The organism is Corynebacterium sp. HMSC061H03 (genome assembly GCF_001838215.1).
Lineage (GTDB): Bacteria > Actinomycetota > Actinomycetes > Mycobacteriales > Mycobacteriaceae > Corynebacterium > Corynebacterium jeikeium_D.
Window position 1 is genome coordinate 1 of sequence record NZ_KV836050.1, and the last position, 115,343, is coordinate 115,343.

The 115,343-nt window shown below is 59.0% G+C and carries 101 protein-coding genes and 1 tRNA gene (1 of these 102 running past the window's edge); 82 read left to right on the forward strand and 20 right to left on the reverse strand.

Annotated elements, in window-relative coordinates:
* The first annotated feature begins 51 nt into the window (after window positions 1-51).
* The 5 genes from HMPREF2787_RS01485 to HMPREF2787_RS01505 all read left to right on the forward strand — a co-directional run bounded on the left by HMPREF2787_RS01485 (window position 52) and on the right by HMPREF2787_RS01505 (window position 4,014).
* The gene (locus HMPREF2787_RS01485; protein ID WP_070603775.1) at window positions 52-831 is read left to right on the forward strand and encodes a tRNA threonylcarbamoyladenosine dehydratase; all 780 of its coding nucleotides are present in this window, start codon (window positions 52-54) and stop codon (window positions 829-831) included.
* Window positions 828-1,613, forward strand: coding sequence for a TatD family hydrolase (locus tag HMPREF2787_RS01490; protein WP_246824140.1), 786 nt, complete (start codon window positions 828-830; stop codon window positions 1,611-1,613). The genes HMPREF2787_RS01485 and HMPREF2787_RS01490 overlap by 4 nt, the downstream gene beginning before the upstream one ends.
* An 83-nt stretch (window positions 1,614-1,696) precedes the next feature.
* Window positions 1,697-1,769 (forward strand) — tRNA-Glu (locus HMPREF2787_RS01495).
* Window positions 1,770-1,877: 108 nt separating this feature from the next.
* Window positions 1,878-2,834 (forward strand): lactate/malate family dehydrogenase, encoded by a 957-nt coding sequence (locus HMPREF2787_RS01500; protein WP_069358800.1) that lies wholly within the window; start codon window positions 1,878-1,880, stop codon window positions 2,832-2,834.
* A 70-nt stretch (window positions 2,835-2,904) separates the two neighbouring features.
* Window positions 2,905-4,014, forward strand: a complete 1,110-nt coding sequence (locus tag HMPREF2787_RS01505) for an acyltransferase family protein (protein WP_070858184.1) — start codon at window positions 2,905-2,907, stop codon at window positions 4,012-4,014.
* Here the strand turns inward: HMPREF2787_RS01505 and HMPREF2787_RS01510 are convergent.
* Both HMPREF2787_RS01510 and HMPREF2787_RS01515 read right to left on the reverse strand, forming a co-directional pair.
* The gene (locus HMPREF2787_RS01510; RefSeq protein WP_016422516.1) at window positions 4,008-4,433 is read right to left on the reverse strand and encodes a carboxymuconolactone decarboxylase family protein; all 426 of its coding nucleotides are present in this window, start codon (window positions 4,431-4,433) and stop codon (window positions 4,008-4,010) included. The genes HMPREF2787_RS01505 and HMPREF2787_RS01510 overlap by 7 nt on opposite strands.
* Window positions 4,417-5,319 carry a LysR family transcriptional regulator gene (locus HMPREF2787_RS01515; protein ID WP_070858185.1) on the reverse strand — a complete coding sequence of 301 codons (903 nt, stop codon included), beginning with the start codon at window positions 5,317-5,319 and terminating at the stop codon, window positions 4,417-4,419. Before HMPREF2787_RS01515 ends, HMPREF2787_RS01510 begins: the two co-directional genes overlap by 17 nt.
* Window positions 5,320-5,388: 69 nt before the next feature.
* Here HMPREF2787_RS01515 and HMPREF2787_RS01520 point away from each other — a divergent pair, with 69 nt between their 5' ends.
* Window positions 5,389-6,312, forward strand: coding sequence for a TDT family transporter (locus HMPREF2787_RS01520; RefSeq protein WP_246824141.1), 924 nt, complete (start codon window positions 5,389-5,391; stop codon window positions 6,310-6,312).
* Here HMPREF2787_RS01520 and HMPREF2787_RS01525 read toward each other — a convergent pair whose 3' ends face one another.
* Both HMPREF2787_RS01525 and HMPREF2787_RS01530 read right to left on the reverse strand, forming a co-directional pair.
* Window positions 6,313-7,503: an MFS transporter gene (locus HMPREF2787_RS01525; protein ID WP_070858187.1), complete on the reverse strand. Its 1,191-nt coding sequence runs from the start codon at window positions 7,501-7,503 to the stop codon at window positions 6,313-6,315.
* Window positions 7,503-8,228, reverse strand: coding sequence for an IclR family transcriptional regulator (locus HMPREF2787_RS01530; RefSeq protein WP_070858188.1), 726 nt, complete (start codon window positions 8,226-8,228; stop codon window positions 7,503-7,505). Before HMPREF2787_RS01530 ends, HMPREF2787_RS01525 begins: the two co-directional genes overlap by 1 nt.
* Window positions 8,229-8,293: 65 nt before the next feature.
* On the opposite strand from HMPREF2787_RS01530, the gene leuC reads away from it, so the two are divergent.
* The 4 genes from leuC (at window position 8,294) to HMPREF2787_RS01550 (ending at window position 14,294) form a co-directional block, all read left to right on the forward strand.
* Entirely contained in the window at window positions 8,294-9,721 is a 1,428-nt protein-coding gene (leuC, locus tag HMPREF2787_RS01535; protein ID WP_069358793.1) for a 3-isopropylmalate dehydratase large subunit, read from the forward strand.
* A 62-nt stretch (window positions 9,722-9,783) separates the two neighbouring features.
* The gene (gene leuD, locus HMPREF2787_RS01540; RefSeq protein ID WP_069358792.1) at window positions 9,784-10,374 is read left to right on the forward strand and encodes a 3-isopropylmalate dehydratase small subunit; all 591 of its coding nucleotides are present in this window, start codon (window positions 9,784-9,786) and stop codon (window positions 10,372-10,374) included.
* Window positions 10,375-10,422: 48 nt separating this feature from the next.
* Complete coding sequence (locus HMPREF2787_RS01545; protein ID WP_070858189.1) at window positions 10,423-11,823, forward strand: 3' terminal RNA ribose 2'-O-methyltransferase Hen1; 1,401 nt, start codon at window positions 10,423-10,425, stop codon at window positions 11,821-11,823.
* 2 nt (window positions 11,824-11,825) lie between these two features.
* Window positions 11,826-14,294, forward strand: coding sequence for a polynucleotide kinase-phosphatase (locus HMPREF2787_RS01550; protein WP_070858190.1), 2,469 nt, complete (start codon window positions 11,826-11,828; stop codon window positions 14,292-14,294).
* A 3-nt stretch (window positions 14,295-14,297) separates the two neighbouring features.
* On the opposite strand, the gene HMPREF2787_RS01555 is transcribed toward HMPREF2787_RS01550, so the two are convergent.
* The gene (locus HMPREF2787_RS01555; RefSeq protein ID WP_210401185.1) at window positions 14,298-15,278 is read right to left on the reverse strand and encodes an NUDIX hydrolase; all 981 of its coding nucleotides are present in this window, start codon (window positions 15,276-15,278) and stop codon (window positions 14,298-14,300) included.
* 112 nt (window positions 15,279-15,390) lie between these two features.
* On the opposite strand from HMPREF2787_RS01555, the gene HMPREF2787_RS01560 reads away from it, so the two are divergent.
* Both HMPREF2787_RS01560 and HMPREF2787_RS01565 read left to right on the forward strand, forming a co-directional pair.
* Window positions 15,391-16,389 carry an NAD(P)H-dependent glycerol-3-phosphate dehydrogenase gene (locus tag HMPREF2787_RS01560; RefSeq protein ID WP_038628610.1) on the forward strand — a complete coding sequence of 333 codons (999 nt, stop codon included), beginning with the start codon at window positions 15,391-15,393 and terminating at the stop codon, window positions 16,387-16,389.
* Window positions 16,390-16,424: 35 nt separating this feature from the next.
* A complete protein-coding gene (locus HMPREF2787_RS01565; RefSeq protein WP_069358787.1) occupies window positions 16,425-17,528 on the forward strand; it encodes a D-alanine--D-alanine ligase family protein in 1,104 nt (367 codons plus the stop codon).
* A 10-nt stretch (window positions 17,529-17,538) separates the two neighbouring features.
* Here the strand turns inward: HMPREF2787_RS01565 and HMPREF2787_RS01570 are convergent, their stop codons facing one another.
* Window positions 17,539-18,519, reverse strand: coding sequence for a DUF3515 domain-containing protein (locus HMPREF2787_RS01570; protein ID WP_070858192.1), 981 nt, complete (start codon window positions 18,517-18,519; stop codon window positions 17,539-17,541).
* Between the two features lie 111 nt (window positions 18,520-18,630).
* Here HMPREF2787_RS01570 and HMPREF2787_RS01575 point away from each other — a divergent pair, with 111 nt between their 5' ends.
* From HMPREF2787_RS01575 to ftsY, 16 genes are all read left to right on the forward strand, one after another.
* Entirely contained in the window at window positions 18,631-19,587 is a 957-nt protein-coding gene (locus tag HMPREF2787_RS01575) for a thiamine-phosphate kinase (protein ID WP_070643959.1), read from the forward strand.
* 37 nt (window positions 19,588-19,624) lie between these two features.
* Window positions 19,625-20,290 (forward strand): uracil-DNA glycosylase, encoded by a 666-nt coding sequence (locus HMPREF2787_RS01580; RefSeq protein ID WP_070858193.1) that lies wholly within the window; start codon window positions 19,625-19,627, stop codon window positions 20,288-20,290.
* A gap of 6 nt (window positions 20,291-20,296) precedes the next feature.
* Window positions 20,297-21,823, forward strand: a complete 1,527-nt coding sequence (locus HMPREF2787_RS01585) for a DAK2 domain-containing protein (RefSeq protein WP_070858194.1) — start codon at window positions 20,297-20,299, stop codon at window positions 21,821-21,823.
* Between the two features lie 4 nt (window positions 21,824-21,827).
* On the forward strand, window positions 21,828-23,978 hold the full coding sequence (locus tag HMPREF2787_RS01590) for an ATP-dependent DNA helicase RecG (protein WP_070858195.1): 2,151 nt from the start codon (window positions 21,828-21,830) through the stop codon (window positions 23,976-23,978).
* A 24-nt stretch (window positions 23,979-24,002) separates the two neighbouring features.
* A complete protein-coding gene (locus HMPREF2787_RS01595; RefSeq protein WP_049171558.1) occupies window positions 24,003-24,275 on the forward strand; it encodes an acyl-CoA carboxylase biotin carboxyl carrier protein subunit in 273 nt (90 codons plus the stop codon).
* Complete coding sequence (rsmD, locus tag HMPREF2787_RS01600) at window positions 24,276-24,842, forward strand: 16S rRNA (guanine(966)-N(2))-methyltransferase RsmD (protein WP_070858196.1); 567 nt, start codon at window positions 24,276-24,278, stop codon at window positions 24,840-24,842.
* A 45-nt stretch (window positions 24,843-24,887) separates the two neighbouring features.
* On the forward strand, window positions 24,888-25,361 hold the full coding sequence (gene coaD, locus HMPREF2787_RS01605) for a pantetheine-phosphate adenylyltransferase (protein ID WP_049189535.1): 474 nt from the start codon (window positions 24,888-24,890) through the stop codon (window positions 25,359-25,361).
* A 10-nt stretch (window positions 25,362-25,371) separates the two neighbouring features.
* A complete protein-coding gene (locus tag HMPREF2787_RS01610) occupies window positions 25,372-26,133 on the forward strand; it encodes an SPFH domain-containing protein (RefSeq protein ID WP_049171555.1) in 762 nt (253 codons plus the stop codon).
* A gap of 29 nt (window positions 26,134-26,162) precedes the next feature.
* Window positions 26,163-26,723: a YceD family protein gene (locus HMPREF2787_RS01615; protein WP_048735478.1), complete on the forward strand. Its 561-nt coding sequence runs from the start codon at window positions 26,163-26,165 to the stop codon at window positions 26,721-26,723.
* A 42-nt stretch (window positions 26,724-26,765) separates the two neighbouring features.
* The gene (rnc, locus tag HMPREF2787_RS01620; RefSeq protein WP_038628630.1) at window positions 26,766-27,494 is read left to right on the forward strand and encodes a ribonuclease III; all 729 of its coding nucleotides are present in this window, start codon (window positions 26,766-26,768) and stop codon (window positions 27,492-27,494) included.
* Window positions 27,494-28,357 (forward strand): bifunctional DNA-formamidopyrimidine glycosylase/DNA-(apurinic or apyrimidinic site) lyase, encoded by an 864-nt coding sequence (gene mutM / locus HMPREF2787_RS01625; RefSeq protein WP_070858197.1) that lies wholly within the window; start codon window positions 27,494-27,496, stop codon window positions 28,355-28,357. Before rnc ends, mutM begins: the two co-directional genes overlap by 1 nt.
* A gap of 18 nt (window positions 28,358-28,375) precedes the next feature.
* Window positions 28,376-29,836, forward strand: coding sequence for an alanine/glycine:cation symporter family protein (locus tag HMPREF2787_RS01630; protein ID WP_070858271.1), 1,461 nt, complete (start codon window positions 28,376-28,378; stop codon window positions 29,834-29,836).
* Window positions 29,826-30,107 carry an acylphosphatase gene (locus tag HMPREF2787_RS01635; RefSeq protein WP_069358780.1) on the forward strand — a complete coding sequence of 94 codons (282 nt, stop codon included), beginning with the start codon at window positions 29,826-29,828 and terminating at the stop codon, window positions 30,105-30,107. Before HMPREF2787_RS01630 ends, HMPREF2787_RS01635 begins: the two co-directional genes overlap by 11 nt.
* Before the next feature lie 256 nt (window positions 30,108-30,363).
* Window positions 30,364-31,680: an ammonium transporter gene (locus tag HMPREF2787_RS01640; protein WP_070603809.1), complete on the forward strand. Its 1,317-nt coding sequence runs from the start codon at window positions 30,364-30,366 to the stop codon at window positions 31,678-31,680.
* Between the two features lie 88 nt (window positions 31,681-31,768).
* Entirely contained in the window at window positions 31,769-35,263 is a 3,495-nt protein-coding gene (smc, locus tag HMPREF2787_RS01645; RefSeq protein ID WP_070858198.1) for a chromosome segregation protein SMC, read from the forward strand.
* Window positions 35,264-35,310: 47 nt separating this feature from the next.
* A complete protein-coding gene (ftsY, locus tag HMPREF2787_RS01650; RefSeq protein WP_070858199.1) occupies window positions 35,311-36,849 on the forward strand; it encodes a signal recognition particle-docking protein FtsY in 1,539 nt (512 codons plus the stop codon).
* A 167-nt stretch (window positions 36,850-37,016) separates the two neighbouring features.
* Here the strand turns inward: ftsY and HMPREF2787_RS01655 are convergent, their stop codons facing one another.
* Together HMPREF2787_RS01655 and HMPREF2787_RS11370 are read right to left on the reverse strand one after the other, a co-directional pair.
* On the reverse strand, window positions 37,017-37,733 hold the full coding sequence (locus HMPREF2787_RS01655) for an intestinal mucin (RefSeq protein WP_070858200.1): 717 nt from the start codon (window positions 37,731-37,733) through the stop codon (window positions 37,017-37,019).
* 527 nt (window positions 37,734-38,260) lie between these two features.
* Window positions 38,261-39,154, reverse strand: a complete 894-nt coding sequence (locus tag HMPREF2787_RS11370; RefSeq protein WP_070858201.1) for a collagen-like domain-containing protein — start codon at window positions 39,152-39,154, stop codon at window positions 38,261-38,263.
* A 606-nt stretch (window positions 39,155-39,760) separates the two neighbouring features.
* Here HMPREF2787_RS11370 and ffh point away from each other — a divergent pair.
* Window positions 39,761-41,356 carry a signal recognition particle protein gene (gene ffh, locus HMPREF2787_RS01665; RefSeq protein ID WP_070858202.1) on the forward strand — a complete coding sequence of 532 codons (1,596 nt, stop codon included), beginning with the start codon at window positions 39,761-39,763 and terminating at the stop codon, window positions 41,354-41,356.
* A gap of 16 nt (window positions 41,357-41,372) precedes the next feature.
* Here the strand turns inward: ffh and HMPREF2787_RS01670 are convergent, their stop codons facing one another.
* On the reverse strand, window positions 41,373-43,523 hold the full coding sequence (locus HMPREF2787_RS01670; protein ID WP_070858203.1) for an acyltransferase family protein: 2,151 nt from the start codon (window positions 43,521-43,523) through the stop codon (window positions 41,373-41,375).
* 298 nt (window positions 43,524-43,821) lie between these two features.
* Between HMPREF2787_RS01670 and rpsP the strand changes: the two genes are divergently transcribed.
* From rpsP to HMPREF2787_RS01690, 4 genes are all read left to right on the forward strand, one after another.
* Entirely contained in the window at window positions 43,822-44,304 is a 483-nt protein-coding gene (gene rpsP / locus HMPREF2787_RS01675; RefSeq protein WP_038628648.1) for a 30S ribosomal protein S16, read from the forward strand.
* A 144-nt stretch (window positions 44,305-44,448) separates the two neighbouring features.
* The gene (gene rimM, locus HMPREF2787_RS01680; RefSeq protein WP_070858272.1) at window positions 44,449-44,943 is read left to right on the forward strand and encodes a ribosome maturation factor RimM; all 495 of its coding nucleotides are present in this window, start codon (window positions 44,449-44,451) and stop codon (window positions 44,941-44,943) included.
* Entirely contained in the window at window positions 44,940-45,827 is an 888-nt protein-coding gene (gene trmD, locus HMPREF2787_RS01685; protein ID WP_069358773.1) for a tRNA (guanosine(37)-N1)-methyltransferase TrmD, read from the forward strand. The genes rimM and trmD overlap by 4 nt, the downstream gene beginning before the upstream one ends.
* On the forward strand, window positions 45,827-46,474 hold the full coding sequence (locus HMPREF2787_RS01690; protein ID WP_070546686.1) for a phosphatase PAP2 family protein: 648 nt from the start codon (window positions 45,827-45,829) through the stop codon (window positions 46,472-46,474). Before trmD ends, HMPREF2787_RS01690 begins: the two co-directional genes overlap by 1 nt.
* On the opposite strand, the gene HMPREF2787_RS01695 is transcribed toward HMPREF2787_RS01690, so the two are convergent.
* Complete coding sequence (locus HMPREF2787_RS01695; RefSeq protein ID WP_016422552.1) at window positions 46,434-46,928, reverse strand: DUF1877 family protein; 495 nt, start codon at window positions 46,926-46,928, stop codon at window positions 46,434-46,436. The two genes, HMPREF2787_RS01690 and HMPREF2787_RS01695, sit on opposite strands and share 41 nt — an antisense overlap.
* Before the next feature lie 82 nt (window positions 46,929-47,010).
* On the opposite strand from HMPREF2787_RS01695, the gene HMPREF2787_RS01700 reads away from it, so the two are divergent.
* Entirely contained in the window at window positions 47,011-49,326 is a 2,316-nt protein-coding gene (locus HMPREF2787_RS01700) for a Tex family protein (protein WP_070546684.1), read from the forward strand.
* Between the two features lie 38 nt (window positions 49,327-49,364).
* On the opposite strand, the gene HMPREF2787_RS01705 is transcribed toward HMPREF2787_RS01700, so the two are convergent.
* The gene (locus tag HMPREF2787_RS01705) at window positions 49,365-50,348 is read right to left on the reverse strand and encodes a DUF1648 domain-containing protein (RefSeq protein ID WP_048735516.1); all 984 of its coding nucleotides are present in this window, start codon (window positions 50,346-50,348) and stop codon (window positions 49,365-49,367) included.
* A gap of 340 nt (window positions 50,349-50,688) precedes the next feature.
* Here HMPREF2787_RS01705 and HMPREF2787_RS01710 point away from each other — a divergent pair, with 340 nt between their 5' ends.
* The 9 genes from HMPREF2787_RS01710 to HMPREF2787_RS01750 all read left to right on the forward strand — a co-directional run bounded on the left by HMPREF2787_RS01710 (window position 50,689) and on the right by HMPREF2787_RS01750 (window position 58,966).
* Window positions 50,689-52,098, forward strand: a complete 1,410-nt coding sequence (locus HMPREF2787_RS01710; protein WP_070603819.1) for an HNH endonuclease signature motif containing protein — start codon at window positions 50,689-50,691, stop codon at window positions 52,096-52,098.
* 139 nt (window positions 52,099-52,237) lie between these two features.
* Window positions 52,238-52,579: a 50S ribosomal protein L19 gene (gene rplS, locus HMPREF2787_RS01715; RefSeq protein ID WP_048761860.1), complete on the forward strand. Its 342-nt coding sequence runs from the start codon at window positions 52,238-52,240 to the stop codon at window positions 52,577-52,579.
* A gap of 74 nt (window positions 52,580-52,653) precedes the next feature.
* Window positions 52,654-53,451: a signal peptidase I gene (gene lepB, locus HMPREF2787_RS01720; protein WP_049189674.1), complete on the forward strand. Its 798-nt coding sequence runs from the start codon at window positions 52,654-52,656 to the stop codon at window positions 53,449-53,451.
* Complete coding sequence (locus tag HMPREF2787_RS01725; protein WP_187405335.1) at window positions 53,426-54,130, forward strand: ribonuclease HII; 705 nt, start codon at window positions 53,426-53,428, stop codon at window positions 54,128-54,130. Before lepB ends, HMPREF2787_RS01725 begins: the two co-directional genes overlap by 26 nt.
* Before the next feature lie 54 nt (window positions 54,131-54,184).
* A complete protein-coding gene (locus HMPREF2787_RS01730) occupies window positions 54,185-54,487 on the forward strand; it encodes a DUF2469 domain-containing protein (protein WP_005509529.1) in 303 nt (100 codons plus the stop codon).
* 212 nt (window positions 54,488-54,699) lie between these two features.
* Window positions 54,700-55,122, forward strand: a complete 423-nt coding sequence (locus HMPREF2787_RS01735; RefSeq protein ID WP_070858204.1) for a YraN family protein — start codon at window positions 54,700-54,702, stop codon at window positions 55,120-55,122.
* Window positions 55,123-56,655: a YifB family Mg chelatase-like AAA ATPase gene (locus HMPREF2787_RS01740; protein ID WP_070858205.1), complete on the forward strand. Its 1,533-nt coding sequence runs from the start codon at window positions 55,123-55,125 to the stop codon at window positions 56,653-56,655.
* A gap of 29 nt (window positions 56,656-56,684) precedes the next feature.
* Window positions 56,685-57,821: a DNA-processing protein DprA gene (dprA, locus tag HMPREF2787_RS01745; RefSeq protein ID WP_070603823.1), complete on the forward strand. Its 1,137-nt coding sequence runs from the start codon at window positions 56,685-56,687 to the stop codon at window positions 57,819-57,821.
* A gap of 290 nt (window positions 57,822-58,111) precedes the next feature.
* Window positions 58,112-58,966, forward strand: coding sequence for a tyrosine recombinase XerC (locus HMPREF2787_RS01750; protein ID WP_070603856.1), 855 nt, complete (start codon window positions 58,112-58,114; stop codon window positions 58,964-58,966).
* Window positions 58,967-58,980: 14 nt separating this feature from the next.
* Here HMPREF2787_RS01750 and HMPREF2787_RS01755 read toward each other — a convergent pair whose 3' ends face one another.
* Complete coding sequence (locus tag HMPREF2787_RS01755; protein WP_141763255.1) at window positions 58,981-59,502, reverse strand: murein hydrolase activator EnvC family protein; 522 nt, start codon at window positions 59,500-59,502, stop codon at window positions 58,981-58,983.
* Window positions 59,503-59,879: 377 nt separating this feature from the next.
* Here HMPREF2787_RS01755 and rpsB point away from each other — a divergent pair, with 377 nt between their 5' ends.
* The 5 genes from rpsB to HMPREF2787_RS01780 all read left to right on the forward strand — a co-directional run bounded on the left by rpsB (window position 59,880) and on the right by HMPREF2787_RS01780 (window position 64,077).
* Window positions 59,880-60,701 (forward strand): 30S ribosomal protein S2, encoded by an 822-nt coding sequence (rpsB, locus tag HMPREF2787_RS01760; protein ID WP_070858206.1) that lies wholly within the window; start codon window positions 59,880-59,882, stop codon window positions 60,699-60,701.
* Between the two features lie 55 nt (window positions 60,702-60,756).
* The gene (gene tsf / locus HMPREF2787_RS01765; protein ID WP_070858207.1) at window positions 60,757-61,584 is read left to right on the forward strand and encodes a translation elongation factor Ts; all 828 of its coding nucleotides are present in this window, start codon (window positions 60,757-60,759) and stop codon (window positions 61,582-61,584) included.
* 181 nt (window positions 61,585-61,765) lie between these two features.
* Window positions 61,766-62,491, forward strand: a complete 726-nt coding sequence (gene pyrH / locus HMPREF2787_RS01770; protein WP_070603858.1) for a UMP kinase — start codon at window positions 61,766-61,768, stop codon at window positions 62,489-62,491.
* Between the two features lie 83 nt (window positions 62,492-62,574).
* A complete protein-coding gene (gene frr, locus HMPREF2787_RS01775; protein ID WP_038628675.1) occupies window positions 62,575-63,132 on the forward strand; it encodes a ribosome recycling factor in 558 nt (185 codons plus the stop codon).
* A 39-nt stretch (window positions 63,133-63,171) separates the two neighbouring features.
* Entirely contained in the window at window positions 63,172-64,077 is a 906-nt protein-coding gene (locus tag HMPREF2787_RS01780; protein ID WP_070858208.1) for a phosphatidate cytidylyltransferase, read from the forward strand.
* A 21-nt stretch (window positions 64,078-64,098) separates the two neighbouring features.
* Here the strand turns inward: HMPREF2787_RS01780 and HMPREF2787_RS01785 are convergent, their stop codons facing one another.
* Window positions 64,099-64,527 carry a lipopolysaccharide assembly protein LapA domain-containing protein gene (locus HMPREF2787_RS01785; RefSeq protein ID WP_065421645.1) on the reverse strand — a complete coding sequence of 143 codons (429 nt, stop codon included), beginning with the start codon at window positions 64,525-64,527 and terminating at the stop codon, window positions 64,099-64,101.
* A 117-nt stretch (window positions 64,528-64,644) separates the two neighbouring features.
* On the opposite strand from HMPREF2787_RS01785, the gene rlmN reads away from it, so the two are divergent.
* Window positions 64,645-65,742, forward strand: a complete 1,098-nt coding sequence (rlmN, locus tag HMPREF2787_RS01790; RefSeq protein WP_049189669.1) for a dual-specificity RNA methyltransferase RlmN — start codon at window positions 64,645-64,647, stop codon at window positions 65,740-65,742.
* 116 nt (window positions 65,743-65,858) lie between these two features.
* On the opposite strand, the gene HMPREF2787_RS01795 is transcribed toward rlmN, so the two are convergent.
* On the reverse strand, window positions 65,859-66,260 hold the full coding sequence (locus tag HMPREF2787_RS01795) for a DUF2631 domain-containing protein (RefSeq protein WP_016422566.1): 402 nt from the start codon (window positions 66,258-66,260) through the stop codon (window positions 65,859-65,861).
* Window positions 66,261-66,475: 215 nt separating this feature from the next.
* Here HMPREF2787_RS01795 and HMPREF2787_RS01800 point away from each other — a divergent pair, with 215 nt between their 5' ends.
* From HMPREF2787_RS01800 to HMPREF2787_RS01815, 4 genes are all read left to right on the forward strand, one after another.
* On the forward strand, window positions 66,476-67,708 hold the full coding sequence (locus tag HMPREF2787_RS01800) for a M50 family metallopeptidase (RefSeq protein ID WP_070546673.1): 1,233 nt from the start codon (window positions 66,476-66,478) through the stop codon (window positions 67,706-67,708).
* Between the two features lie 59 nt (window positions 67,709-67,767).
* Window positions 67,768-69,615 carry a penicillin-binding transpeptidase domain-containing protein gene (locus HMPREF2787_RS01805; RefSeq protein ID WP_070858209.1) on the forward strand — a complete coding sequence of 616 codons (1,848 nt, stop codon included), beginning with the start codon at window positions 67,768-67,770 and terminating at the stop codon, window positions 69,613-69,615.
* A 68-nt stretch (window positions 69,616-69,683) separates the two neighbouring features.
* Window positions 69,684-70,595 (forward strand): type I methionyl aminopeptidase, encoded by a 912-nt coding sequence (map, locus tag HMPREF2787_RS01810; protein WP_049189666.1) that lies wholly within the window; start codon window positions 69,684-69,686, stop codon window positions 70,593-70,595.
* Between the two features lie 3 nt (window positions 70,596-70,598).
* Window positions 70,599-72,062 (forward strand): cobyric acid synthase, encoded by a 1,464-nt coding sequence (locus HMPREF2787_RS01815; protein ID WP_069358763.1) that lies wholly within the window; start codon window positions 70,599-70,601, stop codon window positions 72,060-72,062.
* Here the strand turns inward: HMPREF2787_RS01815 and mtr are convergent.
* Together mtr and HMPREF2787_RS01825 are read right to left on the reverse strand one after the other, a co-directional pair.
* The gene (mtr, locus tag HMPREF2787_RS01820) at window positions 72,059-73,483 is read right to left on the reverse strand and encodes a mycothione reductase (RefSeq protein WP_246822261.1); all 1,425 of its coding nucleotides are present in this window, start codon (window positions 73,481-73,483) and stop codon (window positions 72,059-72,061) included. The genes HMPREF2787_RS01815 and mtr overlap by 4 nt on opposite strands.
* Before the next feature lie 82 nt (window positions 73,484-73,565).
* Complete coding sequence (locus tag HMPREF2787_RS01825) at window positions 73,566-74,606, reverse strand: alpha/beta hydrolase (RefSeq protein ID WP_070767569.1); 1,041 nt, start codon at window positions 74,604-74,606, stop codon at window positions 73,566-73,568.
* 163 nt (window positions 74,607-74,769) lie between these two features.
* Here HMPREF2787_RS01825 and mqo point away from each other — a divergent pair, with 163 nt between their 5' ends.
* The 7 genes from mqo (at window position 74,770) to HMPREF2787_RS01860 (ending at window position 81,648) form a co-directional block, all read left to right on the forward strand.
* Entirely contained in the window at window positions 74,770-76,266 is a 1,497-nt protein-coding gene (gene mqo / locus HMPREF2787_RS01830) for a malate dehydrogenase (quinone) (protein ID WP_049170803.1), read from the forward strand.
* Window positions 76,267-76,359: 93 nt separating this feature from the next.
* A complete protein-coding gene (locus tag HMPREF2787_RS01835; protein ID WP_070858210.1) occupies window positions 76,360-77,517 on the forward strand; it encodes a magnesium chelatase ATPase subunit I in 1,158 nt (385 codons plus the stop codon).
* A gap of 106 nt (window positions 77,518-77,623) precedes the next feature.
* Window positions 77,624-78,301 carry a vWA domain-containing protein gene (locus HMPREF2787_RS01840; RefSeq protein ID WP_224784241.1) on the forward strand — a complete coding sequence of 226 codons (678 nt, stop codon included), beginning with the start codon at window positions 77,624-77,626 and terminating at the stop codon, window positions 78,299-78,301.
* A complete protein-coding gene (gene cobO / locus HMPREF2787_RS01845; protein WP_042389270.1) occupies window positions 78,282-78,902 on the forward strand; it encodes a cob(I)yrinic acid a,c-diamide adenosyltransferase in 621 nt (206 codons plus the stop codon). The genes HMPREF2787_RS01840 and cobO overlap by 20 nt, the downstream gene beginning before the upstream one ends.
* Window positions 78,896-80,272 carry a cobyrinic acid a,c-diamide synthase CobB gene (locus HMPREF2787_RS01850; RefSeq protein WP_070858211.1) on the forward strand — a complete coding sequence of 459 codons (1,377 nt, stop codon included), beginning with the start codon at window positions 78,896-78,898 and terminating at the stop codon, window positions 80,270-80,272. Before cobO ends, HMPREF2787_RS01850 begins: the two co-directional genes overlap by 7 nt.
* Window positions 80,273-80,282: 10 nt before the next feature.
* Window positions 80,283-81,374, forward strand: a complete 1,092-nt coding sequence (gene cobA, locus HMPREF2787_RS01855) for a uroporphyrinogen-III C-methyltransferase (protein WP_070858212.1) — start codon at window positions 80,283-80,285, stop codon at window positions 81,372-81,374.
* Window positions 81,367-81,648 (forward strand): hypothetical protein, encoded by a 282-nt coding sequence (locus tag HMPREF2787_RS01860; RefSeq protein WP_246824143.1) that lies wholly within the window; start codon window positions 81,367-81,369, stop codon window positions 81,646-81,648. The genes cobA and HMPREF2787_RS01860 overlap by 8 nt, the downstream gene beginning before the upstream one ends.
* Here HMPREF2787_RS01860 and HMPREF2787_RS01865 read toward each other — a convergent pair.
* Entirely contained in the window at window positions 81,645-82,382 is a 738-nt protein-coding gene (locus HMPREF2787_RS01865) for a YaaA family protein (protein ID WP_070858276.1), read from the reverse strand. The two genes, HMPREF2787_RS01860 and HMPREF2787_RS01865, sit on opposite strands and share 4 nt — an antisense overlap.
* 60 nt (window positions 82,383-82,442) lie before the next feature.
* Between HMPREF2787_RS01865 and HMPREF2787_RS01870 the strand changes: the two genes are divergently transcribed.
* Entirely contained in the window at window positions 82,443-84,215 is a 1,773-nt protein-coding gene (locus tag HMPREF2787_RS01870; RefSeq protein WP_070858214.1) for a proline--tRNA ligase, read from the forward strand.
* On the opposite strand, the gene HMPREF2787_RS01875 is transcribed toward HMPREF2787_RS01870, so the two are convergent.
* Window positions 84,212-85,177, reverse strand: coding sequence for a DUF4439 domain-containing protein (locus HMPREF2787_RS01875; RefSeq protein ID WP_246824144.1), 966 nt, complete (start codon window positions 85,175-85,177; stop codon window positions 84,212-84,214). The genes HMPREF2787_RS01870 and HMPREF2787_RS01875 overlap by 4 nt on opposite strands.
* A 101-nt stretch (window positions 85,178-85,278) precedes the next feature.
* Here HMPREF2787_RS01875 and rimP point away from each other — a divergent pair, with 101 nt between their 5' ends.
* The 8 genes from rimP to HMPREF2787_RS01915 all read left to right on the forward strand — a co-directional run bounded on the left by rimP (window position 85,279) and on the right by HMPREF2787_RS01915 (window position 94,499).
* Complete coding sequence (gene rimP / locus HMPREF2787_RS01880; RefSeq protein WP_070858216.1) at window positions 85,279-85,851, forward strand: ribosome maturation factor RimP; 573 nt, start codon at window positions 85,279-85,281, stop codon at window positions 85,849-85,851.
* Window positions 85,848-86,834, forward strand: coding sequence for a transcription termination factor NusA (gene nusA, locus HMPREF2787_RS01885; protein ID WP_070858217.1), 987 nt, complete (start codon window positions 85,848-85,850; stop codon window positions 86,832-86,834). Before rimP ends, nusA begins: the two co-directional genes overlap by 4 nt.
* 171 nt (window positions 86,835-87,005) lie before the next feature.
* Window positions 87,006-87,401: a YlxR family protein gene (locus HMPREF2787_RS01890; protein WP_070858218.1), complete on the forward strand. Its 396-nt coding sequence runs from the start codon at window positions 87,006-87,008 to the stop codon at window positions 87,399-87,401.
* A gap of 129 nt (window positions 87,402-87,530) precedes the next feature.
* A complete protein-coding gene (infB, locus tag HMPREF2787_RS01895) occupies window positions 87,531-90,287 on the forward strand; it encodes a translation initiation factor IF-2 (RefSeq protein ID WP_070858219.1) in 2,757 nt (918 codons plus the stop codon).
* 603 nt (window positions 90,288-90,890) lie between these two features.
* Complete coding sequence (rbfA, locus tag HMPREF2787_RS01900) at window positions 90,891-91,322, forward strand: 30S ribosome-binding factor RbfA (protein WP_070858220.1); 432 nt, start codon at window positions 90,891-90,893, stop codon at window positions 91,320-91,322.
* 42 nt (window positions 91,323-91,364) lie between these two features.
* On the forward strand, window positions 91,365-92,426 hold the full coding sequence (locus tag HMPREF2787_RS01905; protein WP_070858221.1) for a DHH family phosphoesterase: 1,062 nt from the start codon (window positions 91,365-91,367) through the stop codon (window positions 92,424-92,426).
* A gap of 4 nt (window positions 92,427-92,430) precedes the next feature.
* Window positions 92,431-93,807 (forward strand): MATE family efflux transporter, encoded by a 1,377-nt coding sequence (locus HMPREF2787_RS01910; protein ID WP_083326622.1) that lies wholly within the window; start codon window positions 92,431-92,433, stop codon window positions 93,805-93,807.
* Complete coding sequence (locus tag HMPREF2787_RS01915) at window positions 93,804-94,499, forward strand: 4'-phosphopantetheinyl transferase family protein (RefSeq protein WP_246824146.1); 696 nt, start codon at window positions 93,804-93,806, stop codon at window positions 94,497-94,499. Before HMPREF2787_RS01910 ends, HMPREF2787_RS01915 begins: the two co-directional genes overlap by 4 nt.
* 17 nt (window positions 94,500-94,516) lie before the next feature.
* On the opposite strand, the gene truB is transcribed toward HMPREF2787_RS01915, so the two are convergent.
* A complete protein-coding gene (truB, locus tag HMPREF2787_RS01920; protein ID WP_070858223.1) occupies window positions 94,517-95,503 on the reverse strand; it encodes a tRNA pseudouridine(55) synthase TruB in 987 nt (328 codons plus the stop codon).
* A 64-nt stretch (window positions 95,504-95,567) separates the two neighbouring features.
* Here truB and HMPREF2787_RS01925 point away from each other — a divergent pair, with 64 nt between their 5' ends.
* The 7 genes from HMPREF2787_RS01925 (at window position 95,568) to galK (ending at window position 105,521) form a co-directional block, all read left to right on the forward strand.
* Window positions 95,568-96,563 carry a bifunctional riboflavin kinase/FAD synthetase gene (locus tag HMPREF2787_RS01925; protein ID WP_070858224.1) on the forward strand — a complete coding sequence of 332 codons (996 nt, stop codon included), beginning with the start codon at window positions 95,568-95,570 and terminating at the stop codon, window positions 96,561-96,563.
* 141 nt (window positions 96,564-96,704) lie between these two features.
* Complete coding sequence (gene rpsO / locus HMPREF2787_RS01930; protein WP_016422594.1) at window positions 96,705-96,974, forward strand: 30S ribosomal protein S15; 270 nt, start codon at window positions 96,705-96,707, stop codon at window positions 96,972-96,974.
* 505 nt (window positions 96,975-97,479) lie between these two features.
* Window positions 97,480-99,747 carry a polyribonucleotide nucleotidyltransferase gene (locus HMPREF2787_RS01935; RefSeq protein WP_070858225.1) on the forward strand — a complete coding sequence of 756 codons (2,268 nt, stop codon included), beginning with the start codon at window positions 97,480-97,482 and terminating at the stop codon, window positions 99,745-99,747.
* 157 nt (window positions 99,748-99,904) lie between these two features.
* Window positions 99,905-100,861 (forward strand): aldose 1-epimerase family protein, encoded by a 957-nt coding sequence (locus HMPREF2787_RS01940; RefSeq protein WP_070858226.1) that lies wholly within the window; start codon window positions 99,905-99,907, stop codon window positions 100,859-100,861.
* 279 nt (window positions 100,862-101,140) lie between these two features.
* Window positions 101,141-102,802, forward strand: coding sequence for a sodium:solute symporter family protein (locus HMPREF2787_RS01945; protein ID WP_210401184.1), 1,662 nt, complete (start codon window positions 101,141-101,143; stop codon window positions 102,800-102,802).
* Between the two features lie 16 nt (window positions 102,803-102,818).
* Complete coding sequence (locus HMPREF2787_RS01950) at window positions 102,819-103,100, forward strand: cell wall anchor protein (RefSeq protein ID WP_070858228.1); 282 nt, start codon at window positions 102,819-102,821, stop codon at window positions 103,098-103,100.
* A gap of 9 nt (window positions 103,101-103,109) precedes the next feature.
* Window positions 103,110-105,521, forward strand: a complete 2,412-nt coding sequence (gene galK / locus HMPREF2787_RS11405) for a galactokinase (RefSeq protein ID WP_083326623.1) — start codon at window positions 103,110-103,112, stop codon at window positions 105,519-105,521.
* Window positions 105,522-105,549: 28 nt separating this feature from the next.
* On the opposite strand, the gene HMPREF2787_RS01960 is transcribed toward galK, so the two are convergent.
* The gene (locus HMPREF2787_RS01960; RefSeq protein WP_246824148.1) at window positions 105,550-106,938 is read right to left on the reverse strand and encodes an MDR family MFS transporter; all 1,389 of its coding nucleotides are present in this window, start codon (window positions 106,936-106,938) and stop codon (window positions 105,550-105,552) included.
* Between the two features lie 264 nt (window positions 106,939-107,202).
* Here HMPREF2787_RS01960 and dapB point away from each other — a divergent pair, with 264 nt between their 5' ends.
* From dapB to HMPREF2787_RS01990, 6 genes are all read left to right on the forward strand, one after another.
* A complete protein-coding gene (gene dapB / locus HMPREF2787_RS01965) occupies window positions 107,203-107,955 on the forward strand; it encodes a 4-hydroxy-tetrahydrodipicolinate reductase (protein WP_048733537.1) in 753 nt (250 codons plus the stop codon).
* Window positions 107,956-107,975: 20 nt separating this feature from the next.
* Entirely contained in the window at window positions 107,976-108,728 is a 753-nt protein-coding gene (gene thyX, locus HMPREF2787_RS01970; RefSeq protein ID WP_070858230.1) for an FAD-dependent thymidylate synthase, read from the forward strand.
* Window positions 108,729-108,786: 58 nt separating this feature from the next.
* Window positions 108,787-109,692 (forward strand): 4-hydroxy-tetrahydrodipicolinate synthase, encoded by a 906-nt coding sequence (gene dapA / locus HMPREF2787_RS01975; protein WP_048733503.1) that lies wholly within the window; start codon window positions 108,787-108,789, stop codon window positions 109,690-109,692.
* Complete coding sequence (locus HMPREF2787_RS01980; RefSeq protein WP_048733501.1) at window positions 109,692-111,773, forward strand: ribonuclease J; 2,082 nt, start codon at window positions 109,692-109,694, stop codon at window positions 111,771-111,773. The genes dapA and HMPREF2787_RS01980 overlap by 1 nt, the downstream gene beginning before the upstream one ends.
* An 89-nt stretch (window positions 111,774-111,862) precedes the next feature.
* Window positions 111,863-112,480 (forward strand): TIGR03085 family metal-binding protein, encoded by a 618-nt coding sequence (locus HMPREF2787_RS01985; RefSeq protein ID WP_048733499.1) that lies wholly within the window; start codon window positions 111,863-111,865, stop codon window positions 112,478-112,480.
* A gap of 105 nt (window positions 112,481-112,585) precedes the next feature.
* On the forward strand, window positions 112,586-115,343 hold the 5' portion of the coding sequence (locus HMPREF2787_RS01990; RefSeq protein WP_070858278.1) for a DNA translocase FtsK. 539 nt of this gene lie beyond the right edge of the window; only the first 2,758 of its 3,297 coding nucleotides appear in the window; its start codon is at window positions 112,586-112,588; its stop codon lies off the right edge, out of view.

A 115,343-nucleotide genomic window follows, 5' to 3' on the forward strand; every position in this document is an offset into this window, starting at 1 on the left:
GCATGCGGACACACTTTTCTTTACTTAACCCGACTATGACCAGGGGCGACTATGACCAGTGAACGTTTCGCACGACTAAAGCTTCTCCTAGGGGAGGAGGGGCTAGAAACGTTGGCTGAATCTACCGTCATGGTTGTCGGACTCGGAGGCGTGGGGTCTAGTTGTGCCGAAGCTCTTGCCCGAGGCGGCGTGGGCAACCTCATCTTGATCGACGGTGATGTCGTGGAGCCGAGCAATCTCAACCGTCAGGCGCTGGCTTTTGTCTCCACGATTGGCCGGGTCAAAGCCGAGGTTATGGAGGCGATGGTTGCCGATATCAACCCGGATTGTACGACCTATGCCCGTCAGATTTTTCTTACACGCGAAAACCTGGCGGAGGCCTTCGAGCAGTTCCCGCGTCCGGATTACATCATCGACGCTATCGACGATGTCACCGGCAAGATTGAGATCGCGCAGTGGTGCGCGGAAAATCGCATCCACCTCATTTCCGCTATGGGTGGCGGAAATAAGCTCGACCCAGCTCGGCTGACTTTCTCGAAAATCAATAAGACTAAGGTCTGTCCGCTGGCGAAGGTCGTCCGTCAGGTGTGTATCCGCCGACGCATTCGCGGTCTTGAGGTGCTGTACTCCTCTGAAGAACCAGTGCGAATTACAGATAAAGGCAGCGGCACCAAAGCGGAAACCCTCGGTACTATGAGCTACATACCGCCAATCATGGGGCAGATGCTGGCCGGAAAGGTCATTCGCCGTTTGCTCGGGTTCGAGGAAACCCCGCTGGCCCCGCGCATCGGCGGTCCGGCCGACGAAAACCAGCCACCAACGGAAAAATGATGCGGCTCATCGATACCCACTTTCACTACGATTTCCTGCCACCGGCTTCGCGCGAGTGCTTCAAAGCCGGCATTGCGCAGGAAGGCGTGGAGATCATCGCGCAGACAGTCCGCCCCTCCGGATTTGTCGAGATAGAGCGCGAAAATCTCCCCATGGCCGCAGTCGGCTATCACCCGTGGTATATCGACGGCAACTACGAGCGCGAGCTTGAGATATTTCGCAAGGCCCTTCCACGCACCCGTTTCGTCGGTGAGATTGGCTTAGACTTTGCGCCCCGCAGGCTTGACGACGTTCCCGCCGAGACCCAAATCCACGTCTTCACAAGCATTCTCGATGCTGTCCGAGCCTCGAGCCAGCCGCATATTCTGTCCATTCACACAGTCCGCAGCGCCGATAGAGTGCTTGATCTGCTGGAACCACGCTTGGGCTCCGACAAAGGGGTAGGGCTCGGTCAGAATCTCGTGCCCATCTTTCACCGTTTCGGTGGCACCAGCGATGAGCTGACCAGGCTTATCCGAGCCGGTGGCTACATCTCCGTCAATCCGCTCATGCTACGGATCAAACGCGGACGAGCCTATGTGTCGCAGGTGCCCGTCGATAGGCTTTTGCTGGAAACTGACCTTCCGCGCGAGCCCGGAAGCGGTGATGCGGCGGAGGCGGTCTCTGCCGAGGTCGTCGCGGCCTTGCGGGACACTGTCGCCGAAGTTGCGGCGCTGCGAAGAATGGATGAAGCAGAGCTTAAAAACGTACTGGCAAAAAATGTGGAAGCACTTGGAATTTAGCGCCTTGACCGGGCGATTTGCAGTTATTATCCACGTCTAGTGTATTGTTTAACAAGTCCGCAGCGCGCGGATGAAAGTTCTAAGCCCCGTTCGTCTAGCGGCCTAGGACGCCGCCCTCTCACGGCGGTAACACGGGTTCAAATCCCGTACGGGGTACAAAGATATATAGACAAGAGCCTTCACTCGTAATCGAGTGGAGGCTTTTGTCTTGCTGCTCACCCCTCCACCGCGGCACTGGATTTCCACAGTCCTAGTATCGAAACTATGAAACATTCAAAACTCGTTTGTATTGGTCTCGGTCACGTCGGTTCGTATGTCCTGACATATGCCATGGAATCCGGGCTGTTCGCTGAGATTGCCACGATTGACACGGCACCAGGCGTCGCGCATGGCGAGGCTCTGGACCAATCCCAGTCCACTGGTGTTCCCGGCACGGACTATGTCAATGTGCATGCTGGCGACTACAGCGATTGCACCGACGCGGATATGATTATCGTCGCTGCTGGTGCGTCCATTCTCCCTGATCCGGACGACCCGGATTCCCGTCCGGACCGTGCCGGATTAGCCAAGCTCAGCGGGGAAGTGGTTCGCGATGTCATGCCGGGAATCGTGAAGCATACGCACGATGCGATTGTCCTCTTTATTACTAATCCGCTCGATGCGGTGGTGCACTTGGCACATACCGAGTTCGATTACCCCGCGGAAAAGCTCTTTGGCACCGGCACGATGCTAGATTCGGCCCGACTGCGGTGGGTAGTTGCCAAGCAGCTGGGAATTGACCCAAAGTCAGTGACTGGCTACATGATGGGTGAGCATGGGCTTACTGCCGTACCGATTTTGTCCACACTGAACGTGCAAGGTGTGAGGTGGACAGAACTGGAAAAATGGCATGGCACGCAGTTGCCTTCACCGCAAGAAATTCAAGATGCCGTAGTCGGGGCAGCTTACGATGTTCTCAATGCCAAGGGCTGGACTAATGCTGGTGTTGCACGCTCCGCTTTGGAAATTGCCCGCGCGGTGATGCTGGATCAAAACAGCGTCCACCCGGTGTGTACACGCTTGGATGGTGAATACGGGTTGACGGATGTCTCGCTGTCGATGCCAGCGGTGATCGGCCGAGGTGGAATCATTCGTCGTATGCCGCCACAGCTAAACAGTTGGGAGCTGGAGCGACTGCGTGAATCTGCTCAGTACATCTTGAGCACCGTCGAAAACATGTAGAAGAAATTATGTAGATTCCACTTTTGCCGAAATAACACGGGGAAGTACTTTGCGCTCCTAAAGTATTGGCATGAATTCGGCCAAGTCCACCTACGTTCCGGAGCTGACCAGCATCCGCGCAATCGGCGCATTCGGCGTCCTGCTCACGCATGCTGCGTTTTGGACTGGAAATTACACCGACGATTGGTGGGGTCGCCTCAACGGTCGTTTCGAAATCGGTGTCACCATTTTCTTCGTGCTCAGTGCGGTTCTGCTCACAGGGCGCTGGCTCGGTTCGCCTGACGACGTCCCCGCGAACCGACCGGACTTGCGGAAGTATTTCACCAGCCGTGCGAAGAGAGTCCTGCCGGCCTACTGGATTGTGGTCACTGTGGCCTTTCTCATTCACACCGCAGACGACCCACCACCATCTGGTGGAGGGCTACAGGGCTGGTTGCGCACGATGTCGTTTACCCAGACGCTCCAATTCGGCTGGATTCACCCGGGCTTGCCGCAGATGTGGTCGATGGTGGTGGAAGTCGGCTTCTACTTGGTATTGCCGCTGGTGGGGCTTGGCATCTGGACGATCACAAAGGGGCGGCTACGGCCTGGTCCAACGTTGGCCATCATTATTGGTTTTGGCCTCATTGGGCCGGTCTGGACTGTGCTATCGCACCAGGAAAACCTGCTGCCGGTGGTGGCACGGCTGTGGCCGATGGCGTATTTCGACTGGTTCGCCATCGGTATGCTGCTGGCCTACGGTCGAAAGGTCGGATGGCGCGTTAATCTGGCCGCCAGCTGGCCGATAGCTCTGGTGCTGTTCGTTCTATCCACTACTACGCATGTGGGGCCAGCAACCTTGGTGCCGGATGATGTCGACCAGGCGTTGTGGAAGACCACGCTGTATGGTCTGTCTGCCGGCGCATTCGTGGCTCCGATTGCGCTTGGTACGGAGGTAAGGTGGCTTCGTCATCCAGCAATGATTTGGTTGGGGGAGGTCTCCTACGAGTTCTTCCTCGTCCACGTGTTGGTCATGGACTGGGTAATGAGCTTGATGGGTTATCAGACCTTCCAGGGCTCGATGTTGGCAGTGGCAATTGTCACCACTGCCATCGCCCTGCCATTGTCGTGGCTGCTGCGCCGCATCACTGATGTACTAACGCGGAGGCCAGGGCCTGAGAGCCCGTGGGCTGCCTACTGATCGTCGTCGTCAAGCGGGCCGAGCTCGGCAACGAGCACTTCCTGCGCGACCTTCATTGCGGACAGTGCAGCTGGTGCGCCGCAGTAACCGGAAGCGTGGACAATGGCTTCGGTGATTTCGGTGCGGGTCAGACCGTTGGCGAGAGCGCCCTTGATGTGGCCGCGCAGTTCCTCGGTGGCTCGCAGGGCCACGAGCATTCCAATGTTGAGCAGGGATCGATCACGCTTGGCCAGTCCTTCGCGGCTCCAGACAGAACCCCAGACTGTGGCGGTGATGTGCTTCTGCAGGGTCTCTCCGTCGGAGCCGGCGTTGCGAGAGAGGGCGGCATCGACGAATTCGTCGCCCATTACCTCGCGGCGGATTTGGATACCGGCATCGTAGCGGTCGGAGGAAAAGAGGTCATCATTGGGATTGCTCATGCTTGCTAAGTATAGGACTAGCAATGCGGATAAATTCCGAAATGTCTCCACTAGCTTCACTGCCACGACGCATAACCACGCTGAGGTTGCGAGTAAAAACGGTATCGGTGGGGACGATGACGATGCGCCCGAGCGTTACCTGATCGCGAATTGCGCCGCGGGCGATGATTGTTGGCGCTGCCAGCGCAATCATGCCAGCGCGCTGTGCCGAAAGGGAGCCAAATTCTCCGGCGGGTTCGGTGAGAGTGCCCAGTGCATCTTCCACCACCTGTCGGCTGCCGGAACCCGGTTCGCGAATAACGAGTGGCGTCGCGCGCAGTTCCTCGGCGGATATCTCGGCCCGCTCAGCCCACAAATGCCCAGTCGGCACGGCGAGGACCAGTTCGTCGGTGCCGATGATTCGTTCTTCGAGGTCGTGCCGACCAGCCTCGCCCTCTACCAGGCCGAAGTCCACCGCACTGTCGGCTACTAGTTGCCGCACCTCACGGGAGTTTGCCTGCACCATCGAAAGTTTGACTGCGGGATGTTGCCGGTGGAACTCTGCGGCCCAGCCGGGGTAGTAGAGCTCAGCGACAGTGTTGGACACCGCAAGGGTGAGGTGGCGGGGAACATTGTCGGAACGCAAGCTGGCGGCAATGCCCGAAAACTTGTGGCAGGCGGCGAGGAGGTCTGGGAGAGCGTCGATAAGCACTTGCCCTTTTTCTGTAGGGGAGACGCCGTAAGGAGAGCGTTCGAAGACTGTGATTCCCAGCGCTCTTTCCGCCCGTGCGATGCGTGCGGACATGGTCTGCTGATTGATGCCTAGCTCACGCGCGGCCTTGGAGATTGAGCCTGCACGGGCGGCGGTGAGAAGTGCTTCGAGTTCGGCCGCAGCGGAGGGGTACATGCATTTATGGTACCCCTCACAGAGTTTGGTGATAGCTGTAGCTGTGACAAGAACAAATACGGTATGAGCATGACCAACTCTTCTCGCCGTGATGTGCTGGCGCCCGCCGGGCCCGCGTGGGCAGGATCTCTGATGGGTACGTCCATCTTCGCCACGCTTGCGCACATCCATGACGTGCCGGTGATTCCGGAGCTTCTTCTAGTCATGGCGGTGGGCATTCTCGGCTTTATGGTGGTCGGCTGGCTGCGCCTTCGAAACCCGCCTTTCCACTCGAAGCTGATGGCGCCGTGGGGCATGCTCTCGATGGGCATCATGGCTCTCGGTAGTGCTGCGACTGCGCTAGCTAGTAACTCATCGTGGCAGCTGGCGTCCTGGTGGATCGGTGCGCCGCTGGCAATCTACGTCAGCCTTCGCCAACTGCGAGGATTCGAAGGCGAACCAACTTTTCAGTGGGGCCTCGCGCTAGTCGCCCCGATGGTGGCGGCGACAAGTGGCGCGCAGCTGAGCGTTGACTACGGCACGTTCTATCACGTCTGCGCACAAATACTCTTTTGGATGGCGTTGATTACCGTTCTGCCGATTTTCGTACGCTGCTACGTCGCGCTGTTCTCTGGCACCATGCGCATCCCCGATTCCATCGCCGGTACTGCCTGGATTCCGCTCGGGCTGGTCGGTCAGTCCACGGCCGCTGTGCAGCTGCTTTTCAACCGAACCTTCGCTGTCGCTTACGGCACCGCTGTGCTCATCGTCGGTGTCTTCCTCGCTGCCATTGCTTTACGACGATTCACCCGCGCCGTAATCAGTTGGGCCGGATACAGCCCTGGTTGGTGGGGTGCAACCTTCCCCGTGGGCACTCTGAGTCTTGGTACGCACAGTCTGGGTGACACTACCGGCGTGCAGTGGCTATACGTGATCAGCGCTGGGCTGCTGTGTTTGCTGGCTGTGCACTGGTGCGCGTGCGTGGCTCGATTTGTTTGGTGGGTGCGGAGCTAGCTAGTCAAGCTCGACCCGCACCCTCCCGTTGCGGTTCTGGTCTTCTCGTGGCGCAATACCCAGCGCGGCGGCGGGGAACAGAGCCGTGACGGCAAACAGTGCGGGGAAGCCCGCAGCGGCCACAATCGCACCCGAAACCGGAGGCGTTGCAGCGTAGATAATGTTCTGGAACGTGTTCTGCGTACCCATAGCGCGTCCGGACCAGAAGGGGCCTGCGTATTCAGCAACTGCGGTGAAGGCAAGACCATTCGGGCTGACCACGGCAACGGCCAGTGCGCAGACCAGCACAGTGCCAAGTGTGCGCCAATCAGCCCAGCTGGCAATCATCATTGCGACAGCCAGGATAAAAGTCGCACCCGAGACCCAGCGGTAGGGGCGGATGCGGGACCGAACGCGGTCGGAGATCACGCCCATCAATGCTCGCGATCCGGCACCGAGCAGCTGTGCGACCATCACAACCGTGCCCGCCGTGCTATCGGCATAACCCACGGACAACAGCCACACCAGAATGTAGGCGCCCATCATCGACTGCGGCCAGGACAGTAGCGCCGAGGCGATATGGATGCGCACAAGGTATTTGCCGTCGCGGTAAGGGCTGGCCGTGACGGTGGGGTTCGAGGCATCAGGGCGAGGGGGATTCTTCACTCCAACCAGCACAAGCAACGCCAGCACAGCACACAGAATTGCGGGCATCGCGAGTGCGACTCCGATGCTGTAGTTCTGCGCGAGAGGGTGCAGGGTTACCGCTGATAGTGCAGCGCCAAGGGGCTGAGCCATTTGGCGAATGCCCATCGCAGTACCGCGTTGATGCGGCGGATACCAGCCCGACACCACGCGGCCGGATGCAGAATTCACGCTCGCCGCCGCACATCCAGCGAGGAAGAGCGCAGCCCCGAGCAGGGCCGGGCTTGACGACGAAGCCAGCGCCGCAAGCCCCGTCGTCAAGGCGGTAGAAGTCAAGCCTGCGAACAGAGCTGCGCGTTCGCCGTAGCGGTCGACAAACCAGCCCCAGGCGATGAGTGTGAAAACAATACCGGCCGCCGGCATTGCTGCGACGAGACCGGCGGCGGAGAGGCTTAAACCGTTTTCCTGCAGGGATGGGATGAGAAAAGGCACACCCATGTGAACGACGGACGAACCGACCGCCGCGAACATGGACAGAAGTAGGACAAGGTGACGGTAAGCGGGCATTACAGTCGGGAGCTCATCTCCTCAGCGGCGGCGAGAACCTTTGCGCCCCAGCATTCATAGGGCGACGGAGTCATGCGCTCCACGGGGCCGGAGACGGATAGGACTGCAATCATGCGCTGGTTTCCGTCGAAAACCGGGGCGGAAACAGAGGCGAGTGCGGGGTCGCGCTCGCCCATGGACTCAGACCAGCCGAGACGTCGGCAGTCGTCGAGATCCTGTTGGTTGAAGTCGGCGTCGGGCAGCATGCGCTCAGCGAGATTGGCCGGGCCAAAAGCCAGCAGAACACGTGCGGCGGAACCCGCGGTCAGCGGCATACGAGAGCCAACTGGCACGGTGTTACGCAGGCCGGTGGCGGGCTCCATGGAGGCAATGCAGGTGCGGGTGTCGCCGGTGAGACGGTAGAGCTGCACTGACTCGCCGGTTACCTCTACTAGCTTCGGAAGGATGTGCGCTGCGGCGTCGGCAAGCAGGTCGGTGGTGACAGGCGTGATCTCGGTGAGGCCGGGGCCCGTCGTCCAGCGGCCGTCCGGAGTGCGGGTGACAAGGCGGTGTACTTCCAACGCCGTGGCCAGCCGATGGGCGGTGGCGCGGGGCAGGCCGGTGTCGTCACAGAGCTCGGCGAGGGTGCGTGGAGTTTCTGCAACAGACTTGAGAATGAGTACCGAACGGTCGAGAACCTTAATGCCACTTAGAGCTGGCGTCTCGGATGTGCTAATCTGTCCCATGCCATGATATTAACATCTCATTCCTTGAGATAAAAGAGATATATCCGGAAGGCGGCTCACCCACTATGCGCACCACGGACACCAGCCCGAAGACTCTGGCCGAGAAAGTCTGGCGTGACCACGTAGTCAAGCAAGGCGACAACGGCGAACCAGATCTGATTTATATCGATCTGCACCTCGTCCACGAGGTTACCTCGCCGCAGGCTTTTGATGGCCTCCGTCTGGCAGGGCGCAAGGTACGCCGCCCGGATTTGACCATCGCAACCGAGGACCACAACGTTCCGACTACTGTCGCCGGCGGCAAAATCAATCTGATTGAGGAACCGACCTCTCGTACCCAGATTGCCACACTGCGCAAGAACGCTGAGGAGTTCGGTATCCGCCTGCATCCGATGGGCGACCGCGAGCAGGGTATCGTGCACGTCGTCGGCCCACAGCTGGGCCTGACTCAGCCGGGCACCACCGTCGTCTGTGGTGACTCGCATACCGCCACCCACGGGGCTTTCGGTGCTATGGCCTTCGGTATCGGTACCTCCGAGGTTGAGCACGTTCTGGCTACCCAGACCCTGCCGCTGAAGCCTTTCAAGACCATGGCGGTCAACGTCACCGGCGAACTGCAGGATGGTGTTACCGCCAAGGATTTGATTCTGGCGATTATCGCCAAGATTGGCACCGGCGGTGGTCAGGGCCACGTTATTGAGTACCGCGGCGAGGCCATCGAGAAGCTGTCGATGGAAGCTCGCATGACCATCTGCAACATGTCCATCGAAGCCGGTGCCCGCGCCGGCATGATTGCTCCGGACGAGACCACCTTCGAATACCTGAAGGGGCGCCCGCACGCGCCGCAGGGCGAGCAGTGGGACGAGGCTGTCGCATACTGGAAGTCCCTGGTTACTGACGAGGACGCGAAGTTCGACAAGGTCGTCGAAATCGACGGTTCCGCGCTGACCCCATTCGTTACCTGGGGTACCAACCCGGGCCAGGGCGTGCCGCTGGGTGAGACCGTGCCGGACCCGGAGTTCATCGCTGAGGACTCCGACCGCATCGCCGCCGAACGTGCACTGGAGTACATGGATCTGAAGCCGGGCACCCCGATGCGCGACGTTAAGGTCGACGTTGTCTTCGTCGGTTCCTGCACCAACGGCCGCATCGAGGACATGCGCGCCGTCGCCGACGTGCTGAAGGACCGCAAGGTTGCCGACGGCGTCCAGATGCTCATCGTGCCGGGCTCCGCAAAGGTCCGCGCACAGGCTGAAGAAGAGGGGCTGGGCAAGATCTTCGAAGAGGCAGGCGCTGAATGGCGCATGCCGGGCTGCTCCATGTGCCTGGGCATGAACCCGGATCAGCTGACCCCGGGCCAGCGTTGCGCTTCGACCTCCAACCGCAACTTCGAGGGCCGTCAGGGCAAGGGTGGTCGTACCCACCTGGTTAGCCCTGCCGTCGCCGCAGCTACCGCCGTCGCCGGTCACTTCGCAGCACCGGCTGATCTCTAACTGACTCTCACTGCCGATCTTTGTACGACAGACCCAAGCAGAACTTCTAAGGATCTTTCACCATGGAAAAGTTTGATACTCACACCGGCGTCGGCGTTCCCCTGCAGCGATCCAACGTCGACACTGACCAGATCATCCCGGCCGTCTACCTAAAGCGCGTCACCCGCACCGGATTCGAGGATGGCCTGTTCAGCAACTGGCGCAATAACGAATCCGACTTCGTGCTCAACCGCCCGGAATACGCAAAGGGCTCCGTCCTCGTAGCAGGGCCGGACTTCGGTACCGGTTCTTCCCGCGAGCACGCCGTGTGGGCCCTGATGGACTACGGTTTCCGCGTCGTCATCTCCTCCCGCTTCGCCGATATCTTCCGTGGCAATGCCGGCAAGGCGGGGCTGCTCGCCGCACAGATGCAGCAGTCCGATGTCGAGCTGCTGTGGAAGCTGCTGGAGGCTAACCCTGGCATGGAGCTCACCGTCAACCTGGAGACCCGCACCGTCGAGGCCGGTGAGCAGGTCTTCCCGTTCGAGGTCGACGACTACACCCGCTGGCGTCTGATGGAAGGGCTTGACGACGTCTCCCTGACCCTGCGCAACGAAGCGGACATTGTGGCCTACGAGAAGAGTCGTCCGGCCCACAAGCCGAAGACGCTGTAGGTCAAAAAATGCTCTAGTCCAATCCGCGGTAGGCGTTAGACTTGCCGTATGTATCTGGCAATCACTAAACACTCTCGGCTCGGTGAATCTTCGCCTGCTGAATCGGCACGCGATTTGGGATTTATTTTGCGAAAGCATCCCGATCGCGTGCATGAGTCCGAGTTAAAGTTCGGTGTTGCCAGAGTCTTTTTCCCCACGGCTACCGATGCCGAATGCACGGCAGCCCTTTGGGTTGATATTGACCGCGATGAGCTGCTGAAACTCAAGCAGTACCGCGCTGATACGTTCAATCTGACCGGCTACATCAATGACCGGCAATGGGCCGCGTCATCGCTTATGACAGTGGCGCTGAAGTCCGTCTTCTCCACGGCGATGGTCATGGAAAAGCCCTCGCCTTACGACGAAACCCCGAGCGACCTCACCGCGACAGTCGCCGCGGTACCCGGCACCGAGGAAGAAATCCGGGCTCTGTTCGAACCGCTGGGGTGGAACGTCGCCTGCGATTTTTCGAACAATATTGCCGGCCAGAAGTTCTCACCGACGATAACGCTTTCGGGTAGGGCAACCGTCCGCGATTTGCTCAATCACCTGTATATTCTGCTGCCCGTCCTCGACGGTGGGAAACACTATTGGGTCGATGACCGGGAAATCGACAAGCTCGCCGCGCGTGCGCGGGACTGGCTACCGGAGCACCCACAGCGGGAGAGAATCCTGGGGCGCTACCTTGCGGATCAAAAAGGCCTGGTCAACGAGGCCGTCGTGAAGCTTGCTGGGGAAGCCGGGGAAGCCGGTGCAATCGAACTGCCCCGCGGTGACCAGCCAGCCAAGCCACTTAATCGACAGCGCCAAGAGCGAGTACTGCGTGAAGTACTTAGCCTGCGCCCGCGCAGTGTAGTCGACATCGGCTGCGGTTCCGGCGTGCTACTGGGGCCGATGCTGGAGAATCCGCGAATCGCGCAGATCGTTGGTACCGATGTTTCTGTGGGGGAGCTTCGTAAGGCGCACAAGGCGCTGAACCTAGATCGCATGCCGGAGCGCCAAGCCGCGCGGGTTGAGCTTTTCCAATCCTCGGTCACCTATGCCGATGAGCGCATTGCGAACATGGACGTGGCAATCCTGATGGAGGTCATCGAGCACATTGATGCCGACCGGCTGCCCGCGTTGGAGAACAACGTCTTTGGGCTCGCACGCCCGCAGTATGTCATCGTCACCACCCCAAATAGTGACTACAACGCTTGCTATCCAAACCTAGAGCCTGGACAGTTCCGACACCTGGATCACCGTTTCGAGTTCAGTCGCGCGGAATTTCGTCAGTGGGCCAGGGGCGTGGCCGAGAAGTTCGGTTATCTGGTGGACTTCGACGGTATTGGGGACGTGCACGAAACTTACGGCCAACCAACACAAATGACGGTCTTTTCCTACGACTTCACCGCAGCAGAGGAGAGCTAATTATGAGTACCATCTCACTTCCTAACCTCAGCTTGGTCATGCTGGTCGGTGTCTCTGGCGCTGGAAAGTCGACGTTTGCGGCACGGCACTTCGACCCGTTTGAAGTCGTATCCTCGGATACTTGTCGCGGCATTGTTTCCAACGATCCGAATAACCAGGCGGCGACGGCGCCTGCTTTTGAGCTGCTGGAGACGATCGTCGGCAAGCGCCTGGAAGCAGGCTTGCTCACCGTGGTCGATGCGACGAATGTGAAACCGCAGGACCGCGCCCGGCTCGTGAAGCTGGCGCGCAGACACCATGCGCTCAGTGCTGCTATCGTTTTGAATCTTCCGTTGGCGGAGGTGAAGGAGCGGCACAGGCAGCGCACTGACCGCAACTTCGGAGTGGAGGTGTTGGAGCGCCAGCACCGTGACCTGCGCCGAGGGCTCAAGCACCTGAAGCGCGAGAAGATTCACAACGTTCTCATCTTGAATTCCGCGGAGGAAATCGACAACGTCACCATTGAACGTGTGCCGCTGAAGGTCGATCGCAGCGATCTCCACGGCCCTTTCGACATCATCGGCGATGTCCACGGTTGCTTCGACGAGCTGACCGCACTGCTGGAGAAGCTCGGCTACGAGCTCTCGGCGGATGGCAGCAATGCTCATCACCCAGATGGCCGCAAGGCCATTTTCGTTGGTGACCTCGTTGACCGCGGCCCCAATAGCCCAGCCGTCTTGAAGCTGGTCATGGGGATGGTCTCGGACGGCAATGCTCTCTGCGTGCCCGGAAACCACGACTCTAAGTTGGTGCGCGCCCTCGACGGCCACAACGTCACCACGGGCCACGGGCTGGCCGAAACGCTCACTCAGCTCGCCGACGAAAGTGAGGAATTCCGGAGAGACGTCCGCGACTTCATCGACCACTTGCCGGTGCACTATGTGCTGGATGACGGCGCCCTGGTCGTAGCCCACGCGGGACTGCCTGAGCACCTCCATGGCAGGGCCTCTGGAAAAGTCCGCGAGTTCGCGCTCTACGGTGCGACTACTGGCAAGCTCGATGAAAATGGCCTGCCAGAACGTCTGGATTGGGCGGCGGACTACCGCGGTGCCGCCCGTGTTGTCTATGGCCACATGGAAGCGGACCGTCTGCGCTGGGTCAATAACACCATGTGCATCGACACCGGTTGCGTATTCGGCGGTAAGCTCTCTGCACTGCGCTATCCCGAACTAGAGAACGTGCAGGTCGATGCAAAGCAGACGTGGTGGGAGGCCCCATCCCGCAAGACCACCAACCGACCGGAGTCCGAGCTGCGTATCACTGACGTGTTAGACGTCGATGGTATCCAGACTGGGCGCCATGGACGCATCCGCATTGATAGTGACCGCGCGGCTGCAGCGCTGGAAACCATCAGCCGTTTCACGCTCGCGCCCGAGAGAATTCCTTACCTGCCACCGACCATGTCACCGGCGCCGACCTCACAGCGGGAAGGCTTCCTGGAACACCCGGAGGAGGCATTCCGCTACTACGCTGAACACACTGACCAGGTCATTTGTCAGGAAAAGCACATGGGTTCCCGAGCTGTGCTCTGCCTGATTCGGCCTGGAGCAAAGACCCGTTTCGGTGTTAGCACCTACGCATATACCCGGACGGGGCGTGCCTTCTTCGACGGTAAGAATCCAGCACTCGACGAAATGACCAAGGCCGCAGAGCGCGCCGGGCTTTTCGACCAATTCGGCGACTGGGTCCTGCTCGACGGCGAAGTATTGCCTTGGAATCTCAAGGCGCAAGGGCTTATCGACGACATCTATGCACCCACCGCTGCCGCGGGTATCGGTGCAGGGAGGCAGCTCGCGGTCGCTCTGCAGGCGGCAACCGACAGGGGAGTAGAGGTCGGCGGTCCCGCTCCAGAACAGACTCTGGACGAACTCGAGAAGTTCCGCGCTGCTTACAACCGCTATGTCGACAGCGACAACAAGATTCAGTTCGCACCCTTCCAAGTGCTGGCAAGTGAGGATGCCACCTGGCACTACAAGCCGCACTCATGGCACTTGGATATCGCGAACCAGCTGGTAGCAGCTGACAGTGAGATCTACCGGCAGACGCGCTGCTTCGTCCTCGACCCCAGTGACCCGGAACAGGTGGAGGCCGCATCGCAGTGGTGGTTGCAACTGACAGAGTCGGGCGGGGAGGGGGCCGTCGTCAAGCCAATGGAAAACGCGGCAGTGGATCGCCAGGTGCAGCCCGGTATGAAGGTGCGGGGGCGGGAGTATCTGCGCATGATTTATGGGCATGACTACCTGCACCCGCAGCGTCAAGAACGGTTGAAGCGGCGAAATCTGCAGCACAAGCAGTCATCGGCGCTGCGCGAGTATGCCCTCGGCATTGAGTCGCTGGAACGTCTAGCGGCGGGCGAGCCTCTGCATCGAATCCACGTCCCTGTCTTCGGCGTGTTGGCGCTGGAGTCAGAGCCGATGGATCCGAGGTTGTAGGGGCTACTTCACCGGCAGCGCCGAGGCGTAGTAATCAGCCGTGGTCATCACACCGTCGTTGAAGCCCAGCACCCAGGCAGAGCCCTTCTTGCACAGGATTTCCTCGTCGAAGGGCAGGGTGCCCTCAGCGGACCAGGCGGCAAGCAGGTCTGGGATGGTGATGCCCTGAGAGCAGATGACGCTGACTCCGCCTAGCGCGACAATGTCTTCGAATGCCTTCTTGGACTCAACCTGGTTGGCAATCCAGTGCTCGTCGCCAAGCCGTTCGTCGACTGTGACCTGCATGCCCAGCTCTGCGGCGAGTGGCGCGACGGTGTCCTGGCAACGCACGGGCTCGGCGGAGTAGACGCGCTCGGGGCGGAAGCCCTCCAGGGCAGAGACGAGCAGTTCCGCTTGACGACGTCCCTTCTTATCCAGTGGCCGCAGTGCATCATTGCCGTTCCAGTTGGTGCGACGGTGCGCACGCCCATGGCGAACCAGAATGAGACGGGTGTCCGGTTCCTTGTTCATGCGCTTGCGGGCCTTGACCAGCACGTCACGGTCGAGATCGTAGGACAGTAGCTCCTCGGCTTCGTCCCAGGAGACCCAACGAAGCTCGTTGACCTCGGAGTTCTGTTCGAATTCGCCGTCTAGAACCTCAGCGGTCCAGTACCAGACCAGCTTCGTGCGTCCGGCGACAGGGTAAGAGACGTTGCCGACGAGCTTGCCCAGACAGACGCGGTAGCCGGTCTCTTCCCAGATTTCGCGGACGGCGGTGGCAATGAGGTTCTCGCCGGCGTCGAGCTTGCCTTTCGGCAGCGACCAGTCGTCGTAGGAGGGACGGTGAATCACGCAGATTTCAGGGTTGTGGACATCGCCGCGCCATAGAACCGCGCCGGCCGCGAAGGTCGGCTTGGTGACATCCTGACCTGGCTTCGTTGGAATCTGGCGCAGGCGACCGGTCACGGAGGTATCGCCCTTGAGGTCCTTGTCCTCTTCGTGCATCATCGTGAATTCCCTTTCAATCCTTTGTCGCCGACCTAGTTTAGTATCGCAGTGTGAGAACGTCTCGCTAGACTTGTTGGAGATTAGAGACTAACGGAGGAAGGTCGCGGCGATGGTGCAGGTTTCAGTGATGGGTGCGGGCTCGTGGGGCACGACGCTCGCCAAGGTTTTTGCTGATGCGGGCAATCCTGTACGGCTGTGGTCGCGACGTGCGGAGCAGGCACAGCGTATTCAGATCAGCCGCGAAAACCACGACTACCTGCCTGGTCTGGGGCTGCCGCGCAACATCGAAGCCACCTCGGATGCAGAGGCCGCGCTGAAGGGCGCGGATGTGGTGGTGCTGGGCGTGCCCTCGCAGACTCTGCGTGACAACCTCAAGGTCTGGAAGGACTTCATCGGGCCGGAGACGATTCTGCTCAGCCTGGCCAAGGGTGTGGAGCGCGAGACACATCTGCGCATGAGTGAGGTCATTGCGGAGGTCACAGACCTGCCAGCAGAGCGTATTGCGGTGCTGTCCGGCCCGAACCTCGCCCGCGAAGTTGCGATGGAGCAGCCAGCGGCAACGGTGATTGCTTGCGCCGATGAGAACAATGCCAAGATGATTCAGGCGGCAGTTGCCACTAATTACTTCCGCCCGTACACCAACACCGATGTGATCGGCTGCGAAATCGGCGGTGCCTGCAAGAATGTCATTGCGTTGGCCTGCGGTATGGCCTCCGGCCAGGGGTTGGGCGAGAACACGCTGGCAACCATTATCACCCGTGGCTTGGCGGAAATCACGCGTCTGGGCGACGCGGTTGGTGCAGAAGATAAGACTTTCGCGGGATTGGCGGGCCTCGGTGACTTGGTGGCCACTTGTTCCTCGCCGCTGTCGCGTAACCGCACCTTCGGTGACCGTCTCGGTCGCGGTGACACGATGGAGCAGGCGCAGCACGCCACGCGCGGTCAGGTTGCTGAAGGTGTGATTTCTTCAATCTCGGTCCGTGACCTCGCTCGTCGCAATGGCGTGGAAATGCCAATTACTGAGGCCGTTTACGCCGTCTGCCACGAAGGCGCGAAGGTCGATGAGACAATTCGCAAGCTGATGGGGCGAAGCCGCAAGTCGGAGTAACCACTTCAACGAGGTCGGGGCTAAACTAAGTCACCATGACTTCGTCGAATAGCTCGTCTGCAGATCGCATTTCCGTCGCCGTCATCTACGGTGGCGCAAGCCCTGAGCACAGCGTCTCCTGTGTCTCGGCCGGCGCAATTATGGATCACCTGGATGAGGACCGCTTCCGAGTGGTTCCCATTGGTATTACCAAGGATGGTGTCTGGACCGTCGGGACGCGTGAGACGGATACGCTGCGCACACAGGGGCGTACGATGCCGGAGGTCATCCCGGGAGAGGAAGTTGCGCTGAGCACGTCGCCGTCACGCCGCGGTGAATTCCGCTTCGTCACCGGTGATCGCGCCGGCGAGGTTTTCGACACCGTCGACGTCATCTTCCCGGTACTCCACGGTCCGCACGGCGAGGACGGCACGATTCAGGGGCTCTTTGAGCTTTCCGGCATTGCTTATGTCGGCCCGGGCGTGCTCGCTTCCGCTGCGGGTATGGATAAGGAACGCACGAAGAATCTGCTGCAGGCAGCGGGGCTTCCTATCGGCAAGCAGGTTGTTTTGCATGTCGGCGAGTCGCTTTCCGACGAGGACAAGGAGACCCTTGGCCTGCCGGTGTTCGTTAAACCTGCCCGTGGTGGATCGTCGATTGGTATCTCCCGCGTCGATGATTGGGCGAATCTGGATGCGGCGGTAGAGCTGGCCCGAGAGCACGACTGGAAGGTCATTGTAGAGGCCGGTGTAGACGGCGCCGAGGTGGAGATTGGCGTGCTGCAGCGCGCTGACGGCAGCCTGCAGGTCTCTGTCCCGTCCCTGCTGCGTGGCACGGAGGACTCCGACGAGGGCTTCTACGGTTTTGAGACCAAGTACTTGGATGATGTCGTCTCGGCGCAGATCCCGGCTGAGCTGCCGGAGGATGTTTTGAAGGCACTGGACAAGGATGCTCGTCGGGCGTTCAGGGCACTGGGCTCTGATGGGCTGACTCGCGTGGACTTCTTTGTCACGGATAATGGCCCGATTATCAATGAGGTCAACACCATGCCGGGCTTTACCCCGATTTCGATGTACCCGCAGATGTTTGCGGCTTCCGGTGTTGCCTACGAGGAGCTGCTCAGCGCCCTGATTGAGCGGGCGCTGGTAGCTCGTCGATAGAAGTTGGTTCTTACTTTTCTTCGCTCGGCGAGATGTTCTCCAGGTTGTCCGCGATGACCGAGGAGAGCACCGGCATCAGTGAGCTGGCCTCCGACATCGGCATTTCAACGGCGACGAAGCGCTCCCGGCCCATGGCGTACCAGGTGGCGGAGGTACCGGAGGAGAGCGTTGGTTCGTTGAACCAGACAATGTCGCCAACCTGCGTCAGCTGCTGCGTGGTGGTGCTATAGCCAGCCGGCTCGTCGACACCACAGCGCAGCACCACCGGATCGGCTGGGGTGCCGCCCCAAATGACCATGTCCTTCGGCATGTCAGCCGGCATTTCCTCTGCGCTCAGAAGGTGACGGTTGCCAAGCTCGCGGGGGAGGGCAGCCTCCAAGCCGCTGCAGCGCTTATCAGCTTCCGGAGCTGCCAGTTCTACCAGTGGGACGCCGCCGCGCTCCGGCTTGTTCTTGTACTCGGAGTCCGGGCGCAGCGCCTCGGCGAGGTCACTCAGGGCATCCTCCGCCTCTGCATTTCCTTCGGCGGTAATTGCAACAACCGGTTCGCGCCCGACGGTGAACCAAGTCGCCAAAGACTCGTCGGTACTGTCGACAACACGCAGCCACGAAATGCCCTTGACCTCTTCGGTCTTAGCCAGTTCGTTGTACTGGCTAGGTACGTTCGCGCCACAGCGCAGCGTGATGCGGTCTTGTTCCAAGTTTCGGTACACAGCGGCACCTTCTGGAGCTGGCTCTGCAATGTCGGCGCGAACCAGACCTGCGGCGCGATCTGGCAGTCGGTCGAGCAGTTCCGCACACTCGGGCGAGTCATTAGCGGGGAGCTCCGGGTTGGAAATCGCGACTGGCTTTGTCGCCTGATTATCCTGGTAAATCTTTGCGGCAAAAATGATGCCGAGGATAGAGATAATGGCGATAGCGAGTGCGATGCCCGCGCGTGTCCGGCTACCCTTGGACTGAACTGTTTCTCCCGATGGGGGTGCGTCTACCATGGGCCTGATTCTACGTTGTCCGGTACCAACTCCAATTGGTTGGGGGCAATACCGAGACGGGTTCCGCTATTAACGGTTAACCATCGACTATTAGGAATGTGACTCGACACTGTGACTGAATTGACCATTGGCGATATTGGCGAGTTTGGGGTCATTGAGGCCATCCGGGCTATCGCCCCGTCGGCACGCAATGGCGACGATGCCGCCGTCTTGACGCAGACAACCCCCAACGCCCGTTTTGTCACTTCCACCGACATGTTGGTGGAAGGGCGCCATTTCCGCCTGGACTGGTCGACACCTCAGCAAGTTGGAGCTAAGGCCGCAGTACAGAATTTCGCCGATATCGAATCGATGGGTGCGCGTCCAACGGCCATGCTTTTCGCCATCTCAGCACCGTTGCATACTCCGGTGAGTGTGGTCACCGGTATCGCCGAGGGGTTGTGGCAGGAAGGCAAGCAATGTCCGGCGGAGCTCGTCGGTGGTGACATGGTCAGCGGAGATTCTCTGGTGATTTCCATCAGTGCGATGGGCGAACTCGGTGGGCTTGGGCGGCCGCTGCTGCGCTCAGCGGCACGCGCGGGGGATACGGTGATTGCGTCGGGACGCATCGGCTACTCTGCTGCGGGCCTTGCGCTGCTTCAGCACTGCGGAAGCCCGGCGAGGGTTCCAAGTGAGTTTGCGCAGCTGGTGGCAGCACACTGTACGCCCGAATTCGAATACCGCAGGGGTGCCACGGCGCGAGCTACAGGTGTGCGTTCACTGACGGACAATTCCGATGGACTGGTGGTGGATCTCCGCGCTATTGCGCAGGCCTCCAGGGTTACTTTGGAAGTTGACAGCAGTGCCATTGCGCCCGATGAGTTGCAGATTGCCGCTGGTGAATACCTGGGCATCGACCCGTGGGAGTGGGTGCTCACCGGCGGGGAGGACCACACACTGATCGGTTCGACGCCGGGGGAGCCTCCGACGGGGTTCCGCGCTATCGGCACGGTGTCGAAGGAAAAGTTCGATTCGGTGCTTATCGACGGCAAACCTCCTGCCCGCGATGCCGGTTGGGTTTCCTTTTAAGAGTTCGAAGAGGTTTTGAGAAGAAAGGCTGCATGACATGGATCCGTTGCCGGTCGAAGAAGGGTGGCAGAAGGCGCTGGAGCCAGTGGCCGATGACATCCACCGGATGGGGCAGTTCCTGCGCGAGGAGAACGCGGCCGGCTACGGTTACCTGCCCGCGGGCACCGATGTGCTGCGCGCCTTTACTTATCCATTCGATGAGGTCAAGGTGCTCATTATCGGTCAGGACCCGTACCCGACCCCGGGGCATGCGATGGGGCTTAGCTTCTCGGTCCAGCCGGATGTGAAGCCGGTACCGCGGTCGTTGGCGAATATTTTTAAGGAGTATTCCTCCGACCTGGGGCTCCCGACTCCCTCCAACGGTGACCTCACTCCGTGGAGTAGGCAGGGCGTAGCTCTGTTCAACCGTGTGTTGACCGTACGTCCGGGTGCTGCTGCCTCGCACCGCGGTAAGGGCTGGGAGGCAATCACGAAGCATGCCATCAAAGCATTGGTCGCCCGTGATCAGCCTCTCGTGGCCATTCTGTGGGGACGCGACGCGCAGAGTTTGCAGCGTTGGCTCCCCGGCGTGGACTGCATCTGTTCGCCGCACCCGTCACCGCTGTCGGCATCCCGTGGGTTCTTCGGGTCGCGTCCGTTCAGCCGGGCCAATGAGTCGCTGATTCGTCAGGGAGCTACCCCTATCGACTGGACGCTAGAATAGGAATTCATGTCTTTGCAGATTGGTTCTGCCGCCATTGTCGGCTGGGTTGCCCGGGGTATTGATGCGCTTCAATCCCGCCGCGATGAGATCAACAGTCTCAATGTCTTCCCAGTACCGGATTCCGATACCGGGTCGAATATGCTCGCGACGTTGAGTTCGGCGTATGAGGAAGCGCAAAAGGCTGACGCTTCCGATGTTCGCGCAGTTACCGCGGCCCTAGCTGCTGGTGCGGTGCATGGTGCCCGCGGTAATTCGGGCACTGTGCTCTCGCAGGTTTTTCGCGCGGTTGCTGAGGCTGCCTCCGGTAGTGGCATTGGCGTTGAGTCGGTACAGCACTCGCTAAAGCTAGCTGTGCAACATGTCTCCCAGGCGATTGCCAATCCGGTGGAGGGCACGATCCTGACAGTCCTGCGGCACGCCGCGATTGCCGCGGAGGAATTTGAGGGCGACTCGATTGAGGAGCTCGCCGACACAATCGCGGATGCCGCTCGCGATGCGCTGGCGAAAACCCCCAGCCAGCTCCCGGCACTGCAGCAGGCGGGCGTGGTCGACGCCGGCGGCGCGGGGTTGGTCATTCTGCTAGACGCGCTTGCCGACGAAGTCAGCGGCCGCGCAGCCGCTCCGGTCGATTTGCATGTCGACGCGCCACACGTGGCCACCGTTGAGATGGAGGTCATGTACCTGATTTCCTTGGCGGATACCCAGGCGGTGGAAGCGCTGCGAGAGCGGTTGAACCCGCTGGGCAATTCGCTCATCATCGCAGGTGATGCTGGTAATGCGGAGACCACGCAGTACATGGTGCATATCCACACAGTGGAACCGGGCGCAGTTATTGAGGCGGCACTCGACTTCGGTCGTCCGGAACGCATCCGTATCGAGGTGCTCGATGAGCCGGAGACAACACCTGAGTCCACTCGCATCCTCATTGCGGTAGTGCCGGACGGTCCGCTGAATGATCTCATCACCTCCTCGGGAGCGATTGCTATCAGCCCGACCCCCGCTCCGACTCCCACATCCACTCCCACAGATCGAGCAGCCATCGCCGACCAGGAGTTCGCTGACAATGTGGTCACCAAGGCGCTGACTGCCATGCGGGGTGCGGATGAGGTAATCCTGCTGCCAAATGGGCTGGTTAGCGACCAGGAATTGGCGGATATCGAATTCGCTGCTGCCGCGGCTAATCCGACGCTCGCGGTAGTGTCCACAGACTCCATTCCGGCTGGCCTTGCTGCCTTGGCCGTGCATTCGGCTGAGCTGCCACTGACGGTTGCTGCGTATGCGATGGGAGAGGCTGCCAATGGCACGCGAACGGCTGTAGTCGCTGCGGACGTCGATAAGCCCCTGACTGACGCGCTCACAGAGACCATCTCAGACCTGTTGGCTGGCGGCGGGGAACTAGTGACTCTGCTGCTCGGGCGCGGAGCCGAGGGCGTGGACATAGCGCAAGTGCGGGCGCGGCTGGACAAGCCTGTGGAGGTCGTAGCCTACGATGCAACCGGCATCGATGAGCTGGTGCAGGTAGGAATCGAGTAGCACGATGCTCGGATGGCTCGGCTCGGAATATGCGCGCACGCCCCTGAATATCGTGGTGGGGCCAAAGATTGCAAAGAAGCTGCATACGGCTTTTGGTATGGAGACCGTCTCGGATGCACTGACGAATTTCCCGAAGCGCTACGTGGCGCAGGGTAAGAGCTTAGATGTGTCATTTTCCGACATTGGCGACACCATCACCACAGTCGTGGAGGTGCACAGCATTTCGCCAGCGCCCGCCTTCGCCGACCGACGCAAGCCACTGAAAATCTATGTCAGCGACGGCGTGCGCATTCTTCCGGCCGCGATTTTCGGTGCCGAATGGCTGCGCAATATGCTGCACCCCGGTGTGCGTCTGCTCATTGTTGGCACGCTCAGCGAGTTCCGCAATGAGCTACAGCTGAAAAATGTTGATTGCATGGTGCTTAAAGCCGATGGTTCGGTAGGCGCAGCCACTGGCAAGCTGGCCACACTGACGAAGACAGCCAAGGGGATTGCGGAGATGCAGCGGCTGCTCACGCGCCCCTATCTGCCCATTTACCGTGGCCGCAAAGGAGTAGCGGGTATTCACCTGGCGCTGTACATGCAGCGCATCCTCGAATGGTTACCGCTGCAGCCAGACCCATTGCCCGCCACGCCGGAGGGACTTACCGATTTCGACTCCGCACTGCGTGGCGCACACTTTCCCTCCATCGCGGGCCCCGACATCGCGCTTGCCCGACTGAAGTACGACGAAGCGCTTGAGCTCCAGCTCGCCGTTGGTGCACGCAAGCGTACTCAAGCGAGTCTCACCGCTCCGGCCTGCATGGAAGTCGCCGGGGGACTTCGCGACGAGCTACGCCGGGGGTTGCCGTTTTCGCTTACCGACGGTCAGGTCGCGGTCGCAGCCGATATCGCGCAGGATATAGCGGGGTCTAACCCGATGAACCGCCTGCTGGCAGGTGAAGTCGGCTCGGGTAAAACCGTGGTGGCCCTGCTGGGAATGCTGCAAGCAGTCGATGCCAGCAGGCAGTGCGCGATGCTGGCGCCGACGGAAGTCCTGGCCCAACAGCACTACCGATCGCTGATAGCGATGCTGGAGCAAGCCGGAGTAGCAGTGACTGTACGACTGTTGACGGGATCGATGTCGACGAAGGAGCGCCGGGCAACCCTGTTGGAGGCAGTCAACGGGGAGGCTGACATTGTCGTCGGCACGCATGCCCTGCTCAGTGAGGGCGTGGAGTTCTTCGATCTCGGTCTGGTGGTCGTCGATGAGCAGCACCGCTTTGGTGTGCGCCAGCGCGATCAGCTGCGAAGCAGGGGACGGGGTGGAATGACACCGCATCTGTTGGTGATGTCGGCAACCCCGATTCCGCGCACGGTAGCGATGACCATTTTTGGCGACCTCGCAGTTTCGCAGTTGACGGAATTGCCACGGGGACGTCAGGAGATCCAATCTTTTGTCGTACCGACGCTGGAAAAGCCCCGCTGGGAGGCACGAACCTGGGAGCGGATCGGGGAGGAAGTGGCCAAGGGCAACCGCGCCTTCATTGTCTGTCCCCGTATTAGCCGCGATGAGGAACAGTTCCTCGACGAGTCCGTGGAAGCGGTGTTCGACCGAGCGAGGAAGAAACTGCCCGGTGTACGTATCAGTCAGTTGCACGGCAATATGGCACCGGAGGACAAAGACTGCGTGATGCAGGCCTTTGCCACAGGACAGCTGGATGTGCTGGTGTCCACCACAGTTATCGAAGTCGGCGTGGATGTACCAGAGGCCACGATTATGATGATTCGCCGCGCCGAGAGCTACGGCATCTCGCAGATCCACCAGCTGCGCGGTCGTGTCGGCCGTGGTGACCGGGGTGGACTGTGCTTCCTGTGTACCCACACGCATTCGCAGACACCGGAGCGCACCCGGCTGGAACGCATTGCCGCCACCACCGACGGCATTCAACTGGCGGAGTTGGACCTGGCCACGCGTAGTTTCGGCGATCTGCTCGGCGATGACCAATCGGGACTGGCGACTGGCCTCGGCCTAGTGGACCTCACCACCGATGGCGAGATCATCGAGCGTACCCGACACGATGCCACGGCTCTCCTCGACAGTGATGAAAGGCTTGTGGGAGAGCTTATCTCCGATATCGATGAAGAGCAGTCGAACTACTTGGACCGCTCCTAGTAAGACCAAAGTAGACTGTTGGGCATGGTAGATGTCTGTGCACCTTTTGCAGGAGTAGTCCGCTGGGAGGTCGCCGAGAAAGACTCGGTGACGACCGGTCAGGTCATTGCGGTCGTGGAGGCCGTCAAGCTAGAAGCGCCGGTTTTAGCGCCCTGCCCGGGCACGGTCGCGGAGGTGGCGGCAGATCAATTTGTGGATGTCGAAGGTGGTCAGCTGCTGGCACGAATCACTCCAGCAACTCACAGCGCCACGGCACAGCACAACGGCAACGAGAATACATCGCACGAAGGGAAGTAGATGACCCGCATTATTGCAGGTGAGGCACGCGGTCGTAGGCTAGTCGCGCCTAAGGGAGAGACCACTCGGCCAACTAGTGACCGCGCGAAGGAAGCCATCTTTTCCTCCTGGTCCACACGCTTTGGGCTAGAGGGAACTCGCGTTCTCGACCTGTTTGCTGGCTCGGGTGCGCTCGGTTTGGAAGCGGCTTCTCGCGGCGCGCGTTCCGTCGTGTTGGTGGAAAACGATCCGAACGCCATTGCCGCTATTGAAAAGAACATTCGCACCGTGGGGCATCCCGATGTGGCCGTGTCTCCGATGAAAGTGTCGTCGTACCTTGCGGGCGCGCCGGGCGAGCCTTTTGACCGCGTCATCGCGGATCCGCCCTATGAGTTGGTGGGGGAGGCCGTTACAGAGATGCTCGAGGCGCTGCGTAGCTTCCTCGCGCCGGGCGCGGTCGTGACTGTGGAGCGTCACCGCGATGACGAGGAGACGCAGTGGCCCGAGGGCTACGAACAGCTCCAGCAGAAGCTGAAGCGTCGCATTCACGGTTTGGCGCGCTTCGACACCGCTATCTACAACGCTTAACGTTCTTCTTTACGCTTTACGACGGCCAAAGGTGGTTTGACCTCTATGACTCACGCATGCTGCCCCGGTTCCTACGATCCCATGACCTCTGGTCACCTCGATGTGATTGAGCGTGCCGCGCGCCAATTCGATCAGGTGACCGTGCTGGTTACCCACAACCCGAATAAGCAGGGCATGTTCAATGTCGAAGAGCGCATGGACCTCATTCGGCAGTGCACGCAGCACTTGGACAATGTGCAGGTGGACTCCTGGTCGAAGCTGTTGGTTGACTACACCTCCGCGCAGGGCATCTCCTGCCTGGTCAAGGGGCTGCGCTCGGCGGCGGACTACGAGTACGAGGCTCCCATGGCGCAGATGAATCGGCGCATGACGGGCATTGAGACTCTCTTTGTGGAAGCTGATCCGAAGTACGGTCATGTGTCGTCGACACTGATGAAGGAAGTTGTTCGCTACGGCGGTTCGGTGGAAGGGCTAGTTCCTGAGCCTGTCTTGCACGCCCTGCAGCGCCGACTGAAGTAGCATGTAAGTCATGTTTCGCGTCTTCGAATCTCTTGATGAACTGGTCCAGATCCTAGAAGAGGCACACGGCGTGCCACTGTCGGCCAATTGTATGGTTCCGCGTCAGCGTGTTCTCGAGTTGCTCGATGAGCTGAGGGATGCTTTCCCGGCTGAGCTCGATGACGCGCAGGACGTCTTGGACCAGCGGGATGAGATTATCAACGATGCTGAAGCCCGGGCGAACAACACCATTTCGACTGCGGATGAAGAAGCCCATCGCATTGTCGACGAGGCCGAGGCCCGCGCTAACCACACCGTCGAGGATGCCAATGCCCACGCAGCTGGCACCGTCGCGGCCGCTGAGGACGACGCCCGTCGCCTCCGCGAGGATGCTCAGCACGAGTACGACAGCATTGTGGATCGTGCTTCTGCCGAGTCCGATCGCCTGATTCACGCTGGTAACGAATCCTACGAGCGTTCCGTTGCGGAAGGCCGCGAGGAGCAGGCTCGCCTGGTCGCTGAGTCAACGGTCGTCCGCGAAGCCAACGACGAGGCGAATCGTCTGCTTTCCGACGCACACGCGGATTCCTCTCGCCTCCGTGAAGAGTGTGACCGCTACGTTGATTCCAAGCTCGCCGAGTTTGAACAGACTCTCCAGGAGACCCTGCGTAATGTCGGTCGCAATCGCTCGGTACTGCGTTCGGGGGCCGGTGCCGTTGGCGGTGGTGCAGGGGCACAGAGCGCGCCGTCTTCCTTCTCCGAGGGGCAGGAACGCCGCCGGTACGAGCGTTAGCGCATCTTCGGGGTAGACTGAGGTCTATCATGACTGACTCATCCCCATTTGTTCTGGACGTTTCGACATGTCTGCAGGGCGGCATGCCCGAGCAGTTCCGCAAGGTAGGCGATAGCCCCGTCCGCGTTGGTGTCGAGATGATTGGCATCGCCGCTGGCGAGGAGGTTGTCGTTGACGGCATTGTCACGAACCTCGGCAGCGGTGTCATGGTTGACGCGACTGTGACTGCCAAGGCCACTGGCGAGTGCGTGCGCTGCCTAGCCCCGCTGAATCCGGAGCTCAGCTTCCACATTTCGGCTGTCTTTTCCAACAACGAGGACTTCATCACAGGCGACGATGCCGAGGAAGAAGACCTTGAGGACGAAGTTGGCCAGATCGTCGACAATACGGTGGATATCACTCAAGCCGTCATCGATGAGGCGGGCTTGAATCTGCCCTTCAATCCGACCTGTCTGGATTTCGATTCCAGCTGTGCTGAATCGGATTCGGAAGTGCCGGAGCCAGACGGCATCTCGGGTGAAGAGGAGCGCATTGATCCGCGTTGGGCTGGCCTGGCGGAAAAGTTTGGCTCGCTCGGCGACGAGAAGTAATCGACGACGACTTAGACGAAGACTTTAAAGGAGATATAACGGATGAGCCGCAAGCGTCGGCTAACCGGTGAGGCGGCTAGAAAGGCGGCTTTCGAGGCCGTCGATCACGCCCCGCTGCTGGAAAAACTCGGTGTTGAGCTACCAGAGGAGTCCCTGAAGCTCGCTTTGACCCACCGCAGTTTCGCGAATGAAAATGGCATGCTGACCAATAACGAGCGGCTAGAGTTCCTGGGCGACGCCGTGCTGGGCATGTGCGTTGCTGAAGAACTCTACCGTCGCTTCCCGGACCGCGCTGAGCAGGATATTTCCAAGATGCGCGCAGGTGTCGTGAACATGTACGCGCTGGCTGACCTGGCCCGCAGTATCGGGCTGGGAGAGCACATTCTCCTCGGCCGCGGTGAGAAGGCCACCGGTGGCGCGGATAAGCACTCGATTCTCGCTGACACCACCGAGGCGCTGCTGGGTGCTATTTACCTGCAGCATGGCTTCGAGGTTGCCCGCGAGACCGTGCTTCGCCTGTTCAACCAGATGATTGACGATGCCCCGACTGAGTCCCGCGGCCGTGACTGGAAGACGCTGCTGCAGGAACGCCTGGCGGCCAAGCAACTACCGGCTGCCGAGTACACCGTGCGCACCACCGGCCCCGACCATGACCTAACTTTCTACGTCGACGTGCTGGTTGACGGCGTGGTTAAGGGCAGCGGTACCGGCGCCACGAAGAAGGAAGCCGAAATGCACGCCGCGCATCAGGCGCATACCGCACTGGCCTAATGCCCGAGCTTCCTGAAGTCGAGTCCGTACGCCGCGGTCTCGACACTTACGTCGTCGGTGGCCGCATCGACGATTCCTTCGTCTACAACGCTCGTGCCGTGCGGCGCCAACCCGGTGGCGCCGCGGAGTTTATCGGTCGTACGCGCGGGCGGACGGTTGTCGCTACGGATCGTCGTGGCAAGTTCATGTGGCTCACGCTTGACGACGACTCCGCAATCGCCATCCACCTGGGCATGAGCGGCCAATTGCGCGTGGAAGCTCCGTACACTCCCGATACGCTGCCTGGCCGTCACACCCGAGCCGCTTTCGACATCGCCCTGCCGGACGGCGCTCGGCACCTAATCAACTTCAACGATCAGCGCACCTTTGGTTGGGTCTGGGCCTGTGAAATGGTCGAATCCCATGGACGCGTGGTTCCGGAACCCGCAGCCAAGATCGCGCCCGATCTATTGGAGCCCACCGTCGATGTGGTTGCACTTGCACACCGCATGATGAAGTCGCGTTCACCGATCAAGGCCGTATTGCTCAACCAGAACATTGTGTCGGGTATCGGCAACATCTATGCCGACGAAATGCTTTGGGCGGCGAAGGTCGATGGTCGCGTGCCGGCGTGTGACCTTTCGGTCCGTCGTTTAGCGAAACTTTTGCGCGAGGGGCAATCGGTACTCGAGCGGGCGCTAGCGGCCGGTGGCACGAGCTTCGATGCGTTATATGTGCATGTCAACGGCGAAAGTGGCTATTTTGAGCGGAGCTTGAACGCCTATGGACAAGCGGGGGAGCCGTGCCCGAGGTGTGGGCGCGAAATTGTCCGTCTGCCATTTGGGAATAGATCGAGTTATCTGTGTCCCACTTGTCAACGCTAGAATTTCCTTATGAGTTTCATGGAGCAAGCAACCGACTGGGTAAATGCTTGGAATGACAAGTACTGGCTGTTCATGATTGTTCTGCTAGTTGGTACAGGTTTGTACTTCTGTTGGCGGACCATCATGGTGCAGATCCGGTACATCCCGGAGATGTTCAGGGCCATCACTGAAAAGCCCTCTGATATTTCTGAGGGCGTCAAGGGCATCTCGGCCTTTAAGGCCTTTACAATTTCGGCAGCCTCACGCGTGGGTACCGGAAACGTCGCAGGTGTGGCGGTGGCGATCACCACCGGTGGCCCTGGCGCGGTGTTTTGGATGTGGCTGCTCGCCGCGATTGGTGGCGCAACCAGCTTCGTGGAGTCTACGCTGGCACAGCTGTACAAGGTGCGGGATAAGGACTCTTACCGAGGCGGCCCGGCCTACTACATCACCAAGGGGCTAGGGGAGAACTGGCGCTGGATGGCATCGCTGTTCGTCATCGCTATCACGGTGACCTACGGTTTCGTGTTCAACGCGGTGCAGTCCAACTCGATTACGGCGGCTGTGGCTCAGTCGACCGGGCAGGAGACACCGATCTTTAAGTTCTGTGTCGGTATCGTGCTGGCCATCTTGGCTGGTGTCATCATCTTCGGTGGTGTGCAGCGTATTTCGGCGGTGACGCAGATTGTCGTGCCGATTATGGCCGTGGCCTACATTATCCTCGGCCTGATTGTCTTGGCTCTCAACATCACCGAGGTGCCAGGCATGATCAAGCTGATTTTTGAGCACGCCTTCGGTATCCGTGAGATTGCTGGTGCTGCCGTCGGTACCGCCATGATGCAGGGTATTCGCCGCGGTCTGTTCTCCAATGAAGCCGGTATGGGTTCCACTCCGAATGCGGCGGCGACGGCATCGGTGTCGCACCCGGTCAAGCAGGGCCTCATTCAGACGATGGGCGTCTACTTCGATACCTGGGTCGTCTGTACCATCACCGCGGTTATCATTCTGCTGTCCGACCCGACTTTCGGCGGCGATGTAGAGGGCACCGCGCTGACTCAGGCCGCGCTGTCGGCGCAGGTGGGCACGTGGGCAATCCACGCGATTACGGTTATCATCTTCTTCCTTGCGTTCTCCTCGCTGGTGGGCAACTACTACTACGCCGAAGCAAATATCCCGTTCCTGTCTAAGAGCAAGGCTGTCCTGAATACCGTGCGCGTCCTGGTCATCCTGTGCGTTATTGGCGGAGCTGTCGGTTCGGTGCCGCTCGTCTGGTCGCTTGCAGATACCTTCTCCGCACTCATGGCCACCATTAACATCATTGCCATTCTCCCGCTGGGCGGCGTAGCCGTCGCGCTTCTGCGGAACTACTCTGAGCAGAAGTCCAAGGGGCTCAATCCGGTATTCCACCGCGATGATCTGCCAAACCTCCGCGGCCACGACAAGATCGAGTGCTGGGACGGTTCCGACCCGATGACAGTGCGTGAGTCCGATGTCGCTTAACGACGTCCGCCTCACCGCGTGGGTACACGGTCGTGTTCAAGGTGTCGGTTTTCGCTGGTACACCCGCGCGACGGCTCTGGAGTTGGGGTTGGTTGGTTATGCCCAGAACTACCCGGATGGTCGGGTGTTAGTTGTTGCTGAAGGGCCACGGGCAGACTGTGAGAGTTTGCTCGCTTGGCTTGAGGGGCCGAATACTCCGGGCGATGTGACGGCAGTGGTGCCGTTATGGCAGGAACCGAAGGGTGCATTGAGCACGTTTGACCGTCGTTAAGGGGTGCCAACTGCCTTCCTCCCCCCCCATGTCGGTGTAGGAATCCGAAAAATTCGAAAACATTCTATCCCTCGCTCTGCGTCATTGTTTTTACGCAGTTAGCGGGGGATTTTTTCGTGTCTTGAGGTAGTCGATTGGGACGCTGAAGAGGTCGTAGAGCGCTGGAAAACTACGCAAGTGAGAAAAAGAATACGCAAATACGGAGGAAAAGTGATTTAAGTTAATAACTACCTACTGACAGACAGGGGAGGCACATATGACGCCTGAAGAAGTAATTGCACAGTCTGGAAACTCAGCGTGGATGCTGATTTCGGCTTCGTTGGTTTTGCTGATGACACCGGCGCTCGCGCTGTTCTATGGCGGCATGTCGCGACAGAAGTCGGTGCTCAACATGATGATGATGAGCTTTGGTGCTGTCGGCGTTGTCGGTGCCATTTACGTGCTGTGGGGCTGGTCGATGTCCTACGGATCGCAGTCGATCGGTGGTGTTTTTGCCGACCCATTCGAGTTCTTCGGTCTGCGTAACTCAATCACGGATGGCGACGGCAACTACATTGCGAGTGCGAACGGTTACCCAAACATCATCGACATTGGGTTCCAGCTCACGTTCTGCTCGATTTCTGTAGCGCTGATCTCTGGGGCGCTGGCCGAACGCGTGAAGTTCTCCACCTGGTTGATTTTCGTCGGCTTCTGGACGACGCTGGTGTACTTCCCAATGGCCTTCATGGTCTGGGGCGGTGGCCTGCTGAGCCACTCGGCAGAGGGGCTGTCGGCAAAGCTGTTCGGTACCGCTGATGGTGAAGCATTGATCGCTCCAATTGACTTCGCTGGCGGTACGGTTGTGCACATTGCTGCTGGTACTGCCGCTTTGGTGCTGGCGATTATCGTCGGTAAGCGCAAGTCCATCGATGGCAGCCAGCATCGCCCGCACAATCTGCCACTCGTCATGCTGGGTGCTGCACTGCTGTGGTTCGGCTGGTTCGGCTTCAACGGCGGTTCGGCATTTGCGGCCGACGGTGTCGCTGGTCTGGCATGGCTGAATACGACGGTGGCAGCGTGCGTGGGTATGCTCGGCTGGATTTCACTCGAGCGTATTCGTGATGGACATCCCACCTCGCTGGGCGCCGCTTCGGGTGTCATCGCAGGGCTTGTGACTATTACTCCGGCCGCAGGAGATATGAACCCAGTGACCTCGATCATTCTGGGCTATATCGGCGGTGCGCTGGGTTGCTGGGGAGTGGGCTTAAAGTACAAATTCAACTTCGATGACACCCTGGATGTGGTTGGTCTGCATTTGGTCGCAGCTATGTGGGGAACGATTGGTGTCGGTCTGCTGGCCAACGACCGAGGGCTGCTTACCGGCGGTGGCATCGACGGCCTGAAGTTGTTTGCCATCCAGATCATTATTGCTGTCATCGCAGCTGTGTTCTCGGGCGTGCTGACGTACATCATTGCCCGAGTCCTGAAGGTAACCGTCGGTTGGCGTATCCACGGCGAGCAGGAACATTCTGGTATCGACGTCGCTCAGCATGGTGAGTCGGCCTACACGTCAGCCAAGCAGGCGGCTGTGTAAACAAGGCTGTGTAAACGATCTTGTGTAACAGGGGGCGTGCTTGGGGTAATTCAGCTCCAAACCGTAACTACGGGTAAGATATTGCCCCATGTATTTGAAATCGCTGACTCTGAAGGGCTTTAAATCCTTCGCTTCGGCGACGACGATGAAATTCGAGCCCGGCATCTGCGCAGTTGTCGGCCCGAATGGATCTGGTAAGTCGAATGTCGTCGATGCCCTCGCGTGGGTTATGGGCGAGCACTCCGCCAAGACCCTCCGTGGCGGCAAAATGGAAGATGTCATCTTCGCGGGAACTTCCGGGCGAAAGCCCTTGGGGCGCGCAGAGGTAACTCTTACCATCGACAATTCCGATGGGGCACTTCCCATTCAATATAAGGAAGTCTCTGTCACGCGTCGCATGTACCGCGACGGCGCAAGTGAGTACGAAATCAACGGTTCTCGCGTCCGTCTAATGGACGTGCAAGAACTCCTCAGCGACACCGGCATTGGCCGCGAGATGCACATCATCGTAGGCCAGGGCCGGCTTTCGCAGATTCTGGAGTCACGGCCAGAGGAGCGTCGTGCGTTTATCGAAGAAGCTGCAGGCGTGCTCAAACACCGCCGCCGCAAGGAGAAAGCGCAGCGCAAACTCCAGTCGATGCAGGCTAACCTCGACCGTCTGCAGGATCTGACAGGTGAGCTTTCCCGTCAGCTCAAACCGCTGAAGCGTCAGGCTGAGGCCGCCTCTCGCGCCCAGACTGTGCAGGCAGACCTGCGCGACGCCAAGTTGCGTTTGGCTGCCGCGGACTTCGTGGATTTGCAGGACAGCCTCAATGACATTGCTGGTCAAGCCAAGCTCATTGAGGAAAAGGTGGAGGCCGCCACGGAGCGAGCCGAGATTGCCGCTGAGCGCACTGCAGAACTCGAAGCCGAACTGGAGGACATCACTCCAGCTGCCGATGCTGCCCGTGACCTTTGGTTCCGTCTCTCCGCACTCGGTGAGCGTATTCAAGCGACGGCCCGCATCGCCGCCGATCGCGCGGCCGACCACTCCGTCGCTCCGTGGGTAGGCCCAGACCCGGACTTCCTGGAGCAGCGTGCCGACGACGCCGCCACCGAAGAAGCCACGCTCGCTGAGGCTGAGGCAGAGGCCCGCGAAAAACTGGAGGAAATCCGCGAAACGCTCTTCGATGCCGAGGAGACTTTCCGCGAAGCCGAAGCGGAGCACCTCGCGGCCGTTCGCGCAATCGCCGACCGTCGCGAAGGCGTGGTTCGTCTCATTTCCGCAGAAGAATCTCTGCGCACCCGCTTGGAAGCCGCCGAGGCCGAAGCTGCACGCCTTGCCGAGCAAACCAATGAGGCCGACGAACGCCGTGCCGATGCCACCGAAGCTGTGGAAAACGCCGCGCAGGAGCTAGCCGAGGCAGAATTCGAAGGTCCCGAGCTGCAGAGTGCTTATGAACAGGCCAACCGGGAAGCAGAGCTGGCCTCTACACGGTTGAAAGAACTCCGCGCTGACGAGCGCGACCTCGAGCGCAGCGTCTCAGGTCTTTCCGCCCGCATCGAAGCTCTGGAGACCGCCCGCACCGCCGCTGCCAACGACGGCACCGCGTGGCTACGTGAAAAGCACGAGCTCGGCGTTCTCTCTGAAGTCATCGATGTCGACGCTGGCTGGGAAAAAGCGCTCACTGCCGCCCTCGGCGCGGCCGCCGAAGCACTGGTCAGCGAGGGCAGTGGAGATTCGCTTATCGACGAGCTGGTGGCCACGGGCAAGGGCAGTGCCGTTGTTATCAATTCTGCGGATGCATCCGACTCTTGGCGCTTGGACATCACTCTGCCCGCACAGGCATCCTGGCTGCTCGATCATGTGACAGTGCCCGCGGAGCTTTCAGGTTCGTTGACCTCTCTGCTCGTTGACGTCGTGGCCTGCGAGGACGAACACGTCGCCCGTGAGCTGGTGACCCAGGATACTCGACTGCGCGTTGTTGACCGCGATGGTGTGTTGCGTGGTTCGGGTTGGGTAGCTGGCGGTGCTGGCGGCACTGCCTCAGGTGTGGAAATCGCTGCGGATATTGCCAAGGCTCGCGAGGAACTGGCGGAAGCACAGGCGCGGTTGAGTGACCTCGGTGGTGTGCTCTCCGGTGCACAGGCCGAAGAAGAGGACCGCCGCACGGACGCGGCGGCCGCCCGTGCTGCGTTGCGTGAGCATCAGAGTCGTATGAAGGTCCTCACGGATGCCCGAACTCGGGCCACAGCGCAGCTGTCCGGCGTGGTGCATGATGCCGAACGCGCTGAGCAGCGCGGAGCCGAAGCCGCGGACCGAGTAACTAAGCTCCAGAAGGAGTTGGCGGAGGTCGCAGACCGCTTAGCTCGCGTTGACCGTGACCCCGAGGAGGGGGAACCGTCGACAAGCGAACGTGACCGTGCCTCGGAGGCGCTGACGGCTGTGCGCGCCATGGAAACAGAGGCGCGTCTGTCGCTGCGTACGGCAGAGGAGCGACTGTCGAGTGTACGAGGCAAGGCCGAGCGGCTCCGTCGCCAGGCTGCATCGGAGCGCGTAGCGAAGGCTCGCCATGAGCAGGCGCAGATGGCGAAGGTTGCCCAGCGGGAGCTTTCAGAAGTTGTCGCGGAGCTGGCTGAGGACTTGCACGCGAAGGTCAACGTGTCGTTGGCGAGGGCAGAGGCCGATCGCGACGATGCCGAGGCGCAGAAGAAGACGGTGTCGCAGGCACTATCAGCGGCCCGGACGGAGGCGAATACGGCGCAACGTGAGCTGGCACAGCTAACGGATTCCGCGCACCAGGGCGACATCGCCCGTGCGCAGGCGCAGGTCCGCGTGACCGAGGCTGCAGAGCGCATCGTCGACCAGTTGGGGCTGTCTGTCGATGACCTGCTCGCGGACTTTGCTCCTGATGAGAACTTCGACCGCGCAGCCGTGACGAAGCAGCTCAAACAGGCGGAGAAGGATCTGCGTGTGCTGGGACGCGTCAACCCGTTGGCACTGGAGGAGTACAAGGCGATGGAGGAGCGCTACTCTTTCCTATCCACGCAGCTCGATGATGTCCTCAAGGCCCGCCAGGATCTCACCGATGTTGTCGAGGAAGTCGATGCCACGATTCTGCAGCTCTTCACAGACGCGTGGAACGATGTCGAGACAGAATTCCCCGCGGTCTTTCAAACGCTTTTCCCGGGCGGTGACGGACGACTGGTTCTCACTGAGCCTGACAACCTGCTAACCACAGGTATCGAGGTTGAAGCTCGCCCACCGGGCAAAAAGGTCAAGCGACTCTCGTTGCTCTCCGGCGGCGAGAAGTCGCTGACGGCGCTGGCAATGCTCGTTGCTATTTTCCGCGCTCGCCCAAGTCCCTTTTACGTACTCGACGAGGTGGAAGCCGCGCTTGACGACGTTAACCTGCGTCGCCTTATTGCGTTGCTCGAGGAACTCCGCGCGACCAGTCAGCTGATTGTCATTACGCACCAGAAGCCAACAATGGACGTTGCGAATGTGCTCTACGGTGTGACCATGCGGGGCGATGGTGTGACTCGAGTAATCTCGCAGCGAATGTCACCGGCATCCGCAACTCCGTCGACAGGAGCGGAGTAGGCGCGGAGTAAGTGAGGAACAGTCGTTGATACTGCATAATGAGAGTTATGACTCCAACTCAGTGGATACTCCTTGTCGTCGCGATTGTCGTTATTATCGCGCTGCTTTTTGTTGTGGGCTATGTCCGCAGGAAAAACCAGCGCATTTCCTTTGCGAAGGAAGATACTAAGGAACTCACCCAGCAGGAGAAGTCTGGAAATTACCAGGCCACTAGTGGTTTTAACTTCGCTCCGGCCGGTAGTGGAACTGATACCCGTGAGAAGCAGCCGGTTGAAAAACCGATGCCCAAGCCGGTGGAAAAGCCCATTGAAAAGCAGGTCCCGGAACCAGTTGAAAAGCGGGCAGATGAGCCCGTTGATAAGTCGACGGATGGCTCCCTGCTGAAGCCGGAAGGCCAACTGCCTATTCCCGATAACCCCACCGAAATGGAGGGGGATCACGACCGCGTAATGCGGGAAATCCCAATCGATTTGCCTACGGCCGGAGAAGAGGAATCAGAGCCCGAGCCGGAATCACAACCAGAGCCCCAAGCAGAGCCTGAGGTAGAGGTAGTTCCTGCTCCTGAACCGGTGCCGGAGCCGACTCCCGAACCAGAACCGACGCCAGAGCCGGAGCCGACGCCGGAGCCAGAAGCGGAACAGCAGATTGACTCCATTGACCCGGCTGAGGGACGTCTGGGTCGCCTGCGCGGTCGTCTGTCACGGTCGCAGAATGCAATTGGCCAGTCTGTGCTCGGCATCTTGGGCGCGGGTGACCTTGATGAGGACGCGTGGGAAGAGGTCGAGGACATCCTGGTGATGGCTGACCTCGGTGCGGCTGCGACGCAGCGTGTCGTCGATAAGCTGCGCGAGCGTATTGCCAGCCAGAAGGTGAGCACCGAAGAGCAAGTGCGCGCCCTGCTGCGTGAGGTGTTGATTGAGGAGTGCAAGCCTGAGATGGATCGCTCCATTCGCGCACTTCCGCACGAGGGCAAACCCGCAGTGATTCTGGTGGTCGGTGTCAACGGCACGGGTAAGACCACGACGACGGGCAAGCTGGCTCGTGTATTGGTCGCCGGTGGCCACCGTGTTGTTCTCGGTGCAGCGGATACCTTCCGTGCTGCTGCAGCCGACCAGCTGGAAACCTGGGGGCGACGCGTTGGCGCGGAGACCGTTCGCGGTGCTGAAGGCGCCGATCCTGCTTCTATTGCATTTGAGGCAGTTGCTCACGGTATCGAGTCCGGCGCTGATGTGGTGCTCATCGACACCGCCGGCCGCCTGCACACCAAGGTCGGTCTGATGGACCAATTGGACAAGATTAAGCGCGTGGTGGAGAAGAAGGCTCAGGTTGATGAAGTCATCCTGGTTTTGGACGCGACGGTTGGCCAAAATGGTCTGCTGCAGGCTCGTACTTTCCGGGATGTAGTAGACATCACCGGCGTTGCCCTGACCAAGTTGGACGGTACCGCGAAGGGCGGCATCGTATTCCAGGTGCAAAACGAGCTCGGTGTGCCGGTGAAGTTGGTTGGCCTTGGTGAAGGTGCTGACCACCTGGCGCCGTTTGAGCCGGAGAGCTTCGTAGACGCGCTGCTCGGCGGCCGCAAATAGTAACTAACATCGATGAGTGAATTTTCATCGATTGGTGAGTACAGCGTCGGCCGTCGCCCCCGGCAAAAAGTAAAGGCCTCGGAGCCACCGCGTAGATTTCTGTAGAGGATACGCGGGGCTCCGGGGCCTTTAGTGTTGAGATGCTAGGAATCTAGCGGAGAGTTGTGCTAGGAATCCTTAGAATTCTTGCGTGCGAGGCGGGTAGCTGCCACGCCACCGACCAGGAGTGCGAGAGCCGCACCGCCGAGGGCAGTCGCCTGAACACCAGTGACTGCTAGACCAGTGTTCTTGGTCCCGGTTTTCTTACCGTCATTCTTAGGGGTGTCGGGCTTGTCGCCTGGTTTTTCCTCCCCGGGCTTCTCGTCGTCCCCAGGCTGTTCGTCGCCTGGGTTCTCGTCGTCGCCCGGAGTTTCGTCATCGGAGGTCGGACAGTAGCCGTAGACTCCGGTTGCCGGGTCGATCTTGCTCATATCCCGCGGGGAACCATCGGGGCACGTTGCGGTGTCATCGACTCCCGGCGGAATTCCGTCATTCTCTGGGGCATCTTCGTCAGGCTCCGGAGTTGGGCCGGAATCATCTGAAGTGCCACACGCGCCGTAAGCTCCGGTTGCCGGGTCAATCTTGCTCATATCCCGCGGGGAACCGTCGGGACAGGTCTGGGTGTCCTCAACGCCCGGTGGGATGCCATCGTTCGATGAGCCTCCTGGATCCGGGGTTGCAGCGTCATCTACGCACTGGAAAGTACCGCCAACATTTTCAAAATGTTGACCGGCGGGGCATTCCGACGGGGCGGGGGCAGGAATCTGTGCGGTGGCGGCGCCAACGCCGATGAGCATGCCGGCTGAAGCGGCAGCGGCCACCATGGTCGAAGAGAGCTTCTTCATTTGGAATCCTCACAATGTCTATAGGAAAGCCCTGCAATCAATGGGCTCACGAAGGGGAACACTGTTCACGCTTTTGATTCTAATAACTAATTACAATCTTTGATCGCAAGGGCTTAGGCAGGGGGGGTAGGTCGAAATTGTTGACTTGTCCAAACCCCAGTAAGAGAAAGCTGGAACTTATGTTTACAACGCTTACTGGCTACACCCGCTGTGGTGGATGTGTTTATAGAACACACGACTGTCGACTCGGCATAGGGCTTTTCTGTCTTCGCTAATGGAGCCGAGTCTTCTAATGTCTTATAGCTTTCGCTCATCTTTGCTGGCGAATGGTGCTTCCTAATCGTGTCGGGGTGGCGAAAGGCGGGTGGGGCGTAGCGGTTTGGTAAAAAATCGGTATCTGTGCGGTTTATGGTTCGAGCTATAGGAGTTATAACGTTTCGAAGATATGACACGCAAAAATGCTCCCGATGCTGAATTGGCATCAGGAGCAGTTTACGTTTCGCTAGCGGGGTAGAACCCTAAGCTTCTTAGCGGTTCTTGCGGGCGATGCGGGTAGCAGCGACACCGCCGACCAGAAGAACCAGAGCGGCTCCGCCCAGGGTGGTGGCGTCAACGCCGGTGGCTGCTAGGCCAGTGCTCTGAGTGGAAGAAGCCTTCTTGGATTCAGAGTTATTCTGCTCAGACTTCTTGGAGTCTGAGACCTTCTTTACGTTCTCGGAAGAGGTCGTCTTCTTGGACTCGGACGCCTTCTTCTCAGCCTTTTCCTTGGCCTTCTTCTCTTCCTTCGTGCACTTGTTGTCGTTCTTGCACTCAGCAGAGATCTTGATGTCAACGTTTACCTTGACATCCTTGCCGTCCTTGCCCGGTTTGCCGTCCTTACCGTCCTTACCTGGCTTACCGTCCTTACCGTCCTTGCCCGGTTTGCCGTCCTTGCCTGGCTTGTCAGTATCCGGCTTGTCCTTGCCAGGCTTGTCAGTATCCGGCTTCGTCTCGTCCTTGACGCAGGCACCGAAGACGTTCGGGTTGCCCGGAACTGGCTTGCTCATGTCGAAGTGCTCGCCCTCCGGGCACTGCTTATCAGAAATACCTGGGTTTCCGAGGTCACCGGGCTGGGACTCATTGTTGCCCGGCGTTTCAGGCTTAGGGGCTTCCTTGTCCGCGACGCACTGGAAGGTTCCGCCGACGTTTTCAAAGTGCTGGCCGTCTGGGCACTTGTCCGGCATTGGGGCCGGAATTCCGTCAGTGGAATCCTGCTCAGGCTGGTCTGCAACGCATTGGAAAGTGCCGTCGACGTTTTCAAAGTGCTGGCCGGCGGGGCACTCGGTCGGCATTGGGGCCGGAATCTGTGCAGTAGCGATGCCTGCGCTTGCAATCATGCTGGCGGAGAAGGCGGCGGCGATAGTCGTAGTGAATTTCTTCATGAAAACCTCCCGAGGAGTCAAACGGTCAGAGACCGATGAATATGATTTCGCCGTTCATCCCTCATCGTGCACGGCGGAAAATAAAACCAGGCCAACTGCGGTTAACTAGGTTCATGGCTAACCGTAAACTGGTTGATATATGCATGGCATTGGAAGTAGTTATAGGGATAACTCTAGGTATGTAGTGGCACACTTTGACCTGCTGTAATACTGCCGGTTTGCAATTTGGCTTGCACCATTTCGGGGGGGGGCGTGCACTAGGATCGTCCTTAGTAAAAGTTGGCTATTGGCGTTACTTGTCTGTTATCTACCTGGCGGTAGATAGGTTGTGTAAACGTTCTTTATGCAGTGGGACAACCCTGTCTTAGGTCGTGCTTAATTGTCACGTTAAAATAACGAATAGTAATTTAACGTTCCCGAGAATAAAAGAGCTTCACTCTATTGCCGATTTCTACTTCCTATTGGTTACACCCGAATCGGGGTGTTTAGGGTGGATGGGATGCAATTGTTGTCGACAGGTGAAGCCGCAGATATGTGCCAAACGGAGTATGCAGCGGGTACGGTAGAACAGTTAAGAAAAGATAAGGCAAAAGGGGAGCTGGAAACTTGTTTGAGTCTCTTTCCGATCGTTTGACGGGTGCCCTGCGGGGGCTGGGCGGGAAGGGTCGCCTGACCGAGGCGGATATTAACGCCACCGCCCGCGAGATTCGGCTGGCTCTTCTGGAAGCCGATGTCTCCCTCGAGGTTGTCCGTACCTTCATCAAGCGCATCAAGGAACGCGCTAACGAAATTATTGGTAGCCAGACGGTCAACCCGGCCAACCAGATTATTGAGGTCGTCAATGAGGAACTGATTAACATCCTCGGTGGCGAGACTCGACGTCTCAATATGTCGAAGCAGCCACCAACAGTCATCATGCTGGCCGGTCTGCAGGGCGCTGGTAAGACCACCTTGGCCGGTAAATTGGCCAGGTATCTCACGGATCAGGGGCACACCCCAGTTCTCGTCGCCTGTGACCTGCAGCGTCCTGGAGCGGTGCAGCAGCTGGAAATTGTAGCTGAGCGTGCAGGCGTGCCATGCTTCGCGCCGTTCCTGGGAACCAGCCTCGATTCCACCCATGAAATGGGCACCAGCGAGGACAACCCAGTTGACGCCGCATTCCGCGGCCTCGCTTATGCGCGCCAGCACCGCCATGACGTGGTGATTATCGATACCGCAGGTCGCCTGGGTATCGATGAGGTTTTGATGAAACAGGCCCGCGATATTCGCGATGCCATCAACCCGCATGAAGTTCTGTTTGTCATCGACTCCATGATTGGCCAGGACGCGGTAGAGACCGCCAAGGCCTTCCGAGACGGCGTTGACTTCACTGGCGTTGTGCTGACCAAGCTCGATGGTGACGCGCGTGGTGGTGCTGCACTGTCTATCCGTGAGGTCACCGGCAAGCCGATTCTGTTCGCCTCCACGGGCGAGAAGTTGGAGGACTTTGACGTCTTCCACCCAGACCGCATGGCCAGCCGCATCCTGGGCATGGGTGACCTGAAGACTTTGGTTGAGGTCGCTTCCAAGGAAATCGATCATGAGCAGGCTGCAAAGTCTGCCCAGAAGATTGGCTCCGGCGAGCTCACTCTCGAGGACTTCCTCGAGCAGATGATGATGGTCCGCAAGATGGGCCCAATCGGCAATATCCTCAAGATGCTCCCCGGCGGCGCGGAAATGTCCAAGGCTGCGGAAATGGTCGATGAAAAGCAGCTTGACCGCATCGAGGCGATTATTCGCGGTATGACTCCGGAAGAGCGCGAGAATCCAAAGATTCTGAACGCTTCACGACGCCGTCGCATCGCCAACGGTTCCGGTGTGTCTGTTTCGGAGGTTAACCAGCTTATCGAACGCTTCAATGAGGCGCGGAAGATGATGGCGCAGATGGCCGGCCGATTTGGTATGGGCGGTGGTCGCCCATCGAACCGCAAGGCTAAGCGTGGTCGAAAGGGTAAGGGGAAGAATAAGCGCAAGGGCGCTAACCGGGGGCCGACGCCACCGAAGGCAATGCGCGGTGGCGGAATGCCAGGTATGCAGGGCATGCCGGGTATGCCTAGCATGGCTGAACTGCAGAAGCTGCAGAAGCAGATGGGTAACCAGCTGCCAGAAGGTATGGAGGACTTTGACCTCAACAATCTCGACTTCGGGCAGGGCAAGAAGTAGCAGGGACTAGAAGTAGCTAGTCCCGCAAGGCCTTCTGAATCTGGCGGTCCATTTCAGGGCTGAAAGTGGCCGCTAGTTCATCGGTGATGTGATTGCTGTCGCGGTAGACGTAGATATTGCCGATAACCTTACGGCAGGTGGTCGGACCGCAGAAGATGTCGGAAAAATCTAGACTGTGCCCGTTGGGGAAGTTCGCAAGAATCTCCTCAGCGGGATTTTCTGCATATAGGGCAGTTTTGCGGTGGATAGTGCAATCTTCTTCCGCATCTTCGCACACGCTGGGGGAGAATTGGCTCAAGTCCTTTCGTAGTGCCCATGGGTTATCGCGGATGGCGAAGAAATCAATTCCGCGTTCTTGTAGCGCAGCGAAAAACGACACGTAGCCATCCGGTGTGTAGTCGCCCGGCTGCGGTGGGTCCGCCTGGAACAAGGGTCTGGTTGAAGTGGTGAAAACCATCTCTGGCTGAATCTCGTCGATTTTCTGCAGAGCCTCGAAAGTCCAAGCCACGCAGATATCGCCGACTCCGTGGATCGGTTCTAAGGTCGCTGGACAGCCCTGTCGGAGGAGAACCACCACTCGGTACCCGTTGTTTTTGCCGTAGGCATCAATCGGGGCAAACCAATGTTCCATGTGCGAGCCACCGATGATGACAATCGATTCACTAGCATCCGGATCGCCGTAGACACACGGCTGGGTCTCATCGCGCCAACGGCGATTTGGTGGGAAGTATCCGACATCCTCACCGCCTGTCGCAAGGCAGCCATCGAGGGCGGGTTCCGGCCAAAGGTCCGTGATGAAATCGGTATTCGGCTTTGTGGCTGCCTTGGGGACCTCGTACCCGTCGGTAAGCGCGAGTGCACCTGGGTAGACCTCTGGATCCAGTCTGATGGCGGAGGCGCGATCGACGCGTACCTGTTGCACGTTGACAAGGCTGGACATGCCGACCAACGCAATGACGACAACAGTGCCGACTACCGCTAGTCGGCGAGCCGGGCGACGATGCTTAATTGCGTGGATTGCATCGCCGACGACGGGCTGAGTCCGGGTCGGTCGGCGAGTCGATTGGGCCAGTGGCAGCTCGACATACTTGTTGGTGAGCTTGGCCAAAATGAAGGAAACGACAATCACTGCGGTGCCAAGCTTCAGCCCCGGAGTATCGCGGTTGAGGTAGTTTATGGCCAGGATAAGAAGAGGCCAGTGCCACAGGTAGAGCGCGTAGGCGCTCTGGCCTACCTCGCGCATTGGACGGCTGGCCAGGAACTTGGAGATCCAACCCGCCTCAGGGCCGGCGACAATAATCAGCGCAGCACCACCGAGCGGCCACAGGGTCCAAGGGCCTGGGAACTGCGCGGCGCCGTCGAAGATGAAACCGGTGGAGACCACCAGTGCGAGGCCGATGCCTGCTAACAGCACTCGAAGAGGCTTGGGCATGGGGACGGAGCCCCGGACAAGAATCAGTCCGAGTAGTGCGCCGAGGCAGAGCTCCCAGAGTCGGCTGACAGTGGAGTAGTAGTTCCACCCCTGGTTCTCGGAGTGCATATAGAAGGCATAGGCAAGCGAGCCGAGAGTGATAACTGCCAGCAACGGAGTGAGGATTCGGCGGAGTTTACCGCCGGTAGCGTCGGTGCGCTTCGCCTCCACCGGTGAGGTAACCGCGCCGACAATTTGGGGTGAGCGCGTCATCCATGCGAGTAGGGAGATGAGCAAAATGGAGCCGAGATAAAACTGACCCTGTACCGACATTGACCACAGGTGCTGCAGTGGGGAAGTTTCGCTCTCTGCGGCAGCGTAGTCCGAGCCCTGGATTGCCAGTTCATAATTTTGGTAGTAGAGCAGGCTGGCGCGGAGTTGCTGGGCAATGTCAATGGTGCGAAGCGATGGAATGAAGTAAATGACAAACAGGGTTGTCGCGAAGAGGACCAGCACCAGTGTCGGGATTAGGCGACGCAGCGTGCGCCAGATACTCCACCATGGATTGATGGACTGCCTGGGGTTGATGGCATTGCGGTACTGCGCGCCGAAGAAGAAAAACCCGGAGAGCAAGAGGAATACGTCCACACCACCGGAAACGCGACCGACGTAAACGTGGAAAAGGACTACGAGGGCAATCGAAATGCCCCGTAGTCCGTCCAAGTCATACCTATACTGGGTGCCGGTGGTTTTCATAGAATGTTACGTTACCGCACGGTCAACGACGTTCAGCTTTAGTGGGTATGCAGTGTTTCGAGTGCGCGGTTTTGTTAATTTCCAAAAACTGCTGGTAACATACCTCGAGTTGTCTCAATGAGAATCCTCAGCTGAGGCACGACTGCGAATTCATCGGATCCGGCCACGGCCGCCCGGTGGTCACGCGCAGTGTAAATATCCCAAGGGCAAAACCGGTCCGAGGCACTTCGTTAGTAATTACTGGTGAGCTCGGATGCATAAGTATTGTCCAGTGACATAGAAGAAAGAGGAACTCCTCATGGCAGTCAAGATTAAGCTGCAGCGCCTGGGTAAGATTCGTACTGCTCAGTACCGCGTTGTCGTTGCTGATGCTCGTACCCGTCGCAACGGTGCGGTCATTGAGAACCTGGGCATCTACCAGCCGAAGGAAGAGCCGTCAATCATCAAGATTGACTCCGAGCGCGTTCAGTACTGGCTGGGCGTCGGTGCACAGCCGACCGAGCCGGTTCTGGCTCTGCTGAAGGTCACCGGCGACTGGCAGAAGTTCAAGGGCCTCGAGGGTGCAGAGGGCACTCTGAAGGTTGCTGAGCCGAAGCCGACCAAGCTCGAGCTGTTCAACAAGGCTCTGGAAGAGGCTAACAACGGCCCGTCCGCTGAGGCCATCACCGCTAAGCGCCGCGAGGCCAAGGAAGCAGCTAAGGCTGCTAAGGAAGCTGAGGAGGCCGCAAAGGCTGCCGAGGCTGAGGCTGCTGAGTCCGAGGCTTCCGAGGACGCCGAGTAATAAGGACGCTGAGTACGCCGCTTAGCTAATCCGGGCGCTACCTTATACTTCAAGACGAAGTGTTGGGTGGCGCCTTTTTTGCTTTACGCGGGTGTTTTACAGAGCCTTTATAGGAGAGGGAGTGTGCGCGTGTCGGTAGCTGACATGGTGCTTATTGGCCGAGTGATTAAGCCCCACGGTGTGCGCGGGGAAGTCGTCGTTGATGCAACAACGGATGACCCGGAAGGGCGTTTCGCAGTCGGAACCACGCTGTTGGGTGTACAGGCGGGCCGTGAAGAACAGCTGACTGTGAAAACGGCGCGTCCGCACCAGGGCCGTCTGCTGGTTCGCTTCGAGGAGATTCCGGGCCGCAATGAGGCCGAGCGTTATCGGGGCATGAAGTTTTATGCCGAGCCCGTCTTCGAAGACGAGGATTTTTATGACTTTGAACTCGAAGGCCTGCGCGTTGTCCACAACGGCACCGATATCGGCGAGGTCACTTCTATCGTCCGCGCACCCGCTCACCGTCTCCTTGAAGTCACGCTTGACGACGGCGCCCGGGAGGTTCTTATCCCCCTGGTAGACGAAATTGTTCCGGAAGTTGACCTTGAGAATTCTACTGTCACCATCACCCCGCCGGAAGGACTGTTGGAGCTGTGAGCTTACGTCTCGATGTAGTCACAATCTTCCCGGAGTACCTCGAGCCACTGCGTCATGCGTTGCTGGGCAAGGCAATTGAGCAGGGCATTTTGAGCGTCGGCGTACACAACCTGCGCGACTGGGCGCCAGGTGTACACCAGGCCGTGGATGACTCACCCTACGGCGGTGGCCCCGGCATGGTTATGAAGCCGGATGTCTGGGGTCCCGCCCTCGACGAGGTAGCGGCGCTGAAAGCGGAGCAGTCGCTCACGTCCGCGGTGCCACATTTGGACAATGTCCGCCATGATCAGAAATTGGGTTTGGCCGAGGAATCTTCCTATGCTGCAGCGGAAGTGCCGTCGTTAAGCGAAGAAGATTCAGCGAAGCCCCTGCTGATCGTCCCGACCCCGGCGGGCGAGCCGTTTACGCAGCAGATGGCGCAGGAGTTCTCACACGAGGAGCACATTGTGTTCGCGTGCGGGCGCTACGAGGGCATTGACCAGCGAGTTATTGATGATGCCGCTAATCGTTACCGCGTGCGTGAGGTCTCTATTGGGGACTATGTGCTGATCGGCGGGGAGGTGGCGGTGCTGGTGATTGCGGAGTCCGTCGTGCGGTTGATCCCGGGTGTGTTGGGCAATCGCAAAAGCCACGAGGAGGACTCTTTCTCTGACGGTCTGCTCGAAGGGCCGTCCTACACCAAGCCGCGCGAGTGGCGTGGACTGGCAGTGCCGGACGTTCTCCTCAGCGGCAATCACGCGCTGGTGGACCGTTGGCGGCGCGACCAGTCACTCATCCGCACGGCCGAACGTCGTCCCGATTTGCTTGCCGACGTCGACCTCAGCGCCCGTGACCGGGAAATAATCCAAGGAGTCATTGGGGAAGTAACCGAGGAGAACTGCTAGTGGCACGTGTTCGAATTGCGCGACCCCGGCATGTCATTGGTTGGTTAGCTGTCCTAGGTGCACTGGCGTGGTTCACTCAGACGCAGCTGGCGGGGAGCGTGGATCAGTCGTTTGCGGGCTGGGTCAGTGACCTGCATGGGGCGCGGGATGGCCGCGTCGATAGTTTGATGCTGGCTTTGAGCGAGATTATCCGGCCGATTTACATCGCGCCGGTCACGCTTGTTGCTGCGGCACTCCTGTGGTTCCGCTTCCGTGCGTGGGCGTTGCTACTGCCGGCGTCATTCGGTTCGTCGATTGCGGTGACTTATGCCATGAAGTGGTTTTTGGACCGCGACCGACCGGGTGAGGAGTTCTCGCTGGTCAACCTACATGACGCGGCGTTTCCTTCTGCACATGTGGCAGCGGTTACTTCCAGCGGTATGGCCGCGATGCAGCTTGCCATCCCCGTATTGCGCCGCACAGCCCGCAAGCTGCTCGACCTGGCCATCATCGCGCTTATCGGCGCTGTGGCACTGTCGCGCGTGTGGGTCGGGGCGCACTGGCTTACCGATGTTATCGGCGGCCTCATCGCCGGAGTTATCGGCTTAGCAGTTGCGCTGCTAGTTCTTAGGAGATGGCCACGAGCACGGCGCTACGCGCTGCCTTAGTCTCCTCGTAGAAGGCCACGAGTTCGCGGTACCGCTGTGTCGCAGTGGCTTCGTCGATAAGCGAACCATTGTCCGTGATGCGGGCGGCAAGATCGATGCTTGCCAGCGTCTGGTGCACGTCGCCGACGCGATCGGCGCGGATGACTGCAGACAGCGGCTTGCGGCAGACGCGGTCGGCGCCGAGGATGGCCTCCGCCAGCGGGTCGCCGAGTGCTTGGCCGTCGATGGGATTGCCGGTCAACGTGCGCAGCAGGGACTCCCAGTCCGTGTCGATGTCCAGGGCGTCTTCGTCCGGAACGTCGACGAAGTGCTGCAGGATAATCTTCTCCGCGCCGTCGTTAACAAGCCCCGCCGTGCCGCCGTCGCTGGTTGCCGCAGGTGCTGCGACCTCAACTAACCGCGCTGCCTCCTCGTCGGAGATGCGCAGGTATTCGGCACAGAGTTTTTGCTTCATGGGGCTCCTTTTCCGGTGTTTACTGCGAGCCTTCTGTGGGGCGTTCGCCAATTGGTACTTCCACGATAGTAAAGTTGCCCGGGTGATTTCATCAGTAATTGCCCGAGAACTCGCCGCCACTGGTGCGGACGTTGCCGAAAGTGCCGTCGCCGCCGCTATCAAGCTTCTCGACGAAGGCAACACCGTGCCTTTCATCGCCCGCTATCGCAAGGAAGTAACCGGCGGACTCGATGACACACAGCTGCGTTTCATCGAGGAACGCGTCGTCTACCTGCGCGAACTAGAAGAGCGCAAGCAAACGATTCTCGCCGCTATCGAAGAGCAGGGAAAGCTTAACGACGATCTCAAGGCCGCCATCCTCGCCTGCGATACCAAGGCACGGCTGGAGGATCTCTACCTGCCGTACAAGAAGAAGCGCAAGACCAAGGCCGATATTGCGCGTGAGGCCGGGTACGAACCGCTGGTGGAGGAGCTACTGGCCGACCCCGCCGCGGACCCCGAGACTCTAGCCACTAAGTACGGCGAGGCAGCTGGCAAGGATGCGAAGGACGCTCTGACCGGTGCCCGTGCCATTTTGGTCGATCGCTTCGCTACCGATGCTGATTTGGTTGGCTCTGTCCGTGAGCAGGTGTGGTCCTCCGGTTCCGCCGCCGCTGCCGTGGTGGAGGGCAAGGAGACTGCGGGTGCGAAGTACCGTGACTACTTCGAGCACAACGAACCTCTGGACACCATGCCTAGCCACCGTGTACTGGCCGTGCTTCGCGGTGAGGCCGAGGGCATCCTGACTCTTAACATCGATGCGGGTGAGGATGAGACCTACGAACACATGATTCGTGAGGCCTTTGAGCTTCCCGACGGCGGTGCCTCCAAGTGGATTGACCAGGCCGTTCGTTTCGGTTGGCGCACCAAGTTGGAGGTGTCCGCTGCCCTCGATGCCCGCACTCGACTGAAGGAGCGTGCCGAGGCCGAAGCCGTGGATGTCTTCGCCCGTAACCTGCGTGACCTGCTGCTGGCCGCACCGGCTGGCCAGCGCGCCACTCTCGGCCTGGACCCGGGATACCGCAATGGTGTTAAGTGCGCCGTTGTCGACTCCACTGGCAAGGTGCTCGACACTGCCATCGTCTACCCGCACCAGCCGCGCAATGACTGGTCCGGCGCCAAGGAGCAACTGGCCACTCTCTGCGCCACGCACCGCGTGGAGCTCATGGCCATCGGCAACGGCACCGCTTCCCGCGAGACCGAAACCCTGGCCCGCGAAATCGCTGACCTGATAGCTCAGGCCGGTGGCAAGAAGCCGACCCCTGTGGTGGTTTCTGAGGCCGGTGCTTCCGTCTACTCCGCATCGTCCCTGGCAGCAGCTGAGTTCCCGGACATGGATGTATCTCTCCGCGGTGCCGTATCGATTGCCCGCCGCCTGCAGGACCCGCTTGCTGAACTCGTCAAAATCGATCCGAAGTCCATCGGTGTCGGCCAGTACCAGCACGACGTTTCCCAGACCAAGCTCGAGCACTCTCTCGATGCCGTGGTTGAGGATGCCGTCAACGCTGTCGGCGTCGAGGTCAACACCGCCTCCGCGCCGCTGCTCGGTCGCGTTGCTGGCGTGTCCTCGACTGTTGCGGACAACATCGTCGCTTACCGAGACGAAAACGGCGCTTTCACCTCCCGCAAGGAGCTGCTGAAGGTTCCGCGTCTTGGCCCGAAGGCCTTCGAGCAGTGCGCCGGCTTCCTGCGCATCCACGGCGCTAACAACCCGCTGGATGCCTCCGCCGTGCACCCGGAGTCCTACCGCGTCGTCGATGCCATCGCCGCGTCGACCGGCGTTAGTGTCCAGGAGCTCATCGGCAACTCCCGCGTCTTGTCCAAGGTGCGTGCTGCAGACTTCGTCGACGAGTCCGCCGGCATCGGCCTGCCCACCGTCCAGGACATCTTAACCGAGCTGGACAAGCCCGGCCGCGATCCGCGTCCCGAGTTCGTCACCGCCACCTTCAAGGAAGGCGTGGAGAAGGTCTCCGATCTTCAGCCCGGCATGATTCTCGAGGGCACCGTCACCAACGTCGCGGCCTTCGGTGCCTTCGTCGATGTCGGAGTCCACCAGGACGGCCTCGTCCACGTCTCCAACATGGCCCGCGGTTTCGTCTCCGACCCACACGAGGTCGTCCGCTCGGGCGAGGTGGTCAAGGTGAAGGTTCTCGACGTTGACGTCGAACGCAACCGCATCGGTCTATCGCTCAGGCTTGACGACGACGCCTCGGATACCAAGCCAAAGCGTGACGGCGGTCGCGGAGAAGGCCGTGGAGGCGGCCGAAAGCGTGGTTCCCAGAATAAGAAGCGCGGTGGAGCCAACCGTGGTGGAGGCGGCGGTTCCATGGCTGACGCGCTGCGCAGGGCAGGCTTTTAGCGCTTGATCTTTTAGCGCTTGATCTGTTAGCGCATAGCCTATTGGCGCATAGCGTCGATGCGGCTGTTGATCTCACCCGCGACAGCCGCAGCCATTCCATCCGGTACGACGATGGTGTAATCGGACCCCGAGGTCTCAATCTTGACTGCCTCGCCTGACCGTGCCGCCACGGTGATGCGGCCATCATTGCCAAGTCGAAGCCCAATACCGCCACCGTCGGCCCAGTTATAAGTGGCCGGCTTCGCATATTTGATGGTTCGAAGCTCAATGGGGTGTTTCATCTTCAGCGGTCCACAGCCGTTAAAAACGGTAATGGAATCTGTCTTCGGGTCCGTGTCTAGTGTCATGCCGGTTTCATATGCGATGAGGAATAGCGGCGTGCACAGCAGAAAAACAATGCCGAGGCTTGGCAGGAACACTGCGAGCGCTACAGACACCACGCACCAGACTGCGAGGGTGACCTTGACCCCCTTAGAGATGGTCACACTGACATCGATGGGAGTCGGGGCTCCTTCTCGATGGGGCAACTGTGGCGATGTCGGCTCGGTGACCGTGGCGTCGGTAAGCGAGGAGTAGTCCTTGAGGCGGCGCGTCACGAGCAGGGCCGCTACTAGGCCGATGATGACGCCGGCTATTGCATAGATCCAGCCGATTCGGGCGGTCGTAGGGTCCGTCGTGCCGATCTGCGGGATGATAATCGCGAATTCAATGCCGATTAAGAAGCCGCAGAGGGCGAGGTTGGTTATTGCAATTGGCTTGCGCACGACAAGCGGCGTGCTGGTCTTTGCACCGAGCCAACCGATCTGCGCACATGCGATGACGATGATGGCCATAATCAATGTGCTTTGAATTGGCGGCATGAAACCGTTGGGAGTGCCGCTACCGCTCCAATGCGTTGCTAACTGCTCCGGTAGTCGGTCGGAAATGGCAATTACCCACAGAAGCTGTGCAATCGCCAGAACGCACGGGGCGATGATTGTTCCTCGAACAATCCAGGGGTCAAAGCGTGGAATCTGCTGCATGGAGACAATCTAGCAGTTGGGGGGGGCTTTGTAGCAACGGTCGGCAGCGGTCGTTATTGGAGTGCTGTATCAGCGTGACGTTGTAGCGAGCGGTTGTAGCGTGCCGTCTTAGTGTGCGCGGAGTTTCGCCAGAAGATGCACCTCGTGACATTTGATAACACGCTCAACAATTCACTCGAATGTACAAGCGAAAAAGTTTTATTAAAGGGGTTGCGCAATCGAATGGGTGTGCTAAAATGGAGGCATCAAGAACAAAGTGCTTGAGCTTCTCTTCTTGGCGTTGGGCTAGTGGTATTCACTGGTTATCGACACTGAGCGGGGTTGGGGCTTTGGGGGAACAATGTCTGAAAAAGATAGTCCGGCCAAACAACCGTCCGATGTTTACCAAGCGGCTCTGCTGCCTGAAGCGCCGCAGTTTTTCCACGAGTCATCCACGAACCAGTTGGCGGTGGCGGGTATCCAACGCAATCGCCTGGAACTGGGTATAGCTTGCGGTTGCACGCCGAAGTCGCTTGAGATTGATGTGGATGCATACATTGCTGAAATCGCACCCGAGTTGGGTATTTCCCGCGGTAAGGCGCTCGAGTATGTAGAGGTCGGCATTCAGTTAGCGCGTATGCCCCGGCTGGGTGCCTTTATTAAAGCTCGAGCTCATTTGCCCTTTGCGCATCTGATCACCATTGCTCGCGCGACAGCGCCGCTCCACGATCCAGAGGTGCGTGCAGCTGTTGAAGAAGAAATTGCCCGCTTTGTCATTCCCCGAAAGCATGGCGAGGCACTCCGGGGAGTTCGCAGCCTACATAAATTCCTGCAACGGGTTATCGAAGAAATTGAACCTCAGCTTCGCCCCAAAAACCTTCCGGGTGATGTCGATCCGCTGCTTCCTGCAGGAGAACGCGAAATAGTAGGAGAGAGTATCGGTTTTGAAGAGAGCGACAACTTCGCGGAAGTTTTTATGGAGCTGGAAAAGACCCGCGCTCTCGAATTCAAAACCACCCTCGAGTCCATCTCCAGCTCAGCTGGCTGCACTCGAGTCGAAGCTTTGACACACCTCATCCGCGGCACCGCCGAGGCAAAAATCGTACTCAACCTATACTGTCCTGCCACAGAGGAGCGTCCCCGCACCGCCTGGCTTGGCGGCGTTGGCTGGATCTCGCAGTTAGCTACGCAGGCGTGGATTGATAAGGTCACGCATATTCGTATGCTTGCCGACGAAACCGCGGAGGGCTACGCCCCAACCGAAAGTCAGAGAGCCTTCGTTAAAGGTCGGGACGGAACGTGTCGCTTTCCGGGGTGTGATGTACCCGCGGAGCTCTGCGACATTGACCATATTGAGCCGTACGACAAAGAGCACCCAGAGGAGGGCGGGGCAACAGAAACGCCGAACCTCCACTGCCTCTGCCGCCGGCACCACAACATGAAAACAGCTGGTCTGTGGAATGTTGCACGTGATCGGGATGGGGTGGAACTGTGGACGTCGTCAAGCACGGGCAAAAAGGCGGTGAGCCTGGAAGACGGGCCGCTTGCCGGGCACGGGCGCTACACTTTCGACAAACGGGGACTGCGGATGACGCAGGCGCTGGCAGAATATAACGAGTATCGCCAGGAGCTGATAGAGCAATCACGGAAGCTGGTCGAGGAAGCGCGCAGGGGAGAAGACACCGATACTCCCAACCCGCAAGACCCCCAAGACTCGGAAGCTCCCCAAGACCCGCAAGACCCGCCGAACATGGATGAGTTTGGTTTCTGACCAGGGGGTGTGTAATAATTTCCAGGTTGTCTTTATAGGCAGCTTTACCTGTTTCGGGCATGAACCGGCCGAGCGTCCCTCTGTGGGAAAGCGCCGCCAGGGTCCTCTGTCTATGCAAAAAGTAAAGGAATAAGTTTCCATGAACATTCTTGACAAGGTTGATGCAGCATACCTGCGCGACGACATTCCGGAGTTCCGCGCTGGTGACACCGTCGAGGTCGACGTAAAGATTGTCGAGGGTAAGACCGAGCGTATTCAGGTCTTCAAGGGCGTCGTTATCCGTCGTCAGGGCGGCGGCGTCCGCGAGACCTTCACCGTCCGCAAGGTATCCTTCGGTATCGCTGTTGAGCGTACCTTCCCGGTGCACTCCCCGAACATCGACGAGATTCGCGTTGTCTTCAAGGGCGACGTTCGCCGTGCGAAGCTGTACTACCTGCGCAACCTGCGCGGTAAGGCTGCACGCATCAAGGAGCGCCGCTAGTCTTTTGGCGCAAAATAATCCCCATCGAGTGTTGAGCTCGGTGGGGATTTTTCTATCGCGTATAGTCTTTTCCCATGACCGACGACGATTCTCGCGAACAGACTGACGGCCAAAAAGAAGACCGTACTGAAGGCTTGAAAGGCTTCCGGAAACTTGACGAGGAGCCTGAAAAGCACACTCCGTGGTACATCGAGATTCCAATCATTATCGTGATTGCCCTGCTCATCAGTGCCGGTGTGCAGTCCTTTATCGGCCGCGTCTACGTGATTCCATCCGAGTCGATGCAGCCGACGCTCAACGGATGTGTCGGGTGCACCGGTGACCGCATTTGGGTGGATAAGGTTTCCTACCAGTTCTCAGATCCCAAGCCCGGCGATGTTGTCGTCTTTAATGGCCCGGAGTCCTGGAATAGTAACTACGTGTCACAGCGTTCAACCAACCCAGTGGCGAACTCGCTGCAGACGGTTGGTTCCTGGATTGGCCTTGTCGCCCCTGATGAAAATGCGTTGGTCAAGCGTGTGATTGCCACGGGTGGGCAGACTGTGCAGTGTCGCCCAGGAGATCCCGGCATCATGGTTGACGGCAAGATGACAGACCAGGATTTCATTAAAACTCCGGCAGACAAGCCGGTGGTGGATAATCTTGGCTCAGAGCAGTGTGGTGGCCCGTACTTCGGGCCGGTAACAGTGCCGGAGGGGAATCTGTGGGTCATGGGTGATAACCGCACCAACTCTGCGGACTCTCGCTATCACATGGGCGACGAGCTGCAGGGTACTGTGCCGCTGGATAACGTCGTCGGCAAGGTGCAGGCAATCATCCTGCCGTTTAACCGCATCGGTGGCGTCGATGATCCGGACATCCAGCACAACTAGGCAGCACAGTCTGCTCACGCCGCCGGCGCCGAAACTGCGGAGGCTGAAGCAGTCGCGCACGATAGAGGTCGCGCTGGCAAAGCGCGGCTTTGGACCTGTAGCCGGGGTCGACGAGGCTGGTCGCGGCGCCTGTGCAGGCCCGATAGTTATCGCCGCCTGCTGCCTTCCAGAACGCCCTATCGCAGAGCTGGATAAGCTCACCGATTCTAAAAAGCTCACGCCGGCCGCACGTGAACGGCTCTTTCCGCTCATCCAACGCTTCGCCACCTCTTTTTGCGTGACGACGATTCCCGCGTCCTACATCGACCAATTCGGCATTCAGGACGCGAATGTCACTGGAATGCGCCGCGCGGTAGCCGGGTTGGGACAGCGTCCTGGCTATGTGCTTACCGACGCACTCAAAGTGTCTGGCTTCACGGCACCCTATTTGCCCGTGATTGGTGGTGATTCCGCTTGCCGATGTATTGCTGCTGCGAGTGTCTTAGCCAAAGTCACCCGCGACCGCATTATGGTTGACCTATCGGAGAAGTATCCGGACTATGGTCTGGCGGGGCATAAGGGCTACGGCACGTCATCGCATATGGAAGCGATTTCACGCCATGGCGCAACCCCGGTGCATCGGTGGTCATACCGCAATGTGCGCTTGGCACACGCGGAGTATCTTGAGCACCCCGAATAGACCAACATGTACAAAAAGAGCAACATGTAAACACTCGAAGGAGCCGTCGCGGTCGTGAGCGCAGAAGATCTAGAAAACTACGAGGCCGACGTTGAACTATCCCTGTACAAGGAGTTCCGCGATGTCGTTAGTCAGTTTTCGTACGTTGTTGAGACGGAGCGCAGGTTCTACCTTGCTAATGCTGTGGAGCTGATTCCGCACAACAGCGAAAACGAGGTCTATTTCGAGCTGCGGATGTCGGATGCGTGGGTGTGGGATGTCCATCGCCCGGCTCGGTTTGTCCGCTACGTGCGCGTTATCACTTTCAAGGATGTCAATATCGAGGAACTGGATAAGCCGGACTTGCGACTGCCGTAGGTTATCGTCGCCTGTCATCGCATGTTATGGCTAGCTGCTAACAGTTATCCACAGTCGAAAAATTATCCACAGTTAGGGCCCTCTGAGCATTTATCGGAGGGCCTTTGTCATGCCCGCTGTGCAAGAGTGTTTCCGAACCGCCAAGGCAGTAAACCGCCAAGGCAGTAAACCGCCAAGGCACAATTCAACGGGGAACCAGGGGGACCGGGGCTATGACACAGAGCTTTGAAGAACTAACCACGAGACAGCTCGGCGCGTTTGGGGAGGATTTCGTCGCCGAGATGTTGGAGGATCAGGGGTGGGAAGTTATTGCTCGGAATGAGCGGGTGGGGCGCTATGAGCTCGATCTTATTGCTGAAGATGTTGACGGCAGGCTGCATTTTGTGGAGGTAAAAACGCGGCGCAGCTCGCGAAGTAGTCAGTTTGGGGACGGCAGAGAGTCCATCACAGCAGCCAAGCTTCGTCATTTGCGCAAGGCGGCGGCACAGTGGCTGTCAGAGAGTTCTACCAACTGGTTAGAGTCCGTAGTTATCGACTGCGCAGAAGTCACAGTGTCCAGCCCTTCGTCCGGCCCTCCAGTCGTTGCAGTTACGTACATTCCCGCAATCAGCGACGCGATCATGTGGGACTGCTAGATGACTGTCGGTACAGCTCTTGCAGTCAGCCTCAGCGGCATTGAAGGAACTATTGTGCAGGTGGAAGCCGATGTTGGGCGTGGCTTGCCAGGAATGTATATCGGTGGGCTCGGCGATGCCGCCGTCGGAGAAGCCAAACATCGCGTGCGCACGGCGGTTGCTAACTCGCAGTTGCCCTGGCCGAAGACAAAGGTCGTGGTGAGTCTGTCTCCGGCGCATATCCGCAAGCACGGCACTAGCTTTGACCTCGCCATCGTCTGCGCCATCCTTATCGCAACCAGCGATGACATGGAGGCCCGAGGTCGTCTCCGCCACACGGTTCTCATTGGCGAACTTGGGCTCGACGGTTCCATTCGCCCGGTGCGTGGAGTGCTGCCGCAAGTCCTTGCCGCCCGCGAGGCAGGTGCCCGTTGGGTTGTCGTCCCCGCCGCCAACGCCGCCGAGGCCGCGCTCGTCGACGGCATCGCAGTCTGCACCGCAGCCGACCTCGCACAGCTATGGGGCTGGGTACTCACCGGCTCAGGTTTGACGACCGCGCTTAACGACGACCCCAGCGAACAAGCCTTCTCGGTAGACCTGGCCGATGTCGATGGCCAACCTGAGGCGCGCTTCGCCCTCGAGGTAGCCGCAGCAGGTGGGCACAATCTGTTCATGCAGGGTTCTCCGGGAACTGGGAAGTCCATGCTCGCTGAGCGCTTGCCCACAATTCTGCCGCCATTGCAGAAGTGGCAGCAGCTGGAGGTCACCGCGCTGCATTCGGTGGCCGGAGCGCTCGATACTGCGGACACTCTTGTCCAACATCCGCCGTTTGTGGCTCCACATCACAGCGCGACTGTGGCAGCGTTAGTCGGCGGCGGTGCTGTGCCCAAGCCCGGCGCGATTAGCCTTGCCCACCATGGGGTGCTGTTCTTGGACGAAATCACCCTCATGCGCCCGGCGGTATTGGATGCGTTGCGGATGCCGATGGAAAACGGGGTGGTCGTCCACCTGCGTACGCACCATCGAGTGACCTTTCCGGCGAGAACACAACTAGTCATGGCGACCAATCCCTGTCGGTGTGGGGCGGCGTATGCCAGCGAATGCACCTGTTCTAGTGCCGAGCGAGCCAAGCATGGTCGCGCATTATCGGGCCCGCTTCGCGATCGCATGGATCTCAACGTCACGCTCAGTCCTGCCGGGGCCAAGCTGGGAATTAAAAACAAAGCACACAATGAGCCCTCCGCGGCCGTTCGCGATCGGGTACAGGCCGCACGTGACCGTGCCCGCCATAGGTGGCAGGCTCTGGGGCTTGCCGACGAAGCAGCCGTCACCAACGCGAGTGTGCCACGCTCGCTTCTCCGTCGTCACGCGGGCTTAGACGAAGAAGCGATGGCGTTATTGGACTTCCAGTTGAGAAACGGAGAGATTACCCAGCGGGGAGTGGACAAAGTAATCGCAGTGGCGTGGACGCTCGCAGATCTCGGGGGAGTAGACGCGTTTACCTTCGAGCACGTGCAACGTGCCTGCCAGCTGCATGACCGCGGGGGCGGCTAATACAACCGAACCATTATCAAGGGGGAAAAATGGACGAAATTCACGCGTGGGCTTACCTGAATCGTGTGATAGAGGCGACGCATCCGCAGATTGTGCGGCTCGTGACGGAGTTTGGGCCGGTAGAGGTAGCAGAGAGGATCAAGGCTCGCGCCGGGCTGCCGGAAGGTCTGCTCAATACGACGCAGGCGCGAGCCGACGTTGACCAGAGCGGCCACGATTTGGAGCTGGCGGCAGCGATGGGGTGGCGTCTTATTTATCCGGGGCACCCAGAGTGGCCGGGGGAGCTGCTGTCCTGCTTTACGACGCTCGAAGTCCGTGACCGCGCCGATGCACCACCACTTGCGCTGTGGGTGCGTGGCCGTGACTTGCGGGACGTGGTCAGTGAAGCGGTGGCGATTGTCGGAACGCGGATGGCCAGCAGCTACGGGACACAGGTGGCGGCCCAATTCGCGGGACAGTTCGCGAACGCGGGGGTTAGTGTCATCAGCGGTGGTGCGTTAGGGATTGATGCCGCGGCGCATCGAGCTGCGCTCGACGCTGGCGGCACTACGGTTGTGGTCGGAGCCGGTGGTGTAGGGGTTGACTATCCGCGGGCGCATGCAGAGCTCTTCGACCGGATTGCAGAGCGGGGTGCGCTGATTACGGAGTATCCACCGGGGGTGCGACCAGCACGGCATCGGTTTTTGACTAGGAATCGGCTGGTAGCGGCCCTATCGCGAGCAACCACAATCGTCGAGGCGGGCTGGCGTTCAGGGGCGCGCAACACAGCGCACTGGGCAGTGAGGCTAAACAAGCCCTTGGGAGCAGTGCCGGGACCGGTGACGCTGCAAACTACCTCTGGCTGTCATGACCTAATCCGCAGTGGCGAGGCTGTCCTGGTGTGTAGTGCCGATAATGTGCGGTCGCTGTATCGGTCAGTTGGCACAGTGAATGAGGATGCTCAGCTTGAATTGTTGTGGGAAAAGTCGGCGGTGCAGAAGCTTTCTCGAAACGAGCTCGCTGTCTACGACTCTCTGAATTCTGCGGAGCCAACGCCGGTGGGAGAAGTCGCAGCGCAGGCGGGATTGGCCGTGGCGCTTACGACACATTTGTTGCTGGAGCTGCAGGGACAGGGGCTGACCAGTCGGGTGGAGGGTGGGTGGTTGCGCCAGGAACAGAAGCGTTAGTGAGGCGCTAATAAAGCCTTCTGCAGAGAATCTCGAAAAAATCTTGAATTAGGTATTGCAATTCTCTGTACGCTCAGTAATATAGGCAAGGCAAGCCTAAGTAACTGTTACGGAAACGGGCTTGTGACATGGGTGAGGCAATAGGGCAGTGGCTCTGGCGAAAGTCGGAGTCACTGCCTTTTCCGCTGTCTGGTGAGGTCTCGCGGTGTGCGTCTACTAAGGTCAGAACCGTGAAGCGCGCAACCAATAACGACGACAGGACTGAGCCGGATCTCGGGTTATCCGCCAATATTGAGGCCGTGCTCATGGATTTTCTCGATGAGCTGACTTATTCCCGCAGACTCTCTGACGCAACCGTCCGTGCCTATCGAGCCGATCTCATCCCCCTCCTCGCCGGCCTGGACCACATCAGTGAACTCTCCACCCCTGTCATCCGTGCGCACCTCGGCGCGAAGCATGCGGAGGGTGCTGCGCGGTCATCGCTGGCTCGCTTAACGACGTCCATTCGCCAGTTCTGTAGTTGGCTCGTAGCTCGGCAAATTCTCGATGCTGATCCGTCGCTGCGGCTGTCAACGCCGAAGAAACATCAGCATCTTCCGGAAGTGCTCTCGCCGGAGAGGATTGAGGAGGCAATCGAGAAAGTCTCCTCCGAGGACAGCGCAGTTGCGGCTCGCGACTTGGCCATTGTGGAACTGTTGTATGCCACTGGGATGCGTGTAGAGGAGCTGTGCAAGGCCGACGTCTCTGATGTGGACTTTTCCCGCCACATCATCTCGGTAGTGGGTAAGGGGAACAAGCAGCGCATCGTGCCCTTCGGTGCACCAGCGGAGGCGGCACTCAAAGGCTGGCTCCAGGTGCGTGGAAGCTTTCATGCTTCCGCACAGGCCGAACATGCGCTTTTTCTCGGTGTGCGTGGAGGTAGATTGAATCCTCGTCAGGCGCGCCGAGTGATTCATAAATGGGCTGATGTTTCACCGCATTCGCTCCGGCACTCTGTGGCCACAGCCATGGTGGAAGGTGGCGCTGACTTGCGTGTGGTGCAGGAGATGCTCGGTCATTCGAGTCTGGCGACCACGCAGATTTATACCCACGTCTCAGCGGACCGCCTCCGTGAAGTACACAAGCGGGCACATCCGCGCGCTTAATCCCGCAGGGTTGTTTAATTGCGCACGGGCTTGAGCACGATTGGCCTCCGCTGTATCAAATCAAGCGGATTGAGATAGTCCTCGCCGCGAAGCGCGCCCCAATGCAGGCCCGGTTCGGGATGTTTGGCGTTGACCACAAGATGGCCAATCACCTGGCCAGCGGCCACGTGGTCTCCCTTTTCTAGCGTGGTATCTATGGGCTGATAGGTTGTGCGGATGCCATCGGCGTGCATGATAGACACGGAAGTCATTCCGGCAATCGAACCGGCGAAATGCACCACGCCAGGGGCTGAGGCGCGGATTGGCTGGCCCGGGGAGGCGTTCAGGTCAACTCCGCGATGCCCAGGCTGCCAGCGTTTTTCCGGTGGGGCGTAGTCGCGTAGCACTTTGCCGTGGACGGGGAAGGTATGCGCAATGGCGGATAGTAGCTCGCCAGTAGCTGTAGGTGGGCTTGGGGGTGTTGTTAGCGCGACAGCGAGCACGAAAAGCGCTAATGTGCGCATTAGCGAGCGCTTGAAACTCTGCTTGGTCATCATGCGCGATAGTGTGGCGGACGCTGCACTCGTCGACAAGCGGCAGTGCATTGCAAACGGTTCTAGCTGTGGATGACTTTTTGCCCTGTGGATAGCAGGGCGTGTCAGATATTGCGACCTGCGCGATGTATCAGATAAGATGGCGCTCGCGGTGTCTGCCTTAATGGGCGGTCATTAGCACAAAGACTACGCGCGCGACCCATTCCGGCTGGTTCACGGGTGCTCGGCAAGAATATCTGTCGGGTGTGAGGCAGCGGGGGAGCGCTAGGGCACAGGGAAAGCCTGTGCGTGAACTGTAACCACCTATATCGGATAAGAAAGGAAGGGAAGCAGCCGCAGCCCTAGTCAGGCTGGACGTGAGGATCTTCCCTGAATATGACATGGCTGTTGTATCCATGCGAGAACTGCTCGATGCAGGTGTCCACTTCGGTCACCAGACCCGTCGTTGGAACCCGAAGATGAAGCGTTTCATCTTCACCGAGCGCAATGGCATCTACATCATCGACCTGCAGCAGACCCTGACCTACATCGACGAGGCTTTCGAGTTCGTCAAGGAGACTGTCGCTCACGGTGGCAATATCCTGTTCGTCGGTACCAAGAAGCAGGCTCAGGAAGCCGTTCAGAACGAGGCGGAGCGCGTTGACATGCCATACGTCAACCACCGCTGGCTCGGCGGCATGCTGACCAACTTCTCCACCGTTTCCAAGCGCCTGGCTCGCCTGAAGGAGCTTCAGGCAATGGACGCTGCTGAGAACGGCTACGAGGGCCGCGGCAAGAAGGAAATCCTGATGCTGACCCGTGAGCGCACCAAGCTGGAGCGCACCCTGGGCGGCATTCGCGACATGTCCAAGGTTCCGTCCGCACTGTGGATTGTTGACACCAACAAGGAGCACATCGCTGTCTCCGAGGCTAAGAAGCTGGGCATCCCGGTTGTTGCCATCCTGGACACCAACTGTGACCCGGATGACGTTGACTTCCCGATCCCGGGCAACGACGACGCTATCCGTGCTGCTTCCGTGCTGACCCGCATCATTTCCACCGCTGTTGAAGAGGGCCGTAAGGCTCGCGCTGAGCGCGAGGCCAACGCTGCTCGCGAGGCAGCAGGCGACGCTCCGATCGAGTCCGCCGCTGAGAACACCGACCAGGCTGCAGAGATGGACGCCGAGGGCTCCACTGCAACTGAGACGGCATCCGCTGAGTAAAGCTGAACTTTCTAACCACCACAAGTTCTAACCACCACAAGGAGGAACGCCCAGCATGGCGAATTTCACTGCTGCTGACGTCAAGAAGCTCCGTGAGCTGACCGGCTCCGGCATGAAGGCTTGTAAGGACGCACTCGTCGAGACCGACGGCGATTTCGACAAGGCCGTCGAGATCCTGCGCATCAAGGGCGCAAAGGACGTCGGCAAGCGTGCAGAGCGCACCGCTGCCGAGGGCTTGATTGCTGTTTCTGGTAACACCATGGTCGAGGTCAACTCCGAGACCGACTTCGTTGCTAAGAACCAGGAGTTCATCGACTTCGCCAACAAGGTCGCCGACGCTGCCGCAGCAGTCAAGGCAAATTCCCCGGAAGAGCTCGCAGCTGCTGACCTCGACGGTCAGACCGCAGCTGACGCTACCCAGGAGCTCTCCGCAAAGATCGGTGAGAAGCTGGAGCTGCGTCGCGCTGCTACTCTCGAGGGCGACAACATCGCTGTCTACCTGCACCGCCGTGCAGCAGACCTGCCGGCAGCTGTCGGTGTCATGGTTGCTTACACCGGTGAGGGAGAGGGCGCTGCAGAGACTGCTCACGCAGCAGCTATGCAGGTTGCCGCTCTGAAGGCTCAGTACCTGTCCCGCGAGGATGTCCCGGCTGACCGCGTCGAGGCAGAGCGCGCTGTCTACGAGAAGATCACCCGCGAAGAGGGCAAGCCGGAGCAGGCTATCGCCAAGATCGTCGAGGGTCGTCTGAACGGCTTCTACAAGGACGTTGTTCTGCTGGAGCAGCCGTCTGTCGCCGACAGCAAGAAGACCGTTAAGCAGCTCATGGAAGAGGCTGGCGTTACCCTGACCGGTTTCGTTCGCTTCGAGGTTGGCCAGCACTAATTCGCTGTAGTTTGTGCATAAGCCTCTAGCTGTGAGCTAGTTTAAATGCCCCGCTCGGGAACCCGGGCGGGGCATTTTGCTGTCCTGTAGCCGATAATGCGGAGCGTCAAGTGTGCCTTGCTGTCGTGACCGGGTAGACTCGTCTGCGACTTTTTAAACGGTGTGAGAAAGGTGCATGGTCATGGCAGAATCTGTCGAGCGCAATGGCTTCAAGCGTGTGATGCTCAAGCTCGGTGGTGAGATGTTCGGTGGCGGCAAGGTTGGCGTTGACCCGGACGTGGTGCAAAACGTTGCCCGACAGATTGCGGAAGTTTCCCGAAAGGGTGTCGAGGTCTGTGTCGTCATCGGTGGCGGTAACTTCTTCCGTGGCGCACAGCTTCAGCAGCGCGGCATGGACCGCGCACGCTCTGACTACATGGGCATGCTGGGCACGGTCATGAACTGCCTGGCTCTGCAGGACTTCCTCGAGCAGGAGGGCGTGGACTGCCGTGTGCAGACTGCTATCAACATGGCACAGGTCTCAGAGCCGTACCTGCCGCTGCGTGCTAAGCGCCACCTGGAGAAGGGCCGCGTGGTCATCTTCGGTGCAGGTATGGGTATGCCGTACTTCTCCACCGACACCACTGCCGCCCAGCGCGCCCTGGAGATCGGCTGCGAGGTGCTGCTGATGGCCAAGGCCGTTGACGGTGTCTACTCGGCCGACCCACGTGAGGTGCCGGACGCAGAGCTGTTCGATGACATCACTCACCGTGAGGTTCTGGAACGGGACCTGCGCGTTGCTGATGCCACCGCCTTCTCCCTGTGCATGGACAACAACATGCCGATTCTCGTGTTTAATCTGCTTACCGAAGGAAACATTGCGCGCGCGGTAGCCGGTGAACAAATCGGTACTCTCGTCCACAGCTGATAAATTTGTTCGTAATACGTTCTTTCCACAGAGCGCTCTAGAACTATCTAGAACCCGAGTAGAAACCCGAGGTTAAAAACACAATGATTGATGAAGTCCTGCTTGACTGTGAAGAAAAGTACGGTAGCTCCGTAGAGCACTGCCGCGAGGAGCTGACGCACATTCGCACTGGTCGTGCGAACCCGGCGATGTTCAATGGCGTTATTGCGGAGTACTACGGTGTTCCGACTCCGATTACCCAGATGGCTACCATTTCGGTTCCGGAGCCGCGCATGCTGCTAATTAAGCCGTATGAGCTGAGCGTTATGGGCGACATCGAAAACGCGATTCGCAACTCCGACCTGGGCGTGAACCCGACTAATGACGGCCAGGTTCTGCGCGTAACTATCCCGCAGCTGACCGAGGAGCGCCGTCGTGAGATGGTCAAGGTCGCACGTTCGAAGGGTGAAGACGCCAAGATTGCGATTCGCAATGTCCGTCGTAAGGGCATGGAAACTCTGAAGAAGATTCAGAAGGACGGCGACGCTGGCGAGGACGAGGTGCAGGCAGGCGAAAAGGAGCTGGACCAGGTCACCAAGAACTACGTCGAGCAGGTGGACTCCTTGGTTGAGCGCAAGGAAGCGGAACTGATGGAGGTTTAGGCCTTCATATTCAACCGGGAGAGGGGATTTGAGGCGCCAATGCCAACGTCGAAGCCAGCGTCCAATAAGGAACGTGTTCTAGACGAGCTACGGCTTATTAAGCCGCGTAACTCGGCAGGTCGGAACCTGCCGGTTGCAATTACGGTGGGCGTAGCACTTGGTGCAGTCGTCATCATCGGCTTGCTGCTGGGGGCGCTCGCCTGGACCGTTCTGGTCGCCGCGGCGGTTGGCCTTGCAACCTGGGAGGTCTGCGAGCGGCTCCGCGAGTCCGATTGGCAGGTCCCTCGCCCGGTTCTGATTCTCGGCGGACAGCTGATGGTGTGGCTGTCCGCCTACTGGGGGATTGACGGTCTGGTCATGGGCCTGACTGTTACCCTGATGCTTTTACTAGTCACCCGTCTGTTTTTGCACGGGATGGCTGAAGCACCACGGAACTGGCTGCGGGATGTCGCAGTCGGAGTTTTCGTGGTGATGTGGATTCCGTTCTTTGCGGCGCTAGCTGTGCAGCTGGTGCACATGGACAATCCCTGGGAAGTCGATCCCCGTCTGGTCATTGTGACCTTCATGATCGGGGTGATTTCCAATGACGTCGGAGGCTATGCCGCCGGTGTCATGTTCGGAAAGCATCCGATGGCTCCGAAGGTAAGCCCTAAAAAATCCTGGGAAGGGTTCGGGGGCTCTCTCGTACTCGCCACTATTACTGGAGCGCTCTGTGCAATCTTTATGTTGCACGCGCCGTGGTGGCAGGGCATCGTGCTGGGCATTGCCTTGGTTATCTCCGCCACGCTTGGTGACCTGATGGAGTCCCAGTTCAAACGCGATCTGGGGATTAAGGATATGTCCTCGATATTGCCGGGCCACGGCGGTCTGATGGACCGCCTGGATGGCATGCTGCCATCAGCCGCGATGACGTGGCTGATATTGCAGCTTTTCAGCCTGGTTTAATTTGGCTGGTTCAGTCGGGCTTTAGTTGTCGCCCTTACGAATCTGGCGGCGCAGATCAAACATTCGCCAGCCACCGATTAGCGCAGTGATGAGGGCGCCGAGGATAGCAGCGAACAGCATTCCGACACCGACCGGGAAGTTCCAGGCCCAGCCGAACAGGTTTAGTGTGGTCTCCTGCTGATTCTGCAGAATGAATACAAGCAATACGATCAGCAAAACTGCACTGATGACCAGGCCAACCCACATCGAGCCCGCGGTAGTCTTTTTCACCTTGCGCCGGCCAGGAGCGGGCGCTGGCTCCGGTGTGGAGTCCTTCTCTGCGGGCGCGTCAACGACTGGCTCTGGAAGGTTGTCCTGCTCTGGTGCAGGAGCCACGGAATCATTTGGAGAGTACGACGGAGTATCGTCGAAAAGCGGACTGTCGTTATTCGGCTGATTAGCGTTAGTCATACCTATCATTCAACACGTTTTGGCAGGTATGTACCACTTGTAAAGGTCCACTTAGTTGCGGCTGCCTAGTCGCTCATTAGGCCAAAACCGTCATTACATGCGAAAATGGGTGCCATCATGGCATCTTCACTTCCAATCGTTCTTAAAGCTCCACGTCGCGGCATGCCCGCGACCCATTTTGCGGACCTCGATGTTGAGGAACGGAAGGCTGCGGTCAAGGAACTGGGCCTGCCGGCCTTCCGCGCCGATCAGATTGCCCGGCACTATTACGGTCGGCTTGAGGCTGACCCTATGACGATGACTGATCTGCCGGAAGCAGACCGTCAAAAGGTCAAAGACAGTCTCTTCCCACCTCTGTTGACCCCCGTGCGGCACATCACCTGTGACGACGGCGAAACGCGTAAGACTCTGTGGCGTGCAGGTGACGGTACGCTGCTGGAATCCGTGCTGATGAAGTACCCGGGGCGTGCGACCCTCTGTATTTCCTCACAGGCCGGCTGCGGTATGGCATGCCCATTCTGTGCGACGGGTCAAGGCGGTCTGCAGCGTAATCTCTCCACCGCGGAGATTGTCGACCAAGTTCGTGAGGCCGCTGCCACTATGGCAGCCGAGGGCGGTCGCCTGACCAACATCGTATTCATGGGCATGGGTGAGCCGCTCGCGAACTACAATCGCGTTCTCGCCGCCGTCCATCGCATCACGCGGCCGTCGCCGGAGGGATTCGGCATCTCGATGCGCAATGTCACCGTCTCTACGGTCGGTTTCGCGCCGAACATCCGACGGCTTGCCGACGAGGACCTGTCAGTCACCCTCGCGGTGTCTCTGCACACTCCGGATGACGAGCTTCGCGACGAGCTGGTACCGATCAACAATCGCTTTACAGTGGCCGAGGTACTTGATGCAGCTCGCTACTACGCAGACAAGACAGGCCGTCGCGTATCTATTGAGTACGCTTTGATTCGCGATATTAACGACCAGGATTGGCGGGCAGACTTGTTGGGTAAGAAGCTCCATAATGCTCTGGGCTCACGTGTCCACGTCAACCTCATTCCGCTCAACCCAACTCCGGGTTCGAAGTGGGACGCCTCTCCGAAGAAGCAGCAGGAGGAGTTCGTCCGCCGCGTACAGGCGCAGGGGGTACCGTGCACGGTCCGCGATACCCGTGGCAACGAGATTGCGGCAGCGTGTGGTCAGCTGGCGGCCGAAGAGGTTTAGCCGACAAATAGCAAAAATCCGCACCGAATTCGGTGCGGATCTTTTTGTGCGCTGTAGCGCTATAGAGCTGTTGCTATAGAGCTGTTAGGCCAGACTTTCTGCAAAAGTGGCTAACTCTACTGGTTCTGGCCTTCCGGCAGGCGGTTCCAGGAGCGCAGCTGAGAGTCGGTCAGGTTAGCGTAGACGCCAGTGCCGTTTACCTGGTCGCGTGCCCACTCCGGCTCAATGTGGCCTTCCGGCTTGTTGTGACCGGTAACGGTGCGAACCTGAGAACCCTGCGGGGCGAACAACTGCAACAGCAGGCCAATAGCAATCAGGGCGGCGATGACGACCAGCCACCAGTTCTCGACGTTGCCCTTGTGGTTACCAATGGTCATGCCCAGCAGGAAGATTACGGAAATCCAGCCGGCCTTCTGCATAGCGCTCTTGCTAATGCCGTGCCAGCCCCACTTCGCCGACGGCTCGTCGAGGGTGCTGACGCCGCGGTAAATTTCTTCCTTTGGCTCGTGGTTGCTCACTTGAAAGTCCTCCTGTTAACACTTTCGGCGAATTGCACTCTATATGCACTTCAGTCTATCTGCGGTTTTGCTGAAAGCGACTGAGCGCATTTTCAGACAATCTTGAGTATCGGGTGTAAGGATACCTTAGAACTTGCTGAAATTGGGACTTAGCCCGGCCGGAAACTGTTCGCCGGTGTGCTCGTTTGCCCAAAGTGGGGGTAGGGTGAGCACTCGTGACATTTCTTCTTGGAGTTTTACTCTTCGCAATCGGCATCGCGGTGACAATCGCCCTTCACGAATGGGGCCATCTCACCGCAGCTCGCCTGTGTGGAATGCGAGTGCGTCGATACTTCATTGGCTTCGGCCCAACGCTGTTTTCCTTCAAGCGGCATCACGCTGCGGCAGGTGGGCATGACACCGAGTATGGAGTAAAGGCAATTCCCTTTGGCGGATTCTGCGACATCGCAGGCATGACGGCAATGGATCCCATCGCTCCTGCCGAAGAACCCTACGCCATGTACAAGAAGCCGTGGTGGCAGCGCATTATCGTGATGCTCGGTGGGGTGGCAATGAACCTCATCGTTGGATTCATCATTCTTTACTTCATTGCCGTGACGTGGGGTTTGCCCAACATGGGTAAGGAAATGGCGCCACGCATTCAGGCGGTGCAGTGCGTCTCGCCGGCACAGCGTGCCGACGGCACGCTGGAGCCCTGCACTGGTTCCGGTCCTGCAGAGCGCGCAGGGCTACGTGCCGGAGATGTGATTGAGAAGATCAATGGCACCAAGATCACGTCCTACCCCGAGGCTGTGTCTCTCATCGGTAGCTCTGCAGGTGGCGACATCAAAATGACCATCGACCGCAATGGCAGCACCCAGACGGTCACGGTCACCCCGGAAGTCGTCAAGCGCAAGACTAACGACGGGCAGGACATCGACCAGCCAGCAATTGGTATCGCCTTCCAGCGACCAGAGACCATCCTTCACGAGTACAACGCAGTGACTGCCATCGGCGGTGCGGCCAGCTTCACAGGCAGCCTTTTCGGGGCGGTTTGGAACGGGCTGCTCTCCATTCCGGAGAAGGTTCCCGGCGTGGTCGCCTCTATCTTTGGTGCTCAGCGTGACCCGGCCAGCCCAATGAGTGTCGTCGGCGCGTCGCGTGCCGGTGGTGAATTGGTGGAGATGAACCAGTGGCCTTCATTCTTTCTGTTGCTGGCTAACCTCAATTATTTCCTGGCCGTGTTCAACCTCGTGCCGTTGCCGCCACTCGACGGTGGCCACATCGCCGTTGTTATTTATGAGCGCATCCGCGACCTGATTCGCAAGGCGTTCGGTAAGCCTGCGCTTGGGCCTGCCGATTACACCAAACTCATGCCAATTACTATGGCCTTTACCGCAGTTTTGCTGGTCTTCGGCGTTCTGGTTATGGCTGCTGACGTGGTCAATCCAATTGTGCTGAACCGCTGATAGCAGGTTGCGGCGCGCCAGCGTCGTCGTAAAGCAAAGCGGTGCTAACGTCAGCCCACATGGAACAAACTTCGCGCCGCAAGCCCCTGCTTCGCAGTATCTCGGCTGTGGCAATCACGGGTCTGGTGTTGTCATCCGCCGCGTGTACGCCGCGGCCTGACACCGGGCGCGAGGTGCTTGAGGAATTCCTTGGGGCGCTGGCGGGAGGGGATGTCGCTAAGGCGGCGGCGCTGACCGATCATCCGGATTCCGCTGAGGGGGATCTGAATGCGGCCACCGACGGCCTTCAGCCGGAGGGGCTTGACTATGAAATCGAGGGTATCGATACCAGCTCGAATCAGTCCTCGGCCGAAGTCACCATGAATTGGCAGCTGCCGCATCAGCGACGCTGGGGATATGACACCACGTTCACGCTGACCAAGACTGAGGCTGGGCAACGGGATTGGGCGTTGCGCTGGTCGCCAGCATCCCTGCATCCACAGCTGGGGCGTAATCAGCACCCAGAATTGCGCACTATCGCAGCTCCACGTCCGTCTGTGGTTGGTTCGGACGGTGCGGCCTTGCTTGAGCCGGGGACTGTGCACCGGGTAATTCTCAATCGTGATGGGGCGGAGAATGTGCAGTCGTCGATTAACCGGGCGGCGACGGTCATCAATAATGAAATGCCGGAAGATGGTCCGAAGCTTGACGCGCGCGCTATAGGGGAGCAGGCAGCTGGTGGGAAGGGTAACTTTTCACTGATTGTGCTGCCGGCATCCACGCCGCAGCGAGTCAAGGATGAGCTCGCGGACATTGACGGAATTTCTGTTAACGATGAAGCAGCGATGGTGCGACCCGACCCGGGGTTTGCGCCTGATTTGATGAGCCGTGTGGAAAGGCTAGTGGACACTGGTGATCACGGTGCCGATGGCTGGAATATCGTGGCGGCCAACGAGGGCGGAGCAGTCGTCGGCACGCTCTATGAGGTGTCTCCGGATGTAGCCCCGGCGGTGCAGGCATCGATTAGTAAAAAGGTGCAGGACGCAGCGCAGAAGGCAGTCGATACGCGGCAAGATGCGAAGGCAATGCTGGTGGCTGTGCAGCCGTCTACGGGCAAGATTCTGGCGGTAGCCCAGACGGCGGAAGCGGATAAGGACGGCGACCTTGCGCTGATGGGACAGTTCCCGCCGGGATCGACGTACAAGATTGTCACTGCTGCTGCAGGTGTGCAGCACGAGGGGCTAAATGCGGGATCGACTGTGCCGTGCCCAGGTTCGATGGAGATCGGGCCGCGAATTGTTACCAACTACAACGGAAGTGGCGTCGGGGATACCTCGCTGAGCGATGCGTTCGCGCGGTCTTGCAACACCACGTTCGGCAACATCTCTCACAAATTGGAACCAGGGCAGTTCAAGGAGGAGTCCAAGAACTTCGGCATCGGCATCAACTATCACATCGCGGGCCTCGACACTATTACCGGTAGCGTTTCTGACGGCAGTGATGAAGTCGAGCGTATCGATGCGGGCTATGGACAGGGCAATGACTTGGCCAGCCCGTTTGGCATGGCACTGGTTTCCGCGACGGTGGCGGCCGGGCGCACTCCGACGCCGTCACTCGTGCCAAGCGCGGGAACGTGGCAGTCGCAGACATCGAAGCCACTTCCACCTGAGGTTTTGAATGAGATTCGCTCACTCATGCGGGCGGTGGTGACCTCCGGTACCGGTTCGGCCATTGCCGGACGCGGTGAGGTCTACGCCAAGACCGGTGAGGCCGAGTATGGAGGCGGCTCGCACGCTTGGTTCACTGGCTATCGAGATGACTTGGCCTTCGCCACGCTCATCGTCGGTGGTGGTGGATCCGAACATGCGGTGGCGATTACCGATGCCTTCTTCGCCAATATGGATGAAGGTTCAGGAGACGAGGGCTAGAGCATTTCTGGCTTCGAAACCGGCACAGGCCGAAAGGCTAATCCGGGGGTAGGGGTAGAGTATGTTCCATGACTCAGCGTTCTCCACTTACTCAGCAAAAGTCCACGCCAATTCGCACTGTTCCGGCACATATTGAACGGCCGGAGTACGCCTGGAAGGACGAGGTTCAGGAAGGCGTCGGCGAGCCGCTGGTACAGACTCCGGAAGATATTGAAAATATGCGAGAGGTCTCTCGCATTGCTGCCAACGCGTTGGTGGAGGCCGGCAAGGCCGTAACTCCGGGCGTGACCACGGATGAGATTGACCGGGTGGTGCACGAGTACCTGTTGGATCACGACACCTACCCGTCCACGCTGGGGTACCGCGGTTTCGAGAAGTCGTGCTGTGTGTCTCTCAATGAGATTGTCTGCCACGGTATTCCGGACACTCAGGTTATTGAAGACGGCGATATCGTCAATGTCGACGTCACCGGATACAAGAACGGCGTCCACGGTGACACCAACGCGACTTTCCTCGCGGGCAATGTCTCGGAGGAGCACCTCCAGCTAGTGGAGCGCACTTACAACGCCACCATGCGCGGCATTAAGGTCATCAAGCCGGGCCGTGAGATTAATGTCATCGGCCGCGTAATCGAGTCTTACGCTAAGCGTTTTGGATACAACACCGTTCGGGACTTCACCGGTCACGGTGTCGGTACCACGTTCCACAATGGTTTAATCGTTCTCCACTACGATGAGCCGAGCCAGGACACCATTTTCGAGCCGGGCATGACCTTGACTGTTGAGCCGATGATTAACCTTGGTGAGCTGCCGTACCACATCTGGGATAATGGCTGGACTGTGCAGAATGATGACTTCAAGTTCACCGCCCAGTTCGAGCACACGGTGCTGGTGACCTCCGACGGCTATGAAATCCTCACTCTGCCGGATGAGCAGAACGTGCCAGGTCAGTTCCAAACTGGTTGGAAGCCCGAGGCCTAACCCGTGCAGGCCCCTGCAGCTCTGATTGCCGGCTGCACCTCAGATGCCGGTAAGTCGGTTCTGGTCGCCGGCATGTGTCGGCTGCTCGCGCGCCGCGGCGTGAAGGTCGCACCCTTCAAAGCACAGAACATGTCCAACAACTGCGCTGTCACGCTTGACGGCGGCGAGATTGGGCGCGCGCAGGCTCTGCAGGCGCTCGCCTGTGGGCTGGAGCCGGATGTCTCCTTTAACCCGGTGCTTCTCAAGCCGGGCTCGGACCACACTAGTCAGGTGGTGGTGAAGGGCAAAGCCGATGGGCATGTGAGCGCTCTGACGTACCGGTCGCGTCGAAAAGCGTTGCGTGGGGTAGTCGCGGAGACATTGGAAGAGCTGCGGGGGCAGTTCGATGTCGTCTTGTGCGAAGGCGCTGGCAGTCCTGCCGAGGTCAATCTGCGAGAGTCAGACATCGCCAACATGGGGTTGGCAGAGCTCGCTGATCTGCCGGTTGTGGTCGCCGGTGACATTGACCGCGGTGGGGTGCTTGCACATTTCGTCGGCACGCATGCAATTTTGAGCCCCGAAGACCGCGCGCGGATTACCGGTTTTATCGTCAACAAGTTCCGGGGCGATGTTTCGCTGTTGACACCGGGATTGGACGTGGTGCGCGAGCACACCGGCGTGCCCGTACTCGGCGTAGTGTCTTTTATTCCGGGGCTGTGGATCGATGCGGAGGATTCGCTCGGCACAGTCGCTGGTGCGTCGGTAGGGCCGGCGAACGCACCGCTGGGTACGGAAACGTTGTCCGTGGCCGCCATTCGCTTGCCGCGCGTGTCCAACGCCACCGATATCGAAGCGCTTGCCTGTGAACCAGGGGTACACGTGCAGTGGACGGTCGATCCGTCGGTCGTTGCTCGCGCCGACCTGGTCGTGTTGCCCGGGACGAAGTCGACGGTCGCCGATCTCAAGTGGTTGCGCGAGCGTGGGCTTGACGACGTGCTGGAGAACCGAGCCGCCCGAGGGCTGCCGCTGATTGGCATCTGCGGTGGGTTCCAAATGCTCTGCACCACCATCACTGACTCGGTGGAGTCGGTAGCCGGGACAGTGAACGGGCTTGGCGTGTTCGATACCGACATTGAATTCGCGGGGACGAAGACGCTGGTGAGCCACCCGGATGGCTCTTACGAAGTCCACAATGGACAGGTTGTGCGAAGCAGCGAGGCGCCTTTTATCACTGAGCCTGAAGAAGGGGCGCGGCGTGGCATGGTGATGGGCACGCACCGCCACGGCTACCTGGAAAATGATCAGGCGCGCCGTGAGTTGCTGATGGAAGTTGCAGTTGCCGTCGGTCGGGACGGCTTTGAGGTCAGTCCTAATACTTCGTTTGCCGGAGAACGGCTGCTGCAGGTCGACCTGTTGGCCAATGCAGTCGAGAAGTACCTGGCTGGGCCCGCATTGGCCCAGGCCACAGGTATTGAACAGCTGGGCTAGTTATCGAACTCCAGGCCTAGGATCGCGTTTTCAATCAGCTCTGGCAGTGCTGGGTGGATCCAGTGCTGGCCCTTGACAACTTCGCGCACATCCATTTCGAAGCTCATCATCTGGATGCACTGCTGCACTAGGGTGGCAGCCTGCTCGCCGATGAAATGCGCACCCAGCAGGCGGCCGGTGGCCCGGTCCGCAATCAACTTGGCAAAGCCATCGCGATCCTCCAGTGCCCAGCCGTAGGCAACGTCGCCGTAATTCTGTACCTTCACGGTAATCTCCGTGCCATTTTCCGCAGCCCAGGCGCGAGCTTCATCCTCGGTCATACCGACCTGACCAATCTGCGGATGTGAGAAGACTGCCGACGGAATGTAGCGGTGGTCAAATGCCCGCAGGTCTGACGGGTTCAGCACGTTGTGGAAGACAACCTTGGCCTCATGGTTGGCAATATGCTTCAGCTGGTACGGGCTAGAGACATCGCCCAGCGCCCACACACCTTCGGCAGAGGTGCGGCCGTACTGGTCAACCTTGATGCGACCATCGTCGTGCATCTCCACACCACCGGCTGCAAGGTCCATACGGTCACCGTTGGGGATGCGTCCGGTTGCCACGAGCAGGGCATCGGCTGCGAGCTCCGTGCCGTCGTCAAGCGTGACCGTGACGATCTCGCCCTCCTGGGAGAGCGCAGTGATGGAGGTGTTCATGCGGATGTCAATGTCGCGGGCGGCAACCTCGTGGAAGCGCTCGGAGATAGCGGCGTCTGAGCCACGCAGCATGACATCGGAGCGCACCAGCATGTGCACCTTCGTGCCGAAGGATGCGAAGACATGCGCGAACTCGCTAGCGATGTAGCCGCCGCCGACGACGATCATTTCGCGCGGAAGCTTGTCGACGCGCATGATGTTCTCGTTGGTGTAGTAATCGACCCCGGAGTCTGCGATGAGGCCCGGAACGTGAGGGCGGGAGCCTGCAGCGATGATGATGTTGTCGGCTGTGATGTCGACGGTTTCCTCGCCGATGCCGGTGCGAATAGTGCGAGGGCCGACGAACGTTGCGTGGCGGTCGTAGACATCGATATTGGGAGTCTCGTCCCCGCGGCGGTATGCCTCGCCGCCGTCGGCAATCTGGTCGACGCGCTGGGCAAAAACGCGATCCTGGATTTGCTTGAGATCAACGGAGTCGAAGGTGCCGTGCACACCCAGGCGGCTGGCCTCGCGGATGTTGCGGGCGGCATCAGCGGCCAGAACGAACATCTTGGTGGGAATACACCCAACGTTGAGGCAAGTACCGCCGAAACGTCCTTCCTCCACCAGAGCGATACGGACATTGTCGTAGGCTGGGGCTGGAATGGAATTGCCGGACCCGGTTCCGATAATGATGACGTCGTAGTGGCGTGGGGTAGTCTCAGGCGAATTCTCAGTGGTCACAAGCACTCCTAGCATTCTGGTCAAACTAGTTTGGTTCAACCGTACTGAATGCTGATTTATTCCGAGTTCCTATTCTGTGCTCCTATTTTGAGCTGTCTCCTGGATTGACTGTGGCAAGGAACTGAAAGGTCTCATTAAAAGCGCGGTCAAGTGCTTCGGGTGCGGAAAGGTAGACATCATGGAGAGCACCCGGAATCGCGACGTTGCGAGCCTGCGGTCCCAAGTGGGCAGTGGCATCGGCAATTTGCTCAGTGTTGAGGACAGAGTCAACGCGGCTGAGCTCCGGGGTGTAGTCGGAGCCGAGAAGGTAGTTGTCCGAGTGGAGGACGAGCGTCGGCACGCCGGTATCGATACCGCGGCTGACACGTTGCTGGCCGACGATGATGGCATTGAGCCAACGCCAGTTCTTGTCATGGCCAGCCAGCGGCTTGAAAGTGCGGTTGTACTCCCAACGCCCCTGGTGGTCGGCGCTAATGGATTTTCCATAGCCGCCCGCAGACTGCACTGGAATAAGACTGTTGGGGCGAATCCGCGACATAACACGAGTCACCAGCGAGTACACGGGAGCCTTTGCCCGGGAAACGTGCAGAGTCAGCCACGGTGAGTTCAAGACGGCAGCCGTGACGGAAATATTGGGTGCTTGCGGGCAATGGCCGCCTGTGCTTCGTAACCAATCGAGCCAGAGCACGGCAATGAGACCACCAGTGGAGTGCGCATTAACAGTGACAGTTGTATGACCAGCGTGGTCTAACACCGCGAGTGCCCTGTTGAGATCCTCGAAGTAATTCGTCAGATCGCTGCAGCCATGCCAAGTCTGCCCAGGTTGGTGCGCGCGCCCGCACTTACGCAGGTCAATAGCGTAAAAGGCGTAGCCTTCGGCGTGGTACCGCTCCGCCACGTGCTTCTGGAAGAAATAGTCCGACATCCCGTGAATCCATAGAACCGCCGGACGCGTTTGGAAGTCGCTTGCCGACGAGTCGGGGCAGTAGCGGACCAAAACCGCGCATACCGACCCCTCACCGTCGGGATCCTGGCCGAGTTCGATGACATGTTGGCTGTAGTCTTCGCCTAGGTTATCGGGGTTAAAGGTGGGGGTAACGAAATCGGGAATATCGGTAGTCACAGGGTCAAGCCTAGCGCCGATTACCGGGGGTAGTGGGAATGTGTGCCACAATAGATTATGGACTGAGACGGTAGCTCTCTTTTGCGTCTTAAGTTGTGTGCGCGCATGTGAGCGAGCGCTAGTTTGAATCACTAATCAAGTTAGTAAGGATGTTGACAGCAAAATGGCTGATAACAAGCTTCCTGCTTCCAGTGGCGACGAGGTAGATGTCGTCCTCATTGGTGCAGGTGTAATGAGTGCGACGCTGGGTGTGCTGCTCAAGGAGCTCGAGCCATCCTGGTCACAGGTTCTGTTCGAGCGTCTCGATCAGCCCGCCAAGGAGTCTTCCTCTCCATGGAACAATGCTGGTACCGGTCACTCTGCTCTGTGTGAGCTGAACTACACGCCGGAGAAGAACGGCAAGGTCGATGTCACCAAGGCTAAGCTCATTAATGAGCAGTTCCAGGTTTCCCGCCAGCTGTGGACCTCGCTGATTGAAAACGGCACCCTGACTGACCCGAAGGAATTCATCAACCCAGTTGATCACACCACCTTCGCTCAGGGTCCGGAGCAGATGGCGTTCATGCGTCGTCGCTATGAGGCACTTGAGAAGGAGCCACTGTTCCACGGTCAGGAGCTCATTGAGGATCCGGACCGTTTCGCTGAGTACCTTCCGCTGATGTCCGAGGGTCGTGACTTCTCCAAGCCGGTCTCCGCTATTCGTAACCCGAATGGTACGGACGTTAACTTCGGTGCACTGACCAAGCAGTACCTGGCCGCACTGTCCGATATGGGTACTGAGATTCGCTACGGACACGAGGTCACCGGTCTGAAGCGCGACGGTTCCAAGTGGATCGTCACCGTGAAGAACCTGCACACCAAGGACGTTCGCACCCTGGTTGCCAACTTCGTATTCGTCGGTGCCGGCGGTGACGCACTGCCGCTGCTGCAGAAGGCTCGTATTAACGAGATTCGCGGTTTCGGTGGCTTCCCGGTCTCCGGTCAGTGGCTGCGCTGCACCAACGAGGAAGTCATTGCTAAGCATGACGCCAAGGTCTACGGTAAGGCTTCCGTCGGCACGCCGCCGATGTCCGTTCCGCACCTGGACACCCGTGTTATCGACGGCAAGCGCGGCCTGCTCTTTGGCCCGTACGCCGGTTGGAACATGAAGTTCCTCAAGAACGGTAACAACCTGGACCTGATTAAGTCTCTGCGTCCGGCCAACCTGCCGTCCATGATGGGTGTTGGTGTCCAGGAGATGGGGCTGACCAAGTACCTGATTACTGAGGTTCTGAAGGACTTCGACGCACGTATTGAGTCCCTGCGTGAGTACGTCCCGAACGCTCGCCCAGAGGACTGGGAGCTGATCGTCGCTGGTCAGCGCGTCCAGGTCATTAAGCCGATGAAGGCTCCGGTCTTCGGTACCCTCGAGTTCGGTACCGCGGTCATCAACTCGTGGGACGGCACCATTGCCGGCCTGATGGGTGCATCCCCGGGCGCTTCCATCGCTCCGGCTGTGATGATTAGCCTGATTGAGCGCTGCTTCGGCCGTCACATGGGCAAGTGGGCCCCGAAGCTGAAGGAGCTCGTCCCGTCCTACGGTACGCACCTGGCTGATGACCCGGCTCTGTTCAAGGAGGTCTGGGAGGCTTCCCAGAAGACCCTGAAGCTGGAGCGCTAGTAACTCGCTGAAGAGCTTCAAAGAGTTCAATTAAGCCAACATTGTTCTACCCCGCTGTGAGCCATCCGTTCGCAGTGGGGTAGAACTGTGCTTATGGAAAAAATCACGTCAGCGACCACTGCACAAACAGAGCCCACTTTTCCTTTTACTGCGATCGTCGGGCAGCAGCGACTACAGCTTGCGTTGATTCTGACCGCGCTATCCCCGGAGATTGGTGGTGTCGTCATCCGCGGTGAGAAGGGCACAGCGAAGACCACTACGGTCCGCGCGTTGGCGCCATTTCTCAGCGGATCGTTGGTAAACCTGCCACTCGGCGCTACGGAAGATCGAGTCGTAGGCTCCATCGATGTGGAGACCGTCCTGACTACCGGACACGCACAGTTCAACCCGGGACTACTCAGCGCGGCTGACGGTGGCATTCTCTATGTCGACGAGATCAACCTGCTGCCGGATCATCTCGTTGACTCCGTTCTCGATGCCGCAGCCACCGGTCGCGTGGTTGTTGAACGCGATGGCATCTCGCACTCCGCAACCTCCAGGTTCGTGTTGGTCGGCACGATGAACCCGGAAGAGGGCGAATTGCGTCCCCAGCTTCTCGACCGCTTTGGTCTCGCCATCGACGTCACCGCATCCAAGGATCCGGCTGTCCGCGCGGAAATCGTCGCCCGCCGCCTCGACTTTGACGCCGACCCGGAGAGCTTTGTCGCGCGGTTCGCCGCCGACGACGATGCGCTACACGCTCGCATCGATCGCGCGCGCGCACTGCTTGACGACGTCGAATTGACCCCCAACATTCTTGGTCAAATTGCCACAGTGTGCGCTGCTTTTGATGTGGACGGGATGCGTGCCGACATCGTCATTGCACGTACCGCCCGCGCTCACGCTGCCTGGCGAGTAGCCGGGGACGAGTCGGCGCAGCCGGCACCCGGCAATCCAATTGAGATCACTGCGGAAGACATTAAGGTAGCTGCGGAAATGGCACTGCCGCACCGTCGTCGCCGTGACCCCTTTGATGAACCAGGACTGGACCAGGAACAGCTCGACGATGCTCTGCAGGATGCAGAGGAGCAGTTCCGAGATGACCAGAATCAGCCAGAGTCGGATTCGGAGACCTCAGACCAGCCCGAAGTCAAACCTGAGAAGCCCTCCCAGTTCGACTCCAACTCCGAGCCTCAGGAGCCGCAACAGTCGAATTCCGCGGGATCGAAGGGAGGTCGCGCCGCTGAAGGCGCCCCCTTTCGCCGTTCGTAAGATCAGCGTTGACGGTGTCGGCCAAGGGGATTCCGGCCGGCGTTCCAAGGCCATTGGCCCGCGGGGCAGCACCATTGGTGCCGAGCGGGGAGGCCATGGTCTCCACGTGCCGGCGACAGTGTTGGCGGCGGCCAATCGTGGCGCCCGGATGGGCGACTCGATGATCCCTCTGGAACCGGAGGACGTTCACGGCGCTATTCGACAGGGAACTGAGTCCAATCTGGTCGTCTTTGTCGTGGACACCTCGGGTTCCATGGCAGCACGCGACCGTCTGGCAGCCGTCACCGGCGCGGTCACATCGCTGCTGCGTGATGCCTACCAAAGCCGCGATAAAGTCGCTGTCGTTACTTTCCGCGGAAATAACGCCGAATTAGTTTTACCGCCGACGAAGTCTATCGACACCGCAGTACGTCGCCTCGCAGATGTCCGCACTGGTGGCCGAACTCCATTGGCCGAAGGATTGCTGAAGGCACACGAAGTGGTAGTTCGGGAAGCCCATAGGGAGCCCACACGGCGCGCAATCATGGTCTTGCTTTCCGACGGCCGAGCAACGGGTAAAAATGGCCTGCAGCAGGCGAGGGCTGTGGCCGCAAAGATCCGTCGTCAAGCGTTGGCGGCGACGGTGGTTATCGACTGTGAGCGCTCTCGCGTGCGGCTGGGGCTGGCACAGGAACTCAGCGTGGAATTGGGTGCGACCTGCATAAATCTCTCCGAACTCAATGCCGAAGCCGTGGCGGGTGTGGTCCATGCCTATCATCGAGACCATGGCACAAGGAAAGCTTGACCCCAAATCAATTCCCAACGATGGACTGACCACCAGGCAGCGTCGCATGATTCCGATTACTGCGGTGCATACGGGCCCAGGTAAGGGCAAGTCCACCGCGGCATTCGGTATGGCGATGCGCGCGTGGAATCAGGGGATGAACATCGGTGTCTTCCAGTTTGTGAAGTCGGCAAAGTGGAAGGTTGGTGAGGAAGCTGTCATGCGCCGATTGGGCGAGCTTCACGACGACACGGGGGAAGGCGGCCCGGTCGAATGGCACAAGATGGGTGAAGGATGGTCTTGGTCGCGTAAGCAGGGCACTGAGGAGGACCATGCGGCAGCTGCTGCCGAGGGATGGCAGGAGATCAAGCGGCGCCTGGAAAATGAGGTGCACGACTTCTACGTCCTCGACGAGTTCACCTACCCAATCAAGTGGGGTTGGATTGATGTCGACGATGTGGTGGAGACATTGAGGAACCGTCCCGGCCGCCAGCATGTGGTGATGACTGGCCGCGATGCGGATCCGAAGCTCGTGGAGGTCGCGGATCTGGTGACGGAGATGACCAAGATTAAGCACCCGATGGATGTCGGACGTAAGGGACAAAAGGGCATCGAGTGGTAGCGCCTGGAATTGTCATCGCGGCGACAGCTTCAGGCACGGGAAAGACGACAATTTCCACGGGTTTGATGCGTGCACTGTCGCGCCGCCAGGCGGTGGCACCTTTCAAAGTCGGACCCGACTATATTGATCCCGGCTATCACGGGGTAGCCGCTGGTCGCCCCGGACGCAATCTAGATTCTTTCATGTGCGCGCCTGAGATGATTGGGTCACTCTATGCGCATGGAGCTGCTGACAGCGATATTGCGGTAGTCGAAGGTGTGATGGGGCTTTTTGACGGCCGTATCGGCAACGACCCGCTGTCGGTGGAGGGGTCGACAGCTGAGATTGCCTCGCTCTTGGGACTTCCGGTGGTGTTGGTTATTGATGCCCGGCACATGTCGCAGTCGGCGGCGGCAGTCGTCCACGGTTTCTCCACGCTTCGCACTGATGTCCGTGTCAGTGGCGTGATTATTAATCAGGTGGGCAGCCCGCGACATGCGGACATCATCACTCGTTCTGTGGAGGCCATGGGTGTCGAGGTGCTCGGTGCTATTCCGCGAGTGACCGATATTGAGGTGCCCAGCAGGCATTTGGGGCTGGTGACTGCAGTCGAGCAGGGTGAGCAGTTAGAAACCGTCATTGAATCGATGGCCAACTTGGTAGAGACTTACATCGACATCGACCGGCTGATTCAGCTTGCTCAGCAGCCCTATCCAGCTGAGCCGTGGGACCCCGCACAGTTTGTTGAACCGCTGGCCACTGAGCGTCGCGTGCGCGTGGCGGTCGCGGCGGGCCCTGCGTTCTCGTTTACCTATGCAGAGCACCGTGAGCTATTGAGAGCCACTGGAGCCGAGGTCGTGGATTTTGACCCGTTGGTTGACGAACTGCCGACAGCCGAAGGCTACATCGTGCCCGGTGGATTCCCGGAAGAGCATGCTGAAGCGCTATCGGTTCGCGATGACATTCGTCGAGATCTACGTCAGGCTGCCGAGGATGGTGCCCTGATTCACGGCGAATGTGCGGGTCTCCTCTGGTTGCTTGAAGATCTCGGCGGGCGCCGTATGTGCGGCATCATCCCGGGTCGAGCACACATGGCACGGCTGAAGCTGGGGTACCGGGAGGCTGTGGCTCTGACAGATTCTGCGCTGTGCCCAGTCGGGGCGCGTGTGCGCGGTCACGAGTTCCACAAGACAGCACTTACCGATGACACCGCAAGTGCCGCTGCCGCGGCCGGATGGCAACCCGCCTGGGGTTGGCGTGGATATCAAGGCGAGACAGTTCGCGACGGCTTCGTTTCTGATTCTGGGCGGATTCACGCCGGGTACCTGCATGTTCATCCAGCCGGTGCGCCAGGGAACGTCAGTCGCTTTGTCGCTTCGTGCGCCGGGTAAGGTATTAGCCATGAGTTTGCTTCTCAAAGACTACGGTGTGTTGGTGATTGGCGGTTCCACAGCTGCAGAGCGCGTGATTCCTCGGTTGTTGGACTCTGGTGCTGATGTCACTGTGTGTGAGGGTGGGGAAGTAACTACTGCGATTGAGGCCTGGGCTGCAGACGGCCGTATTACTTTGACCCGCACCGGTTTTACCGAGGCGATGAGTTGGGGCAAGGCTCTCATGGTCTGCTGCGACGAGTCGTTGCTGCGGGAGGTGACACTCGAGGGGCACCGCCGAGGCATTCTTGTCGATGATGAAACCGGGTCTTCCAGCCCTCTTACTCCTGTGGCGCTGACCGGACGTCGCGCGTCGCGCGCCGGGGACCTCGCTGGTCAGGTCGCACTCGTAGGCGGTGGCCCGGGCGATCCCGGCCTCATTACCGTTGAAGGGCGTCGCCTGCTCCGGCTTGCCGACGTCGTCGTTGCAGACCACCTCGGTCCGCTGTCGCTGCTCGGTGATTTGGAGCCGGATGTCGAAATTATCGATGCCGGCAAGCTTCCTTACGGTCGTGCCATGGCCCAGGATCGTATTAATGAACTCCTAGTTCATCGTGCCCGTGAGGGCTACTTTGTGGTCCGGCTCAAGGGTGGTGATCCGTACATCTTCGGCCGCGGTTTTGAAGAGCTTCAGGAGCTGCAGAAGGCAGGTGTGCCGGTTCGCGTTGTGCCGGGTATTACCTCGGCCCTGGCGGTACCGGGGACGATTGGTATCCCAGTTACCATGCGTGGTGTCAACCATGAATTCACTGTTGTGTCCGGCCACGTCCCACCAGGACACAAGACGTCTCTGGTCAATTGGGACGCGCTGGGCCGGATGCACGGCACTATTGCCATCATTATGGGAGTTAAGAACGGGCCGAAGATCGCCGAGGCTTTGATGAAGGCCGGCCGCAGCCCGAAGACTCCGGCTGCGGTCATCCAGGACGGCACGCTGCCGAATCAGCGGTCGCTACGCTGCACGCTCGGCGAGCTTGGCGAGAAAATGGTCGAAGAGGCAATCAAGCCACCCGCCGTTATCGTCATCGGTGAAGTTGCCGGTCTGGATGAGGGCGATGAGTAGGAACAACAAGTCGAGCAACAACAAGTCGAAGAAACGAGAGCCAAAGCAGCAAAAGGCAGGGCTTGTTACCCGACTGCTTGCCGACGATCAGTTGCGTAGCGCCATCTGGTTGGGCGCTGCGACCTTCCTGGTGTTCTACCTCGGAGCCATGATCATCTTCCGCCTCCTTCTCCTGGGCGGAGAAGGATCGCGATACGACAGCATTTTCATCGCTGTTATTGCTCTGATTGTTGCGATTGTCGCAGGCCGGAAGCGCTACAACGACGACATTTAGTTTTCCGGGACGCGGAAGATGAGGGTGTCGTCGTCAAGCGAGACGTTGTATCCTGCGGCGCGCGCGATGTCGACGGCCTCTGTGGGGGAGCTCGGTACCGTGTCGGAAAGGGCGATGGCTCGGGCAAATAGGCCCTTGTAGTGCTTGTTGAAGTGGCTGACGATTTTGCCCTCGGCGGTGAGCACGGTCATCGTTGTCGCGGTCTTGACTTTGCCCAAATTGGCGTAGGTGCCGGAACGAAGGTCGATAAGGAAGTCGACATTATTGAGAGCCTCGGTGATGGCGGTGCCCCAACGGCGCTTCATAGTGGGCGCTGCGTCGGCAGGCTGATCCGCGAAGGGGAGCTTGACCGTACCAGAGAGACGGTAGTGGGGGATGAGGTCGTCCCCGCCAATGACACCGAAGAGCGCTGACCCGATGGCGAGTCGAGCCCGGCCGGTTTCCGGCAGATCGCTGGGGGAGAGTGCGTCGTAGAGCACCCCGGTATAACGCTCGAGGGCCGGCATGGTCGGTGACTCTAGGAGTGCAACATTAGCCGTGACTTCGTCAGCGAGACGTGGCCCCAGTTTCAGTGTTTCCATCGCAGCTTCCCTGTTCGCACTTAATGCCACGAGATCGGCTGCAATGCGCTCGCGGATGGGGTTGAGGGAGCCGAAGCTCAGCGAGGAAAAGTCCACTGCGGGATGGCTGCCACCAGTGGCTTTGGTTTCAGATGGGGGTAGGACTACGAGCATGGGCACCATAGTAATGCCCCGCATGTTGCGAAGAAGGATCGACGGGTAAAATCAACACTCATGATTACGCGAATGTCCCAGCTGTTTCTGCGCACACTGCGCGAGGATCCAGCTGACGCCGAGGTCCCTAGCCACAAGCTGCTCGTCCGTGCCGGCTACATCCGGCGAACTGCCCCTGGTGTGTACTCCTGGCTGCCACTGGGCTTGAAGGTTTTGCGCAACGTAGAGAAGGTTGTGCGCGAGGAGATGGAAGGTATTGGCGCACAGGAGTTGGCATTCCCCGCACTGCTCCCGCGTGAACCGTACGAGGCGACGAATCGGTGGACTGAATATGGCCCCGAGCTGTTCCGTCTGAAGGATCGCAAGGGCGCGGACTACCTGCTGGGGCCGACGCACGAAGAGATGTTCGCGCTGGCTGTCAAGGATCTTTTCAGCTCCTACAAGGATTTCCCGACGACGCTGTTTCAGATTCAGACCAAGTACCGCGACGAGGCCCGCCCGCGCGCCGGTATTCTGCGTGGCCGCGAGTTCGTGATGAAGGACTCTTACTCCTTCGACATGGACGACGAGGGGCTGGCGAATTCTTATCAGCAGCACCGCGGTGCCTACCAGCGAATTTTTGACCGGCTGGGCATTAAGTACGAAATCTGCCACGCCATCTCCGGCGCTATGGGCGGTTCGGCCTCCGAGGAGTTCCTGGCTGTTAGCGAAAATGGCGAAGACTCCTTCGTAGTCTCCACCGACGGTGAGTACGCCGCCAACGTTGAAGCCGTGAAGATTCCGGCAGTCGAACCGCAGCGGATTGAGGGACAGCCGGAGGCGAAGGTTTACGAGTCTCCGAACTGCACCACCATCGCAGCGCTTGTTGATTGGGCCAATGGCGCAGACCTCGGACGCGAGGTCACTGCTGCTGATACTTTGAAGTGCGTTCTCGTCGCCGTCGACCCGAAGAAGGTCGATAAGGAGGGCAACGCCCTGCCGGAACAGCTCACCGCAATCCTGGTTCCCGGTGACCGTGAGGTCGATGAAAAGCGTCTCGAAGTCGCATTTGAACCGGGTGAGGCGCGCTTGCTGGAGGACAAGGACTTCGCAGCCAATGACTTCCTGATCAAGGGCTACGTCGGCCCGCAGGGGCTCGCCGATCACGGTGTGAAGGTCCTAGCTGATCCCCGCGTGGCGGAGGGCACGAATTGGATTACAGGAGCCAACGAGGAAGGCAAGCACATTGTCGATGTAGTCGCTGGTCGCGACTTCCAGATTGACGGTATTTGCGATGTCGCAGAGGTGCGTGACGGCGACCCGGCTCCGGAGGGGCATGGCACGCTGAAGATTGAGCGCGGCATCGAAATCGGTCACATTTTCCAGTTGGGCCGCAAGTACACCAACGCCTTTGAAGTCGACATCCTCGATGTCAACGGTAAGCGTGCTCGTCCGACGATGGGGTCCTACGGTATTGGCGTGTCCCGCCTGGTCGCTGTCCTCGCAGAACAGCAGTTGGATGAAAAGGGCCTCAAGTGGCCAGTTGCCGCAGCTCCGTACAAGGTTCACATCGCTGTGGCCGGCAAGAACGCCGAAGCAGCTGAGGCCGCCGAACAGCTGGCGGAAGACCTCAGTCAGCAGGGCATTGAGGTGCTTTTCGACGACCGTCCGAAGGTCAGCCCCGGTGTGAAGTTCAAGGACGCCGAGCTGCTGGGTATGCCGTTTGTGGTCATCTTTGGCCGTGGCTACGCGGACGGCAAGGTGGAGCTGCGTAACCGCCTGACCAACGAGACCGACGAGGTCGCCGCTGACGGCATTGCAGCTCACGTCGCGGAGCTGGTTCGCAAGGCTTAGAGCCCGGGCAACGGCTCCAAGTTGTTGCCACCTAGCGCTGTCGCACCGGCGGCAGCCACACCAGCTGCCTGCAGTGCGAACATACGCATCCGAGAGTTATTAGCAGCAAGCAGCACGTCTTCCCACGCCTGCACGCAGTAGCGTTCCAACGCAACCATATAATCGACGGGCGCTGTATCCGGTGAAGGAGCATCTTCCGGCATATAGCCAGGTGCGCTCTCCGGCACCTCAACGTCGGAATCTTCCAAAATTAGTCGGGCACGATCGCGCAAAATACGGTGGCGCTCGCCACGAGCCAAAAGAGCAGTAGTGGTATCGCCTCCGACACGTGGTGCGGCTACACCGACACCGTAAATCATCATGTATTCGGCCTGCAGTGCCTTAGTCATCTGCTCTTCGGCACCCGATATTTCATCCCTGTCACTGGGAATCAAGGGGACGAGTTCCTCCCATTTGGCACCCGCCGCACGCAGTGCGAGGACTATACCGCCATCAACAGCTGTAGCAAGGCGCGCAGTGTGCGCTTCCCGCAGCGTCGTGCGTGAATCCAGAGCCTTCGTCAGTACTGGATTATTTCGCGAGTCTGTGAGCAGTAACTTCGCATCGGTACCGGTAGGCAGGGATCCTAGGACTGCTGCGTCCGAGCCGCATTCATCGACCGGTTTACCGTCCTTGTGGGTGCCGCAGGCGCGTGTGATTTCCTTATCCAGTTCGGTAACTTGCGCGGAGCGCACGGCTGCGAGGTCAGGATTGGCGTCGATAAGCGAACGTGCATCGCGCGCGGCGAGCGCGTGGAGAACCTCAATGGCGTAATCCGGGCGCGGTGCCACCAGATGCGAGCACGCGGAGAGCGCGGGAAGTGATCCCGCGGCGAGGGCAGCAGCGAGGAAGCCACGGCGCGAGAGAGTACGAGTGCGACGCGATGCGGAAGCAGAGCTGGGGGCGGGAGGTTCAACAATCACCTCACTATGGTGCCACGGCGGGCGGCACTTTGTATCAATGCGGTGTGTGGAAAGCGCCCAGGTGCGCAATTCCTAGCACTTGACCTGTAGACTCTACGACTATGGCGATACCCGCACCCGAGAAAATTGAACAGTTTGTGAGCCCGGCGCTCGCACAAATCGGCCTGGATGTGGAAGATGTCAAGGTCGTTCGCGCCGGCGCAAAGTCACAGGTCATTGTGTTGGTTGACGCAGATGAGCGTCCTGACCTCGATGTTCTGGAACAGGCCACGCATGAAGTATCTTCGGCTCTGGATGCCGCGGAGGCACGTGGTGAAGCCGACTTCGGCGCTCAGGGCTACACCTTGGAAATTTCCACTCCTGGTATCGACGCACCGCTGACTCAGCCTCGGCACTGGCGTCGTAACCGTGGTCGTATTGCGGAGATTTCGCTTGCCGACGGTTCCGCGATTGCAGCCCGCATTGGTGCGCTGTCGCCGGATGAAGAATCCATCATTCTCGTTACCTCTAAAGGGCCAAAGGGGCGTTTGAAGGCTGTTGGTCAGCGTGTCCAATTAACCAATGTGGCCCGTGCAGTGGTACAAGTTGAATTCTCTAATCCGCCCGCAGCCGAAAAAGATTTTGCGGGACTAGACTATGACGATGCCTTGACCAGGCTGGAGGATAACAAGTGAAGATTGAACTAGCTGCCCTGCGAACCTTGGAAAAGGAAAAGGGTATTCCTGTCGACGAAATGCTGGGACTGGTCGCCCGGGCATTGCGTGAAAGCTACCGTAATACCACCGCACCGGCACAGTACGCGCGCGTCGAAATCGACCGTGAGACCGGTGACGTCATAGTCTTTGCCCAGGAGCGCGACGACGAGGGCAATCTCATCTCCGAATGGGACGACACTCCGGAGGACTTTGAGCGTACCGCTGCATTCGCTGTTCGTCAGACCATCCTTTCCCGTCTGCGGGATGCGGAGAGCGACAAGGTTCTCGACGAATACGCTGACCTGTCTAACCAGGTCATTTCCGGCGTGGTCCAGCGCGATGTCTATGCCAATGAAAAAGGCATTGTCGTCGTCCACATCGGTTCGGAGGCCAACGGCCGCGACGGTATTCTGATGCCGGCTGAGCAGCTGCCAGGTGAGGAACTCAAGCACGGCGACCGCATCAAGTGCTACGTCGTCGGTGTGAACAAGACACCGCGCGGTGTTGCGATTCACCTGTCACGCACGCACCCGGAGCTCATTCGCAAGCTCTTCGAACTTGAAGTTCCGGAAGTTGCCGATGGGGCAGTGGAATTGATTTCCATTGCGCGCGAGGCCGGTCACCGCACCAAGGTTGCTGTACGTCCCACGGTCAAGGGTCTCAACGCTAAGGGCGCCTGCATTGGGCCCCGCGGTCAGCGTGTGAGCTCGATTATGAACGAGCTCAAGGGCGAGAAGATTGACATTATCGACTACGACGAGGATCCGGCGAAGTTCGTTGGTAACTCGCTGGCGCCAGCCAAGGTAGTTAGCGTCAAGATTTTGGACATGGACGAGCGCCGTGCACACGTTGTGGTGCCCGATTACCAGCTCTCTCTTGCTATCGGCAAGGAGGGGCAGAATGCCCGTCTGGCGGCTCGTCTGACCGGCTGGCGAATCGATATCCACTCCGACTCGGAGTAGACACAAGGTCAGCGTCCTAGAGGTCGCGATAGAGGCGGGAAAGTGCATAAGGGGTTGGCACTTTCCCGCCTTTTCGGGTTATGCTGGGAGAAGGCCAAACGACATGGCGTGATTTTCTTATGCGAATTTTCGCGCTGAATTTCTTAGCAGGAAGGTGGGTGCGTCAGGAGTATGACGACTTCGCGGGTGACAAACCCGAATTCGACAACTCATACACCTGCACCCACACGTACCTGTATTGCAACTAAGCAGCGCCGCGATTGCTCGGAGCTGCTGCGCATTGTCGCTACCACCCGTTCAGATGGCTCAGTAGCCGTCGTTGCTGATCCGCGTCGTCGGATGCAGGGACGAGGTGCCTGGATCACCCCAACACTAAAGGCTTGGGAGATCGCCGACAAGCGTCGTGCATTTGGCCGCGCACTGAAGGTATCTACGCAGGTAGATGCGTTTCCGGTTAAACAGTTTATCGCCACGCACTACGAAGCGGCGGCGGAGGATTTCAACCCCGTCGACGATGTGCGTGTCGCTAAGCAGGGAGGCAGGAAAAATGAGAACAGAAAGACCTGAACACTGATGAGCACACGATGAAGCATCAGCGATGAACGGCAATAGATAAGAGGGAGCCCTGCAGGCGCTCTCGGTGCGCGGACGAATCCGCCATCGGGCGCTGCTCGGCCCCCACTAGTGAGGAGAGCAGTGTCCGGAAAGCTACGTGTCCATGAGCTCGCTAAGCAGCTCGGGGTCACCAGCAAAGAACTACTCGCGGAGCTAAAGGCTCAGGGCGAGTTTGTTAAGACCGCTTCTTCGACGGTGGAACCACCCGTCGTCAGAAAGATGAAGAAGGTCTACGAAGAAAAGAATGCTGGCGCAAGTGCTGATGCATCCGCACCGGTCCCAGCGGCCAAGGCTGCAGCTAAGTCGGGTGCGAAGCCAGCAGCTAAGCCAGGCGCTAAGCCTGCTGCACCGGCGGCAGCAAAACCGGGTGCCAAGCCAGGCGCTAAGCCTGCTGCACCAGCGGCGGCAAAACCGGGTGCCAAGCCAGCTGCACCGTCCCGTTCGCCGAAGCCGGGACAGGAAATGCCACGCCCGCCGAAGCCTGCTGGCCCGAAGCCGGGGCCGAAGCCAGGCGGACGCGCACCGCGTGTGGCGAACAACCCATTCTCGACCGGCGGATCGTCCCGTCCGGCACCGCGGCCGTCCAACATGCCGCGTCCGCAGGGCGGTTCTGGCCGTCCGGGGCCGAAGCCGGGTGGACGCCAGGGTGGCCCTCGCCCGCAGGGTGGAAACGGCCGTCCGGGGCCGAAGCCGGGAGGACGCCAGGGCAGCCCGCGTCCGCAAGGCGGACAGGGCCGCGGTAATAAGCCGAGCGGCAATCGTCCGACTCCGGCAATGATGCCTTCGCACCCGAACCCGGGGCAGATGCCTGCAAAGGCAAGCCGCGGCGGCGGTGGCGGTGGCTTCGGCGGCCGTGGTCGCGGCCCGGGTGGCCCGGGTGGCGGACCGCGCGGTGGTCGCGGCGGACGTCGTGGTGGAACTGCAGGTGCATTCGGGCGGCCGGGAGGCGCCCCGCGTCGCGGACGGAAGTCGAAGCGCCAGAAGCGCAACGAGTACGAGGCAATGCAGGCACCATCCGTGGTGGGCGGCGTTAAGCTGCCTAACGGTAATGGCAAGACCATTCGCCTCGCGCGCGGCGCATCGCTGTCCGACTTCGCTGAGAAGATCAATGCCGATGCCGCAGCACTGGTTCAGGCGTTGTTCAATCTCGGTGAAATGGTTACAGCAACCGCGTCGGTTTCCGACGAGACCTTGCAGCTGCTCGGCGACGAGATGGACTACAAGGTCCAGGTTGTTTCGCCAGAGGATGAGGACCGTGAACTACTTGAGTCCTTCGACCTCCAATTCGGTGAGGATGAGGGTGACGATGAGGACCTGGAACAGCGCCCGCCAGTGGTAACGGTGATGGGTCACGTCGACCACGGTAAGACGCGCCTGTTGGACACGATTCGTAAGGCCAACGTTGGTGGCCACGAGTCCGGTGGTATTACCCAGCACATCGGTGCTTACCAGGTGCCGGTGGAGCTCGACGGCGAGAAGCGCAAGGTTACCTTCTTGGATACCCCGGGTCACGAGGCGTTTACCGCCATGCGTGCTCGTGGTGCCAAGTCGACTGATATCGCGATTCTGGTTGTTGCAGCTGATGACGGCGTCATGCCGCAGACGGTTGAGGCTATTAACCACGCCAAGGCCGCTGATGTGCCGATTGTCGTTGCAGTCAACAAGATTGATAAGGAAACTGCAGATCCGCAGAAGATTCGTGGTCAGCTGACTGAATACGGTCTCACTGACGAAGAGTGGGGCGGCGACACTATGTTCGTCGATATCTCTGCTAAGCAGGGTCTCAACATCGATCAGCTTCTCGAAGCAGTGCTGTTGACTGCCGACGCGTCGTTGGATCTGCGCGCCAACCCGGATATGGACGCCCAGGGTGTCGCCATTGAGGCTCACCTTGACCGTGGCCGTGGTCCGGTGGCAACCGTTATCGTTCAGCGCGGTACGTTGCGCGTCGGTGATTCGATCGTTGTCGGTGACGCATATGGTCGTGTTCGCCGCATGGTCGATGAGTACGGCAACGACGTCGATGAGGCCGGTCCTTCCCGTCCGGTTCAGGTGCTCGGCCTGACCTCCGTACCGGGTGCTGGTGACAACCTCCTGGTTGTTGACGAGGATCGTACTGCCCGCCAGATTGCAGACCGCCGCGACGCACGTCGTCGTAATGCGCTGCAGGCACGTCGTCGTAAGCGTGTCTCCCTGGAGAACCTGGACGAAATCCTGAAGGAGACCAACACCCTCAACCTGATCCTGAAGGGCGACAACGCCGGTACCGTCGAGGCACTGGAAGAAGCCCTGCTCAAGATTGAGGTCGACGACGAGGTCGCACTGAACATCATCGACCGTGGTGTCGGTGCTGTTACACAGACCAACGTCACGCTGGCTGCTGCGTCTGACGCCGTCATCATCGGTTTCAACGTTCGCTCCGAGGGCAAGGCCACCGAGGTTGCCAACGCTGAGGGCGTTGACATCCGCTACTACACGGTGATCTACCGTGCTATCGAGGATGTCGAGGCTGCTCTGAAGGGCATGCTCAAACCGGTCTACGAGGAGAAGGAGATTGGTCGTGCAGAGATTCGCGCCATCTTCAAGTCCTCCGCAGTTGGCCTCATCGCCGGCTGTATGGTCGAGTCCGGCAAGGTCCGCCGCAACGCGAAGGCTCGCCTGGTTCGTGACGGCAACGTCATTACGGATTCGGCGACTATCGAGTCGCTGAAGCGAGAGAAGGACGATGCAACCGAGGTCGCAGCCGGTTACGAGTGCGGCATGGTGCTGTCCTACCCGGACATCCAGGTGGACGATGTTATCGAGGTCTACGAGATGGTCGAGGTTCCGCGTACTTAGCAACGTAAGCTAAACGCTGCGTGCACTTTGATAAGGCGCTCCCTTCGGGGAGCGCCTTTTTTGCGTATCGTTTTCGCTATGGGCTTTAAACTAGTCTCTTTGCACTCGAAGATGAACTGCCGCGAACAAATATTTTGAATTATCGTCCTGCGAGCGCAGAGGAGACTCTTGCGCAATTGGACAAGATTTGGCCAGGGAAGTTCACCTTTGATTCCGAAGAAACCATTGCGGATCCAGCGTTGGCAATCGATCCTCGTGAAAGGTGGTCACTTTGTATCACTCTCTTGTTAATGGGTTACCGATGTACAACTTCGTGGAGCGCCGTTAAGAGCTTGCGGGTAGGTCGTTAGCTGTAGGCAAAGATTCTGAGCTCCTCTCGGGCTGGCTTCCCGGTTGTCGATGACATTGATGAAGTCGCGAAACATGCGGTTCGAAGTTGAGTAGTGTTTTGCGTGTTAGTATTAGCAGTCCTTTGTATTGAACCGTTTTTGCCGGATCCCAATTGGGTCTTTGTCAGCGAAGGGGTACCTCAGGCCCCACGCTATATGGGGTCTAGCTACGAATCGTTACGCACAGGTATAGATAGATAGGGAGTAGCCAAAAATGGCAGATCCAGCACGCGCGCGCAGGCTGTCCAAGCGTATTCAGGAGATTGTCGCCAGCGCAATTGAGCGTGAGATTAAGGACCGACGGCTGGAGTTTGTGACTGTCACTGACTGCCGCGTCACCGGCGATTTGCACGACGCCACAGTTTTCTACACGGTGCGCGGACGTACGCTCGACGAGGAACCGGACTATGAGTCGGCAGCAGCAGCGCTGGAAAAGGCGAAGGGGCAGCTGCGTTCCCTGGTGGGCCGTGGCACCGGTGTGCGCTACACACCGACGCTGGCTTTTGAGGTTGACACGGTGCCGGAGATTTCCGCGCACCTTGAGGAGCTGCTCGATAGGACTCGCGCGCGCGACGCGGAATTGGCTGAGCAGGCTAGAAACGCAAAGCCCGCAGGCGATGCCAACCCATACCGCGACGAGGAGTAAAACTCTCCACCGGCCACATCTATCGATGAAAGGGGCACCCACGTGACCACTTCTCCGCAGGCTCAGGAGCAGGCAGCTCACCAGCTTTCCCAGGCGATTGATCGCCGCATGTCCAAGCCGATTCAGCAGATGCAGGATATGCTTGCCGACGCTAAGAAAGTCGGCGTCATTGCCCATGTTCACCCCGATGCGGATGCGATTGGTGCCGCATCCGCGATGGTCATGGCTCTTGTACAGCGTGGCATTTCTGCTGTCGCCAGCTATGGCGAGAGCGATTTGCCAGCCAAGTCGCTGCTGACCATCCCCGGATGGGAACGCTTCGTCGAGTACACGGACTTGGATGAAGACATTGACACGTGGGTGACTGTCGATTGCGCAAGCCCGGGGCGCCTCGGTGCGCTGGAAGAGCGCGTGATGGCCTCCGACCGCGTTATCAATGTTGACCATCACGCGACCAACACTCGCTTTGGGTCTGTCAACATGGTTGATGAACTCGCAGAGTCTTCGACTATGGTGCTCCTGGACTTCTTCGGTGTCTGGGGTATCAAGCTGACCACGCCGATGGCTCATGCTCTCTACGCAGGGCTGCTGACGGATACCGCGTCGTTCCAGTTCGGTCGTTCTCGCATGCACACTGCAGCGGCGCGCTTGCTGGATAAGGGGCTCGATCCGCGCACGATTGGTGCACAGCTGCTGGAAGAGCATCCGTTTGCCTACCTGCCGTTCCTGGGCAAGGTGCTTTCCACCGCGACATTGGTGCCGGACTGGGGCGACGGCGCAGGCCTAATCCACGTCGTTATTGAGCACGACCAGACTGCCGAAGTTGGCCACGATGAGATTGAATCGGTCGTGGACATTGTGCGTACGACTAATGCTGCCGACGTCTGTGCTGTACTTAAGGAGTATGAGCCAGGCCAGTGGGCGGTCTCGCTGCGTTCTCGCGAGCTTGTCGATGTCTCCCAGGTCGCCCTGGAAATCGGCGGCGGTGGCCACGAGCGTGCCGCCGGTCTGACTCGCGAGTGCAGCAAGGAAGAGCTGCTGCAGGCCATCCTGGACACCAGCGATGTCGCAGCCCAGGCACGCCGAGCCGCAAGCGAGGCCTAGGGGATTGTCGGACTCGCGAGAAACTCAGGAGCGCACTGAGATTGAGCAAACTGGCATCGAGCGAACCGGGCACAGTGCGAAGTCAGATGTCAGCCTTCGCGCAATCGTTTCGCTGGCGTTGCCAGCGTTGGGCGTTCTTGCCGCGCCCGCCCTCTATGTGCTACTGGACACGGCTGTCATCGGTCGGCTGGGAGCCGTCCAGCTTGCGGCGCTTGCCGCTGGTTCGACGGTATTTTCCGTGGTAACTACGCAGCTCACTTTCTTGGCTTACGGCACGACCGCCCGATCAGCGCGAGCCTTTGGCAGGGGCAACGTGGACGAGGCGGTCGAAGAGGGACTGCAAGCGACGTGGGTCGCCATCTTTGTGGGCATTAGCCTCTTTGCCATCATCGTGGGGCTAGCACCGGTTTTTACCGGTTGGTTGGCTCCTCATCCGGAGGTCGCTCATGATGCCGGGCAGTGGTTGCGAGTTGCGGCCTTCGCCATTCCGCTGACGTTGATTGCGCAGGCTGGAAATGGTTGGTTGCGCGGTATCCAAAACACCCGCACGCCGCTGCTATTTGTGCTCTCAGGCCTTGTGCCGGCCGCTATTGTGATTGTGCCGCTGGTCCGCGCCTTTGGACTCGAGGGCTCTGCGATGGCCGTTCTTTTCGGCGAATTGATTACCGGCGGGCTGTTCCTCCGCAGTCTTATCAAAGAGTGCTCTAACCGCAAGCTCTCCATGCGCCCTAATGGCGCTATTATCAAAAGCCAGCTCGTCCTTGGCCGCGATCTCATCGTTCGCTCCTTGTCCTTCCAGGTAGCGTTCCTCTCTGCCGCAGCGGTTGCCGGCCGAGTTGGGCCGACCACGCTCGGTGGGCATCAGGTCATGCTGCAACTGTGGAATCTGATCTCGTTGGTGCTCGACTCGCTAGCGATTGCTGCACAGACGCTCGTCGGTGCAGCGTTGGGAGGTAGCTCCACGGCCGTTGCTCGCTGGACTGGCAAGCGGGTTACTGTCTGGTCAAGCGTCATTGCCCTCGGCCTAGCGGCTGTCTTCGCAGTGGGTAATGCCAGCATCGTCCGCATTTTTACCGACGCCACAGGCGTGATTGACGCAGTCACCGCCGGACCATGGTGGATTCTTGTCGCAATGATTCCTATCGGCGGTGTCGTCTTCGCGCTCGATGGCGTGTTGCTCGGCGCCGGCGACGCAGCCTTCCTCCGTAACGCCACCGTTAGCGCGGTCCTGTGCGGATTCCTCCCACCGGTCTGGCTGGCGCAGGCATTTGGCTGGGGGCTGACCGGCGTGTGGTGCGGTCTCTTGGCCTTCATGATTCTGCGACTCATCTTTGTCGCTACCCGTTTCCGTGGAGAGAAATGGTACGGCATCAGCGCATGAGTGAGCTTGCCGACGTCCAGGAGTACTTGGCCAGGCATTTGCCCGCCGGTAGCCGGCTGGTTATTGACTCCAATTCCGAGCGTCCGTTTAGTGATGCGGAATTGCAGCAGCTCCGTACTGCTGAGTTGAGGCTGTCTGATAGTGCAGCACCTGCTCGAATCCGTGATTTCACCCGAGGGCGCCTCGCTGCACATGAGACGTTGCAACGGCTAGGAGAGTCTGCCCCAGGTGGGATTGGCATGTCGACCACCGGAGCGCCGCTGTGGCCGCGAGGAGTCGTGGGGTCAATTAGCCACTGCGACGGGGCCGTGGCAGCTGTGTCCGCGAGCGCTGAACAGCTGCAGGGGATTGGCATCGATGTCGAGGTCGAGCAGACTCTAGAGTTAGGAATCATCGATGCAGTCTTGTGCACTGACGAAGCTCGCTTGGACCCGCTGGTGCAATTTAGTGCCAAGGAATCAATGTACAAACTCTGGGAGCCGATAGTCGGGCAGTGGCTAGACTTCGACGAAGTTTCCGTGCAACCGAGGAAGAGACGGATAGCAGCGCGAGGTTTTTCCCGGGGACTCGCAGGCGGCCCCTTACAGCTAACGTTTCACCGTGAGATTCCCGATACCTTCAGCGGAGTAAAGGGCTTCTGGGTTCGCGGTGCAGGCGTCGTTGTCACCGCGGTGTGGCTCGAGCAGTGTTAAAAAGCCTTGAGAAGTAGTTACAGCGTGGCCGGGCGTACCACGAAGACCGTCTTGGCCCGTTTGCCAGATTCTGTGAGCAGCGCCGGAACCTTTCCCGTTGGAGACACCGCCGCATAGACTCCAGGTATTCCGATTGGCTCCAGCCACTTGCCCTGAGCCAAATCAGCCGCCTGCTGTTCAGTAATTTCGCGGGTATCAAAGCAACGCTGGCAGGCCTCGTCCAGACTCATCGGCAGCAGGGAAGCGGCGCGCTCCGGGACTGGGCGTCGCATCTCCGCAATTTCTGGATTGGCGGTGTCGAACTGCTCGGCTTTCGCTGCGAGCTCGTCGATAGTCAATGCTTCTTCAATAGTGAAAACGCCGGCGGTAGTACGTCGCAGAGCGGTGAGATGACCACCGACACCCAGTGCATCCCCCAAGTCACGAGCTAAGGCGCGGATGAAAGTGCCAGCAGAGCAGTCGACCTCCACGTCTATATCGATGCACTCCCCGGGACGGGAAGGATCGGAGTCGTGGCGGATGTCCAGAACCTCATAGCGGGTGATTGTCACCGGGCGCGCTGGGATATCGACCTTCTCGCCACGGCGGATGCGCTCGTAGGCGCGGACACCGTCAATCTTCACTGCGGATACCGCCGCAGGTTTTTGCATGATCGTGCCGGTGAACTTCGCAATTTCCTCTCGAACCATTTCATCGGTCACCGATGCCGCTGACGATTCGGAGAGCAACTCGCCTTCGGCGTCGTCGGTAAGCGTGGCGGCGCCGAGCCGAATCGTCGCTTGGTAGGACTTCGTGTCAGCGTGGACATGCGGTAGGAAACGTGTACCGCGGCCGATGCCGAGGACGAGCACACCGGTGGCCATTGGGTCGAGGGTGCCGGAGTGGCCAACCTTCTTAGTGCGGAAGATTCGACGGAGTTTGCCCACTACATCGTGGCTTGTCCAGCCCTGGGGCTTGTCCACGATGACAATGCCGGAGTCTGCAATCGGATCGAAGTCGGTCATAGACGCAATCCTATGTTGCGCTATATGCGGTGTGTTAAACGGTGACCAGTTACACTAGCTCTCTGTGGAGATTTGGTATGGCTTGGACAATGCACCCGAAGACCTGGGGGACACGGTCGTAACCATCGGAGTGTTCGATGGTATTCATCTAGGACATAAGCGCCTGATAGCTGCTGCGGTCAGTGACGCTCGTGCTCGTGGCGTGAAGTCGCTACTGATGACTTTCGACCCCAACCCCGTAGCGCTGTTTGCCCCGGATAAGGTGCCGCCGGCGCTGTCCACCGTGTCCCGTCGTGCCGAGCTGGCAGAGGCGGAGGGAGTCGATGCCATGCTCGTCGTGCCTTTCGACAAGAACTTCTCTAGCATCCCCGCCGAAGACTTTGTCCGCACCGTTATCCGCGACAAGCTGAATGCGCAGGCCGTCTTCGTTGGCCAGAACTTCACCTATGGGCAGAAGGCCGCAGGTACTGCCGAGACTATGCCGGAGCACGGCCGTAAGTGTGGGGTCGACGTCACCATCGTCGACCTCCTCGATGTCACTGCCGCGGACTCGACTGAACGCGTTTCGTCGACACGTATTCGCGGTCTGCTTGCCGACGGCGCGGTGTCCGCAGCCGCCTCGTGCCTCGGATACTTCTACCGTGTAGATGGTGATGTTATTCCAGGTCAGGGGCGTGGGGGAGCACAGCTCGGTTTTCCGACCGCCAATATTGACTTCGCTGAGGGCCTGGCCATCCCGGCTGATGGTGTCTACGCGGCATGGTTCACGGCTCAGCCGACGGCAGCCCGCCCGGAGCCGGATCCGAAGGGCGATATCGAGTTTGGAGTGCGTTACCCGGCAGCCGTGTCGGTGGGCACTAACGTGACTTTTGGAGACACTGATCGAACGGTTGAGGCCTACGTGATTGACCGTCATGCGGACCTCTACGGCACAGCCGGGCAGGTTGAGTTTGTCGACCGGATTCGCGGAATGGAGAAGTTCGACTCGGTCGAGGAGCTCATTGACCGGATGAACCAGGACGTCGCAGACACCGAGGCCATTTTGGCTAAAACTGATTAGCTGTTAAAGTAAAACGTCGGCTGTAACTGCGGTCCACAAGCAGTTGCGAGGAACCAGCTGCCAGACGCTGTTTGGTTCCGGGAAAGCCGAGAATGTGGACTGAAAAAACGACCATAATTTGATTCAAGGAGTTAGATTTACATGGCTTTGAACACTGCAGAAAAGGCTGAGATTCTCAAGGAGTTCGGCCTGCACGAGACCGACACCGGTTCCCCGGAGGCTCAGGTTGCACTGCTGACCGCACGTATTCGTCAGCTGACCGAGCACCTGAAGTTCCACAAGCACGATCACCACTCTCGTCGTGGTCTGCTGCTGCTGGTCGGTCGTCGCAAGGGCCTGCTGCAGTACCTGCAGGACAACGACGTTGAGCGCTACCGTAAGCTGATCGAGCGCCTGGGTCTGCGCCGCTAAGGTTTCCCTTGAGGTCCTGTTTGTCAGAGCTTCATTGGTGTAAGTTGCTCTGTTAATTCAAGGCTTTCAAGCTTTTAGACCCGCCGTTTGGGTTTCCATTGAATGGAAGCTCACGGCGGGTCTTTTTGGTCACTTGTCGTTGTGGTATTCACTCATCGATGCGCTGTAGCGTGGCCACAAGTGAATACCTCATCGACATGTGGAGGGGGCTGATCGACAGCGTGCGCATAAGTGCCGGGGCACCATCGATAAGACACGGTAATTCGTCGACAAGACACGGTAATCCATCGATGAGTGAAGAGAAGTCATCGATAAGTGCCCCCGCTCCGCAAACTCCTAGAACCCCGCGTAGGTGCAAGAACCCAGATGGCAGTGAGAGATCTCCGATCCGTCCAATACGAGAACTTTCTGCGTTAGCTGGTAGAATGCGTGACGCAAACGAAGTTCATTCGATCTTTTACAGGCGACATCGATGATCGCCGCTATTTCTAGGAGTAAGAAACCTATGGCCAACAGCAAGGCTGTTGAATTTTTCTTTGATGAGGATTTCGGTATTACCGAGGCCGTTGCCACCATCGACAATGGTGATTTCGGCACCCGCACCATTCGCTTTGAAACGGGTCAGCTGGCTCGTCAGGCCGATGGTTCGGTGACCACCTACCTGGACGAGGAGACCATGCTCCTGTCCACCGTCACCGCTTCCAACCAGCCCCGCGAGGGCTTTGACTTCTTCCCGCTGACCGTCGACGTTGAAGAGCGTATGTACGCTGCGGGCAAGATTCCGGGTTCGTTCTTCCGCCGTGAGGGCCGCCCGTCCACCGACGCCATCCTGGCATGTCGTCTGATTGACCGTCCGCTGCGCCCGACCTTCGTCAAGGGCCTGCGCAACGAGGTACAGGTTGTCGTCACCGTCATGTCCTGGGATCCGAAGGATCGCTACGACGTCGTCGCAATCAACGGCGCGTCAGCTGCAACTCAGCTTTCCGGGCTGCCGGTTTCCGGCGCTGTCGGTGGCGTCCGCATCGCGCTTGTTGCTGATGACAAGCACCCGGAGGGTGCATGGGTCGCTTTCCCGACCGAGGAGCAGCACGAGCAGGCTCTGTTCGAGATGGTCGTCGCTGGCCGCATCGTCACCCGCAAGCGTCGTGGTAAGAACGTCGAAGATGTCGCCATCATGATGGTGGAGGCCGGAGCGGGGGAGACCGTCGTCAAGCGTATTGCTGACGGTGCACCGGCCCCGACCGAGGACATCGTCGCCGCTGGCCTCGAGGCCGCAAAGCCGCACATCAAGGTTCTGTGTGAGGCACAGAAGGGGTTGGCTGAGCGCGCAGCGAAGGAAACGCAGGAGTTCCCGCTGTTCCCGGCATACAGCGATGAGATTTTTGATGCAGTCGAGAAGAAGTCTGCTAAGAAGCTGGCCAAGCTGCTCACCATCCCGGGTAAGCAGGAACGCGATGACGCCACCAACGAGTACATGGAGGACGTCGAGGGGCAGCTGCTGGAGCGCTTCGTCTCCGACGAGGTCGACGAGCAGGCTGCATCTAAGCAGATTCGCGCTGCATACAACGCAGTGATGAAGCAGATTGTCCGTGAGAAGATTCTGGCTGAGGGCTTCCGCATCGATGGTCGCGGCGTCACGGACATTCGTGACCTGGGCGTTGAGGTTGGCCTGATTCCGCGTGCCCACGGCTCTTCGCTGTTTGAGCGCGGCGAGACTCAGATTCTGGGTGTCACCACTTTGGACATGCTGAAGATGGAACAGCAGATTGACTCGCTGACTCCGGTTACCTCCAAGCGCTACATCCACCACTACAACTTCCCGCCGTACTCCACCGGCGAGACCGGTCGTGTTGGCTCTCCGAAGCGCCGCGAGATTGGTCACGGAGCACTGGCTGAGCGCGCTCTGCTGCCGGTCGTGCCGTCCCGCGAGGAGTTCCCGTACACCATTCGCCAGGTCTCCGAGGCTCTTGGATCCAATGGTTCGACCTCCATGGGCTCGGTCTGTGCTTCGACTCTGTCGCTGTACAACGCCGGTGTGCCACTGAAGGCCCCGGTTGCCGGTATCGCCATGGGGCTAGTTTCCGGCGAGGTTGACGGTGAGAACCGCTTTGTCGCACTGACCGATATCCTCGGTGCCGAGGACGCATTCGGTGACATGGACTTCAAGGTCGCTGGTACTGCGGACTTCATTACCGCACTGCAGTTGGACACCAAGCTCGACGGTATTCCGTCGAAGGTTCTGGCCGATGCCCTGTCCCAGGCTCGTGATGCACGTCTGGCCATCCTGTCCACTATGGCTGAGGTCATCGAGTCTCCGGACGAGATGAGCGGTCTCGCTCCGAAGATCACCACCGTTAAGGTTCCGGCTTCGAAGATCGGTGAGCTCATCGGCCCGAAGGGCAAGACCATCAACGGCATTACCGAGGAAACCGGTGCTGATATCTCTATCGAGGACGACGGCACCGTATTCGTGTCGGCTGCTTCCGGTAAGGCCGCGGACGCTGCAATCGAGCAGATTAATGCGATTGCTAACCCGCAGCTGCCGAAGGTCGGCGAGCGCTACCTGGGCACTGTTGTGAAGACTGTCGCTTTCGGCGCTTTCGTCTCCCTGACCCCGGGCCGTGACGGTCTGATTCACATCTCCAAGCTCGGTGGCGACAAGCGCATCGAGAAGGTCGAGGATGTCATCAACGTCGGTGACAAGATTCAGGTCGAAATCGCTGATATCGACAACCGCGGCAAGATCTCGCTGGTTCCGGTCGAAGACAACTAACGCTTGGCGGCGGAGGTTGTACTGTATGTAGCCTCCGACAACGCGATTAGCGAAGGCGCGGTTAGGTCACAAATTGACCTAACCGCGCTTTTGTTTTGGGTTAATCTCGGGTTTCGAAGGGATTAATTTTCGAACCCACGTGAAAGGTGATTTGCGCATGCAACTTATCGCGCACGATCATGAATTCATCGACATTGCCGCCGGTGACTATGTCGCAAGTATTTCCCAGTTCGGTGGTGGCCCGAGATCACTGGAGTACTGTGGCCTGCCACTGCTGACTGATTATCCCAAAGGATTCAATCCACCGTTGTCCGCAGGTACGCTGCTGGCTCCGTGGCCGAACAGGGTCGCTGACGGAGTGTTTATCTTCGATGGGGAAGTCCACCGGCTAGACATATCGGAGCCGTCGCGGGCGAATGCTATTCACGGGTTTGTTGCAGATCGCGTCTGGTCTGTGGTCGACGCTGATGAAAGTAGCGTCACCTTGCATGTGGAAGTTGAGCCGCAGCCGGGCTGGCCTTGGGAACTCGGTATGACCGTGCGCTGGCAGGTCACGGCTGCAGATGGCCTATCGGCAGAGTTCACAGTGCATAATCGCAGCGATAGGGAGTGCCCATTTGGTCTGGGCTGGCATCCCTATTTAAACGCGTTGGGCGCTGATTTCGGCAGTTGCACAATGCGGTTGCCCGTTGATAAAAACTTGCCACTGGAGCCAATTCGAAACTTGCCCGCCGGCCCAGCGGTGCCAGCGGAGACAGTGGTTCCTAGCCTTCGAGAGGGGGTATCGCTGGATGGACTGTGGCTGGACCACTGCTTCTTTGCTGCAGAGGAAACAGTGGAGAGTGACTCACCGCGCCGTCGTGAAGCGCATTTGGTTGGACCAAATGGCCAGGGTGCTGTGCTCTGGGCCGATGATGAATTCCGGTTCTTCCAGGTCTATGTTGCCGACGCTGGACGACGAGAAGGATTTCCTGGGCACGGGAATGCGATTGCGGTGGAACCAATGACATGTCCGCCGGATGCGCTACGCTCCGGTACCGGTTTGCTGCGGCTTGAGGCTGGAGGGACAACAACTCTTGCCATGGGGCTGCGCGCGGCGACGGGCGGAAAATAGTTCTCCCAGCGCAGAAGAGTGCAGCCCCCTCAATCGGGTTAAAAATTTCTTAATTAATTCACCTGGAATTAAGAATCGAAAATACACTTGGGGACGAATGTAAAAGAATAGGTCTTCCTTTTGTTCTGGGGAGTGGCAATCTGGCTCAACACTTCGCGGTAGGTCTAGCCACTTTCACTGCCTTTGTTGGGTGTGCACCAGCCAGGTGCCAAGAAACGGGAATCCCAATTCGTGCATTTCTGGAATACGTTTAAGCTCCCTAACTGTGAGGAGACCGTCGTGATAGTGGCACAATCAGCCCTACGTCTCGAGGCATCATGGGTGGATTACTCTATCGTTGCCCTATACTTCCTATTCGTCCTCGGCATTGGCTGGGCTGCACGAGCCAAAGTGTCCAGCTCCATTGACTTCTTCCTCTCTGGGCGCTCACTGCCGGCTTGGGTGACAGGGTTGGCGTTCGTCTCAGCCAACCTAGGCGCAGTGGAAATCGTCGGTATGTCCGCAAATGGTGTGGAATACGGTTTCCAGACCATGCACTATTTCTGGATTGGTGCGGTTCCCGCCATGGTGTTCCTGGGCATTGTCATGATGCCCTTCTACTATGGCTCCAAGGTTCGCTCAGTACCAGAATTCATGCTGCGTCGTTTTGGTCCCGGAGCGCACCTTGTCAACGCGATTTCATTCGCCGTCGCGCAGCTGCTCATCGCGGGTATCAACCTTTTGCTGCTGGCCAAAGTGGTCAATGCGCTACTTGGCTGGCCACTGTGGCTGACATTGGTTGTCGCTGCAGTCATTGTGCTGTCCTACATCACGTTGGGCGGACTGTCCGCAGCGATTTACAACGAGGTACTTCAGTTCTTTGTGATTGTCGCAGCTCTATTGCCATTGACCCTGATCGGTCTGCACAGCGTCGGCGGATGGTCGGGGCTGAAGGAAAAAGTTGCCACTGAATCGCACTTCCACACCTGGCCGGGCACGGATATTTCTGGTTTTGAAAACCCGGTAGTTTCAGTCATCGGATTGGTATTCGGTTTGGGATTCGTGCTGTCCTTTGGCTATTGGACAACTAACTTCGTGGAGGTTCAGCGATCCATGGCAGCCGATTCACTGTCGGCCGCACGCAAGACTCCAATTATCGGCGCGTTTCCAAAGATGTTCATTCCGTTCATCGTGGTGCTGCCAGGCATGATCGCCGGCGCGACCGTCGCACCCATCATGGATCAGACCGCCAAGCCTAACGACGCAATTCTGTACCTAATGAGAGATTTGCTTCCCAACGGACTGCTGGGCATCGCTATCGCAGGGCTACTAGCAGCCTTTATGGCAGGCATGGCAGCGAATATCTCCGCGTTCAACACAGTCTTTAGCTATGACATTTGGCAGACCTACGTCGTCAAAAATCGAGCAGACGATTACTACCTCAAGGTTGGTCGTATCGCCACCATTGGCGCGACCGGCATCGCAGTGTTCACCGCACTGATTGCCGATAATTTCGGCAACGTCATGGACTACCTGCAGACGCTATTCGGTTTCTTCAACGCACCGTTGTTCGCCACCTTCCTTATCGGTATGTTCTGGAAGCGCATGACGCCGACAGCAGGTTGGACGTCTCTGCTTGCAGGAACGGGCGCTGCGATTTTGTACTGGTACATCTCCGAGTTCACGTCGGCAAGCGCAACCATCTTTGAGCTGCCGGGGCAGGGCACTGCGTTCGCTGCCGCCTCCGTGGCATTCGTCGTCGATATTGTGGTGGCCGTGGTCGTTTCTCTCATGACAACGCCGAAACCCGATGAGGAGCTGGTGGGCTTCGTCAAGTCCGTCACCCCGAAGGCTCACTTCACAGACGCTGCTGAGGCAGAGCTGCCATTGTTACAGCGAACTGTTCCGCTGGGTATCTTGTGCCTGGTGATAGCCGTAGTCCTCAACATCGTTTTCGCATAGGAGCTAGTGAGAGATCATGTCACGGACACACAACAATTCAACTGTAAACGCGACGGTCAGCACCGGTAAAAGGAAGGCAGGTGCCTTTGACATCCGCAACGTCATTGGGGCGCTGCTTGGTGTCTACGGCATCATTTTGCTGCTGTCGTGGCTGTTTCTTGACCCTGGGGTCAACCCGGAGACCAATGTTGCTAAAGAGCCGATGTATAACCTGTACAGCGGAATAGCCCTACTCCTCTTTGCAATCGTTTTCTATGCCTGGGCAAAATTGCGCCCAACGGTTGTCGAAGAATCATAAGGAGGAAAAATGACAACCGACGACCAGCATTCTCACGCTTTTTCGGTAACGCGCACTACGCTTGCCGACGGTCGCGAGCTAATCTACTTCGACGATGAACCGGACTATGTCTCGGGCAAAAAGACCCGAAAGTTAACCGACGAACGTGATTTGCCACAGGCGATTACGGAGTCTGAGCTGCGCCAAGATCCGCTGACGGGTGATTGGTATTGCTACGCGGCGCACCGCATGAACCGCACCTTTATGCCTCCTGCTGGTGAGAACCCACTGGCCCCGACGCTGCCGGGACAACTTCCCACAGAGGTGCCTGCCAGCGACTACGACGTGGTGGTTTTTGAAAACCGCTTCCCATCGCTTTCCATGCACATGGAAGTTCCGGATGATTTTGCCCAGACTGTCGACGGCGCCGAGATTTTCCCACGGAAGCCGGCCTTGGCCCGGTGTGAGGTTGTCTGCTTTACCCCGAATGTTTCGGACTCCTTCCGGGATCTGACTTTCACTCGTGCTCGCACCGTTATTGAAGCGTGGGCGCACCGCACTGCGGAACTCAGCAAGCTCGAAGGTGTGCGGTTGGTATTCCCCTTTGAAAATAGGGGCAAGGAAATTGGGGTAACGCTGCAGCATCCTCATGGGCAGATATACTCGTACCCATATCTGCCGCCACGTGCGGCAGCCATTGTCGCCCGCGCGAAAGCCCACTTCGAAACCACCGGTCGTGACCTCTTTGAAGATGTACTGGAGGCCGAGAAGGCTTCCGGTCGACGAATCATCGCAGAAGGGGAGTACTTCACCGCATTTGTCCCAGCTGCAGCTAAGTGGCCAGTCGAAGTCATGATTATGGCTAACCGCGCTGTCGGTGATTTTCAGGAGCTGACCGATGCGGAGAAGGACGAACTGACAGCAATGTATCTTGACCTGCTGCGACGTATTGACCGATTCTTCCCTGGCATTGACAAGACGCCGTACATCGCAGCATGGAACCAAGCACCGGTCGGTGAGGATCACCAGTTTGGGCGCCTCCACTTGCAGCTCTATTCTATGATGCGCTCTGCAGGACGCATGAAGTTCCTTGCGGGTTCAGAGTCCGGGCAAGGAGCCTGGATTTCGGATACGACCCCAGAGGCAATCGCTGACCGTTTCCGGGAAATTGGGCAGACTCGCTGGCTGCCCACTCGCCCCCATAAGCAGGCCGTATCTGATGTAACTGAGCAATTCCGCCACAGTTTCGGTTCTGAACCACAGGGGGTCTTTCGTGCCCCAGGCAGGGTCAATTTAATTGGCGAACATGTCGATTACGCTGGGGGTATCTGTCTGCCATTCGCGTTGGCACAGAATACTTTCGCCGCGGTGAGCGCTCAGACTGACAGCGGTTCGTGGACAGTGCGAGTTGTTTCAGACTTGATGGACAAGGACGACGCCGCAGACGGTGACAAGCCGGTAGCTATCGCAATGTCCGATGTCGGTCCGAACTCTCCTGCAAATTGGACAGGATACGCAGTCGGCACTATCTGGGCTATGTGTGAGGCAGGGCTGTTGCCTGCAGATTGTCCAAGCCTTGACATTGCGATTTCCTCCGATGTTCCGGTCGGCTCCGGGCTGTCCAGCTCCGCCGCTCTGGAGTGTTCTGTCGGCGTTGCAGCCTTTGAGGTCGTCCACGGGCGTGCACCAAACGATGAAGAGCAGCAGGGAATCGTTGAGGCGGCTATCCGCGCTGAAAATGAGGTAGTGGGTGCCTCTACCGGCGGTCTGGATCAGCGTATTTCCATCAAGGGCAAGGAAAATCACGCGCTGGCCATTGATTTTGCGAAGAATTCTGACCAGCTTGTACAGGCCGCCTTCGCTGACGAGGGGCTAGAAGTTCTGGTGATCAACACCAACGTTCGACATAGTCTCTCGGCTGGTCAGTATGCGACGCGTCGCGGAGTCATCGATGCCGTGTTAGCTGGTCTCGGGGTATCTGATTTCCGCGGTCTGGATGATGCAGTTGGTGCTGCTATCAATTGGGCGAAAGAGAACGTCCCAGCTGAGGCAGATAGGGAACAGTGGGTTGATACCGTGGCGCGCCGAGTGCGTCACGTTGTTACCGAAATTGACCGGACGGCACAGGCGATTGAAACGCTTTCCGAGGGGGACTTCGAGGCCTTCGGCACTTTGATGGTGGCAAGCCATCTTTCGCTGAGGGATGACTACGAAGTTTCGTGTCCAGAGCTGGATATTGCTGTGGACGTAGCGCTTGAGCAGGGCGCGCTTGGTGCCCGAATGACTGGCGGTGGCTTTGGTGGCAGTGCCATTGCGCTGCTGCCACACGACCGTGTCGGTGCTGCAGCGAATGCAGTTGCGGCGGCCTTCCGTAACCGAGGAATGCCGGAACCGGAGTTTTTTGTTGGAAATCCGGGGCCGGGAGCAAGCCGCCTAGTTTAGGCGGTATTACTCCCGGTCTCGGGGGCGGCTACTGCAACCCGATCTTCTTCCGCTGCGGCTTAAGCAGCGTGGTCAGGAAGACTAGCACCACGGCAAATCCTGCGGCGGTAAACATGGCAATGCTATAGCCACGAATAATGCTGTCAGCTGCAGGAGCTGCCGCACCAGTGTCGGACAGGCCAGCGGCAATAACAGCTGACAGTGCCACAAACAGTGCAGTACCGACAGCTCCGGCGACCTGCTGTAGCGTGTTCATGATTGCCGAGCCATCCGGGTAGAGGCGCTTGGGAAGATCACCAAGACCGAAGGTGAACAGCGGAGTAAACAGCAGTCCCAGGCCAATCTCAAGGACGATGTGGCAGGCGACGATCCACCACAGCGGAGTCGATGCCGAGATGAATCCGAGCCCGAAAAGACCGAGGGCAAGGACAATGGAGCCGGGAATTGCCAGTGGGCGCGGACCATAGCTGTCAAAGAGCCGGCCGACAGCCGGTCCCATCAGGCCCATAACCAGTGGACCAGGCATCACAATCAAACCAATAGTCTTGACGTCCACACCCCGCAGGTTGAGGTAGAGCGGCAAAATGATGATCACGCCGAACATCAGCATGAAGCCAATGGTCAGAATGATTGTGGATAGCCTAAAGCTCTTTGTGCGGAAGGTTCGAAGATCCAGCAGAGCTCGGTTGTGAGGTGCCAAACGGCGCTGGCGCATGATGAAGATCACCAACAACACGATGCCGACTGCGCACAGGATTCCGTCGATAAGCGAAAATTCTGCGCCTACGCGGCTCAGCGCGTACACCAGCGGACCGAACGCGCCGGCGCTGAGGAACACCGAGGGGATATCAATTGGCTTCGAGGAGTTTTCCTCAATATTGGGAACGAGAATCACACCCACTACCAGAACAATTAGGCCGAGCGGCAGCATTGTGTCGAAGAGCGCATGCCAATTGTTGTTTGCAATCTCCAGAATTAGACCGGAGACAGTTGGGCCGATAGCAGGTGCGACGGCGATAACTACGCTCATGCGTCCCATCATGCGACCACGCTCATGTTCCGGTACCACATTGAGCACTGTCGTCATCAGTAGTGGTAGCAGCACTGCGGTGCCGGACGCTTGAACAACGCGTGCGAGCAGAACAATCGCGAAGTTTGGCGCAAAGGCGCCGATGAGAGTGCCCACGACGAATAGCCCTTGACTGACCGCGAAAAGAATACGGAACGGCACTGCGGAAATGAGAAATCCGGTAACCGGAATGACAACTGCCATGGTCAGTAGGAACGACGTTGTCAGCCATCCGGCAGTTGCTGCGCTGATGTTAAGGTCCGCCTTGACGACGGGAATTGCGACGCTCATGACCGTCTCGTTCAAGATAGCCATGAATGCCGCTGCTAGTAGCACGTAAATGGCCATGTAAGCGTTTTTCGGCGCTTTGGCCTGTGCTACTTCCGAAATTCGGCTCAATTCGGAATCCTCGGATTCAGAAACCAAGAGAAGTCTCTTTCTATATATCGGTACAGAAACAGGTAATTATCGAAGATATTGAATCTTAGCGCAAGAAAAATCCCGTCGTAAGCCGGCAAAACGGCAAAGCTGACGGGGGCATTGGCACACAAGTTGCCCAACACATTCTAAGGTAAGGGAGAAAGATAAACCCGTTGGGAAAGGACAAGAGCTGTGAGCAATATCAAGGTCGGCGTGCTTGGCGCCAAGGGCAAGGTAGGGTCCACCATCTGCGAGGCAGTTGAAGCCGCCGACGATTTGGAGCTGGCAGCGGGTCTCGACTCTGGCGATGACCTGAATGAACTTGTCACCGCTGGTGTACAGACCATTGTTGACTTTACTCAGCCCGACGCTGTGATGGGCAATCTTGAGTTCTGTATTAAGAATGGCATCAACGCCGTCGTGGGTACCACGGGCTTTACCAAGGAGCGCCTCGATCAGGTGCAGCGCTGGCTTGACGACGCCGACGGCGATGCCAATGTCCTTATTGCACCGAACTTCGCAATCTCCGCGGTGCTGACCATGAAGATGGCAGAGCTAGCCGCTCCGTACTTCGATTCCGCTGAAGTTATCGAAATGCACCACCCTTTTAAGAAGGATGCCCCCTCGGGCACCGCTATCCACACTGCCGAGGCTATTGCTCGTGCTCGCAAGGAAGCCGGCATGGGGGAGCAGCCGGACGCCACTGAGCAAACTCTGGATGGTGCTCGCGGTGCTGAGGTCGAGGGCATTCCGGTGCACGCAATCCGTATGACCGGTTCGGTGGCTCACGAGACCGTTATCTTCGGTGCAGAAGGGCAGTCGCTCACCATCAAGCAGGACTCCTACTCGCGCACCAGCTTCGTACCAGGCGTTCTGCTGGGTGTGCGCAAGATTGAGGATTTTCCGGGCCTGACTGTGGGGCTGGAGCCGTTCCTGGGGCTTTAATGGCCGGGAGTTAACTAAAAATGTCTGAAAATGTCACTCTCAAGGCGCAGCTAATCGCTGCGACCAATTTCTTCCCGCCAGAGGACATCGCCTTTGATACCGATGCCGATGGTGGGGAAGCATTGATTGAATTCTCTGGCCGGGCTTGTTATGAAACGTGGGACAAGCCCAATCCGCGAACTGCGACTAATAGGGGATATCTGCGACATGTGCTCGAGGTGGGCCACACCTCACTTTTTGAACACGCAAGTGCAAGCATCTATGTCCGTGGCCTGTCGCGCTCGTGTGCACATGAACTCACACGGCACCGTCACTTTTCCTTCTCGCAGTTGTCGCAGCGGTTTGTGCCGGCCAGTTCCAACAATGTTGTGGTTCCTCCCGCGATTGCGGAGGATCCGGATCTGTTGCGAGTTTTCGAAAGCGCGGTTGATCAGTCCCGTTTCGCCTATGGTGAGTTATTAGACGCACTGGAAGAGAAGTGGGCCGACGAGCCCAACGCTATCTTGCGGCGTAAGCAGGCACGCCAGGCAGCCCGGGCGGTTTTGCCCAATGCCACCGAAACTCGAATCGTGGTTACTGGTAATTTCCGTTCCTGGCGCCACTTCATTTCGATGCGTGCGACTGAGCATGCCGATGCTGAAATTCGGGAGTTGGCAGTGGCTTGCCTGCGGGAGCTGCAGCGCTGCGCTCCTGTTGCTTTTGGGGATTTTGAGATTAACACTCTGAAGGATGGGTCGGTCGTCGCGTCGAGTCCTTACGCCTTCGAGGGGTAATCGCACGTACAGTGTGAAGATATAGTCGATTGAGATTTTTAAGAAAAGGTAGTCAACAATGAGCACAGGAATTGCGTCAACTCGCGGTGCTGACATTTTCGGCACCGTCGCCGTAGCTATGGTGACCCCTTTTGATAAGGACGGAAACCTTGATGTCAAGGCGGGTGTGCAGCTCGCTGGTCATCTTGTAGACGGTGGCTGCGATGCACTCATTCTGGCCGGTACTACCGGCGAGTCGCCTACTACGACGGTTGAGGAAAAGCTCGAGCTTCTCCGAGCTGTTCGCGCAGAGATGAGCGACGAGGTCAAGCTCGTGGCCGGTGCCGGCACCAATGACACGGCCGGGTCCATCGAGCTGGCAAAGGCTTCAGTGGAGGCGGGCGCGGATGCGCTGCTCGTCGTCACGCCGTATTACTCCAAGCCGTCCCAGGAGGGGCTGTACCGTCACTTTACGGCAGTGGCTGACGCAACCGAGGCGCCGGTGTGTCTGTATGACATTCCGCCGCGTTCGGTTATTCCGATTGAAGTTGATACCATTTACCGGTTGGCGGAGCACCCGAGAATCCAGGCTGTTAAGGACGCCAAGGGGGACTTGGGAGCTGCCGCCGGCATTATCGCTAATACTGATTTGGCGTGGTACTCCGGTGACGATGTGCTGAACCTCCCGTGGCTGTCGATTGGCGCCACCGGGTTCATTTCCGTTATTGGACATGCGGCCCCGCAGCTGCTGGCTGAGGTGCGCTCTTGCTTTGACAAGGGGGACCTTGCTGGTGCGCAGGCAGCCCACGCGAAGATGACTCCGCTGTTTGCCGCTCAGGCTGCACTTGGCGGTGTAAGTTTTGCTAAGTCCGCTCTGCGTCTGCAGGGCATTGAGATAGGAGATCCACGCTTGCCGCAAATCGCAGCAAATGACCAGCAGCTTGAGGTGCTTGAAGAAGCTATGCGGAAGGCAGGTGTTCTGTAGTGGCTGAAGGACGCAATCGCGCCCGCAAGGTAACTCGTAAGGCTGGTCCGCCTTCCGAGTCCGACGTGGCTGCAGCAGAGCAGTCCAATAACTCTGCATCCAAGGGCTCCGACAAGGGTGGAGCTAATTCCAACGGCTCGAAGTCCTCGCAGCGTTCCGGTGAGCGTAAGAACTCCGGTAACGCTAAGAAGTCCCAAGGTTCGTCGAATTCTTCCAACCGCGGTTCCCGCGGTGGTCGCGGCGGCCGTGGAGGTAACCGCGGAAATAATTCACGGGGCGGCCGTGGCGGACGCGGTGGCAACCGTCGTAACGTAGTCCAGTCGATGCAGGGTGCAGACTTGACCCAGCGTCTTCCTGCACCGCCGAAGGCCCCCAAGGACGGCCTGCGCGTGGTTGCACTGGGCGGTATTTCCGAAATCGGTCGCAATATGACCGTGTTGGAGTACAAGAACCGCCTGATTATCGTCGACTGTGGCGTGCTGTTCCCGAGCTCGGATGAGCCGGGTGTTGACCTGATTCTGCCTGACTTCTCCTACATGGAAGACAAGTGGGATCGCGTGGAAGCTCTTGTGGTCACTCACGGTCACGAGGACCACATCGGTGCTATCCCTTGGTTGCTCAAGCAGCGCGCGGACATCCCGATTATTGCTTCTCGCTTTACCTTGGCACTGATTCAAGCCAAGACACAGGAGCACCGTCAGCGCCCTAAGGTCATCGAGGTCAACGACACCAGCCACATTCAGCGTGGTCCGTTCGATCTGCGTTTCTTCAATGTCAACCACTCGATTCCGGAGTGCCTTGGCATCGTCATTAAGACCGGAGCCGGCATGGTCGTCCACACCGGTGACGTGAAGATGGATCAGACTCCGCCGGACGGAAAGCCGACTGACCTGCCGGCGCTGAGCCGCTACGGTGATGAGGGAATCGACCTCTTCCTGTGTGAGTCCACCAACGCTACGATTCCGGGCTTCTCGGGATCCGAGGCGGAGTTGGCTCCAACTCTGCGCCGCCTGATTATGGATGCCAAGCAGCGCGTTATCGTCGCGGCCTTCGCATCGAATGTCTACCGCGTGCAGGCAGTCATCGACGCAGCCGTTAAGGCTGGCCGCAAGGTTGCCTTCAACGGTCGCTCTATGATTCGCAACATGCGCATCGCGCAGGAATTGGGGCTGCTGACTGCGCCGGAAAATACCATTGTGGAGATGAACGAGGCCGCTCGCATGGCGCCCCACAAGGTCGTGCTGGTGACTACCGGTACGCAGGGTGAGCCAATGGCTGCGCTGTCTCGCATGGCGCGCCGTGAGCACCGTCAGATTACCGTCCGTGATGGCGACCTGATTATCCTCAGTTCTTCGCTGGTACCGGGGAACGAAGAGGCAGTCTTCGGCGTTATCAACATGCTGGCCCAAATTGGTGCCACGGTTATCACCGGCAAGGATGCGAAGGTTCACACGTCCGGTCACGGCTTTGCCGGCGAGTTGCTATTCCTCTACAACGCAGCTCGTCCGTCGAACGTCATGCCGATTCACGGTGAATGGCGCCACCTCCGTGCCAACAAGGAGCTGGCTGTGTCCACTGGCGTGAAGCCAGAAAACGTTGTCCTGGCTCAGAACGGTGTGGTAGTCGACCTCGTTGACGGCCGCGCACGTGTAGTTGGTCAGGTTCCGGTCGGTAACCTCTACGTCGATGGCGTCACAATGGGTGACGTCGACGCTGACGTGCTGGCAGACCGCGCTGAAATGCGTGAAGGTGGTCTTATTACCGTCACAGCCGTCATCGATAACCGCACTGGCCGCCCGTTGGAGAAGCCACGGGCTCAGGCTCGCGGTTACTCGGACGACGCCAAGGAAGTGCTCGAAACCGTCGAGCAGGTCGTTGACGATACTCTCTTTGATCTGGCCGGCAGTGGTGAGAACAACCCGTACCGTATGGCTCAGGAAGTTCGTCGCCGCACCGAGCGTGTCATTAACCAGAAGTGGCGTCGCAGCCCGATGGTTGTTCCGACCATCGTGCCGATGTCTTCGGAGGCAGCCGAAGAGGTTACCGACGAGGAAATCAAGGAGTCGCGCGAAAGCATCTAGGTTTCTAGAGCGTCTTTTAGCGTAAGAGCCCGCATCCACCTAAAACCGTGTGGATGCGGGCTTCTTGGTGCCTGGTCTAGGCTGGAGCTATGACTTTTGCTGAACGGGAACGTGAAGACCTAGCTAATCTACTGCTCAGCGTCGGCCCCGACGCACCGACCTTGTGCGCGGGGTGGACGACCCGGGACCTTGCCAACCACCTGTACATTCGCGAAAACCGTCTGGATGCCGCTGGCGGGATGTTCGTCAAGGCGCTTTCGGACCGCCTCGATTCTGTTACCGCTGAGGTCAATCGAATGCCCTACGTCGAAGTGGTGGGGAAGTGGGGTAGTGGTGCTCCGCGATGGAATCCAATGAACTGGGCAGACCGCTACGTCAACGCTGCGGAGAACTTCGTCCATCACGAGGATGTCCGTCGTGCCCAGGAAGGCTGGACCGTTCGTCAGCTGCCACCCTCCGGAGTTTCGGACCTGTGGCGTCTGGTCACTACTGCCGGCCGTATGATGTTGCGCGGTTCGACCTCGACCGTGGTGCTAATGCGTGACGACGGAGTTGCGGTGACCCTAATCGACAACAGTGCTAAAGGCGCTCCGGTTGTGACCATCCGCGGTAGCGTCGGGGAACTGGTGCTGTGGCTCTATGGGCGTGATGAGGTGCGCGTTGCCATCGACGGCGACGAATCGGGCATCAAGCGCAACAGTCTTTAAGATCACGTACTCAGTTCTGGACGGTCACGACAGCACGTCTGTTAAACAATGACACGCGTGTGACTAATGTGAAAACGATCCGGTGTTAGCTGTAAGGTAATGGTCATGTCTGCGACCAGCCGAACCAGAACTGACAATCGTCGTGGATCTTCCCGCTCTGCGGAGACAGATGCCACGCGGCGATACCCCGTGCACAGCGCCACGGAGGAATTCGAGCGCACTCCTAGCGCCATGTCGTTCGTGGGCAATAGCTTGGCCAGCGCCTGGACTGAAACTGCCCGCGGCGTGGCCGGTCTTGCCCGGCGTGTAAGCGGTCGCAAAAATAAGCGAAATGAAGAGGAGAATATGTCGCGGCGCGAAAGTGACGCCGATTTTTCGACGAAGCCCCGTAGGAAGCGTCGTAAAGCAGCTAGCGGCTATGACGATGTAATTGAACCGCCGGCACCGTCCTCCGTGCCAGCTGACGAGTTCGACGCAGACTTCGATGAGGGGGGCGAACCGGGGTCGAAGGACGGCCTGGCACTACTCGTGCTGGCGTTGGCAATTGTGCTCGCTGGCTCGACATGGTTCCACCTGGCAGGGCCAGTGGGGGAGTTTATTGAAACGGCAGTGCGCACGCTCATTGGTATCGGCGCTTTTGTGCTTCCGGTGCTGCTCGGTGTTGTTTCCGTATTAATGATGCTGGATGCTATGCCGCGCCGTGAACGTCTGACACCTACCATTACTGGAGCTTCGCTGATTGTGGTGGGGCTGCTTGCAATTGTGCATATCGGCTCGGGGCGACCTGCGGACTGGCAGGGGCGACGAGCAGCTGGTGGCGCAATCGGTGGTTATATTGGTTCGCCGCTAGCAGCTGGATTTACCTCGTGGGTCGCTGTGGTTTTGTTGCTGGGCATTGTTTTTTACGGTGCTCTGGTGCTCTCTGGTGCGACGGTGCGTCAGCTTATCGATGCCACTAAGGAGTACTTCAACTTTTCCGAATGGTCCTCACGTCGTGCCGGTTCGGAGCTGGAGTCGGATGATCCCTACGGCAATGTCGATGACATGCTGGAACGTCGGGCAAGCTGGGATGCTGATACCGCATATGCCGATGAGGACTTTGACCAGCCGACGCAGCTAATCGAGCGTCGCCCAAGTCGCAGCAGCCGCTCCAATCATTCATCGTCGCGTTCGACCGATCGCTCGGCTTACCGAGCGCCTCGCCGTGGCGCGGATAGCCGTATGCCCGTACCCGAAGCCGCGCCTTACGACGAACCGGATGCTGACGGTAACCTCTACGATCTCTTGGACGAAGAGCCGCAGAGGCCCCGACAGGCTCCGCGTCCTGCCCGTCAGGTTGAGGATGTCGACTACGATTCGGCAAAGACCATAGTGTTTGATGTCCGGAATGGGGCACAGCACTCCAACCGAGTCTCCCCGGTTGAGCCGGCGTTTCCGGCAGCTGAGTACGTGGAGGAAACTCAGTCGGATGCTGTGCATCGGGACACCGCCGAAACGGAATCGACTATTCCGGCTGTCGGGGGCACGAACTACCACGCCGCCGACGAAGAGTATGACGAGTACTCCGAGTACCCGACGCAGGAGGCTGCTACAGCTGGCAACAGCGAACGCGATCGTGTTTCCGCTTCCCGAGCTTCGAAACAGTCCTCTGTTCAGCCTGAGACCCAAGCGTTGGCGAGTGCTCCGCAGAGCGAGTCGTCTGTCGATGATTCGCGGGATGCGGTTTCTGAGGCTACGCGCCGCACTATGGACGCCATTGCCGCTCGTTCTGGCATCGATGCCTCTAAGATTCCGGCCACAACTCCGAAGTCTGAATTGGAAAAGGATGCCGAGGGTACTTCCGCTTCGTCGGCACGCACGCCAGAGTCTGACTACCACCTGCCATCGACTAACTTGTTGATCCCGGGTGAGCGCCCCAAGACGCGTACGGCGACGAACGACCGCATGATTGAAGCAATCACTGAGGTATTCGCAGAATTCAAGGTCGACGCTGCGGTGACTGGTTTCTCTCGCGGTCCGACGGTGACTCGCTACGAGGTCGAGCTTGGCCCGGGCGTGAAGGTCTCGAAGATCACGAATCTCCAGTCCAACATTGCCTACGCGGTAGCGACCGACAATGTCCGCCTACTGACTCCGATTCCGGGCAAGTCAGCCGTTGGTATCGAGGTACCGAACAACGACCGTGAGATGGTTCGGCTTGCCGACGTACTCAACGCGCCCAAAACCGTTGCGAACGATGACCCGATGCTGATTGGGCTCGGTAAGGATATTGAAGGCGAGTTTATCTCGCACTCCATCCAGAAGATGCCGCACCTTCTCGTTGCCGGTTCGACCGGTTCGGGTAAGTCCGCGTTCGTAAACTCGATGTTGGTTTCGCTGCTGACTCGCGCGACCCCGGAGGATGTCCGCCTGATTCTGGTGGACCCGAAGATGGTCGAGCTGACTCCATATGAGGGGATTCCTCACCTGATTACGCCAATCATCACTCAGCCGAAGAAGGCCGCGGCGGCTCTGCAGTGGCTGGTTGAAGAGATGGAACAGCGGTACATGGACATGAAGGCCGCCCGCGTCCGTCACATCAAGGACTTCAACCGGAAGGTCAAGTCCGGTGAGATTACGACGCCACTTGGCTCGGAACGCGAGTACCGTCCGTACCCGTACATTGTCTGTGTCGTCGACGAGCTGGCAGACCTGATGATGACCGCACCCCGCGATATCGAAGACGCGATTGTGCGCATCACGCAGAAGGCCCGTGCCGCCGGTATCCACTTGGTGCTGGCTACGCAGCGTCCGTCTGTGGATGTGGTCACCGGCTTGATTAAGACGAACGTGCCATCGCGACTGGCATTCGCTACCTCGTCAC

What these genes read in the sequence shown, in the direction of transcription:
- HMPREF2787_RS01640 (WP_070603809.1), top strand. Translation starts at nt 30,364, where the DNA reads ATGACGCCTGAAGAAGTAATTGCACAGTCTGGAAACTCAGCGTGGATG.
- galK (WP_083326623.1), top strand. Translation starts at nt 103,110, where the DNA reads ATGACAACCGACGACCAGCATTCTCACGCTTTTTCGGTAACGCGCACT.
- HMPREF2787_RS01500 (WP_069358800.1), top strand. Translation starts at nt 1,878, where the DNA reads ATGAAACATTCAAAACTCGTTTGTATTGGTCTCGGTCACGTCGGTTCG.
- HMPREF2787_RS01545 (WP_070858189.1), top strand. Translation starts at nt 10,423, where the DNA reads ATGTATCTGGCAATCACTAAACACTCTCGGCTCGGTGAATCTTCGCCT.
- HMPREF2787_RS01525 (WP_070858187.1), bottom strand. Translation starts at nt 7,503, where the DNA reads ATGCCCGCTTACCGTCACCTTGTCCTACTTCTGTCCATGTTCGCGGCG.
- HMPREF2787_RS01755 (WP_141763255.1), bottom strand. Translation starts at nt 59,502, where the DNA reads ATGATGACCAAGCAGAGTTTCAAGCGCTCGCTAATGCGCACATTAGCG.
- HMPREF2787_RS01735 (WP_070858204.1), top strand. Translation starts at nt 54,700, where the DNA reads ATGACACAGAGCTTTGAAGAACTAACCACGAGACAGCTCGGCGCGTTT.
- HMPREF2787_RS11370 (WP_070858201.1), bottom strand. Translation starts at nt 39,154, where the DNA reads ATGAAGAAATTCACTACGACTATCGCCGCCGCCTTCTCCGCCAGCATG.
- rbfA (WP_070858220.1), top strand. Translation starts at nt 90,891, where the DNA reads ATGGCAGATCCAGCACGCGCGCGCAGGCTGTCCAAGCGTATTCAGGAG.
- rimP (WP_070858216.1), top strand. Translation starts at nt 85,279, where the DNA reads ATGGCGATACCCGCACCCGAGAAAATTGAACAGTTTGTGAGCCCGGCG.
- map (WP_049189666.1), top strand. Translation starts at nt 69,684, where the DNA reads ATGACTCAGCGTTCTCCACTTACTCAGCAAAAGTCCACGCCAATTCGC.
- ftsY (WP_070858199.1), top strand. Translation starts at nt 35,311, where the DNA reads ATGACTCCAACTCAGTGGATACTCCTTGTCGTCGCGATTGTCGTTATT.
- HMPREF2787_RS01890 (WP_070858218.1), top strand. Translation starts at nt 87,006, where the DNA reads ATGACGACTTCGCGGGTGACAAACCCGAATTCGACAACTCATACACCT.
- leuC (WP_069358793.1), top strand. Translation starts at nt 8,294, where the DNA reads ATGCGCACCACGGACACCAGCCCGAAGACTCTGGCCGAGAAAGTCTGG.
- smc (WP_070858198.1), top strand. Translation starts at nt 31,769, where the DNA reads ATGTATTTGAAATCGCTGACTCTGAAGGGCTTTAAATCCTTCGCTTCG.
- cobO (WP_042389270.1), top strand. Translation starts at nt 78,282, where the DNA reads ATGGCACAAGGAAAGCTTGACCCCAAATCAATTCCCAACGATGGACTG.
- rlmN (WP_049189669.1), top strand. Translation starts at nt 64,645, where the DNA reads ATGGCATCTTCACTTCCAATCGTTCTTAAAGCTCCACGTCGCGGCATG.
- rpsP (WP_038628648.1), top strand. Translation starts at nt 43,822, where the DNA reads ATGGCAGTCAAGATTAAGCTGCAGCGCCTGGGTAAGATTCGTACTGCT.
- mutM (WP_070858197.1), top strand. Translation starts at nt 27,494, where the DNA reads ATGCCCGAGCTTCCTGAAGTCGAGTCCGTACGCCGCGGTCTCGACACT.
- HMPREF2787_RS01935 (WP_070858225.1), top strand. Translation starts at nt 97,480, where the DNA reads ATGGCCAACAGCAAGGCTGTTGAATTTTTCTTTGATGAGGATTTCGGT.
- dapA (WP_048733503.1), top strand. Translation starts at nt 108,787, where the DNA reads ATGAGCACAGGAATTGCGTCAACTCGCGGTGCTGACATTTTCGGCACC.
- HMPREF2787_RS01725 (WP_187405335.1), top strand. Translation starts at nt 53,426, where the DNA reads ATGATCCGGACATCCAGCACAACTAGGCAGCACAGTCTGCTCACGCCG.
- HMPREF2787_RS01985 (WP_048733499.1), top strand. Translation starts at nt 111,863, where the DNA reads ATGACTTTTGCTGAACGGGAACGTGAAGACCTAGCTAATCTACTGCTC.
- HMPREF2787_RS01560 (WP_038628610.1), top strand. Translation starts at nt 15,391, where the DNA reads ATGGTGCAGGTTTCAGTGATGGGTGCGGGCTCGTGGGGCACGACGCTC.
- HMPREF2787_RS01940 (WP_070858226.1), top strand. Translation starts at nt 99,905, where the DNA reads ATGCAACTTATCGCGCACGATCATGAATTCATCGACATTGCCGCCGGT.
- HMPREF2787_RS01635 (WP_069358780.1), top strand. Translation starts at nt 29,826, where the DNA reads ATGTCGCTTAACGACGTCCGCCTCACCGCGTGGGTACACGGTCGTGTT.
- HMPREF2787_RS01865 (WP_070858276.1), bottom strand. Translation starts at nt 82,382, where the DNA reads ATGCTCGTAGTCCTACCCCCATCTGAAACCAAAGCCACTGGTGGCAGC.
- HMPREF2787_RS01565 (WP_069358787.1), top strand. Translation starts at nt 16,425, where the DNA reads ATGACTTCGTCGAATAGCTCGTCTGCAGATCGCATTTCCGTCGCCGTC.
- HMPREF2787_RS01520 (WP_246824141.1), top strand. Translation starts at nt 5,389, where the DNA reads ATGACCAACTCTTCTCGCCGTGATGTGCTGGCGCCCGCCGGGCCCGCG.
- HMPREF2787_RS01615 (WP_048735478.1), top strand. Translation starts at nt 26,163, where the DNA reads ATGACTGACTCATCCCCATTTGTTCTGGACGTTTCGACATGTCTGCAG.
- dprA (WP_070603823.1), top strand. Translation starts at nt 56,685, where the DNA reads ATGGACGAAATTCACGCGTGGGCTTACCTGAATCGTGTGATAGAGGCG.
- HMPREF2787_RS01805 (WP_070858209.1), top strand. Translation starts at nt 67,768, where the DNA reads ATGGAACAAACTTCGCGCCGCAAGCCCCTGCTTCGCAGTATCTCGGCT.
- HMPREF2787_RS01505 (WP_070858184.1), top strand. Translation starts at nt 2,905, where the DNA reads ATGAATTCGGCCAAGTCCACCTACGTTCCGGAGCTGACCAGCATCCGC.
- HMPREF2787_RS01655 (WP_070858200.1), bottom strand. Translation starts at nt 37,733, where the DNA reads ATGAAGAAGCTCTCTTCGACCATGGTGGCCGCTGCCGCTTCAGCCGGC.
- pyrH (WP_070603858.1), top strand. Translation starts at nt 61,766, where the DNA reads ATGGCAGAATCTGTCGAGCGCAATGGCTTCAAGCGTGTGATGCTCAAG.
- rsmD (WP_070858196.1), top strand. Translation starts at nt 24,276, where the DNA reads ATGACCCGCATTATTGCAGGTGAGGCACGCGGTCGTAGGCTAGTCGCG.
- HMPREF2787_RS01835 (WP_070858210.1), top strand. Translation starts at nt 76,360, where the DNA reads ATGGAAAAAATCACGTCAGCGACCACTGCACAAACAGAGCCCACTTTT.
- HMPREF2787_RS01595 (WP_049171558.1), top strand. Translation starts at nt 24,003, where the DNA reads ATGGTAGATGTCTGTGCACCTTTTGCAGGAGTAGTCCGCTGGGAGGTC.
- HMPREF2787_RS01860 (WP_246824143.1), top strand. Translation starts at nt 81,367, where the DNA reads ATGAGTAGGAACAACAAGTCGAGCAACAACAAGTCGAAGAAACGAGAG.
- tsf (WP_070858207.1), top strand. Translation starts at nt 60,757, where the DNA reads ATGGCGAATTTCACTGCTGCTGACGTCAAGAAGCTCCGTGAGCTGACC.
- HMPREF2787_RS01585 (WP_070858194.1), top strand. Translation starts at nt 20,297, where the DNA reads ATGTCTTTGCAGATTGGTTCTGCCGCCATTGTCGGCTGGGTTGCCCGG.
- HMPREF2787_RS01555 (WP_210401185.1), bottom strand. Translation starts at nt 15,278, where the DNA reads ATGCACGAAGAGGACAAGGACCTCAAGGGCGATACCTCCGTGACCGGT.
- coaD (WP_049189535.1), top strand. Translation starts at nt 24,888, where the DNA reads ATGACTCACGCATGCTGCCCCGGTTCCTACGATCCCATGACCTCTGGT.
- HMPREF2787_RS01530 (WP_070858188.1), bottom strand. Translation starts at nt 8,228, where the DNA reads ATGGGACAGATTAGCACATCCGAGACGCCAGCTCTAAGTGGCATTAAG.
- lepB (WP_049189674.1), top strand. Translation starts at nt 52,654, where the DNA reads ATGACCGACGACGATTCTCGCGAACAGACTGACGGCCAAAAAGAAGAC.
- rpsB (WP_070858206.1), top strand. Translation starts at nt 59,880, where the DNA reads ATGGCTGTTGTATCCATGCGAGAACTGCTCGATGCAGGTGTCCACTTC.
- HMPREF2787_RS01580 (WP_070858193.1), top strand. Translation starts at nt 19,625, where the DNA reads ATGGATCCGTTGCCGGTCGAAGAAGGGTGGCAGAAGGCGCTGGAGCCA.
- rplS (WP_048761860.1), top strand. Translation starts at nt 52,238, where the DNA reads ATGAACATTCTTGACAAGGTTGATGCAGCATACCTGCGCGACGACATT.
- HMPREF2787_RS01630 (WP_070858271.1), top strand. Translation starts at nt 28,376, where the DNA reads ATGGAGCAAGCAACCGACTGGGTAAATGCTTGGAATGACAAGTACTGG.
- HMPREF2787_RS01960 (WP_246824148.1), bottom strand. Translation starts at nt 106,938, where the DNA reads ATGGCCATTTACGTGCTACTAGCAGCGGCATTCATGGCTATCTTGAAC.
- HMPREF2787_RS01950 (WP_070858228.1), top strand. Translation starts at nt 102,819, where the DNA reads ATGTCACGGACACACAACAATTCAACTGTAAACGCGACGGTCAGCACC.
- thyX (WP_070858230.1), top strand. Translation starts at nt 107,976, where the DNA reads ATGTCTGAAAATGTCACTCTCAAGGCGCAGCTAATCGCTGCGACCAAT.
- HMPREF2787_RS01550 (WP_070858190.1), top strand. Translation starts at nt 11,826, where the DNA reads ATGAGTACCATCTCACTTCCTAACCTCAGCTTGGTCATGCTGGTCGGT.
- HMPREF2787_RS01710 (WP_070603819.1), top strand. Translation starts at nt 50,689, where the DNA reads ATGTCTGAAAAAGATAGTCCGGCCAAACAACCGTCCGATGTTTACCAA.
- HMPREF2787_RS01870 (WP_070858214.1), top strand. Translation starts at nt 82,443, where the DNA reads ATGATTACGCGAATGTCCCAGCTGTTTCTGCGCACACTGCGCGAGGAT.
- cobA (WP_070858212.1), top strand. Translation starts at nt 80,283, where the DNA reads ATGAGTTTGCTTCTCAAAGACTACGGTGTGTTGGTGATTGGCGGTTCC.
- HMPREF2787_RS01490 (WP_246824140.1), top strand. Translation starts at nt 828, where the DNA reads ATGATGCGGCTCATCGATACCCACTTTCACTACGATTTCCTGCCACCG.
- mqo (WP_049170803.1), top strand. Translation starts at nt 74,770, where the DNA reads ATGGCTGATAACAAGCTTCCTGCTTCCAGTGGCGACGAGGTAGATGTC.
- rpsO (WP_016422594.1), top strand. Translation starts at nt 96,705, where the DNA reads ATGGCTTTGAACACTGCAGAAAAGGCTGAGATTCTCAAGGAGTTCGGC.
- frr (WP_038628675.1), top strand. Translation starts at nt 62,575, where the DNA reads ATGATTGATGAAGTCCTGCTTGACTGTGAAGAAAAGTACGGTAGCTCC.
- HMPREF2787_RS01515 (WP_070858185.1), bottom strand. Translation starts at nt 5,319, where the DNA reads ATGTACCCCTCCGCTGCGGCCGAACTCGAAGCACTTCTCACCGCCGCC.
- HMPREF2787_RS01570 (WP_070858192.1), bottom strand. Translation starts at nt 18,519, where the DNA reads ATGGTAGACGCACCCCCATCGGGAGAAACAGTTCAGTCCAAGGGTAGC.
- rimM (WP_070858272.1), top strand. Translation starts at nt 44,449, where the DNA reads ATGGTGCTTATTGGCCGAGTGATTAAGCCCCACGGTGTGCGCGGGGAA.
- HMPREF2787_RS01510 (WP_016422516.1), bottom strand. Translation starts at nt 4,433, where the DNA reads ATGAGCAATCCCAATGATGACCTCTTTTCCTCCGACCGCTACGATGCC.
- HMPREF2787_RS01705 (WP_048735516.1), bottom strand. Translation starts at nt 50,348, where the DNA reads ATGCAGCAGATTCCACGCTTTGACCCCTGGATTGTTCGAGGAACAATC.
- leuD (WP_069358792.1), top strand. Translation starts at nt 9,784, where the DNA reads ATGGAAAAGTTTGATACTCACACCGGCGTCGGCGTTCCCCTGCAGCGA.
- HMPREF2787_RS01670 (WP_070858203.1), bottom strand. Translation starts at nt 43,523, where the DNA reads ATGAAAACCACCGGCACCCAGTATAGGTATGACTTGGACGGACTACGG.
- HMPREF2787_RS01740 (WP_070858205.1), top strand. Translation starts at nt 55,123, where the DNA reads ATGACTGTCGGTACAGCTCTTGCAGTCAGCCTCAGCGGCATTGAAGGA.
- HMPREF2787_RS01780 (WP_070858208.1), top strand. Translation starts at nt 63,172, where the DNA reads ATGCCAACGTCGAAGCCAGCGTCCAATAAGGAACGTGTTCTAGACGAG.
- HMPREF2787_RS01695 (WP_016422552.1), bottom strand. Translation starts at nt 46,928, where the DNA reads ATGAAGCAAAAACTCTGTGCCGAATACCTGCGCATCTCCGACGAGGAG.
- HMPREF2787_RS01610 (WP_049171555.1), top strand. Translation starts at nt 25,372, where the DNA reads ATGTTTCGCGTCTTCGAATCTCTTGATGAACTGGTCCAGATCCTAGAA.
- HMPREF2787_RS01485 (WP_070603775.1), top strand. Translation starts at nt 52, where the DNA reads ATGACCAGTGAACGTTTCGCACGACTAAAGCTTCTCCTAGGGGAGGAG.
- HMPREF2787_RS01590 (WP_070858195.1), top strand. Translation starts at nt 21,828, where the DNA reads ATGCTCGGATGGCTCGGCTCGGAATATGCGCGCACGCCCCTGAATATC.
- rnc (WP_038628630.1), top strand. Translation starts at nt 26,766, where the DNA reads ATGAGCCGCAAGCGTCGGCTAACCGGTGAGGCGGCTAGAAAGGCGGCT.
- HMPREF2787_RS01915 (WP_246824146.1), top strand. Translation starts at nt 93,804, where the DNA reads ATGAGTGAGCTTGCCGACGTCCAGGAGTACTTGGCCAGGCATTTGCCC.
- truB (WP_070858223.1), bottom strand. Translation starts at nt 95,503, where the DNA reads ATGACCGACTTCGATCCGATTGCAGACTCCGGCATTGTCATCGTGGAC.
- HMPREF2787_RS01785 (WP_065421645.1), bottom strand. Translation starts at nt 64,527, where the DNA reads ATGACTAACGCTAATCAGCCGAATAACGACAGTCCGCTTTTCGACGAT.